The organism is Pseudomonas sp. TH34, assembly GCF_016650865.1.
Lineage (GTDB): Bacteria > Pseudomonadota > Gammaproteobacteria > Pseudomonadales > Pseudomonadaceae > Aquipseudomonas > Aquipseudomonas yamanorum.
Genome location: NZ_JAEKFB010000031.1, coordinates 112,161 through 223,886, shown reverse-complemented (window position 1 = coordinate 223,886; position 111,726 = coordinate 112,161). Strand labels below are relative to the sequence as shown.

Below are 111,726 nucleotides of genomic sequence, written 5' to 3'. Positions count from 1 at the left end.
ACAGCGAAATGAACAGCCGTGGGAAATACACGTAAGGGTAGGGCAGCGGCGTGTTGGCGATGCGCTCCATGCCGCCCTGGCTGTTGGACAAATCCACCAGGGTCGATTCCAGCCGCGCCAGGCGAATGCTGTCCAGGCGCCCGGCTTTGTATTCCTGGGCCAACAGGGCGGCGGAGCCGTTGAGGATGTCGTTGGAAAAGTTATTGGTACTGGTGCTGCGGGCGAACTCGTCGGCCGGCAGGAAGGCGCGGATTTCCTCCGGGCAAGGCTGGCCTCGCAAGTGCGCCGCCAGGCAGTTCACATACGCCACGTGACGGCGCAGCAAGGTCGACTTTATCGGGTTGACCTCATTGTCCGGGTCATCCAGCAGCGTCAGTACTTGCCGCGCAAAGCTGCGGGAATTGTTGACCATCGCGCCCCATAACGTGCGTGCTTCCCACCAGCGGTTATAGGCGCTGCTGTTGCGGAAACTGATCAGCACCACCAGCGCCGAGCCGAGCAGGGTGAGCGGCATCAGCGGTAGGTTGATCTTGCTGTTGAGGAACAGCATGAAGTCCACGGTGACAGCGATATCCCAGAGCAACAGCCAGAACAGCGCCCAGCCTACATAGCCCATGGTCTTGATGATCAGGCGGTATTTTTTGATGATGGCAGCTTTCAAACGGAAACCTCGCGGCGAGCAGTAAACATCAATGCCCTAGCTCGGACGGTGTTTACCGGGTAAAGGTTCGCCGGGGTGCTGCGTGTTCAGGCTTGAAGCGACAGGACGAAGCGTTTTTCGCTGTGGGGCATGCCGTCCGGTGCGGGCTGTTCAGGCACGAAACCGCAGCGGCTCAGGACTTTTTGTGAGCCGACATTCTCCGGGTACACGTACGCCACCAATTGCTTGAGTGCCCAACGCGCCTGTGCCTCGTGGATCAGATGCTTCAGCGCCAGGGTTGCCAGCCCTTGCCCGCACGAGCGCTCGCCCACGCGGTAACCGACTTCGGCAGAGCCCTTCGGTGAATCGATGCTTTTCAGATTGGCGCGACCAACGATTTCGCCGCTGGCGTCTTCGATCACGAACGGGTGCCATGCGCCGGTGGCCAGGCCAGATAGATAACCGTCAATATGCTCGGCGACGCCCTGCACCGAGTAAAACGCAGGGTCGCGCGCCTCGATATGCGATTCGAACCACTCACGGTTACGGGTTTCGAAGGCCAGCAATGCTTCAGTGTCCGTACTGCTCAGCTCGCGAACGCGAAATGACGTCATTGCTCAAATCTCCCGGGTTGTTCTGTGCATTTAGTCATGTTTTCGTCATAAAGGCGTGTGAAATTTGCCTGCCAAAAATATGAAATCATGGAGTTCTTCCGATGAGGGTAGTCACCTCCGGTTCGGCGTATCTGGACATCGATGCGTACGCTTGTTGCATTGCGTACGCCGAGTTGTTGAATCGCCAGGGTGTCGAGGCGCGTGCCGTCAGCAGTGCTCCGCTGAATGCCAGCATCTCCAGGACCGTGCTCGGTTGGCCATCGTCACTGGATGACTACCGGCCCGGGCCCGGTGATGAGTTTGTGTTGGTGGATATCTCTGACTTCCACCACTTCGACCCGGTGGTCGTGCTCGATCAGGTGGTGGAGGTGATTGACCATCACCCGGGGTTTGAAACCTATTGGGCGCAGAGGCTGGGAAGTGCCGCAGACATCCGTTTGATCGGTGCAGCAGCGACGCAGGTTTTCCTGCGTTGGGAAGCGGCCGGTTTGTTGCCGCTGATCAGTGAGCACAGTGCCGCGCTGCTGGCCACGGCAATCCTGGACAATACCCTGAATTTTACCGGGCAGTTGACCACCGCGGCGGATGTTCGGGCTTATGAAACCCTCGCGCTGCTGGCGAAACTCGCGGCAGACTGGCCTGAGCGGTATTTCTCCGAGTGCCAGGCCACTATCGAGTCAGACCTTGCAGGCGCGTTGGCGGGTGACCTGAAGTGGCTGAAAGCCGACAGCAACCTGCCGCAGGTTTTTGCGCAGATGACGGTGTGGGATGCCGGTGCGCTGATCCGAAAGCATCGCTCGACCATCGCTGAGTGGCTGGCGGCGCAGGGGGAGGACTGGCTGGTGAATCTCATCAGTATCCGCGAGTGCAGAAGTTATTTCCTGGCTGAGCCCAAGGTCAGCCAGGAAAAACTGAGCCAGTTGCTTTCCATCGACTGGCAGGCCGGGATGGCGGTGCTGGATCGTTCGCTGTTGCGCAAGGAACTGGTAAGGCTGGCGGCCACTGATTGACGGCGTTCACCAAAGTGACGTTCCTCTTTGAAGAACCCGCAATACAATGGCCAGGGTATTACCGAAAAGGAACGGCAGTTGAACGAACACACATTGTCCATGCGCCTTGAGCGCGTGGCGACGCACGTCCCCGCCGGGGCGCGCCTGGCGGATATCGGCTCCGACCACGGCTACCTGCCGGTGGCATTGATGCGCCGCGGCGCCATCGTGGCGGCGGTGGCGGGCGAGGTGGCCCTGACGCCGTTTCGCGCAGCCGAGCGCACGGTGCGCGAGAACGAGCTGGAGCAACACATCACCGTACGCCTGGCCAGTGGCCTGGCGGCGATCGAGCCGGGAGACGGGATTAACGCGATCAGCATCTGCGGCATGGGCGGCGAGACCATCCGCGACATCCTCGACAGCGACAAGGCGCGCCTCAACGGCCGGGAGCGCCTGGTGCTGCAGCCCAACGGCGGCGAGCAACCGTTGCGCCAATGGCTGATGGAGAACGGCTACCGCATCGTGTGCGAAGAGCTGCTGCGGGAGAACCGATTCTTCTACGAAATCATCGTTGCCGAGCACGCCGGGCCTGTGACCTACACCGCCGAAGAACTGTACTTCGGCCCGCTGCAAATGCAGGCCCGCAGCCCGGAATTCCTGCTCAAGTGGCAGCGCATCCTGCGCCACAAACAGCAGACCCTGAGCGACTTCGCCCAGGCGCGGCAAGCGGTGCCCGAGGACAAGATGCAAGAGGTCGCCCAGCAGGCGCGGTGGATCGCAGAACTGCTGGCGTGAGGGTCAGCCTGCGAGGGTGTTCAGCTCTGCGAGTACCTCATCCGAAAGATCCAGCTCGCCCACCGCGATGTTTTCCCGTAGATGGGTGACCGAGGACGTTCCCGGGATCAGCAGGATATTGGGGGAACGGCGCAGCAGCCATGCCAGGGCCAGTTGCATCGGGGTGACGCCGAGGCGCTGTGCGACGTTCGACAACACCGCTGACTGCACTGGCGAGAACCCGCCCAGCGGGAAGAATGGCACATAGGCAATGCCGTCCCGGGCCAATTCGTCGAGCATCGCGTTATCGTGTTGGTGGGCGATGTTGTACAGGTTCTGGACGCACACGAAGCGCACGATTTTTCGCGCCTCGGCGACCTGCGTCGGGGTAACGTTGCTGATGCCGATATGGCGTATCAGGCCCTGTTGTTGCAGCTCGGCAATGGCACTCAGGGGTTCCTCGATCGAGCCTTCGGCAGTGCCCATCACGCCGTGCATGGCCCGCACATTCACCACGTCCAGCACATCCAGGCCCAGGTTGCGCAGGTTGTCGTGCACGGCCTGGGTCAGCTCGGCCTTCGACGAAGCGTTGAACCAGGCGCCATCGTCGCCACGGCGGGCGCCTACCTTGGTGACGATCGTAAGATCGTCTTTATACGGGTGCAGTGCCTCACGAATAATCTGATTGGTGACATGCGGCCCGTAGAAGTCGCTGGTGTCGATATGGTTCACGCCGCAAGCGACGGCCTCGCGCAGTAAGGCCAGCGCTGCATCACGGTCCTTGGGCGGGCCAAACACGCCTGGGCCGGCCAGTTGCATGGCACCGTAGCCGATGCGGTTGACGGTGCGATCGCCGAGATTGAATGTGCTGGTGGTCATGGTCGGAGCTCTTGCTTGACGGGAGGAAGCCTATAATATGAAGGATCCTTCAGGTTTAGAATTCGCATTCCATGAGCCCTCTCAAAGCGTCGTTAAAGCCAAGAAAATCAGCGGTCCAGGCCCGGTCGGCGGCGACGGTGGAAGCGCTGCACACGGCAACCCTTCAGGTTTTGACCGCTCAGGGCCTGGTGCGCTGCACCACGACCCGCGTGGCCGAGCGGGCGGGCATGTCGGTGGGCAGTCTCTATCAGTACTATCCGAACCGCGATGCACTGCTTGCTGCGGTATTGGAGAAGCATCTGGTGCAGGTGGCCGAGACCGTCGAGCAGGCGTGCGATCAACACCAGGGCACCACGGTGGCGGAAATGGCATCGGGGTTTGTCACGGCTTTTCTCGCCGTGAAGCTGATGGACCCGACGGCGTCCAAAGCCCTGTATGCCATCGCAGGTGAGCGGGGCGGTGCGGAGCTTGTGGCGCGGATCAACAAGCGGGTGGTGGCCGCGATTGCAGCGATGTTGGCGACGGCGTCGGATGCCCGGTTTGAAGACCCATCCCTTACCGCCGCCATCTCGCTCAGCGCGGTGGTGGGACCGGTTCGGGCGTTGCTTGAAGGCAATGCATCTGCGGCCTTTGAAGCCGGCCTGGAACAGCAGGTGACCCGCATGCTGCGAGCTTATCTTCAAACCTATCAGTCACTTACGTAAACCGTGTTCAGGGTATTTTGCAGCGCTGCTTCGCACTAAAGTCACATCCATGGGTCCATAAGCCCCGCAATCGAACTTTGAAGATTTAACCCATGCACCTACGCAAAATTGCAGTTGGGCTGTCGGCCCTTGTTTTGCTCTCCACCGGGGCGCAAGCCCGTGGCCTGCTGGACCTCATCACACCGCCTCAATCCCATACCTCTCGCTCGGGCTCCATCAGTCAGGGCGCGGCCCTGGGTCTGTATTCAAGCCAACAGAAAAAGCCATCGTTCGACAGTTGCGCCGACCTGTTCCCGGCCGCACAACCGATCAACACGGCCACCGTGCCGGCCACCATGAAACCCCTGGCGCTGTGTTCCGATAATTTCGCGGTGCTGTACTCGCAAACCAGCAAGACCCCGCTGGTGGTGGTCGAACGCCTGAATGCCGGCCAGTTGCAGGATGCCAAAGGCGAAGAACGCACCAACCAGTTCTACCCCGACCCGCGTATTCCCAAGGGCGCGCGCGCCGAGTTGAGCGACTACCGTGGCCAACACCCGGCCGTGGACCGTGGCCATCAATCCCCGGCGGCGGATGCGCCGAGCACCAACGCCATGGCCCAGTCCTTTGCGCTGTCGAACATGGTGCCGCAAGACCCGACCAACAACCGCAAGATCTGGAGCAAGGTCGAGGCGGACGTGCGCAAGTTTGCCAAGCGCGCCGACGGCAACGTGTTCGTGTTCACCGGGCCGTTGTTTGACCCGGGCTACAGCACCATTGGCGACAACAAGGTCTGGGTGCCGACCCGCCTGTTCAAGCTGGTTTACGACGTGTCGTCCAAGCGCGCCTGGGCGTATGTTCTGCCCAACGCTGAAACCCGTATCGAGAAGCCGATGGACTACGCGACGTTTGTGAAAACCACCGGGCTCAAGTTGCTCGGGAATTTGCCGGTGACGGGTTCCGTCGGGCGTACTTGACGGCCTGAAACCGGGTGCGTCACTTGCCCTTTTTCGACGTCTTCAAGCGCAACGTTGCGCGCTGCACAGCGGCCATCTTCTCTGGCCGCTTCATCTTTTTCCATTTGCGAATATCGTCCTTGGTGCGTCCACAACTCACGCACAGCTCACCACTGAGCTGGCAGGTTGAGACGCACGGGTTCTCGATATCTTTAGCCAAGGCTTTACCCCTTTACCGCATACAGTTTGAGCAGGCGCAGGCGCCAATTGCCGCCATGCTGCAGGTGGCATTCTTCCTCGGAGTCGAAGCGCACGTAGCGGTGCGAAGAAGGGCGATCCACCCCGGCATCCTCCAGCGCGGTGGCCGTCAGCTCGCGCATGCGCAGGTCCAGTCCGGTAGAAAGGGCCAGTTCCCGGTTCGCCCTGGTATCGAATACCCAGATGACCAGCAGGCTTTGGGCAAAGGCCTGGTAGTCGACTTCGTGGGTCAGCCAGTCGAAGCCGGTGATTTCGGCTTTCGCGATCTCACAGGCATCGGTCAGGGTCGCGACCAGGCGACGTTCGATGCGTGCGCTGTCGCGTTTGCTTGAAGACATGGGGATTCCTTGAGGAGCGAGGAGAGTGATGATACGCGAGAGGTCCACTGTAGGAGCTGTCGAGCTTTAGCGAGGCTGCGATGGCGGACTGGCAGGCGACATCTTTATTGCCTGACAGGGCCTCTTCGCAGCCTCGCTAAAGCTCGACAGCTCCCACACTGGATTCGTGTTGCCCTTCAGATATTGATCGTTCCCACGCTCTGCATGGGAATGCCGCCTCGGACGCTCTGCGTCCAGCTGACGATGCAAGGTTCAAGTCCTGCGCAATGGTGACGCGGAGCGTCACAGGATGTATTCCCACGCAGAGCGTGGGAACGATCAACTGTGCGAGCCTGCGAAGATCAACTGAGGGAGCTGTCGAGCTTTAGCGAGGCTGCGATGGCGGACTGGCAGGCGACATCTTTATTGCCTGACAGGACCTCTTCGCAGCCTCGCTGAAGCTCGACAGCTCTCACACTGGATTCGTGTTGCCCTTCAGATATTGATCGTTCCCACGCTCTGCGTGGGAACGCCGCCTCGGACGCTCTGCGTCCAGCTGACGATGCAAGGTTCAAGTCCTGCGCAATGGTGACGCGGAGCGTCACAGGATGTATTCCCACGCAAAGCGTGGGAACGATCAACTGTGCGAGCCTGCGAAGATCAACTGTGGGAGCTGTCGAGCTTTGGCGAGGCTGCGATGGCGGACTGGCAGGCGACATCTTTATTGCCTGACAGGGCCTCTTCGCAGCCTCGCTAAAGCTCGACAGCTCCCACACTGGATTCGTGTTGCCCTTCAGATATTGATCGTTCCCACGCTCTGCGTGGGAATGCCGCCTCGGACGCTCTGCGTCCAGCTGACGATGCAAGGTTCAAGTCCTGCGCAGGGGTGACGCGGAGCGTCACAGGATGTATTCCCACGCAGAGCGTGGGAACGATCAACTGTGCGAGCCTGCGAAGATCAACTGAGGGAGCTGTCGAGCTTTGGCGAGGCTGCGATGGCGGACTGGCAGGCGACATCTTTATTGCCTGAAAGGGCCTCTTCGCAGCCTCGCTGAAGCTCGACAGCTCCCACACTGGATTCGTGTTGCCCTTCAGATATTGATCGTTCCCCCGCTCGGCGTGGGAATGCCGCCTCGGACGCTCTGCGTCCAGCTGACGATGCAAGGTTCAAGTCCTGCGCAATGGTGACGCGGAGCGTCACAGGATGTATTCCCACGCAGAGCGTGGGAACGATCAACTGTGCGAGCCTGCGAAGATCAACTGTGGGAGCTGTGTTGTCCATCACATATTTTTAGGCCGATCCAGCTTGCGCGTCATGGTGTACACCGCCACGCCGGCCGCCAGGATGCCCGAGGCCGCGCCGACCGCCAACGCCCAGCGCGGGCCAAGATGGTCGGCCACCCAGCCCACAATCGGTGCGCCAATCGGTGTGCCGCCCAGGGCCACGCCCACCCGCAGGGCGATTACCCGGCCGCGCATGGAAGGTTCGGTGGTGAGTTGCATCAGGCTGTTGGTGGTGTTGCTGAAGGTCAGGGCGCCCACGCCGATGATCACCAGCGCCCCGGCGAACAACCAATAGTTCGGGGCAATCGCCGCCAGCGTGCAGCCCACCCCGAACACCAGCGCGCCGATCAACAACGCCTTGAAGTGTGGCCGCTCGCGACCGGCTGCGAGCAGCGCCCCGGCAACGGTGCCGATGGCCAGGGTCGACGTCAGCAGGCCATAGCCGCGGGCATCGGCGTGGAACACGGTGACGGCCATGGTCGAGATGAAGATCGGAAAATTCATGCCGAAGGTGCCGATCAAGAACAGCATGATCAGGATCGCCATCAGGTCCGGCCGCGCCCACACATAGCGCAGGCCTTCAGTCAGGCTGCCCTTGGTGCGCAGCGCCCGCAGGCTGGTGTGCAGGCCGGAAACCCGCAGCAGAAACAGCGAGGCCAGCACCGCGAAAAAACTCGCGCCATTGAGCAGGAACGCCCAGCCGGTGCCCACCGACGCGATGGTCACGCCGGCCACCGCCGGGCCAATCATGCGCGCCATGTTGAACGAGGTGGAATTGAGCGCGATGGCATTGGACAGGTCCGCTTCGCCCACCAGCTCCGCCACGAATATCTGCCGCACCGGTGCATCGAAGGCCGAGGCGCAGCCGGACAAAAACGCGAACACATACACGTGCCACAGCTGCACGATGCCGGTCAGGGTAAACACCCCCAGCATCAGCGCCAGCACGCCCATCACGCCCTGGGTGACCATCAGCAGCTTGCGCTTGTCGTAGTGATCGGCGGCGAAGCCGGTCCAGGGCAGCAACAGCAATTGCGGCCCGAACTGCAACGCCATGACGATGCCGACGGCCGACGCGTTATGCGGCGTGAGTTGGGTCAGCACCAGCCAGTCCTGGGCCGTGCGTTGCATCCAGGTGCCGATATTCGACACCAGGGCGCCGGCGGCCCAAATGCGGTAGTTGACGCTGCGCAGCGAGCGGAAAATGCCCATCGAACTCACACCGGCCCTGAGGAGTGACCACCGTTGAAGCGCCCGAAATGCTGCGCCAGGAAAACACTCAGGGCCAAGGCCCCGAGCCCGAGGGCGAGCACATCAGCGGTGTTTTTGAGGTCGAAGTCCCCAACCCGGCAGACCAGCACGTAGCCGATCACCAGGTTGAGAAAACCCCAGAGCACATTCAGCGTCGAGGAGGACCGCCCCTGGCCGCGCGGCTTGGCAAACGGCGTCTGGAAGGACTGGCCCATCAAGCCACTGAGGCAATGGGGCAGCGCGTTGGCGAGCAATACGCCGCCGAAGAAATAAGACACCAGCTCATGCCATTGCATCGTCACGCACCCCTTGTTTCAAGCAAGCCGATGATGTCTTGCGCCGTGCCGGTTTCCCCCAGCTTCGGGAATATCTGGTTCAGGCTGTAGTGATGGGCCTCGGCGTTCGCGTCGGTCATGGCATCGACGGCCAGGGTCACGTTGAAGCCGGCCTCGTAGGCCTGGCGCGCGGTGGACTCCACGCCGGTTCCGGTAGCAACGCCGGTGATCACTACTTGAGTCACGCCGAGTGCTTTGAGTTGCGCCTCAAGATCAGTGCTGGCGAAGGCACCCCAGGTGCGTTTGGTCACCCCAATGTCGCCGGGTTGCTGATCGAGTTCGGGCAGCAGGTCGGCCCATCCCGGTGGAAATACATCGCTGCGCCGTGGACGCTCGGTACGCCCGGGGGCGAAGCCTGTGACGTTGACCAGCACCACCGGCATGCCGCGCTCGCGGAAAGCGTCGAGCAGTGCACGGGAGCGTTCCACCACGGCGCCGATGGGGTGGATGAACGGGTATTCGGCGATGCCTTTTTGCAAGTCCACGATGATCAGCGCGGTGTTGGGATCCAGCAAGGTGACGGCCATGGGATGTCCTCGAACGGATAGAAGTGGCTCAAAAGTCGGCGAGGCGCTCCAGCAGCTTTACCGCTGCCGCGAGTTCAGCTTGTTCTTCGGCAGACAGTTGCTCCTGCAGCGCCCGCAGCAGCCAATCGTCCTTGGCTGCCCGGCTGGCGATCAGGTGCTTACGAAAGCCGGGAGTCAGCTCGATCAGGGTTTGGCGCCCATCGCTGGGGTCGGGTTTGCCCCTGATCGCTTTCATCGTTTCCAGCCCGGCCACGGTGATGCGCATGGACTGCGGCCGCACGCTCTCCGCCCGGGCCAGGGCCGAGACGGTGCTGGGCCCGTCTCGGTCCAGGCGCAGCAGCACCGACTTCTGGGCGGAAGTGAAATCGTTCGGATGGGTTTGTTCCCGCAGCCGGCGTATCAGCTTGCCCAGGGAGATGCGCAGCTCGGCAGCCAGGGCGGCGGATTGGGTTTCGGAGGTGATGGAAGGTTTGTTCATGCCCGGACGTTAGCATGCGTGCAGAAAAACTGTACAGTTTAGCTGTATGAAATTTTTGTCATAAAAGCCCGCGTCGACGGTCCTTTTGCCGGGGCGTTACCTGGTGTCGCGGCTGGGCGTGCTGTCGTTCATGGACCGGGATGGTGCAAGACCGAATGCTATGTGGGTGACCGATTGTTGGGCGTGGATGATGAACGGGTTCTGCAACTGTTCACGGACTTGATGAGCCGCGCATTGACCTGATCGACATGCATGCGCGGCTTTTTCCCGGCCTATCAAGTGTGTTGATAGCGGTACTCCTGAGTCACCCCTTCATAGCCGTAGGCACTGGCTCGGCAGTCGATGATATGCACATTGGAGTGTGGGTGCAGGTTGCCGATCAACTCCGCCAACAGCGTGTAGGCCTCACGATGAAAACGCGCCTTTTGCGCCTTGGTGTTGGTCTCATCGGTCACGGTGACTTCCAGGCGGAATGCGTTGCGCCCATGTTCGGCCAGCGAGCGGTTATGAATGAACCACTGGTCATGCGGTACAAAATCGAGAATCAGCAAGGTCTGCTCCGGGCGTTTCTCGAGCACTTCACAGGTCAGTGCAGTGAGCTGCGGGACGAGCTGGCGGACCAGTTCGGGATTGCGTTCTCCGGATATTTTCAGGGTGATGCCTGGCATGGCGAATTCCTCGTAAGGGTAGGGTGAGGTGCCAGATTAAGAAAATTATTCGGATCTGAAAAACGGGAAGATATAATGATATCTATCGGAAAAAACGCAGGTTAGACATGCGCCCCTTTGACCTTGAGCAACTGCGCTCCTTCGTCACCATCCTGGAATCCGGCAGCCTTTCGGCGGCCGCGCCCAAGCTGTGCCGTTCCCAGTCCGCGCTCAGTGAGCAACTTCGCAAGCTGGAAACCTTCACCGGCGTGACGCTGCTGGAGCGGGGCAAAAAAGGCGTGAGCCCCACACCTGCCGGAGAGCGCCTGCTGGCACATGCGCGTGAATTGCTCGCGCTGAGTGACTGCGTGCTTGAGGACATGCGCGGCGTGACCTTGAGCGGCGAACTGCGCCTGGCCATCACCGACTATTTTTTGCCGAGCGCCATCGCGGGCATGTTGAAGGGTTTGCGCACGCGATATCCGCAGCTTCGGTTGCATGTTTCGGTGCGCAAGAGCCTGCAAATCGAAAAGGGCGCCAACAGCGGCGAATTCGACATTGGCCTGTCGATGCGCATCCTCGATGGTCGCAGCCTTCCCGAAGGCATTCCCGTACGACGAGAGGCCCTGCGGTGGGTGGCACTCAGTGGGTTCGACGCACAGCACCAACTCGCGGCGCCGCTGCCGTTGGTGGTACTTCCCCAGGATTGCAGCTTGCAGCGGTTCACCATCGACCTGTTGGATGCGCGCGGGGTGCCGTATGTCATTGCGCATTCCGCGTCCGGGGTGGCGGGCCTGCAATCGGCACTGCTGGCGGGGCTGGGCGTGGCGTGCCTGAACAGCTCGGCCGTGCCTGCCGGGGCCGAGGCATGCCGGTCGATTCAAACGCTTCCGGCGCTGCCCGATGTCGAGTTCAGCCTGTTACCGCCGCGTCCGGGCGAGGCTTCGCTGGTCAGTGCAGTGCGAGAAATGTTGATCACGCACTTTTCCTAGCGGCTCAAGATCGCCGGCTGGCCCCCGGCGGCTGCCCGGTAACGCGCTTGAATGCCCGGCTGAACGCGGCCTGGGAGTTATAGCCAAGGCGCTGCGCCACGGTTTCAATGGGCAGCCGCTCCAGCGTCAGCCACTGGCTGGCCAGGCGCATCCGCAGTTCGGTGGCGTAGCGCAGCGGTGGCGTGCCGATGGTGGTTTGAAAGTGCTGGGCGAACACCGAGCGTGAGGTATGACATTGCGCTGCCAGCTCCTCCACCGTCCAATCGCGCCCGGGTTGCTGATGCAACGCCAGCAGGGCCTTGGCCAGGCGTGGGTCGCGCAACGCCGCCACCAGGCCGGACGCATTCCCGCACGCACATTCAACCCAACCCCGAACTACCATGGCCGCCACCACCTCAGCGAGGCGCGCCAGGATGCCGGCGAAGCCAATGCGGGCGCTGCTGACTTCACGCTCCATGGCCGCCAGGATCGGCATCAGCCCCGGATAACGCTGGCCCTTGGCGTCGATCAGCATCAGGTCCGGCATCAGGCGGCCAAGGCCGTGCAAACTCCCCAGTTCAAACTCCATGCAGCCGCTGAAGAGCAGGGCGCTTTGCGTCACGGCCACATCGGCCCGGGCATCCACGGCACACACCGCATCACCGAGGGCTGCCGCGTTGAAGCGGTCGATGTCCTGTACCGGCACGTCCGGGCTGGAGAGCAACTCATGGGCACCGCCATGGGAGATGAACACGGCATTGCCTGGCGTCAGTTCATACAGGGTGCCGTCCTCGGTACGCAGGGTGACGCAACCGGCAGCGATAAGGTGGAAATAGGCGTGCCCGGGCTTGGCCGGGAAGCCCAGGCCAAACACCGGTCCAGTCTGGATACGCCGGTACTCGACACCCCGCAGGCGCATGCCGCGCAGCAGTTCGTTGATGAGGTCAGAGGACTGGTCGAACGGATCGGTGGGCATCATTTCCGGGGTTTCGGTAAAGGATTCGAGATTTTGCATCATAGATCATCCCGATCGTCGCACCTAGACTGCCGGTCGCAATAACTTTTGAAGGATGACCGTGATGAGCAGTTGTGTGTGTGACGCCGTAACCGGTGCAGATGTAGCGCCCGCGACGCCGGCCTGGATGGCGGTGTTTTCGTTGGCGATGGGCGTGTTCGGATTGCTGACGGCGGAGTACCTGCCGGCCAGCCTGTTGACGCCGATGGCAGCCGAGCTGGGTGTTTCGGAAGCCTTGGCAGGGCAGGCGGTGACGGTCACGGCGGTGGTCGCGCTGTTCGCCGGGTTGCTGGTGCCGGGCCTGACACGCGGGATCGACCGCCGCGTGGTGTTGCTGTGCTTCAGCGCACTGATGATCTGTTCCAACCTGCTGGTGGCGGTCTCGTCGAGCCTCACGGTGTTGCTGCTGATGCGTATCCTGTTGGGCATCGCACTGGGTGGCTTCTGGAGCATGGCGGCGGCGGTGGCGATGCGGCTTGTACCGACGGCGCTGCTGCCGCGTGCCCTGTCGATCATCTTCAGCGGCATCGCGGTGGGCACTGTCGTGGCGGTGCCGCTGGGCAGCTTTTTGGGTGGGCTGTACGGCTGGCGCAGCGCGTTTTTCGCAGCCGCTGCAGTGGGCGGCGTGACCCTGGTGTTCCAGCTATTCACCCTGCCGCCACTTGCACCCCGCCGGACGGCACGCTTGAAAACTGTGCTTGAGGTGCTGCTGCGTCCAGGCCTTGCCGTGGGCATGTTGGGATGTGTGCTGGTGCATACCGGACACTTTGCGTTGTTCACCTACATCCGGCCATTCCTGGAAAGCACCACCGGCGTTGGTGCTGAGGGGCTGGCGTTGATGTTGCTGGGGTTCGGCGTTGCAAACTTTGCCGGCACGCTGCTGGCCGGGTGGCTGCTGGTGCGTCTGCCACGGGGAACCCTGGTGCTGATGCCGGCCCTGGTCGGTGTGGCAGCACTCGCCCTGGCGCTGTTGCCGGCGACCGTGACGGGCCAGGTGTGGCTGTTGATGCTCTGGGGCCTGGCGTTTGGCGGCGTGCCGGTGGCCTGGTCAAACTGGGTTGCACGGGCAGTGCCTGATCAGGCCGAAAGTGCCGGCGGCATGGTGGTGGCTTCGGTGCAGTCTGCGATTGCAGCGGGGGCGGCGGCGGGCGGTGCGATGTTCAGTTTCAGTGGTATCGACGGTGTGTTTGTGGCGGCGGGCGTCTTGATGTTGCTGGCGGCGTTGTTGATTGCGTTGAAGGTGAAGGTTGAAGCGCCTCCACAAGATGCAGAGGCGGGGCCGGTGTTTCATCTTTGAAAAGGCGTTGCACTGGCAAATCAGCGAGTCAAATCATCCAGAAGCCATCGGCCTGCTGTGCCTAAGTCCTGGGCAGCATCGATGTAACCTTCATTGCGGCCGGAGGGGCTAAAGCCGTGGTCCTCGGTGAGACTGGCATGGACGAATTCCTCGACATTTTTGCCCCCCGGATTCAAGCGGGGCTTCCTGAGTAAGCGCCTGCACCGTCTGGTTCAGCGACACCAACATCGGTTGAACACAGGCCAGTAACGTCGTACCGGCCTGCGTGAGGGTGACCTCAGTACAGCGTCGCTCAAACAACTCAAGCCCCAAACTTTTCTCCAGTTTCCTGACTTGCTTGCTGACGGCGCTTTGTGTGACAGCCAGCACATGGCTCGCTTTGGTGAAACTTTTTTGGCGAGCCACGGCCTCAAAAAACCACAGCGCATGGAGCGGTACAAGCGGTGGGTTCGCCGGTGAAGTGTGCGTGTTAATTTCAATCATCATCCCTGCTCACTGAACCGGTGATTTGCTGACTTTGATCCCTTTGAACAGCACCAGCAGCAACACGGCTGCGAGTATTTCAAAGGCGGCCACCATATACAGGCCGGCAGCCAAACTGCCGGTCAGGGTTTTCAGCCAGCCAATCATGTAGGGCGCCACGAACCCCGCCAGGTTGCCGATGCAGTTGATCAAGGCAATGCCTCCGGCGGCTGCGGTACCGGCCAAAAAGGCCCCGGGAATCGACCAGAACACCGGGAACGCTGCGAGGATGCCCATGGCCGCAATGGTCAGGGCGATCAATGCCAGGACGGCGTTACCAATAAACAATCCGGTGCCAATCAGCCCTAGCCCGGCGAGCAGCGCAGCCATGGCGCAATGCACGCGGCGCTCAGAGGTTTTGTCGGAGTGAAAACCGTTCCACAGCATCGCCACGGTGCCCAATATGAACGGTATCGAGGAGAGCAGGCCGATGCGCATGGTGTCATCCACCCCCAGCGCCTTGATGACGGACGGGGTCCAGAACGCAATGGTCGCGTTGCCGCTGACCAGGCAGAAATACACCAGGGCACACAGCCACAGTTTGGGATAACGAATCAGCGAGCGCAGATCGCTGTGTTTGCCGGGAGCCTGGTCTTCGCGGGCGATTGTGTCGCTGACCATCGTGCGTTGTGCCGGGCTCAGCCACTTGGCATTGATAGGTTTTTCCGGCAGGTAGCGCAGCACAAGGACACCTGCGATCACCGAGGGAATGCCTTCGAGAATGAACAGCCATTGCCAGTTGGACAGGCTGCCGACGCCGACCATGTGGCTCATGATAAACCCGGCCAGTGGGCCGCCGACCACGCCAGCGATGGCGAAAGAGGTCATGAACATGCCGTTGATCTTTGCGCGCTGCGCCGCCGGAAACCAGTAGGTCAGGTACAGCACCACACCCGGGAAAAAGCCCGCTTCAAACGCACCGAGCAGAAACCGCAGCACGTAGAACGACCAGGCACTTTCGACGTAGGCCATGGCGATGGACGTCAGGCCCCACATTATCGTGATGCGGGCCAGTGTGCGCCGCGCGCCGATTTTTTCCAGCAGCAGGTTGCTGGGCACTTCGAAGAAGAAGTAACCAATGAAGAAAATCCCGGCGCCCAGGCCGTAGACGGCCTCGCTGAAGCCCAGGTCCTGCAACATCGCCAGTTTGGCGAAACCGACGTTGACCCGGTCGATCCAGGCCAGTACGAAGAGGATTACCAGGAACGGAAGCAACCGCCAGGCGATCTTGCGGTACACAACAGCCACGTCGTCGGACATCGGCGAGTGGTCCAGTTCCAGCGATGAAGTTGCGTTACTTGGGTTCATAAGTTGTCTCGTCAATTCGTTGCGCATGGGGTGCGCAAGCCGATTGGCAGGCGAGTGCGGGCGCACGGGCGGCCGCCGTGGAGTTTTTGCTGTGAGCCAATAAGTGAGCCAGGGCAGGTCGTGCCTGCCGCTGGTTCAGCGCTAGCGCATTACGTGTTTTCTCGTAACAGCGCCTCGATTGAGCGAGACACTTGCAGCACTCGTGCGTCCTGACCATGCAGGCCGGCAATCGACAAGCCTACCGGCAGTTCGTCGCCGCGCTGGCAAGGCAGGCTCAGGGCGCAGCCGTCCAGAAAATTCAGCACGCTGGTATTGCGCAATACCAGGCCGTTGGTGGCAAAAAAAGCCGCGTCATCCGCTAGGTCGGCAAGCTTGGGCGGTACTATCGCGACACTCGGCAGCAACCACGCATCGGCGTCACCCATGCGTTCACGCGCTACGCTGATCAGGCGTTGGCGTTCGGCCTGGATGTCCAGGTAATCGGCTGCGCTGATGGCCGCGCCGCGGCGTATGCGTTGCGCAACGCGTGGGTCGTAAGCCTCGCTGCGGTCGCCCTCGAGCCACTGGCGATGGCCCTGCCAGGCTTCGGCGGCCGTGAGCCCGCCTGCAGCATTGATGCGCGGCAGTTGGTGCAGCTCCGGGAAGTCGAACCAGCGGATACTTGCACCGGCCTTGGCGAGCAGGTCCAGGCTGCGTTCGAACGCTGCCGCCACGGTGGCATCCAGTTGATCGAGCACCACGTCGCGGGTGACCGCCAGGCGCAGCCCGGCCAACGGCGCGGCGCGGGTATCCAGCGATTGGCCGCTGAGTATCTGGTCCAGCAGGATGCAGTCGGCGACGCTGTTTGACAGTGCACCGACCGAGTCCAGGCTGGTGGCCAACGGGAAGGTGCCAGTCATCGGCACACGGCTGGCGCTGGGTTTGAAACCGACGAGGTTGCAGAAGGCTGCGGGGATACGGATCGAGCCACCAGTGTCAGTGCCCAAGCCCGCCACCGCCATGCCCAGCGCCACGCTCACGGCGGCGCCGGAACTGGAGCCGCCAGCGATGCGCCCGTCTGCACACGGTGTGAGCGGCGTGCCGTAGTGGGGGTTCCACCCCAGGCCGGAAAAGGCAAACTCGCTCATGTTGGTGCGGCCCAGCAAGATCGCACCGGCCGCCCTCAGGCGCTCGACGACCACGGCATCGTGGCGGGCGGGCGGCGTATCGGCGAGTAATTGCGAGCCGGCCGCCGTGACCTGCCCGGCCACATCGAACAAGTCTTTGATCGACACGGGCAGCCCGGCCAGCGCCGACGGCACATAGCCGGATGCGCGCGCCAGGTCGCTGGCCCGCGCAGCGTTCAGGGCGCTGTCGGCGTCGACGCTGATATAGGCCATGCCGCCTGCGGCGCGATGCGCGGCAATGCGCTTTAACGCGTCATTGACCAATGCCTCACTGGTGGTGCGGCCCTCGGCAAGGGCATGGGCAAACGCTGCAATCTCAGTCATCGTGAGTTACTCGGCGACAGGCAGCGGCTCGACACCGTACTGGTGGCGCAGGCTGCGGTTGAGGATGGGGTCGAACAGTTCCATTTCGAAGGCTTCGCCATAACCCAGTTCGCCGATCACCGACTGCGTGCCGCAGAACATTGCCGTATCGGCAGGCAGCGCGGCGTTGTTATTGAGTTTCGCCAGCAACGTTTCCGGCGCCAGCAGGTTGGTCACCGGCCCCTGCTGATACAGCGCTCGCACGCCATCACGCACACGCCAGGTGCGCATCACCAGGTGATCCCAATGCGGCTGGACTTCGGTGTAGCGCCACACCTGCTGGGCGATGGGTTTGTCGCACATCTGCTTGGACACGGTGACGTCATAGCTTTCGACCTTGCGGTCGGTGTGGTCTGAGCCCAGGCCGATCAACAAACCTTGGTCGCTTGGGATCAGTACGAACTCGGTCTCGCCGGAGGAATCCTTGCCCGGCACCTGAATCGTCTCGGCGTTGTTCAACAGGCTGGCGGACACGCGATAGAAGCACGGCACCTGGGTGGGCCGGCGTACGCCCAGCGCTTCCAGTTCGGCAATGTGGTGTTCCACCGCTTCGCTGTTACGTCCCGCCCAGCCTGCGATGATCAGGTGTTTGATGCTGGCGTGGTGTTCGCCTTGGCCGACGACATGGAAAGTCATTTGAGTCATGAAAAGTGCTCGTAGTGAGTGATCAAAGCGTGCGCATGATTGCGCGGCGGAAATCGTCAATGTGGTGATGGATCGCGGCGATGGCGGCGGTGCCGTCGCGCTGCTCCACCGCTTCAAGGATTTGCAGGTGTTCGTGGTAGATGCGTTCGCTGTGATGGTTTTCCGACAGGGTCAGGTACCAGAAACGCGCCTGTTTTTCGTGCAGGTTGCGCAGCAACTCGGCCAGCACGCGGTTGTGGGCGGCGGCCGATATCGACATGTGAAACTCCAGGTCCAGCGACATCAGCCCGGCCACGTCGTGCTTGGCTAAAAGGGCAGGGGTGCGCTCGAGGATGTCGCGCATGGCCTGGATGTCAGTGTCCTTGGCGCGCTCTACCGCGAGCTTGACGCACAGCTGTTCGTTGCTCACGCGCACTTCGATCATGTCGAGTACATCGTTGAGTGACAGGGCCGTCACCATCACGCCTTTGCGCGGCATGATCGTGACCATGCCTTCCACTTCCAGGCGGTGCAGCGCTTGATGGATGGGGGTTCGGCCAATGCCCAGCGCAGCGGTCAGTTGCGCCTCGTTGATCGCATCACCGGGGCGATACTCGCAGCTGATAATCCGCTGCTTGATTTGGGCATAGGCCAGCTCACGCAGTTGCGCTGCGCTTTTTGTGGGAGCCACCGTGGTTGGGTGATGGCTGATGAAGGTGGTCGGTTCGGACATATCCACTCCTGAAAATCATCTGATATATCAGATGATTTTCAGAACGAAGCAAGGGCTATGCCATTTTTCCGAAAACGGGCGAAGAGCCACGGCTGATGAGGGTTGTAGAGATTCAGAGGCGCTTTCGGGCATAGGCTGTGCGGTGTTACTTGTTACCGTTGTGCCCGGATTTGGTACCCCGGCGCCCGATGTTTGTGCGACTGAGGGGCGGGAATCCTAGTGATGCAGGCCAGTTGCTCCAGCCGAATGAGCAAGGACGATAATGCTGCCGACTACCTGCGTTGTTCACACGCTGCGCAAATTGGTGCTCTCGCTGAAAAGCCCAAGGATGAAATCGCGCACATGCACGATGCGCGGATTGCGCATCGAGGCTTTGTTCCACACCAGGTACAGAGTGTTGGTGGGCGCGGTCTGTTCAGGGGTGATCGAAACCAGTCGTCCCGACTCCCGCGCCTCGTTGCATTGATAGTCAGGCAGCACGCTCCAGCCCTGGCCCTTGATGACCAGGTCCTGGATGATGCGAAGATCCGGGACGGTCAGCGCCGCCTGCAGCGTGGGCGCAAACTGGAACATGGCTGTCCACACCGGCCGTATCAATGGCAGGTCCTCGTCATAAGCGATGAGCGGAAGATTCGACAACTGTTCCGCGGTCGGGCGTTTGCCAAGCAAGCCGGCAATCTGCGGCGCGAGCACCAGCAGAAAGCGCTCGGTGAGCAGCTTGGCGAACCCGTGCGAATGTTCATCTGGCATGGAAGCGGTGATAGCCAGGTCGGCAGTCGAGGCATTAAGCAGGCTGTATATGCGCTCCCGGTTGCCGGTGTGCAGGCGGATCCGGAAACCTTGAGTCATCAATGGCGCCAGCCCCGCAGCGACCTTCGCATTGATGAAGTCGGAGGGCCCGGCGATATGCACAGTGCCGCCGCCCTCGCTACCCAGGCGGTAGGAGGCCAGCCGCATTTGCAGGCCGTCAAGCATCGGCCCGATCGCGCGCGCCAACTCATCGGCCGCCTCTGTCGCTGTAACGCCGCGGGCGCGCCGCACGAACAGGGGCTTGCCTATAAACGCCTCCAATGCCTGGATGTGCTGGGACGCCGCCGGCTGAGTAATACCAAGCGCCTCTGCCGCGCGGGTAAACGACTGCAGCCGATAGGCCTCAATGAAAGTACGAAGGTGATCCAGATGGCTCATGAGGTCATCGCGTCCTGGCTGTCACGCTCTCACTACAGAAAATAGCGTCGACTCAAGCCATAAAAATATTTATCCGAAGGCCAAAGAATAATAATTTTTTCAATTTCAGGCAATTCTCTAAAATTTCGTATCCGTCGGGCTTCGCTCCGACCACCTGCCGTTCGAGAGATCCGTCATGCCATTTGTCGTTTATATCTTTTCGCTCAGTGCATTCGCACTGGGCCTTGCCGAATTCGTCCCTATCGGCCTGACTGACGTTATGGCCCACAACCTGAATATCGATGTCAATCAGATCGGTAGCGCTGTGACCGCCTATGCACTGGGTGCAACTTTCGCCGCCCCATTCCTGACGGCCCTGACGGCAGGGTGGTCGCGAAAGCGGGTCATGCTGATGACTGTTCTGGTCTTCACCGTCGGTAGCGTGGCTGCTGCTTTTGCGACGAACCTTTCTACCCTGCTGATTGCGCGCTTCGTGGCAGGCATGGGGCACGGCCTGTTCCTTGCGGTGGCTTCCAGCACGGCGGCGCGCCTTGCCGGCCCGAAGAAGGCAGGTAGCGCAGTGGCGGTGGTGTTTGGCGGCTTCACCCTTGCCATGGCGATTGGTGTACCCGTCAGCACATACCTGGGTGGCGTGATCTCTTGGCGCCCGGTGCTTGGCGCAATTGGGGCATTCGGTGCATTGGGCTTCCTTGGCCTGCTGCTAGGCATGAAGGAGCCACCGGAGGCTCAGGGTCGGGAAGGTGCCGGTTCCGTGGGTCAAGCCTTTAAAGCGATCTTTAACCCAGTTCTGCTGTTCGCGGCCCTCGTGACCGTCCTCGGCTATGCTGGCTCGTTCACCGCCTATACCTACATCGCCCCGTTACTCACCCAGGTGACTCAGGTCAGCAGCCACACCGTCGGCGTCTTCATGCTCGTCTATGGCTTGCTCGCCGCAACCGGCAACGTAATTGGCGGCGCGCTGAGCGACCGGTTTGGGGTAAACCGCACAAGCGTAGCCTTGATCGCCGGCATTACGTTCATCGCCTTGGGTATGTGGGGTTTCGCGTCGTCGACGATCGCGATGGGCATCCTCGTCGGGCTGCTGGGCATGTTCACCTTCGCCGCAGTGCCGGCCCTGCAAGCCCGCCTGATCGGTGTCGCCGAGCTGCATGCGCCGCACGCCCACGGTGTGGCCGCCGGGCTGAACATCGCGGGGTTCAACTGCGGTATCGCGCTGGGCTCGTGGGTAGGCGGCGCGACGCTCGCCACGCTGGGCATTTCGTACACCGGCCTCGCGGGCGCGTTGATTTCGGCCCTGGGCCTCGTGGTGCTGCTCTTGCAATTGGCACGTCGTGGTGGCGGCGAGTACCGCGAAACGGTGTGTAAGGGCCTCCCTGCGTCACCATGATGACGAGAGAGTAGCCATATCGAAGCAGGCGGAGCGTCGCGTGCTGTTGCAGCACAGTTGGCGCCAATAGTAATGACTGGAAGGTAACGATCATGACAACCCTCACCGACAACGCCCTCGAGCGCATCACTGTCCGAATTCCGACTGCGTCAGGTGACGAGATCGAAGCGTGGGTCTACCTGCCCGGCGGGACTGGCCCCCATCCCGTGGTGGTGATGGCCCACGGCATCGGCGCGATCAAAGCATGCGGGCTGGCCCCGTTCGCCGAGCGTTTTCGCGAGGAGGGATTCGTCGCCATCGCCTTTGACTACCGCAACTTCGGCGGCTCCGATGGGCAACCACGGGAAGTACTCTCTGTTCCGCGCCAGCGCGAGGATTATGCAACGGTTATCGGCTGGGCCGCTGACCAGCCCTACATCGATCCCCGCAAGGTAATTATCTGGGGCACATCGTTTGCCGGTATGCATGTCGTCGAACTGGCTGCTTCGGACACTCGCCTGGCAGGTGCAATCACTCAGGCGCCACTCACGGACGGCTTGGCCGCAGCAATCATGGCCCCGCCCAAACTTGGCGTTCGTCTGTTCGGGTTGGCGCTGCTCGATGTTCTCGGCGCCCTGGTGGGCCGCCAGCCGATCTACATTCCCGGTCACGGCAAACCCGGGGAACTGTCCATCGGTGCCACACCTGACGGTTTGTTCGGGGAAAGGCTCATGACGCCGAAGGATGGGACGCCATGGCATAACCGGGTGGCCGCGCGGTCATTGCTGAGTTTCTCGTGGCGCCGACCCGTGCGCCGCGCCGCGTCAGTGCGCGTTCCCTTCCTGCTCGTCGTTCCGGAGTCAGACTCGATCGCGCCAGTGCCGGCTGCGCTCAAGGTTGCACGCAATGCACCACGGGCTGAATTGTTCCGCAGCGCTGGTGGTCACTATGACGTCTACGAAGGCGGAGAAGGTTTTGCCGACGTGTTACGCACGCAGGTCGAGTTTCTCCACCGGCACGTCGAGACCGCAGCCGACAAAAGCCAGGCATGAGGCACATTCCGGACGGGCGCCCGTTGCTGGCCGGATAAGTACCAGCACTTCAGTTTGCCAACCGCACCACCCCCGACTAGACCGCGTTGGCCTCGCCAATCAAAATATCCTCGAAAAACGCCCCGATCGGTTGGGTGGGATGGCACAGCTGAATCTCCAAAACCCAGACCATCTCGCTCGGTACGATCTCGACCTCAGCCAGCTTGTCCTGCCCGAAAAGGGCATGCGGGAAGTCGGCGATGCGGTGTCCGGCCAGGTTGCGCTCAAGGCGCCAGCCCTTGGAGAGGGCGCTACCCTCAGCGAAGTCATACAGCTCGCGTCCGGTCAGCCCGTGGTGCCAGGCGTCGCGGGTTTCGTCGAACACTTCATGCAGGGCCTTCGTGCAAGCGTCATGCAACGGGTGCTCGCCGAAGACGAAGGTGTCGCCATAATCGCCTTCATAGCCATCCCACACCGGGCCAAGGTCGACCACGGCGATGTCGGTGGCGCGCAGCTTGCGTTGTGGGTCGATGCCTTGGCGCGGTGTGCGGATGGTGTCGTCGCCAAAGCGGATATAGGTGGGGTGCCAGGTGTGGGACGCGCCCATGGCCTGCAAGGTTTGACTGGCCATGTCGAGGGCTTGCGCGGTGGTCATGCCGACTTTCAATTGAGCGGCGATGGCAGCCAGGGCCCTGACCGTCTGCTCGCGGGCAGCGAGCATGCCGTCCAGCGAGTAGCGCGGGCCGACTTTTTCCAGTACCGGGTGCCGCGTGTTGAGCGACTCCGCTGGCGTCAATGCACCGCTGGGGACGAAGGCTTCGGCGACAAAACGATGAGCCTGGGCGCCCGCTGCCAGGCAGGTTTCGCGGACTTGGCTGATCATCTTGCTGTTGCCGCAGGCATAGATCTGGCTCTCCGCCCAGTGGTGGGGCTGTGTCAGCGCGACCTGTTGCACGCGGGCGTCTACCGACTGCACTCGATGCCAGTGAAAGCGTGGATGTGCCTGGCTGACGCGCTCGAGAAACTCAGCGTCGTAGAAGTCCGCCGGCGACGAGTTCCCCCAATACAGGGTGACTTCGGCCTGGCGGGCCAGGGCCGTCAGCAACAAGGGCTTGATGCCGGCATAACCGGTCCCGGTCGCGAACAGCACAACAGGGCGCTCATCGTCGTGTTGCCAGGTGCAGGCGCCTACGGGGCCTTCGAGTTTCACCGCATCGCCCACTTGCAGGGTCGGCAGGATGCGTTCGGAAAATAGCCCGCCGGGGACCTGGCGAATATGAAACACCAACCGGCCTTGGTCCTGCGCGGGCAGATTGGCCACGGAGAAACAGCGGCTGTCGCCGTCGTCGAGGCGAAACCTGACGTACTGGCCGGCTCGCACGTCGAGTGGCTGGGCGGTCAGCAACACCAGCTCGACGATGTCGGCGCTCAATGCGTGCTTGCTGATCACCTGTGCGCTGACTTCCAACGTTGGCGTGTCCAGCGACCAGCCGGGAATTTCCAGGCGCAGGTCGCTGCAGGCATGGCTCTGACACAACAACATCTCGTCAGCCGCGAGTGGGTAGGAGGGCGCCGGGGTGTCGGGTGTGAGCAACTTTTCACGGAACTGGCCCGACACCACCTTGACCTTGCACGACCCGCAGGCGCCGCGGCGGCAGGAGAAGGGTACGGCAAGACCGCTGGCCAGCATGGCGTCGAGCAGCAATTGGTCGGCGGCTTCGAAGGATTTGCCCGAGGGCAATAATTCAACGACATGGCGGTTGTGCATAAACACCTCGGGGCAATTGAGGTTCGATTGTTGCGTTAGACTAGGACCAGAAGAACCTCCAGTTTTGGATAATTCACATGGTCCAGCTCCGCAAATGGCGCCCGCTGCTCAAGCTCGATGGCGCGCAGCCGCAGGCGTCGTACAGAAAGATCATCGAGGGTTTGGTAAGCGCGATTGCCGAGGGCCGCCTGCGCCCCGGAACGCTGTTGCCCGGCACGCGGGAAATGGCGCAACTGCTGGACGTCAACCGCAAGACGGTAATCCTTGCCTACGAGGAGGCGGTGACCAAAGGCTGGCTGGTCAGCATTCAACGTCGCGGCACTTTCGTCAGTACGCAACTGGCGACAGGCGCGGTGACTGCCGCCGGCGCGCCGAAGTCGTTTGCCCCCGCGTTGCGGGACGTGCCTGCGGCTGCCTATTTCACCCCGGGTGAGCAGGTGACAAAACTGCAACACCGGCCGGGCGCGCTGTTTTTCGATAATGGCGCCTGTGACCATCGTCTGCTGCCCCAAGCCGTCCTGCATCGCTATTACCGCAACGCCTTGCGCAACAGCTTTACCACCAACACCGTGCGCCATGGCACCGAAGGCAGCGGCCAGTACCTGCGCAACGCCCTGGCCGAAATGTTGCGCCACAATCGCGGCCTGAATGTCGATGCGCAGCAGATCTGCCTGACCCAAGGCGTGCAGATGTCGCTGTACCTGACCGCCAGCGCGCTGCTCAAACCCGGTGATGTGGTGGTGGTCGAACGCCTGAGTTACCCACCGGCCTGGGAGATTTTCCGCCAGTTGGGCGCGCAACTGGTGACCGTGGACCTGGACGACGAAGGTTGCCGGGTCGACCAGCTCGACGAACTATGCCGCCGGCACAACGTGCGGATGATGTATGTCACGCCCCATCACCAGTTTCCTACCACCGTCAGCCTGCGTGCCGGGCGTCGCCAGCAACTCCTGGAATTGGCCCGACTGCATGATTTCTGCATCATCGAGGAAGATTACGACCACGAGTACCACTTTGCCGGACGGCCCTATTTGCCCCTGGCCAGCGACAGCGTGCAGCGTCACGTGATCTACATCGGCTCACTGTCCAAGTCCCTGGGCAGTACCTTCCGTTGCAGCTATATCGTTGCCCCGTCGAACCTCATCGAAGTGCTCGAGCGCACGGCGGCGGTGAGCCTGGGCCAGGGCGATGCCGTCATGCAGCGGATGCTCGCGGACCTGATCAACGATGGCGAGTTGAAGAAGCATCTGCGTCGGGTATCCAAGGAATACCGTCGGCGGCGGGAGACACTGCTGAGTTGTTTGCTGGAGGCGTTTGGCGAGCAGATAGCCGTGCAGGAGCCGGAAGGCGGGCTGGCGTTGTGGGTCAGGTTCTGCGACTCAATCGACGTCAATCAACTGGCTGAAAAAGCCCTGGAGCTGGACCTGGTGGTGCGCAGCGGTCGCCTGTTTTCACCCTTTGATCATCCCGAGAATGCCTTGCGCCTGGGCTTCGCCTCGCTCAACCCGGAGGAAATCCGCGCCGCCACGCAGCGCTTGGCTCAGGCGGCGCGGGCGATTGGGGAAGCGGCTAAATAATGATGCCGGCTGAAAGGTGAATGTGTAAGGATATGTTACTTAGCTTTTGATACTGCCCATTACAGGAACCGACTCTGATGCTCGCTGCCTTCAGACACTACCCGTTTTCGGTCAATCTGCTGCTGTCGTCTGCGTTGTTCCTGACACTGGGGCGCGCCATTACCCTGCCGTATATGGTGATTTATCTGTCATCCAACTTCACGTTGGGCATCAGCGAAATCGGCCTGGTCGTGGGCGGTGCAATGCTGGTCGGCTCGTTGCTAAGCCTCTACGGCGGCTACCTGACTGACAAAATCTCCAGCTACCGATTGATCCTCAGCTTCACGGGTTTTTTCACCGTTGGCTTCATCGGCATGTGCGTCACGTCGCACCTGTGGCTGTTTTTCCTGTTTCTGGTGTCGTTCAATTTTGCCTATTCGGTAATCGATATCGTGGTCAAAGCCGCGTTTGGCAAACTGCTGCCGGAAGCCGAACGCGGCAAAGTGTTTTCGGTGCGCTACACCCTGATCAACGTTGGCTACGCGGTGGGCCCGTTCATTGGCGCCGGGCTCGCGCACATGGACATGAAACTGCCGTTCCTGGTGTCTGCGATCCTGGGCATGGGCTTCTTCCTGACCTACATGGTGTGGGGCGACAGGAGCCTCAGCTCTGCCGACCCGGCCAATGCCCCGGTGTCGTTCGTCGCGGTGGGGCGCATCCTGCTCAAGGACTATCGCCTGGTCTGCTTCACGGTTGGCGGCGCGTTGAGCGCCGTGGCGTTCGGCCAGTTCACCGGCTACATCTCTCAATACCTGGTGACCACAAGCACACCGGAATTTACCTACCGGGTCATCAGCTCGGTGGTGGCCGTTAATGCGACGGTGGTGATCTGCCTGCAGTACATCGTGGGCAAGCGCATTACCAATGAACATCTGAATCAATGGCTGACGGCGGGCTTCAGCCTGTTTCTGCTGGGTGTTGTCGGTTTCGCGTTGTCCACCACCGTGCTGCATTGGGCGTTGGCCGTGGCGATCTTCACCGTGGGCGAAATCATCGTCTTCCCGGCCGAGTACATGTTCATCGACCGCATCGCGCCGGACCACTTGCGCGGCATGTATTACGGCGCACAAAACCTGTCCAGCCTCGGCGGCGCGCTGGGGCCGGTGTTATGCGGGTTTGCCCTGGCAACGCAGTCGGCGCATTTCATGTTCTACATGCTCGCGGCGTTTATCGTGGCGGGCGGGTGCTTCTATCTGATGGGCGCCTCGTATTCCAAGCGTCACGACACTGCAGGCGACGATCGCGGCCAATGAGAAAAATAGAGAAGGAAAAAGCGCACGCTGAAGCTGGCTATCTTGCAGGTGCGTAGTGTTTGATTGACCGTTACCTTCCCTGGAAATCGCGTAATAAGGACGACGCACATGGATGTTGGAATGGCTCATGCGATCGAGACCGCAGAAAGCGAGTATCTGTGTTCCCGCGTTGAGAGTTTGTCTCGGATAAGTGGAAACCCTTTTGGTGCTCGTGTGTTTTTCAACGAAGCGTTTCCCTGCTTTCAAGTGAAGGCATCGCCCAGTCCGATGTCCTTAAAGCTGATGGACAGGTGGTTTCAGGAGCGTTGATGTACCTGATTTGCAGCGTGCAGGGCTAGGGGCATCTCACGCTCAAGCGCTGTATCGCTTGGTGGGTAGTTGAGGTGTGTCAGCGTGGGAGCGCCTGATTTGGCCGATCGCTGCCTATCCTAAAGAGTCGCCACCGCCTCATTACTCAGAGCCCCAGCCATCCGATGCCGGTAGATCAGGTCATCAAACACCTGCCCGTTAATTTGATAAGCATCGCCCTCACGTTGCTCAAACACGAAACCGCACTTCTCCAGCAGGCGGCAAGAAGCGGCATTACCCTCGGTCACAACAGCGTTCAGCACCTTCAACCCAAGTATGTCGTGGGCATAATCCATAACTCGTTGCAGCGATTCAAAACCGTAACCCTTCCCGTGTTGCCCGCTGAGGAACAAGTAGCCGACTTCTGCCGTCGCTTCTTCATCCGGCTCCAGCTTCAATCCCGTGACCCCGACGGCACAACCACTTTGCCGATCGAACACGACGAGGCACAACCAGTGCCTGGAGCCTGGCAACCAGTGCGGTAACCGGGATTCAAATCTCTCGCGGGTTTCGGTTTCGGACGGGGCGTCGCAGACGTACTGGATCACCGACGGGTCGGTGTGCAACGCGAGGAATAAATCCCAGTCGCCGGCTTCCAGTTGCCGCAGGTAAAGCCGCTCGGTGTATAGCTCCATGATTTGACGCTCCCTGTTGATCCTGGCTCAAGCGGTTAAACAAATCGGGTATCTTTAGCCGCCTCAGCCGCCAGTCTGCCTCAGGCTCAGCGCATGATCGATAGTTTAGGGAAAAATGGAATGACACTCAGGGTGATGGTGGTCGGTGGCTACGGCAATTTCGGCAGCATCGTTTGCCGGCATTTGGCGGTAGCGCCGGACATTGAGCTGGTGATCTCGGGCCGCGACCCACACAAGTTGCAGCGCAAAGTGGATGAGCTGAAAAGCCAGTCGGGCACTGGGTGCGAAGGCTGGTGTGGCGATGCCATGGGCGCCGGGTTCGCGTCCGTGTTGCGGTCGATGAACATCCAGTGGGTGATCCACACCGGCGGGCCGTTCCAGGGGCAATCCTATGCGGTCGCCCAGAGCTGCATCGACGCGGGCGTGAACTACTGCGACCTTTCCGACTGCCGCACCTTCGTCAACGGCGTGAGCGTGCTGGATGCACAAGCCCGGCAGGCAGGCGTGGCGATCCTCAGTGGTTGCAGCTCCGTGCCGACGCTGTCGTCCGCCATCATCGATCAGTACCGCTACCGCTTCACCCGCATCGACGCGATCGAACACGGTATTTCCTCTTCGGCCAAGATGCCGGGCCTGTCCACCGTCGAAGGCGTGCTGGCTTACGCAGGCAAACCGATCAAGCAACTCCGGCATGGCCAGGTGCATGAAGTGCTGGGCTGGCAGGACCTGACGCTGCGCAAGATGCCCGAGCTTGGCATGCGGGTGTTGGCGAATGTGGACGTGCCCGACATGGACATCTTCGCCAGTCGCTATGGCGCCCACACTTTGAGCTTCAAGGCTGGCGCGGGGCTCAAGCTTGGTGGTGTCGCCAACTACCTGCTGGCCCAGGCGCTGCGCACGGGAATCGTGCGAGACCATGTCGCCTGGGCCGCGCGCTTGCATCGGCTGGGTACCTGGTTCGAGCGCTTTGGCGATGGCAAAAGCGCAATGTACATCGACGTGCAAGGCCTCGGCACTGAACGGCAACCGCTGTCCCTGGCGGTGCAACTGACGGCCCTGAATGACAAAGGCCCGGAAATCCCCAGCTGCGCCGCCGTTGCCCTGGCCCTCAAAATCGCCCAAGGCTACGTGCCTGAACCCGGTGCGCGGCCGTGCGTTGGCGAAATCACCGTCGACGAATACATGGCTGCCATCAACGACCCGGCGAACCTCAGCCTGGCCGTGCAATTCTCTGACGGGCAGGGCTGACCGATGCTCTACCTGGGCCTGAAGTACATTCACATCATCGCGGCGATTTTCCTGTTCGGCTTCGGCATGGGCTCCTACCTGTACCTGATCGCCGCAAGCCGTACGGCCAACCCGCAAGTGATCGCCCAGGTGGCGCGGATGGTGGTGCAGTTCGATACCTGGATTACCACGCCGGCGGGCTTTATCCAGATCACCACCGGCTTCCTGTTGATCAAGCTTGCCGGGCTGCCGTTGACCACTGAATGGGTGCTGACGTCGCTGATCATCTTCCTGTGCGTGGGCGCGCTTTGGCTACCGGTGCTGGTGCTGCAGAAGCGGTTTCAGCAGATGGCGCTCAGTGCGGTCGAGGCGGGCAGGCCGCTGGATGATGGATACTGCGGCGTTTACCGAAAATGGTTCTGGATGGGCGTTTTCGGGTTTTCGGGGATGTTTGTGATCGTGCTGATCATGGTGACGAAGATGACGCCGTGGCAGTTGATCGGGCTGTGTTGCTGATAAGAGGAACTGCCAATGAGTGAAACCGAAGTCCAATCCACCTCACCGGATGATCACTACCGGGTCGAGGTGGCGCCCTGGGAGGCGCGGAATACGCAGTGGGTGTGTTCACCGAGGATTGTGGATACGTGGCAGGGGAGCTGTGTTTTTCAGTTTGAGGACGCTCATTGGTCGGCGGATCAGTCGGTGTGGCTAAACCCGACCACAGTGGAGCTCAAGTTGCGCAAGTTCCCTGGAGATAAAACGGGGCAGGGCGTGTGTGTGGTGATTGATTGTGCGGGGCTTGTTGCACGCTTGGGCGATGGCAGCGTGGTTGAGTTATCAGTGCTGGAAGCTGCGCTTGATGCCATTGAGCTGAAATAAACACCCGTTCAGGGCTTGGTATTCCAAGCCACTGCACACAACGCCAACCCCGCCACATTCAGCGACACCGGATTAAACGCCTCCCTGAGCATCGCCGGGCTGAACACCGCCACATCCACCAGCAGCCCCGCCAACGCCGCCGCAGCCACTGCAATCGGCCAGGCGCTGCGCGGTGAAAGTAGTATCCATAGCGCCAGGACAACTTCCCCAACCCCCGCCAGCGTGGCAAACACCTGCACTTGCTCGATCCCGTGAGCCTGGATCATCGTCCGCTCGCCCTGGCTCAACCACAGCAGCTTCGGCACCAGCCCATGGTAGGCAAACATGAACGCCAAGCCGCCTCGGGCGATCCAGTTGATGCGCACCAAGGCGTTCATAGCGGGGTCTTCAAAAAGCGCTGCTCATGATCCGGATCGGGCAACAGGCAAGTGTCGTATTTCCCGAAGAGCCGATAGCGATTGCGTGCAATGCGATCGTAAGCCCAATCCCGAAAGAAGCGCGGGATGGCGCGCAGGAGTAGCAATGGGCGCCAGCGGGCAGGCAGTTGCGCAATGATTTCGAACACCGCCTCCGAGCGCGCCCAATAGTGCCGGTCGCGGATCACTGCGATGGTGTCGAACTGATCCAGCGGCAACCCGGCCCAGGCCAATAGCGCCTGACCTTCGGGCGACTGAACGGCCGCTAACCGCACACGCCGGTCGTGGTCGTGGCGAATCAGGAACCTTGCCCAGCCGTTGCACAGCTTGCACACGCCGTCGAACAGCACCACGGTTTCGCCGGGCTTGAGGAGTGGTGCGGGAGTAGGGCGGGTGTGGGAGGCAGGCATCAGCGTGGGTCCAGTCGGGCCGGGTTAGCCTGGATCATACCCGCGTTCGGCACGACTCAGTGCAGCCCTCAGCCCTGCTGATGCGCTGGTCAGCGGAGCAGGGCCCGCCGTTACCAGCGAAGCGGCGCCGCTCATGGACGCTTGCCCCAGTGCCACGATAGACGCGCCGTCCATATAGGCACGGTCAGCAGCCCTGGCGATGGTCGCCAGGTAACCCAGCAGATCGCCCGCCTTGAACATCGCCCATGCCCCCGGAACCCACTGCACCTCCACCGAGGCCCCGGCTTGCTGGGCCACTTGGAGAAACAGGCGAGAAGTTGGCTCGATAGTGGTTTCGATGGCGCACAACACCGTAACCTTCCCGCCGGCATGAACCGCTGCGAAGGCCAGCGCTTCATCGGCGCGCAAAATCGGCACTTGGGTGTGAGCCCCGGCGAGTTCAACCACCGGGCCCAGGGTCGAACAGGTGAGCACCACCGCATTGCAGTGCCGGGCCAGCGCAACAAGCTCCCGTCGCGTTTGCTCGGCTACATCAGCGGTCAGTTTGCCTGCGCGTTCGACCGCTGCCAGCAGATCGGCCCGGACTGCATGATGCAATACCTGCGGCCCAATCCCCAGCGCTGCGGCGGCGGTGTCAAACACTGCAATGTTGCTCTCGGCGGTATGAAGGCAGGTAATCCGCATCGCTCAGGTCTCCGGCGCTTTTGAACACCCGTCGACTTTAACGCGACAACACCGGCGCCGCGCCTTTTTCCTCCGCGCCCACCTCATGCAGGGAAATCCGCGAGGTCTCCGGCAACGCCAACCCACCCGCCAGCGCCAGCAACGCCACCGCAATCAGATAAAACGCCGGCGATAGATTGCTGCCCGTGGTGCTGATCAACCACGTCGCCATCAACGGCGCCGTACCCCCAAAGATCGTATAAGCCATGTTGTAAGTAATCGCCGAAGCGGTGTACCGCGTGCGGGTCGGAAAGGTCTCCGACAGCAACGCCGCCGTCACCACCCCACACAACACCGCGCCCACCGCCAGCAGCATCACCCCTACCACCGACGCCGCGAACGAGCCGGAACTGGCCATCAGGAACGATGGATACACCACCACCATCAACAACACACACGCCGTCATCACCGTGACCCGACGCCCCACCCGATCCGAATACAACCCCGCCAGCGGGCAAATCGCCGCCGCGAAAATCAGTGCAATCAGCGACACCAGCAACGCCATTGCACGGCTCAGCCCACCCGCCACCTGCAGATACGTCGCGAAGTAGGTGGTGAACATATAAAACGACAGCGCCGTGAGCGACACAAAAGCGCCCAGGCAGCAGATTGCCGCACCATGGTTGCGCAAGGTTTCCTTGAGCGGGGAGTGGGCGACCGCGTGTTCCTGCTTCACCGCCTGGAACGCTGGCGTCTCATCCAGCTTCCAGCGCAGGTAAAGCCCCACCAAGCCCAGCGGCGCGGCGATCAGGAACGGCAGGCGCCAGCCCCAACTGCCCATCGCCTCGGCGGACAACGACGCTTCAAGTGCATAAGCCACCACCGCTGCGGCGGCGAACGCAGAGAACGTCGACACCGGCACAAAGCTGCCATACCAGGCGCGTTTGTCACTCGGCGCGTGCTCCATCAGATAGGCACAGGCACCGGCGTATTCACCCCCGGCGGAGAAGCCCTGGGCGCAGCGGATCAGCGACAACAGAATCGGCGCCGCTACACCAATCGCGGCGTAGGTGGGCAGCAGGCCGATCAGCGTGGTGGCGCCGGCCATCAGCAAAATCGTCATGGCCAGCGTGCGTTTGCGGCCGATCCGGTCGCCGAGCATGCCGAAGAAAATCCCGCCCAGGGGCCGAAACGCGAAGGCCACGGCAAATACCGCGAAGGTCTTGAGCAGCGCCGCGCTGGCGTCGCCGCTGGGGAAGAATTGTTGGGCGATGGTGGTGGCGAGGAAGCCGTAGACGGCGAAGTCGAACCACTCGACGAAGTTACCGATGCCGGCGGCGATGATCACTCTTCGCAGGGTTTGCGGGCTGACCTGTTCGGTGGAGGGGCTCGTCATAGGGGAAGGCCTCGGCGGTGGTAGGGGGATGCTTGATTATCGGGGGCGGCCGTTGGGCGGCGGGGCTCAAAAGAGTCGTCCGCGTAGTCAGTAGCGACTTGATGGGGTAGGGCAGAGGCAGGAATTGGGCCAATACATGTGGCCCGCAGGGTGAAATGATTTGAATCCAGCGCGCGCCTTGTAGAGAATCCCCGCCTTTGGCTCGAAAGGATGCGTGCGATGAAGTTCGATGGGACTTTCCAATACCTGGGCAATCACGGGATCGTTTTCAACGTCTCGCAGATCACCCTCACCGACAGCGACCGCGGACGCCTGAGCGAGCTGCATTTTGGCGAAGCGAAAAGCGCCCACTATGAGGTCAACCGTAAGGTCGTCGAGGTGTACGACAAGATGTTGGCCAAGAACCTGCCGTGCCAGATGATGATCGGCATCTCCAAGCCGCTGACCCGGCAACAGGGCGATACCCTCAATGCCCAGCGCACCAAGATCGCTAACCTTGCCGCCACCGCCTTCGGCTCTGCCGCCACTGTGGCCTCCCCCTACGCGGTTGCTCCTGTAGGGGGCGGTGTGCGGATGTACGTGAATGAAATCTTGCCCACCTATCATGCAGGCGACGTATTGGTCAGCATCGAGGCGCAGGTCAACGGCGGTATCGGTCCGCAGCGCACCGTTTCGACACTGATCATCAAGACCTGACTGGAGAAACACATGTCCGAAATTATCCAGTTGGTCATTGCCCTGGTGCTTTACTTTCTGTTGGATCGTTTTTTAAAGCCGTATCTGCTTCGCAAGTGGCTGGGGATGTTGCTGGTAGCGGGTGGTGCGGTGGGCTGCGTTGCTGCAAGTCAGATCCACTTATCAGGGTTTGATCTGGGGCTGATGTCGATCTTTGCCGTTCCGCTGGGATTAGGTTTGTTCAAGAGGCGGCGACGGTTCGAGCCGATTGGCTGACGAGAGGCAGGCATTTCCGCTGATTGGCGCCTGTTCAACCTTGGTATTACTCAACCCGGCCCCATAACTAGGGCTGTATCCATCCAGGGGAAGAACACGCCATGAGCAACCAAACTGAAACCGCCATCCTCGCCGGCGGCTGCTTCTGGGGCATGCAAGACCTGTTGCGACGCTACCCCGGCGTGCTGCAAACGCGCGTCGGCTACACCGGCGGCGATGTGCCGAACGCCACCTACCGTAACCACGGTAACCATGCTGAAGCCATCGAGATTGTTTTCGACCCGACGGTGATCACCTACCGGCAGATTCTCGAGTTCTTTTTCCAGATCCACGACCCGAGCACGCCCAACCGTCAGGGCAATGACCTTGGCCCCAGCTATCGTTCGGCGATCTATTACCTCAGCGAACAGCAACGCGACGTGGCGGAAGACACCGCAGCGGATGTGGATGCCTCGGGGTTATGGCCAGGCCGTGTCGTGACGGAAATCGAACCGGCGGGGCCGTTTTGGGAAGCGGAGCCGGAGCATCAGGATTACCTGGAGCGTATCCCCAACGGCTACACCTGCCACTTCATCCGCCCCAACTGGAAACTGCCGAAACGCGGTTAAAAATGTGGGAGCGGGCTTGCTCGCGAATGCGGTGGGTCAGTGAAGAATTTGCTGACTGACACACCGCATTCGCGAGCAAGCCCGCTCCCACATAAAGCAGCTCCTGCATAAGGCGCCTCGCTCACAGGGCGCCTTTCCCCTCAGCGCATCTGCAGAATGATCGGGCTGCTGCTCGCCGGGCCCGTGTGCTCACGCAATTTGCCCACCGCCTTCGCATCCACCGCACCGCCCTGATTGCCCCACGTGCCGCGCACAAACGTCAGCACTTCAGCAATCTCCTGGTCCGACAACTGCTCCCTGAACGCCGGCATGCGATAAGCGTCCGCCACATTCGCCGCCACCACCCGCTGTGAGCCATTCAGCGTGATATTGATAGCCGAAGCATTCTCCTTGGCCAACGCTGAAGTCGCACCCGCCAGCGGCGGCATCCAGTCCGGTTGCCCTTTACCTTCCAACCCATGGCACGACGCACAACGGGTCACATAGGTATGGGCACCCGGCGCATCCAGGCGTTCCGCAGCCGACACCGCCTGATACTGCCAGGCCTTACCATCACGCTGCTCATCCCCCGGCAACGACCTGAGATACCGCGCAATCGCCGCCAGGTCATCGTCGGTCATGAACTGCGTGGAGTTGTTGAACGCCTCGGTCATCGACCCATAAACCACCGCATGTTTATTGCGACCGGTCTTCAGGAATTGCACCACTTCCGGCTCGCTCCAGCGCCCCAGGCCCGTGTTGTGATCGTCCCGCAGGCTCGGTGCGTACCAGCCATCCAGCAAACCACCGGCCAGGTAGGGCTTGCCGCTTTCATCCAGCGCCTTCTCGTTAAAGGCCAGGCCCCGTGGCGTGTGGCAACTGCCGCAATGCCCCGGCCCCTGCACGATGTAAGCGCCGCGGTTCCACAGTTCATCCTTCCCGGCCTTCGCTACGTAGGGCTTGCTGTCGGTAAACACACCATTCCACAGCGCGATGGGCCAACGCATATTCAATGGCCAAGGGATCGAACTCTCGATATTCGCCTGCCGCACCGGCGCCACGCCCTTCATGAAGAACGCATACAAGGCGCGCACATCATCGTCGCTGAGCTTGGCATAGGACGGATACGGCATCGCCGGATACAGGCGACGCCCACCCGGCGCGACACCCTGGCGCACCGCGCGGTCGAAGTCGGCGAGGCTGTAGTGGCCGATACCCGTTTCCGGGTCCGGCGTGACGTTAGTGGCATGGATCGCCCCCAGCGGCGTGGCCATTTCCAGCCCACCGGCAAAAGGCGCGCCGTTGGGCACGCTGTGGCACGCCACACAATCGCTGAGCCGGGCGACATACTCGCCTCGGGCGATCAGCGCCGGGTCTGCGGCGACAGGCTCGGCGCCCAGCGGCGACACCGGCTCACGGGTGACATACCAGGCCAACAGGCCTGCCGCGACCAGGCACGGCAGCGCCAGCCAGCCAACGGTTCTTGCGAATCGACGGTTGTTCATAAGTGCTCAGGCCCCGGTCAGGTGAAGGAGTAGCGGCTTAACGGCATGCTGCGAATGCGCTGCCCCGTCAAGGTCGCCACGGCGTTGGCCACGGCGGGTGCCACAGCTGGCAGCGGCGGTTCGCCGATACCACCCATTTTTTCCCCGCTCTCGATCACGCGCACATGCACCCTCGCCATCCGCGAAGGCGGCAGCACCGGATACAAATCGTAGTTACGCGCCCGAGGCAAGCCGTCCACATACACCGCCTCTTCCAACAGCATCTGGGACAAGCCCAGGGACACTGCCCCATTCACCTGCGCCTCGACAATCGCCGGGTTGACGATGCTGCCCGGGTCGATCGCCTGCCAGATGTCATGCACCTTGACCTGCCCGTTCTCGATCGACACCTCGGCGATCACCGCCGTCTGCGTGCCGAACGGCGACGCCATCGCCACCCCACGGGCGCGCTTGCTGCCGTCTTCAGCGACAAACGGACCGCGTTTCCAGCCCCCCGACAACTCGCCCACCGCCTTCAGCAGCGTGGTCAGCCGCTGGTTATCCCGCAACAGATGCAGGCGCAACTCGAACGGGTCTTTGCCGCCCTTGTCAGCCAGTTCATCCAGAAAGGCTTCATAGAAGAAGTCATTCAGCGAGTTACCCACCGACCGCCAATAACCCAGCATCACCGGGCCCTTCACATAAATCTGCGCGATCCGCTTGTTGGGAATCGCATAGGACTTCCCGGACAACCCCTCCAGCGCCGTCGGGTCGAGCTTCTCGCCCTGTTTGCCGGCCAGAGCCTCGGTCGGCCCCTCTGTGGCACTCACCGCTTCAATCGCTACCGGCCAGCCGTCACTGTCCAGCGCCCCACGGAAATTCACCGCCGCCACGGGACGCAGCACATCCCGCAGAAACTCTTCTTCACGGCTCCAGATCAACTTCACCGGGCGCCCGACCGCCTTGGCCAACTCAATGGCCTGCGGGTAAGGGCTGGCCGAGTCATACAGAAAATGCCGGCCGAAAAACCCACCCAACAGCGGCGAATGCAGGGTAATCCGCGACGGGTCCAAGCCGGTGCGCTTGGCTATATCGGCCAGGAACATGTCCTGCGCCTGATTCGGCAACCAGATCTCCAGCGAACCGTCAGCATTGAAACGCGCCAGCGCCGAAGGCGGCTCCAGCTGAGCATGGTGCAGATACTGGTTGTGGTAAGTGGCCTCGATCTTGGTCTTGGCGTTGGCCAGCGTACCGGCCACATCACCCTCGTTCTCATCATCCCGGGCCGGGCCGGTTTCTGCGGCCAGGCGCTTGAAATGCTCGTCGCTGGAAAAGTCCTTCGGCATCCCGCGCACTTTCGAATCCGCCGTCGGCTCCAGCCAGTCCACCTGAATCGACTCCACCGCACGCTTGGCATGCCACCACCGCTCAGCCACCACCGCCACCGCACCCGGCAGGCGATGCACCGAATGCACCCCCGGCATGGCCTTGACCTGGTCCTCGTTGCGCAGGCTGCCCACCGTCATGCCCAAGCGGGGCGCATGCTGCACCGCCGCGTGGAGCATGCCGTCCACCTTCATATCAATGCTGTACAGCGCCTTGCCGGTGGACTTGTCATACGCATCCAGACGCTTCACCGGCTTGCCGATCCAACGGAACTGGCTCGGGTCCCGCAGCTTCACACTGGCCACATCCGGCACCGGCAGGTCCATCGCCCGCCCGGCCAGCTCGCCATAGGTAAGGGAACGACCGGACGCCGCGTGCACGACCTTGCCCGGCTCGGTCGACAACTCACCCACCGGCACCTTCAACGCCTGTGCCCCGGCCTCCAGCAACATCGCCCGGGCCAGCGCACCCAGCCGGCGCATCGTCGGGTAACTCATGCGCACCGACATACTGCCGCCGGTGATCCGCATGCCATTTTCCATCACCACAAAGGCCTCGCCGGGCGGGGCGCACTCCACCAGGAACGTGGCCGGGTCGGCGTCCAACTCCTCGCCGACAATCTGCGCCATTGCCGTGAACGTACCCTGGCCGCCTTCAATAAAGGGGCTGAGCAAACGAATCGTGTTGTCCGGACGAATCTCCAGGAACGCCGGCACCTGCGTACCGCGCTCACCAGCCGCCGCCGCAGTGGCCGCCTGCACCCGGCCAGAACCCAACGGCAGACCAAAGCCAATCACCAACGCACCCACGGCCGTACTGGCCAGGAAACGACGGCGGGACAGGTTCACCGGGTCATTCAACGCCGCGACCAAAGGCAGGGCAGCGGGATCAATGCGAACGTTCATCAGGCCTCTCCCTTCGCAAGGTCATGCACCGCCGCATGAATCGCGTTATAGGTGCCACAGCGGCAGAGATTGACCATCGCCGCGTCGATCTGCGCATCGGTCGGCTTGGGCGTTTGCTTGAGCAGCGCCGTCGCCGCCATCACCTGGCCGGACTGGCAGTAACCGCATTGGGCGACCTGGAATTCGACCCAGGTGGCGACCACCCGCTTGCCGACGTCATCCGACTCGATGGCCTCGATAGTGGTGATCTCCCGACCGACCACCCCGGAGACCGGCGTGACGCAGGAACGGACCACATTGCCGTCCACAAGCACAGAGCACGCACCACACTGCGCCAGACCGCAGCCATATTTGGTGCCGGTCATGCCCAGGTTGTCGCGGATGACCCAGAGCAGAGGCGTGTCGGGTTCTGCATCGACTTGGTGGGTCTGCTGGTTAATTCGTAATTCCATGGCTCACCCGCTGATCATCGGTTGGTGTTGCATTTTTTTAGTATTTTTGGGCGGTGAAGTGGGGCTTCGCCGCTGGGCATCGTAGGCCCAGTTGGTTCACGCGCGCGTGGTTTGAGTAGTTTAGCGGGCGTTTGGATTGACTCTAGACCGTAGGTCAGGGGGGCGCTATGCGGGGGATGAAAGGTCGGAGGATTAGGCAAGTATTCGACAGGATTGCGATAGGGGAGGCGGGCATATGCGCGTGAGCGTCAATCGGTGGACGTTCGATCTACCAAGCTTCGTGGTTGCCCTGGTCAGCACGGTAGCTGTAACTTCGTCCTTTAGTTAGCGAGGATATTTCATTGAACGACTCTGAACATCTGAAAGAACTTTGCGCCCGTTTTAACGCTGGAGAACAGCTGAGTTATACGTTTTTCTGGGGTCACCAACGCAGCAAAACGGCCGTCACCGCTTCGTGCTTCAGCCAATGGTTCGAGGCTGGGTTCATTGTCGAGGGGCAACATTACCCTACAGCCGAACACTTCATGATGGCCGAGAAAGCGGCCTTGTTCGACGATCAGGAAATCCGTGCGCAGGTGCTCCGAGCTCCTACACCCAATGCCGCCAAAGCACTTGGCCGCAACGTGCGCGGATTCAATGACAAGGTTTGGCTGCAACACCGATACGACATCGTCGTTCGAGCGAACCAGGCCAAGTTCTCTCAGAATCCACCGTTGAACGAATACCTTCTACAAACCGGTTCGCGGGTTATTGTCGAAGCCAGCCCGGTTGATAACATTTGGGGTATAGGGCTCGCACAGGACAACGCGGATGTGAACAATCCGAATCTGTGGAAGGGTTTGAATCTGCTGGGATTTGCGCTGATGCAGGTGCGGGATGGGACAAATCTGCCAGCCTCAAGGTAGTGCCCTGAGCTTACTCACGAAAAACGCGAAAGCCTTGGTGAAGGCCAGGGCTTATTAAATGCGGCCTATCTAAGACAGCGCATTAATCAACAAAAGCTGAGTTGCCCGAATTTTCGTCGATACGTTCGAGCGGCGGCTTCTGGCCGGTAGCTGCCGCTCATGAACGACCCCTTTCGCACCTAACCGGAAGAAGCTCATGCTCATGGTGTTACCGAAAATCGAACTCAAGGAACTGTCGGTGAAAGCGGAAGCAGACGGTTTAACGCTGAGTGATCTAGTCCCCATTTGCGAAAGGTTCGGCGTTGCACCGCATGATGTGCTGAATGAGCTGTCCGTCGCGGTTGCGGAAGGCTACATACAAGGATCTCTGCTCTATGAGTTTTGCAACGGCGTTATGAACGGGATCATAAATACTGTGGTTGAAGTAGGAATGACTAACGACATGCCTCAGCCCGCTTTCTTGCTTTACCAGGCATTCGATCAAGGTGAATGGTTCCGCAGTAACGACCCACCGGGAACTGACCCCAGTGAGAAATACACGAAGCCGGTGGTCGAGGAAATAATGCGTACCCTTGGAGACTAGCTTTCACAGATCGGAATGTTTTCGCTTTTCGGCGGGAAGATACTGGATCGAACGCCGCTTTTGGCCGATCTCTGCCTGTCGCGAGTGCCGTAATCGGCCCAGAGCGGGCGCCCAGACATTCAAACCAAACGAGTAGATAATCGACTGCTATTCCAGCCGTTTCCAGTGCGTATGAACAACGAATCTTCCCAACGCGAATCTACCGGCAGTACAGCATATAGCCTTGCGCAGGCCCACGGTGCCCGGCCCCTGTCCGTTGATGGCTATCATCAAACGGTAGAACTGTGCGGTCGCGTCGCCTGCGGCTGGCTGTTTCGCTACAGGATCATTTGCAGCTTGGACATCCCAGCGCATGACCAACAGTCATTCGCTGGCGCCGTAGGTTGCTTGGTTGCTGACGACGGAGAGATACGTGATCTATCAGGTCCGATGTTCATGGACATGCTTCACATGCTGGCATAGCTCGAGGGACCACTTTTGGTCGTGAGCGGCGGATTTCAGGCTTGGATGATCTCCAGCGCGATCTCGTGCCCGCTCACGTGGCTGCCGACGCAGCCGAGGAGTGAGATTGCGGAGTTGCTGCCGCATAGGTGGCGATCGGTGTAGTTACGTAAGGCGTGATGCCCGGCAGCAATCTGCGATCCGAACACTGGTACCTATAATTCGCGTCCAAGGAGTAACGCTTGAAAAAGATCGGAATAGTTTCATTGGTATGTTGTGCAAGTGTTTTCGCGACAGAATTGCAGTACGACCACTACGCAGCAGGTAACAGAGAACTTGGGGCCAGGATTACTCAACTAGATAGCGCGAAAATTTTGGCTGAGGAGACGCGGCTCGCCCCCTTGCCAGTGACCTGCTACTAAAGGTCAAACCGATGATCCGCCAGGGCGGTAGCGGTAAAGCGATCCAGGACTTTTTAGTGGAGCGGTTTTCGCAGTATGGATGGCGGCCGATGTTGGTGGGCTATATGGGGTACCCAGAGGCAGTGCCGGTTTCGGTGAATAATCAGGTGGGTAATGCACTACCCACTGACATACCTTTTCCGGATGCTGCACTTGTCAAAGTGGAGCTGGTAGCCGCATCGCCCCAGGCCCATGTAGCCCAGGTATGGACATTCGCCACCCCCAATGCCACTGAACAACAGCGGAAATTATTAATGACCGCCCGCCGCGCGCTGCAAAGTGGTATCTCCCAGATTCGGGCCGGCGAGCGGCTATCTAATGTGGGCAATGCCATTCAACAGGAGCTTGATGCCAACCAAGTGGTCGCCGTGCATGAGCTAGTGGGATACTCCATGGGCCAGATGCGGATTCAGAAACCTCAAGTGCTCGGTTATAAGAGTGCCATCAACGATGAAAGCCTGATGAAAGCCGGACAGGTGCTAAACGTCTATGTGGTGGCGAAGTTGGGCACCTTCGGGGTTAGGTTCCAACCGCCGGAATTCTGGACCGTTCTCACCCAAGACGGTGCGGATAGCGTGATGCTTTCGGCGATGGTCAAGGTGACTCATGATGGGCACCGAATACTTAGCAAGTTGATCGACTGACCGTATCAGAACGCGGTTACGCAACCTGTAAAAATGGTGTCAGACCACGATAGCAAATCATGGAACGTGATCTGATCCGATCTTCCTATACTGGCCATCCCAGCATGCCAGGCGAAGCGCGACCTATGCCCATCGAACCCAATCAAAACTCCCCAGTGACGTTAGTCCGCGCTCAACAAAGCGACCTGGACGACCTTGCTGCCCTTCGAATTGAGGCCATGCGCGAAAGCCTGGAGCGCGTCGGTCGATTTGATCCTGTACGGGCGCGCGAGCGGTTCGTTAGCGGTTTTGAAGCCCACACCACACACCACATTGAGGTGTCTGGAGAGAGGGTTGGCTTTGTAGTGGTCAAGCATCACCCCAATGAACTCGTGCTCGACCACTTATACGTGAGGCCGAGCGCGCAAGGGTCAGGGATCGGTTCTGCTGTGCTCACTCAGATTTTCAAAGAGGCGGATGCGGCTGCACTCCCGATTAAAGTAGGTGCCCTCAAAGACAGCGCCTCGAATCGTTTTTACACCCGCCATGGTTTCCAGTTCGTCGAAAGCGGTGAGTTCGACAATTATTATGTCCGTCAGAATCTTACAGTGAGCGGCCCAGCATGTTAGTGGGTTGAAGGGATGCAGGAATTTCCGCTCATCAGCGCCACTAAGCGCTAGCCTAAAACCAGCAAATAAAGGGGACGGCTTCATTAAAAATGGATCCGTCCCTTTTTCGTTCCACCTCTCGACTTACGCGACCTGAGCCTTGGCGGGAGGCCGGGCAGACTTGCGATAAGTCAGCAGCACAATCCCCGTCACCACAATAACCCCGCCCACCACCTGCCCGGCGCTGAGCATCTGGTCGAGCACGATCCAGCCCATCAACAACGTTGCCAGCGGCTCAATGTTCATCACCGGTGCATTACGCGGCATATCCAGGCGCGGCACCGAAATGAACAGCACGATAAACCCCGTGCCATACAGCACCACCAACGTGGCCAATGCCAACCAACCGGTACTGGTGGCCGGCAGGTTCAGGCCATCGACAAGCGCACCGCTCAAACCCGCGAGGTTGACGCTGCTGAACACGATAAAGATCGTCAGCAGACTGCGCACCGAACCGCGCACCTGAGACAGCTTGTGGTCGGTGATCCACAGCGCGCAGGCGAATACGAACGCGGCGCAAAAGGCCAGGGAGACGCCGACCAGCCATTCCGGGCCGAGGGTGGTGTTGGCGGAGAGACGGCCGGGTACGTCCAGCACGAAGACCAGGCCCACCAGAATCAGGCCCATCAGCAAGGCCGTGCGTGCGGTAGGGCGTGGGCCGCCGAGTGCCCAGGTGAGCAGGGCCAGCAGGATGGGGAAGACGTTGGCGACCAGTAAGGCCAGCGCTACCGGGACGCGGGCGACGGCGGAGTAGAGGCAGAGGCTTTGGGTGGCGATGAGCAGGCCCAGAAGGACTTGCCAGCGCCAGGCGCCTGGGGGGAGGCGGAGGTTTTGGCGTTGGTATAGGACCAGTATCGCCAGAACCAACAGGGTGCCGCCGGAGCGCATGAGAATTGCCAGGAGGACTCCGGCGCCGTCGTCGAAGGCTACACGGGCGGCGATGTGGTTGCCGGCGAAGGCGCAGCCCATGCAGAGGAGGATCAGGACGGCGATGTGGCGGGGGAATTGGGTGGGGGCAGGGGGAGTCATGGTGGGGGCTCGGGAGTTGGCGCCATCGTCGGGGATGGGGGATTATTTTTAGGTTGTCGTACAACTTGGTGATGGGATTTGTAGCGTGTTTGGTAGGAGGGGGCAAGGGGTTGTTTTAGTTTGGTTGGCTAAGAGTCACTACTGAAGCAGCATCGCAGTGGATGACACGAAAGCGGCCGTGCGAGGAGGACAGCTTTCGACCAAAAGCAGGCGGCTGTAGGTGCCAGAATCGCTCAATAGCGGCTCTTTGCCATCATCCTGCGTCCGAAAATTTATTGTTAAGGACAGGGATCAGCTCTCCTCTGTGAACGCAGAGTAAAGTTCACATAATCGTCGTTATCGGCCCGGTAATGACACAGCCATACTTCTCCTGTAGTAGTTTTAATTGCACTCCAGCTTTTCTCCGCATTACGCGCAGATAATCATCTAAAGCTTTGTAGTCATTTGAGTTCTCATTCATGACTTCCTGTGATATTTTTCCTAATGCTGTGAATATTTTCTTTAATTCCGAATCGAGTTGTATTTTTTTTGATTCGCGACCGATAAATTTTCGCAGTTCATCAAGAGACTGAATTACGAACTTATAGTTTTCATAGACTCCATCTATATAAAATACACCTTTGGATGAGATTTCATCGGCTAACGCTTGGGCTAGCTGGAAGTTCTCTGTCTGTTTTCTGAGCAGAGGAAGAGGGCTTTTGTGAGTGCGGAGTAATCCTGAAATTATCTCTTCATGCGCCTCCTTCCAGCTGTAAAGGGTTTCTTTCGGGTAATCTGCGCCTTTGTTCTTATCTATCAATGTGTGGCAGTTTGCGCAAAGCCATATAGCATTTTCGATATCTCCTAAAGAATGAGAGTCAATACTCTCATTCCTAGCAGCACCATTTTTTTCTCCGATTATATGAGCAGCTTCACCTAACTTGTATTTCAGATTGATGTCGGTGGTAGAGGGGCCAATTGTTAAGGTGTTACATTCGGGATTGTTACATATGTAAGCCGATCTGTATGCGATTAGCTCAACAATTTTTCGATCAAATGCCATGGGTATGCCTTAATTTATAATATTGAAGTTCAAATTGTATTTGGTGGGCTCTAGAGCACGGTAGCCAATGTTTACATTGTTAGCTATGCAATTGGATAGCGTATATTGTTGGTGTAAGGCGATCCAAGATAGTTTACTGCATCTATCGTCGTGATCTGATTGTCGCAGATATCGTTACATAAGAGCATGAACCACTTAAGTAAAGCATACTCAGCTTCCTCCGGTGTACTGTGATACAACCCGGTAGCCTCTCTTGGATCAGTTATTAGGCCTGAGTCTGAATGATAGGAAATAATCCCTTTGTTCAGCACGCAGACGAGGTTGGGCCATAAGTTTCTGCTAATAAGGTTTAGTTCGATAGCTAGATTTTCAGTTACTGTCTCGAGGCTGGGGCTATCTGAGCAAAAAATGAAGGTCCATATTGAGTCGCATTTATTTGCTTGAGGCGATAGATGTGAGTTGTGCCGGAAATGATAGCCTAGGCGTGCCGTGTTGCCGCCATTACCTGTTCTGTCAAGCTCGCCAATTTTCTTCAACTTCCCGATGGCATCTATTAGCTCTGATTTATCCATATAGCTTTTAACTTCACCAACTGCAACAACAGATTCGCATGGATACAAATATTTGTTTTTTGTGACTTTAAATCTCGGTGCGACGAAGCGGTCATATATTACGATATCAACTTGGCTGGAAACTTTTCCATTAATATCAACTACAAATCCAGAGTCGACGCCGAATCTTTCTGGAAGATATTCTTTTAGTAGTGCTTTAATTACTTCTTCGCGGCCTGCACCTCGCTCTCCTAGGTGAGGGATGTTAGATGCCAGATCATCATAGTCCACCTTAATTTGTTTGGATACGGATTTGAAAATTTGTTGTATGTTTACGTAGTCTGTTTTTTTCATGATTGTCTGATATGTTTGAAGATGGGTTGTAGACGGCGCCACTCAGCGAGTCTAACGACTTAATCAGTTTTTCAGTATTGCCCTGAAAAATAGAGCTTGTTTATTTTATTAACAATAGATTCCTTTCCTTTTGCAACTTAGCTAGAACCATTATCGTGTTGCTTTTGAAGGTTTATTAAGTTTTCGTTCAGGCTGTTGGCATAATATCTTAAAAAAGGATATAGTTCTGGCGCTCTAAAGCGAGCTATGATTTCTGGTTGACTCTTTGTTCCTTTAAATACGATCCAATCAATTAGATTTCTGTTGCACTCTGATTCGATTTCTATGCTGAAGTGCGCAATAGAGTGTCTTAGGTTTTTAATAAGTTCGCGTAGCGTTTGAATTGAGTTATCTATTTTTGTGTGTGTTAAACCCATTCTGTGTAAGGTTTCTTTGTTTAACTCCTCTTTTGGTATGTAGTCTATTGCTCGTTCTTTTGGCATTACTATAGTTCCGAGAAGGCAATTTATCGTTAGTGTATAATTGAGTTGCTCCGAAAAATTTTCTTTTTGGACTAACTTTGTGTACTGATCAATTAGGTGGATTGTTCTGTTTAGGAAGTCAAACTCTAAATTTCTGTAGTTTCCCATCGTTGTCGGTTTCCATGTGTCATAGATTGGGTGACTTTCAGCTTTATGTGTTTTAAGTTTGCTTGTTAGTCGGCACCGTTTCTAATTTATCTGTACTTAATAATTACGGTGAGCTGCTTTTTAGCCTTCTAGAGCTTAGGTGGTGCAGTAGTACTGCGTTATATAGATTTAAGGTGCGATATACTAAAGCTGTTAGCCTATTTCACAAATAGGTGGTTTGAACTGATCGCCAAAATCTTTCTCTGCAGTTTTTCTTCGAGCGAATATTTCTTTCGAGAATACTCTCAGCTTGGCAATATCCTCAAGAACTTCAGATGGAGCAGGTCGGTTTTCTGCCAGCGTTTTCGATTTGTCATGTCCGAACATCCAGTTACTTGTTTTTGTCATTTGTTGAGTTATTGTATTTGCGTCAGTGGGCTCAATTTTTAGCTGATCTAATCTAAGCGTTTGAACGCTATTTCTGCCACGTGTAACGATTTGGCAGAATAGATCCTGCTCGATCAATGATTCCCAAGCTTCCCTTAGTAAGCAGTAAAGCAAAGCAGTTCGTTGGTTGTAACTTTCAATATCAGTTTCGTGTAAATTTTTGAATGAGTGAATATCTTCCTCTAGTTGTTGTGCTCGTTGAGCCGTACTCATGCCGCGCCAAGGTGCTTTGTTAAAGCAAAAATCGGAATCCGTTCCATTTCTGCGTATAGTAAATGTAGAGCGGGCCGGTCCTTTTCCTAAGCTTAAAGCGATATCATCGCATTTTCCCTCGATTTCCATAATTAATGAAAGGTCGTGTGTAAAAATGATGACTTGTCGTGTTAGCGCCTCTTTCGCTAGTCGTTGTGCGATTCGTTCTCGATATACATGATCTAACGAGCTGACTGGATCATCTAATATTATTGGAGCGGTATTTTTGAACGTTTTGATTTCCGCCAAGAAGGCCGACAGGGAAATCACTTTTTGCTCACCTTCACTAAGTATTTTACTAGGGCGTTTAGTTGCGATGGAAAAGCTATGCGATGTATCGGAGTCACGAACAACAGGTGAGATTTTTACGTCAAGGGAAACTCCCATGAACACTAACTCAGTCTTAAAATTTTCTATGAAGTCTGGTGTGACTAATTGTGAGATTATAGATTTGGCTTTCGTAGAGAATTTTTGTTTAGTACTTCTTATGGAGCTTAATGCATTAGAGACTTTTTTGTTGAAGGCTAGAGATTGTTGATATGCAATAATTAGATCTTGCGATTTGTACAGGTTGTGGGCTAACTGCAGTTCAGAATGTCGTGCTACATTTTTTTTATGCTTGTCTGGTGCTATAGTTTGCTGTATTTCTTGATTTTTTTGTTTTAGAGCTTCTGTCAGCTTTTGTGACAGTGGATCTATATCTATTAGTCCAGAATGATATGTAAGGCTTTCATTGTTCTGGAGTTCAAAGTATTCTTTTCTCGATTTTATGATTTTAAATATTTCGTCAATTTTATAATCACTACCAAGGATGTCAGTTAGGTCGGCGCAAAGCGGCTCGTAGGACTCTTGGTCGGGCACAATAAGGTCGTTAATGGCTTTTTTTGCTATGGAAATATTTTCAAGAGCTTTCTCATATACTGCTTTGCTCTTGTCTGATATGTAAGAGTCAAACCGTGAGAGTCTTTCTTTAGCCTCGTGCTCAAGTGGCTGCATGCATAAAACGCATAGGGAGTCGTGATCAGTGTTGGGAAAGCTTTTTCCAGTGTAGGCGTGATGCTCTGAAAACTCTTTTGCAGCATTGAAGAGCAATTTCCAAGCTTCTGTGTGTATTCCCTCCAGCGGTTCAAAAATATCTGATTTTGAGATAGCTAGGTCGTACGCTTGTTTTGATATGGATGCCGCATTTTGTAGATCAGATACTTCCTTTGCTTTTTGGCTGCTGAGTATCAGTAGGTAACCCTTAAGCTTTGACATAACTCTAGGGATTCGGGTATCAATAAGAGCGATGATTTTCTCGAGTTTTTTTGCACTCGTACCGTTTTCATTTTCTTGAATAGCAATTCCTAAGGCGTTTAGTTCAGTCTGCTTCTCATCGTTCCAAGAAATAGTGTTTTTTATGCTTTGAATCGTAGTTTTTTCAGAGATTGCCTTAAGCCAACCGTGGACGAGAGGAAAACTTTCAATTTCCGGTATGTCGGGAAGTTTTGCTGTCTTAAGCTTCCCAGAAACTATTGTCTTGATTTCTTCTGTTATTGCTGCTACTTCGTCAAAGATTTCTACGCCTTTTGGCTTGTAGGTTACTTGGTTGTTTTTTTCTAGTAGCACTTTTCCGGAGTCGGAGTCGTATACGTTTATATCGGAGAGGTCTGTTAAGGTACTACCAGGCGACCATTCCCATACAAATCGTTCTCCGTTTTTTATAAAGGAGATTTTTGCGCATTGTGAACCTTTCTGGGGTTTATATATATTTGGAAGTATTTCCGGTTCTACGTGTTTAGCAAAGCAAGCGTTTTTTAACAGTCTTGTATATCCGGATTTTCCAGAACCGTTTTCACCATAAATTAAAGTGATACCGCTATGACTAAATGGAAGTGTCGATCCGTTATAAATTGCATTTACATTTTCTACTGAATGCACACTGCATAATTTAATTGGGTCAGATAGAGGTTGGTCGTCAGCAGTTTCACTCTGAAAAAAAGGTGCGGTACAGTTTTTCTGCTCTCCCGCTTCCTCAATTTCAAATGCTGCGATGACGTTGTCAATCACCTGCTTAGTAGAGTCCTCTGTTAATGTCCCGTTTTCTAAAAGACGCCTGACCAAATCGGCTTCCCAATCAGAAAGGTCGGTAACGGCCCACTCTACGATTTCTTTCACAGAATTCATGCTATGACGTCCCTGTTGTTGGCTCTTTGCCATTACTCATATCAGCAAGCAGCCTTGCCGTCCATACTCCTTAAGAATAAGGGACGGAATCCTCCGCTGGGCGAAGCCACAAAAGTGAGGTATCACGATATTGCTTGGGGCCGCATCGTGGAGAAGTGCCCCTTTCTTTACGAAAACGGCATTTCAATTCCCATACCGGTCTACCATGCTCATTCCCCCGGCGGTGGTTCCACGCTCTACTGACCTCAATCTCAAGGTATCGCCCATGACATCTTCAACCCGCACCACCCCATTCCGCTCCTCGTCCGAGGCATCCCAATGAGCATCGACCAAATCAGCCTCCCAAAAGGCGTAGGCCCTCAAGCCCTCAAACTCCTCGACGCCATCACCGGTGCTGACACCAAAGAAGACCTGAACCGCGCAGGCGGCAAAGCCGAAGGTTTTGTATTGGGGCTGGAAAGTGCCAAAGCTATCAAAAGCCAAATCGCCGAGTCGCTGTACGTTGCATACGACGACGCGGCGAGTAATCGGTTGGGTGAGTTGAAGGGCTAATCCCGAAGTACCGCGTTCGGCTCTACGCCCGAGGTGTTTCGCGGTCCATCAATTTGCCAATCAGCTATACGCTCGATTCGCTCAGCGGGTGAATGGCCTATGCCACGTCGCAGTCTTTATAGATCAACGACCTTTGTGGTTTTGCCATTCACTCCAGCAATTCTCCGCAATCAGATCGGGATAGCCGCGCTCCCTTTCCATATCAAGCGCAACGCTGAAGGGAAGGGTGATACAAACCGCCCGGTCTCGAATATCGCAGACCTCAGCCTCGGTAAGAGGTGAGCCCTTTCTGTCTTCAGCGGCGGTAAGAACGGCTACGAGGGCTGGTACAAATACTAGGCATAGCGGATCAGCTTCCATGAATCACCTGTTGGGTTTCGACTTGGCTCATTACAACGAACCAGGCGGGGTTCAGCAATGGCCGAATGCACCGCGCACCTCCCGCCGAGTCGTTGTATGTGGCATACGACGACGCGGCGAGTAATCGGTTGGGTGAGTTGAAGGGCTAGTCCCGCAGGACCGCGTTGGGCTTTATGCCCGAGGTGTTTCGCGGTCCATCAGTTTGCCGATCAGCAGTACGCTCAATTCGCTCAGTTGGTGTATGGCCAATGCCACGTCGCGGTCTTTGCCGGTCAGTTCGTCGGACAGGTCGAGCAGCAGGGCGCTGACGGAGGAAACGGTTTCGTAGCTGTTGGCGATCAGGATCTCGCTGCTGACGCCGGAGGTGACGCTGAAGAGGGCGGTTGTCTCTAGGACTGTCTCGGCATCGGTGCCGGGATTGAGGTAGTGATCAATGGCGCGCTGGGCAGCCTGGTGGAGTTTTAGATCCGGCTTGTTTGGCGGATTCGGCGTTATCTTGAACATATAAGTATTCCTGAGTCGGGCCGCCACCTCGTCGCTACTAAACGATAGGGTGGCAGCTGTGCGCAGGTTAGTAGACCGGTGAATACTTAAAGCCGGCGCGCCCGAGGGCGCCCTACGCACAGCCACCATCAAGCACAGACAGGACGTCTGGAAGATGAGGTTCATGCACGTAAGTATTCAAAGCAGGGCTACTAAACCCGATCACTGAGTTTTCAGCGACCGAGCAACCTTAGAGATGGCCACCCAGGTGCACAAACCGGCGGATTCTGACGCAAGCGTAGGCAAAGGAGCAAGGTGCTATGGCCTACGCAAAGTCTCCTTCATCCCGCAAATGGAAGCGCCAGCCGGTACGCCCTCAACCCCAAATCACTCAACCCCTCCAGGCTCTCGCCCTGGCCAGGCATGAGCAGGCTGATCCCCAGATAATGCTCAAGGTGCAGGGTGAGGGTCTGGCCTTCGACGCACAAATCCCAATAGCGCTGATCCAGCCCGTCGGCCTTTACGGTCCATTCGCCTTTCAACCCGTGCTCCAGCGTTTCGGCGATGGCCGCGAACAATTGCCAGTCGGACGTTTCCGAAATCTGTATTTCCATAAGGGATCATCGATAGGGTGAAAGGGCGTGTTCCGCCGTGAGATGCTTGTCATAGAATGTGACAGAACCTGCGCAGCTTTCAAAGGAATGAACCCCTGGCAAGCCACGCCCCACCGCACGGAAGCCTGTTTATGAAAATCCCCCTCTGGATTGCCCTGTTCCTGGGCTGCCTGTTACCGCAACTGTGCACGGCCAACACCCCGCACATCGACCCGCACGCCGAGAGCCTCTATCAGCAGGCTGTGCCGTACCTAAAACAAGCAGATGCCAAGCTGGAAGCGGTGCCTGCGAATTTTCCCACCGCCAGCGCAGACGAGAAAAAGCGTACCCAAGTGCTGGTGGAGGAGGCAGGCGAGTTGCTCAAGCCAGCGATCAAGCTGCTTGAACAAGCTGCCGCGCTGGGGCACCCGGTGGCCCAGCATCGCCTCGCGATGATCTACGTGATGTTCTACCCGGTCGACGAGATCAAGGAAAAGGCCTGCCCGTTGTTCCAAAGCAGCTTCCTGCAAGGCTTTGCACCACCGGCGCTGCAGCTTTCATCCTTTTGCTTTGAATTTACGGACACGCCTGAATTCCAGACAACGCTGAAGGCCATTGCAACCACCGCGCCCGCGTATGATCAATATTTTCCGCAGCCTGCGGTGAAGCTTGAATGCAGGGCCGAGATGCCTCAGGGCATGGCGTTGCAGTGGGGCAGCAGTCGGGATTATCAGGCTGAAATGTACCGGCTGCTGGGGGACAGTAACCGTGCGCAGCGTACGGAGTATTACCAGCAGGCGATCGCAATCAATGATTGCTACAAGGCGAAAAAGCGCCTGGGGTTAAGTCAGTAAAAATTTCGGACTTTTGCCGCTGCCTGGCGTCCAACCCTGAAACCGCCGTTAAGGCTTTCATCTCCAGGCAGCTGCTCTCAGCTAAGGACCGATTATGGTGACGTTGTTTATTTTTCTTCTGGCCTGCGGTGCTGCGGCGAGCACCGGCATTATTTTCAAACCGGGCGACTGGTACGCCACCCTGGTCAAACCCAGCTTCACCCCTCCCAACTGGCTGTTCCCGGTCGCCTGGACCATCATCTACCTGCTGCTGGCTTGGGCTGGCTATCGCTTGACCCTGATCCCCGGCAGCGAAATCGTGCTGGCTCTATGGGCCGCACAGATCGCGCTCAACACCCTGTGGACGCCCGTGTTCTTCGGCGCGCACCGGATTTTCGCCGGGATGGTGATCATCACGCTGCTGTGGCTGGTGGTCGCCGCCATGGTGTTGCTGACGGTGCGGCTGGATTTGATCACGGGGCTGATCCTGTTCCCGTACCTGGTGTGGCTAAGCGTTGCGGCTGCGTTGAATTTCTCCATCCTGCGTAATAACCGCTAAGCCTGGCGACGTGGGCAGAGGGCGGAAACATCATTGCCATGATGCCCACGCACACTGGCCAAGGTGAACATCTCTTTTAGAGATAGAGGGAATATCGAATTGGGAACTCACACGCTGTGGCCTGCTGAAGAACATGAACTGGCGCAAATGCAGCGCTTTAACCAGAAGCTCGCCTGGATGCCGCGCTTTCGCATCCGCAACCGCGTGACGCCCCGGGTGATCCAGGCGCTGTTGCGCTCCAGCCAGATGGTGGCCGGCAACAAGTTGCTCAAGCATGGCCTGCACGCTGAAAGCCGGCGGGTGGGCTCGGTGCCGGTGCGCATCATCCGGCCGAAGGGCAAGGCCAAAGGCGTGGTGCTGGATATCCATGGCGGCGGCTGGGTGATTGGCAATGCGCAGATGAATGACGACCTCAACGTGGCCATGGTGAATGCGTGCGAGGTGGCGGTGGTGTCGGTGGATTATCGGCTGGCGGTGAATACGCCGGTCGAAGGGATTCTGGAAGACTGCCTGGCCACGGCGCGCTGGTTGCTCGGGGACTGTGAGGAGTTCGCCGGCCTGCCGGTGATCGTTGTCGGCGAGTCTGCCGGTGGGCATCTGGCGGCGGCCACGCTGCTGGCGCTGAAGCAATCGCCCGAATTGCTGGCGCGGGTGAACGGGGCGGTGCTGTATTACGGCGTCTACGATTTGACCGGTACACCGAGCGTGCGCACGGCGGGGCGGGAAACGCTGTTGCTGGACGGGCCGGGCATGGTGGAGGCGCTGCGTTTGCTGACGCCGGGCCTGAGTGACGAGCAGCGTCGGCAGCCGCCGTTGTCACCGTTGTATGGCGACCTTGCCGGGCTGCCGCCAGCGCTGATGTTTGTGGGGGAGCTGGACCCGTTGCTGGACGACACGCTGCAGATGGCCGAGCGATGGGCGGGGTCCGAGGTGTTTTTGTTACCGCAGGCGGCTCATGGGTTTATTCATTTTCCGACGGCGATGTCCAGCAGGGTGCTGGCTTACAGCCGCGAGTGGATCACGGCTCGAGTCGAGGCTTAGAGGGGGGACACCGAAGGGCAGACCTTTGCCCGGTCGCTTTTAACCTGCTCGTGACTGACCTCGCCTGTGGCTCCATTCTTGACGACCTTATAAATGGCGACAGTGCACATCTCTGAGGTTGCCTCATAGTCGGCGCCGGCTTCCGGCACAAAGGAAACGCCGTAGAAGCACTGATACCTTCTGGTAGTGCCCGAGTACACCACCGTCAGCGGCGTGTCCGGTTGCACATACACTTCGGCGCTGTTTTTTACACCCTCGCCACCCGCAATACCCAGGCGCTTGTCATTGTGGGTTTGATCATTCAGCGGGGCTGAGCTCCTTGAATTGACCGCACCGGCCCCCGGCAAATCCCAGTTGACGCAGCGGGTATCGGGTATTAACCGGACGACCTGGTCAGTGATCACTCGAAGTCTGCTGGTGGTGGGGTTTTGCGGTTCTTGATACGCAGTGGTGAATGACTTGAGGCTGTCCAGGGTAGAGCACCCGGAAAACAGTGGCAGTGATAAAAGGGCCAGGAATCTAAAGGCTTTCAATCGACTCGCTCCATGCTGAGTGTTCATTGGTTTCTCTTGGCGATCCTTGCAAGCAAGTGCGGCCCGAAGGAAAATCATCCGGTTTATATAACAAGGTCACAGGGAACAGTGAAAACAAAAATACTATTCTTCGCTTCGTTGGGGATGTTAGCGCTCGCTCAAACATCGCTGTCCTTTGCGGAAAATGTGAACGGCAAGAATATCTACGTGCAGCGGTGTGGCATGTGCCATGGAGCCGATATCAAGGGCTCAGGGCCCTTGGCCAACAAAAGCAATCCGCCTACGCCTGACCTTACAACAGCCGCTTTCAAGAAACGCCTGAATGATTATCCGGGCGTTATCGTGTCGTCCGTCATTCTTCGTCCGAATGGCGACCTGATTCCAAGAACGTTGCGGGAGAACGGTGTAAAGCTTTCGCCGTTCACCTGGAAAGTTCAGGACTTCCGCGACTTGAATCAGTACATGAGTGGTGTGATTTCAAAAAGTCGATGATGCTGTGATCGTTCCCACGCTCTGCGTGGGAATGCATACCGTGACGCTCCGCGTCACCCAGTGCGGGACGCAGAGCGTCCCCGGCGGCATTCCCACGCGGAGCGTGGGAACGATCAGTCACCGAGTCAGCAACCGCTCAATGCCACTTGCGGACGCTCGCCCGCAAAGAAGAACGGCCGCAACAGCACGCCCACGCTATTGCCGATAAACGCCGCCACCAACCAAACCCACCCATGCAGGCTACCCGACGCAATCCCGCTGAAGTACGCGCCGATATTGCAACCGTACGCCAGTCGCGAACCGTAACCCAACAGCAACCCACCGATCACCGCGGCGAACACCGAACGTGCCGGAATCTTCAGGCTTGGGGCAAAGCGCCCGGCCAATCCCGCAGCCAACAGCGCACCAAGGATGATGCCGATGTCCATTACGCTGGTAACGTCTTCCCACACCGGCGCTGCCAGGGCCTTGGCGTTACCCGGCATTTGCCAGAACACCCAGCTACCCACGTCCACGCCCAACCCGCTGGCGACCTTGGCGCCCCACAGCGCGAACGCGGAAGTGATGCCCCACGGCCGCCCGGCCAGTGCCAGGGTGGCGTAGTTGAGCAGGGCCAAGCCAATTGCGCCCCACACCAATGGCCATGGCCCGCGCAGGAAGCGGCGCAGGCCCTGGTGTTTGCTGGTGACGCCGGCTTCGAGCTGCCCGTGACGGCCTTTTTCCAGGCGCACCGTGACTGCCGCGATGATGCCGAATACGGCCAGGCTCAGCAGCAACGCCGGCACCACGCCGAAGCTTTTGACGATGGAAACCGCCGGGAATGAGGGAAGGGCAAACCACCAGTCGACGTGGTGGGTGGCGATCAACGAACCGCAGATAAAGAAGAACAAGGTCACCAGCATGCGCGCGTTACCGCCGCCCACGGTGAACAGGGTGCCGGACGCACAGCCGCCGCCCAGTTGCATGCCGATGCCGAAGATGAATGCGCCGAACACCACCGAAACCCCGGCCGGCGCCACCAGCCCGACCACGGGTTGGCCGAACAAGGTGCCGGCTCCCAGCGCGGGGAAGAACAGCACCACGGCAATCGCCAGCATCACCATCTGCGCACGCAAGCCCGCGCCGCGCCGGTCGGTGATGAACACCCGCCAGGCCGAGGTGAAGCCGAAAGCGGCGTGGTACAGCGTCAAGCCCAGTGCGGCGCCGACCACCAGCAACAGCACTTGGCGCGAGCCGACGCTGTTTTGCAGGAAGATGGCGCCAAACAGCAGGATGACAAACGCCAGCAGGGGCGCGAGCGGCTTGCGCGCAGGGGTTGTAGAGAGGGAAAGGCTCATCGGGTATCTCGGTTCGTAGGCCGTGGGTTAAAGGCGAGGGTGCCGAGTATAAACCGCGCACCCTTCCACTGGCGTCTCGAATCCTCCAATGAGGGGTATTAGCCGAGGCGAACTGACAGCTCGACGTCGTCACCGATCGGCACTGACAGGTAGCCATTTGCCGGGGAGCGCACCCGGGCGAGGTAGTCGGGGCAGTAGTTGGTGTTGTCGGCGATGATCAACGCGCCGGGCTTGAGGCGGCTTTCCACCAGGTTCAGTACATCGCCATACAAGGCTTTGGCGCCGTCGAGCAGCAGCAGGTCGACGCTGTCGGGCAGGCCGGTGGCCAGGGTGACCAGGGCATCACCTTGGCGGATCTCCACGAGGTCGCTGACGCCACCTTGCTCCAGATGTTGCCGCGCGAGGGCGATCTTCGAGGGCTCGAACTCGCTGCTGATCAGCGCGCCGCCGCCGTTGTCCCGCAGGGCGGCCGCCAGGTGCAGGGTGGACAGGCCGAACGAGGTGCCGAACTCGACAATGGCCCGGGCTTTGGTGCTGCGGGCCAGCATGTAGAGCAGGGTGCCGGTGTCGCGGGAGACGGGCAGCCACAGGTCTTTCAGCATCCCGTAGAGTTCCAGATAGTCGGTTTTGCTGCGCATCAAGCGATCACGTTCTTCAGGTGTCACGTTGTTGAGGACGGGGCTTGTGACGGTATCGGCCTGTGTGTACAGCCGTTCAATCAGAGCCGCCATTGGGGCCGAGGTAAGCGTATTCATGGGGAGGTCCTGTTGCAGGTTGAGCGGCGTGAGGCGCCGGGCTAGTATGCGAATGATTCGTCGCATTTAAAGTATGCGAACAATTCGTCACGTTCGCTATTCGCATTCAAACCGCAGCAGGCACGCCCCATGACCGACCGCCAGACCTCGCAGATTTCCTCACGCAAAGAGCCCAAACAGGCGCGATCCACCGAGTTGGTGTCGGCCATTCTCGAAGCGGCTATTCAGGTTTTGGCCAAGGAAGGTGCCAGCCGTTTCACCACCGCTCGGGTTGCGGAGAAGGCGGGTGTGAGTGTGGGCTCGGTGTACCAATACTTCCCTAACAAGGCGGCGATCCTGTTCCGGTTGCAGACCGATGAATGGCAGCAAACCTCGCAAATGCTCAGCCGGATTCTGGAAGACGTAAGCCAGCCGCCCCTTGAGCGGCTGCGGGCGTTGGTGCATGCGTTTATTCGTTCGGAGTGTGAGGAGGCGCAGATGCGCGTCGCCCTGAGTGACGCCGCGCCGCTGTACCGTGACGCGCCCGAAGCCCATGAGGTTCGGGCGGGAGGGCAACAGGTCTTCCAGACGTTCATGCTGGAACTGCTGCCGCAGGTGCCTGAGGCGACCCGCGACCTGGCGTGCGACTTGATCGTCACCACCTTCAGTTCGGTGGGCAAGGAATTCTCGGGAAGCCCGCGCACCGAGGCGCAAATTACTGCCTACGCGGATGCGATGGCGGATATGTTCGGTGCGTATGTGACGGTGCTTAACCAGACAGCACGATGACCCGCTGTGCGGGCCATCGTTTGCAGTGCTTGCCTTAGCGGCGGTTCAGCCAAACGGTCTGCGCATTGCAGAATTCCCGCACACCAAAGTGCGACAACTCCCGCCCGAATCCACTCTTCTTCACACCCCCAAACGAGACCCGAGGGTCGGACACGCTGTAGGCGTTGATGAAGATCCCGCCGGTTTCCAGTTGGTTGGCGATGTGGCGCGCCTTTTCCGGGTCGGTGGTGAACACGCTGGCGGTCAGGCCGAATTCACTGTCGTTGGCCAGGGCCACGGCGTGCTCTGCATCCCGGGCGGTGATGATGGAGGCGACCGGCCCGAACAGTTCCTGTTTGAACGAGGTCATCTGGTCGGTGACGTTGGCCAGCACGGTGGGTGCGTAGAAGTTGCCTGCGCCTTCGACTTTATGGCCGCCCAGCAGCAAGGTGGCGCCTTCGGCCAGAGTGGCCTGGACCTGGCCGTCGAGTTCGTCCCGCAGGTCGAAGCGGGCCATCGGGCCGATGTAGGTTTCGCTGGCGGTCGGGTCGCCCATCACCAGGTTGCGGCTGGCTTCGAGGAATTTGGCGGTGAAGGCTTCTACCACGCCTGCCTCGATGATCAGGCGCTTTGCAGCGGCGCACACCTGGCCGGAGTTCTGGAAGCGGCCGACCAGGGCGGCTTGCACGGCTTCGTCGAGGTTGGCGTCGTTGAGCACGATGAACGGGTCGGAGCCGCCGAGTTCCAGTACGCATTTCTTCAGCGCGGCCCCGGCCTGGGAGCCGATGGCCATGCCGGCGCGCACGCTGCCGGTGAGGGTCACGGCGGCGATGCGTGGGTCGGCAATGGCTTTGGACACACCGTCCTGGGTGACGTTGATCACTTCGAACAAGCCATCGGCGAAGCCGGCCCGCTGGAAGGCTTGTTTCATCAGGTACGCGCTGCCCATCACGTTAGGCGCGTGTTTGAGCACGTAGGTGTTGCCGCTGAGCATGGTCGGCACCGCGCCGCGCAGCACTTGCCACACCGGGAAGTTCCACGGCATCACGGCGAGGATCGGGCCCAGCGGGCGGTATTCGATTTGCGCGGTGCCGTTGTCCACCAGGGTGGCTTCCGGGGCGAGCATGGCCGGGCCGTGGGCGGCGTACCACTCGGCCAACTGGGCGCATTTCTCGATTTCGCCACGGGCCTGGGCGATGGGTTTGCCCATTTCCAGGGTGATCATCTGAGCCATCTCTTCGGCCTGGTCCCGCAGGGTGCTCGCCAGGGCCAGCAGCAACGCGGCGCGCTGGGCGACGGGGGTAGTGCGGCCGTTGCGGAAGGCGTTGATCGAGCGGGTGAGGGCGGCGTCCAACTGCGCCTCGGTTTCGTACGGGTAGCTGGCGACCGTTTCACCGTTGGCGGGGTTGATCGACAAGGCGTGGGTCTGGGAAGAAATGGGGTTCATGGCACCGTCCTGCGCAGTGAATGGGATGGAGGCCAGCGTACGGGGCTGTATCTTTTTCGGAAACTGAATAATATTAAGCAATACGTTCACGTTTGGAGAATGACTTGGATCTGGTCCAGCTGGAAATTTTCAAAGCCGTTGCCGAGCAAGGCAGCATCAGCGCCGCCGCGCAGTTGATCCATCGCGTGCCGTCGAACCTGACCACGCGGATCAAGCAGTTGGAGCAGGACTTGGGCGTGGATTTGTTTATTCGCGAAAAGAGCCGATTGCGGTTGTCACCGGCCGGGTGGAATTTCCTCGGTTATGCGCGGCGGATTCTTGACCTGGTGCAGGAAGCCCGGGCGACGGTGGCGGGGGAGGAGCCTCAGGGCGCGTTTGCTTTGGGGTCACTGGAGAGCACGGCGGCGGTGCGCATCCCTGCGGTGTTGGCGGCGTATAACCAGAAGCACGCCAAGGTCGAGCTGGACCTGACCACCGGGCCATCCGGGGCGATGATCGAGGGCGTGTTGTCGGGGCGGCTGGCGGCGGCTTTTGTCGATGGGCCGGTGCTGCACGCTACCCTGGAAGGCGTGGCGGTGTTTGAGGAGGAAATGGTGGTGATTGCGCCGCTGCATCACGCGCCGATCACCCGGGGGCAGGATGTGAGCGGGGAGAGCATCTACACGTTTCGCTCGAACTGTTCGTACCGGCATCACTTTGAGCGCTGGTTTTCACAGGATGGCGCGGTGCCGGGGAAGATCTTCGAGATGGAGTCTTATCACGGGATGCTGGCGTGCGTGAGCGCCGGTGCGGGATTGGCGCTGATGCCGAGGAGCATGCTGGAGAGCATGCCGGGGTTCAGGACGGTGAGTGTGTGGCCGTTGACGGATACATTCCGGATTTTGAATACCTGGCTGATTTGGCGCCGGGGTACGGTGTCACAGAGTTTGAACAGTTTTGTGCGGTTGCTGGAAGAGCGCGGCCTGGCCCTGGCATCGTAGCCGTAGCAGCTGTCGAGCCCCAGCGAGGCTGCGTTGGCCGCGCTGCCGCTATCGAGTCATACACTCAAACCGAGTCGCGCCTGACGCAGCCTCGCTGGGGCTCGACAGCTGCTACGGGAAGTTCAACTCAGGGGGTTAACCGCCAGATTGCGGGGTGTTTGCTTGCACCGAGTTGCACAAACCATGGTTGCCGGAAGAGAGTGGACTGAAGGCGGAATAGGTCCCCGGTGGGAGCTGTCGAACTTTAGCGAGGCTGCGATGACGTCGGCACCGTCGACATTGATGGTGCCTGACCCACCGCTATCGCGGCCTCGCTAAAGCTCGACGGCTCCCACATTTGGTTTTGGTCAGTTGCCAAATTGCAGGGTGTCTGCTTGTACCTAGTTGCACCGGCCACAAGAGCGCGGACTGAAGGCGGAATAGGTTCCCTGTGGGAGCTGTCGAGCTTTAGCGAGGCTGCGATGACGTCGGCACAGGCGACAACGATGGTGCCTGACCCACCGCTATCGCGGCCTCGCTAAAGCTCGACGGCTCCCACATTTGGTCTTTGTCAGCCGCCAAATTGCAGGGGGACTGCTTGGATCGAGTTGAACCAGCCACACGAGCGCGGACTGATGGCGGGAGTAGATCCCCTGTGGGAGCTGTCGAGCTTCAGCGAGGCTGCGAAGGCGTCGGCACAGTCGATATTGAGGGTGCCTGACCCACCGCTATCGCGGCCTCGCTAAAGCTCGACGGCTCCCACATTTGATCTTTGTCAGCCGCCAAATTGCAGGGTGCCCATGGCCGATTTGGCGATCAGGGCGCCGGTATCCAGTTGCATCAGTCACACAGGTCCCGTGTGGGAGCTGTCGAGCTTTAGCGAGGCTGCGAAGGCGTCGGCACAGTCGATATTGAGGGTGCCTGACCCACCGCAATCGCGGCCTCGCTAAAGCTCGACGGCTCCCACATTGGTCTTGGTCAGCTGCCGAACTGCAGGGTGCCCATGGCCGATTTGGCGATCAGGGCGCCGGTACTCAGTTGCATCAGTCACACAGGCCACCTGTGGGAGCTGTCGAGCTTTAGCGAGGCTGCGATGGCGTCGGCACCGTCGACATTGATGGTGCCTGACCCACCGCTATCGCGGCCTCGCTAAAGCTCGACGGCTCCCACATTTGGTCTTGGTTGGTCGCCAAATTGCTGGGTGTCTGCTCGCACCGGCCACAAGAGAGCAGACTGAAGGCGCAGTAGATCCCCTGTGGGAGCTGTCGAGCTTTAGCGAGGCTGCGATGACGTCGGCACAGGCGACAACGATGCTGCCTGACCCACCGCTATCGCGGCCTCGCTAAAGCTCGACGGCTCCCACATTTGGTCTTGATTAGCCGCCGAACTGGAAGGTGCCCATGGCCAGTTTGGCCATCAGGGCGCCGGCGCCCAGTTGCACCAGCCACAAGGCCAAACCGCCGAGGAATACCCCGAGGGCGATTTGCAGTACCAGGCTTTTCTGGCGCTTGACGGGGGGCGGGCGCGGGGTGAAGTGGTCCAGTTCGTCGCGGTCGGCACGCAGGTCCAGGTCGTCGTTTCTCATAGGCTACTCAAGGGAAGGGACTGTCTTGCTGTCAGTCTAGGGGTAGCGGACTGAAAGCAGCGAATTTTTAGGGGGGATGCACTCATCTATTGAAGCAATCTGCTCACCCTGTGGTGAGGGAGCTTGCTCCCGCTGGGGCGCGAAGCGGCCCCCATTCAGGCAGCGCATTCATTCAGAAAGTTCACGGTGGCAGGTTTCAGGGCCGCTGCGCAGCCCAGCGGGAGCAAGCTCCCTCGCCACGTTGGGCGCGTTCGCAGAATGAAAAAGGGGAAGCCACCGGCTTCCCCTTTTTTTGCATCACAACAGGCTTACAGCACCTGAACGATAGCCTTGGTCACAGCATCGATGTTCTTCTGGTTCAACGCCGCCACACAGATACGGCCGGTATCCAGCGCATAGATACCAAACTCGCTGCGCAGGCGCGTCACTTGCTCAACGCTCAGGCCGGAGTAGGAGAACATCCCGCGCTGGCGACCGACGAAGCTGAAGTCGTGGCCCGGAGCAGCCTTGGCCAGGTCTGCCACCATCTGCTCGCGCATGCGGCGAATGCGCAGGCGCATTTCGGCCAGTTCGGCTTCCCACTGGGCGCGCAGTTCAGGGTTGTTCAGCACCGCTGCAACGATCGCCGCGCCGTGGGTCGGCGGGTTGGAGTAGTTGGTGCGGATCACGCGCTTGACCTGGGACAGGATGCGCGCGCTTTCTTCCTTGGAGTCGGTGACGATGGACAGGGCGCCCACGCGCTCGCCGTACAGCGAGAACGATTTGGAGAACGAGCTGGACACAAAGAAGGTCAGGCCCGACTCGGCGAACAGGCGCACCGCGGCGGCATCTTCGTCGATGCCGTCGCCAAAGCCCTGGTAGGCCATGTCGAGGAACGGTACGAGGTTTTTCGCCTTGACCACGTCCAGCACTTGTTGCCAGTCGGCCGGGCTCAGGTCGACGCCGGTCGGGTTGTGGCAGCAGGCGTGCAGCACGACGATGGACTGTGGCGGCAGGGCGTTGAGGTCTTCCAGCAGGCCGGCGCGGTTGACGTCGTGGGTGGCGGCGTCGTAGTAGCGATAGGTCTGTACCGGGAAGCCGGCTTTTTCGAACAGCGCCTGGTGGTTTTCCCAGCTCGGGTCGCTGATGGCGACGACGGCGTTGGGCAGCAGTTGCTTGAGGAAGTCTGCGCCGATTTTCAGGGCGCCGGTGCCGCCGACCGCTTGGGCGGTGATGACGCGGCCGGAGCTGATCAGCGGCGATTGCGCGCCGAACAGCAGCTTTTGCACGGCCTGGTCGTAGGCGACAATACCGTCGATCGGCAAGTAGCCACGGGCGGCGTGTTGCGCCACTCGAATGGCTTCCGCTTCGGCAACGGCACGCAAGAGTGGAATCTTCCCCTCCTCGTTGCAGTAAACGCCCACGCCAAGGTTCACCTTGGTGGTTCGGGTATCGGCGTTGAATGCTTCGTTGAGGCCCAGGATTGGATCGCGTGGTGCCATTTCGACAGCGGAGAACAGGCTCATTTTTGCGGCAGCTCTATAGAGAGTGGAGGGACGTGTCGCGCTCCAGCCGAATGCACTAGAGCGGTGCACAAACGGGGAGGTAGTATAGAGGCCATCACGGCTCGCGGCGACAGCCGAAACGGCTTTTCGGCCAAGTTTTTCGGTTTATTTACCGACCGTTAGTCTTATTGCAACATTGACTGGCAATGGCATGTAGGACGATTGCCTTGAAACCCGTCACATTTGCCTCCACTTCTACAGCTATCATGGTTTTTTCCTGCAATCTGCGCCGAACAGTCGCGGGTCGCGGTCTTTTTCGTCCCCGTTGCTTTTTCCGGCCTCGGGGTGACTCAAGAGGTACGTTATGTCGGATTTCCAGCTAGTCACCCGCTTCGAGCCTGCCGGCGATCAACCGGAAGCCATCCGTCTGATGGTCGAAGGCATCGAAGCCGGCCTGGCACACCAGACCTTGCTCGGGGTGACCGGCTCCGGTAAGACCTTCAGCATCGCCAACGTGATCGCCCAGGTGAATCGGCCGACCCTGGTGCTGGCGCCGAACAAGACCCTGGCCGCGCAGTTGTATGGCGAGTTCAAGGCGTTCTTCCCGAACAACGCGGTGGAGTACTTCGTTTCCTACTACGACTACTACCAGCCCGAAGCCTACGTACCGTCGTCCGACACCTTTATCGAGAAAGACGCCTCGATCAACGACCACATCGAGCAGATGCGGCTCTCGGCGACCAAGGCGCTGCTGGAACGCAAAGACGCGATCATCGTCACCACGGTGTCGTGCATCTACGGCCTGGGCAGCCCGGAAACCTATTTGAAGATGGTGCTGCACGTCGACCGCGGCGACAAACTCGACCAGCGCGAACTGTTGCGTCGCCTGACGAGCCTGCAATACACCCGTAACGACATAGACTTCGCCCGGGCGAGCTTCCGCGTGCGCGGCGATGTGATCGACATCTACCCGGCGGAATCCGACCTGGAAGCGATCCGCATAGAGCTGTTCGACGATGAAGTCGAGAGCCTGTCGGCCTTCGACCCGTTGACCGGCGAGGTGATCCGCAAGCTGCCGCGCTTCACCTTCTACCCGAAAAGCCACTACGTGACCCCGCGCGAAACCCTGATGGGCGCCATCGAGGGCATCAAGGCTGAGCTGGTGGAGCGCCTGGAATACCTGCGTTCCAACAACAAGCTGGTGGAAGCCCAGCGCCTGGAGCAGCGCACCCGTTTCGACCTGGAGATGATTCTCGAGCTGGGCTACTGCAACGGCATCGAAAACTACTCGCGCTACCTCTCTGGCCGCGAATCCGGGCAGGCGCCACCTACCTTGTTCGATTACCTGCCGGACGATGCCTTGCTGGTGATCGACGAATCCCACGTCAGCGTGCCGCAGGTGGGCGCGATGTACAAAGGTGACCGTTCGCGTAAAGAGACCTTGGTGGAATACGGCTTCCGCCTGCCGTCGGCACTGGATAATCGGCCGATGCGTTTTGACGAGTTCGAAGGCATCAGCCCGCAGACGATTTTTGTCTCGGCCACGCCGGGTAACTACGAGGCCGAACACGCCGGGCGTGTGATTGAGCAACTGGTGCGCCCGACGGGCCTGGTGGACCCGCAAATCGAAATACGCCCGGCCCTGACTCAGGTGGACGACTTGCTCTCGGAAATCACCAAGCGCGTGGCCCTGGAAGAGCGGGTGCTGGTCACCACACTGACCAAGCGCATGTCCGAAGACTTGACTGATTACCTGGCCGACCACGGCGTGCGCGTGCGCTATTTGCACTCGGACATCGACACCGTGGAGCGCGTGGAAATCATCCGCGACCTGCGTTTGGGGGCGTTCGATGTGCTGGTGGGGATCAACCTGCTGCGTGAAGGTCTGGATATGCCGGAAGTGTCCCTGGTGGCGATTCTCGATGCCGACAAGGAAGGCTTCCTGCGGTCCGAGCGCTCCTTGATCCAGACCATTGGCCGGGCGGCGCGGAACCTGAATGGCCGGGCGATTCTGTATGCGGACCGGATTACCGGTTCCATGGAGCGCGCGATTGGCGAGACCGAGCGGCGTCGCGACAAGCAGATTGCCTACAACCTAGAACATGGCATCACGCCGAAGGGCGTGTTCAAGGAAGTGGCCGACATCATGGAAGGCGCCACCGTGCCGGGCTCGCGCAGCAAGAAGCGCAAGGGCATGGCCAAGGCGGCGGAGGAGAACGCCAAGTACGAAGCGGAATTGCGTTCGCCGAGCGAGATCACCAAGCGGATTCGTCAGTTGGAAGAGAAGATGTACCAGTTGGCGCGGGATCTGGAGTTTGAAGCGGCGGCGCAGATGCGGGATGAGATTGGCAAGTTGCGGGAGCGGTTGCTGGCTGTGTGATTTGTAGCGACTGCCAAGGCCTCTTCGCGAGCAAGCCCGCTCCCACATTTTGACCGCGTTCGCCTGAACAGCTCGGTCAAGTGTGGGAGCGGGCTTGCTCGCGAATGGCGGCGCCTCGGTCTAATGAGATTCCCCAGCCTTGAGCCCCGCCGGCAACGCCTTGGTCAACAAGATCGCCACCATGCTGATCCCCAACGCCAACCCCACAAAGTGAAACGCATCGTTGTAGGCCATGATCTGCGCCTGCTGATGGGCAATCTCACTCAACTTGCCCAACGCCGCCGTCTCACTGCCAAACGTCTCCGTCAGCCTGGCCATGCGCTCCGCCACCTGCGGATTGGTCGGCACAATCGCCTCACGCAGGTAATCAAAGTAGGTCTTGGTGCGCGCATCCAGCAGCGTCGCCAGCAGCGCAATCCCGATCGCGCCACCCAGGTTTCGCAAAATATTGAACAGGCTCGACGCCGACCCCGCGTCCTTCTGCATGATGTACGCCGTGGCAATCAACGAAATCGTCACCATGATCAACGGCTGCCCCAGCGCGCGGATGATCTGGATGCGATTGAACTGGTCGCCGGCAAAGTCCGGGTTCAGCACTCCCGATGAAAAGCTCGCCAATCCAAACAACCCGAACCCCAGCGTACACAGCCATTTGGGCGAAACGTATTTCATCAACTTGGGCACCAGCGGAATCAGGAACAGCTGCGGAACCCCCATCCACATGATCACTTCGCCGATTTGCAGGGCGTTGTAGTTCTGGATCTGCGCCAGGTACAGCGGCAACAGATAAATCGACCCATACAGCCCCACGCCCATCCCCAGGCTGGAGATGCTCGACAGCCCGAAATTGCGGTTGCCGAGGATGCGCAAGTTGATCAGCGGGTTTGGCTTGGACATCTGCACGATCACGAAGGTGATCAAACTCAACAGGGCGACGGTACCCAGGCTGACAATCAGGTTCGACTCCAGCCAGTCCTTGCGATGGCCTTCCTCAAGAAATACCTGCAAACACCCGAGGCCCACGGCCATGGTGACGATGCCGAGGTAGTCGGTACTTTTGAGCAGGTCCCAGTTGGAATCCTTTTTCTCCAGGCCATACAGCAGCCCGGCGATCATGATCAGGCCCGGGGGGATGTTGATGTAGAAGATGTATTCCCAGCCCCAGTTCTCCGTGAGCCAGCCGCCGATGGTCGGGCCGATGGAGGGGGCGAAGGTGGCGGTCATGGCGAACATGGCCATGCCTTTGGCGCGGTGATGTTCGGGCAGCTTGATCAGGGTGAGGGTGAACGCCAGCGGGATCAGCGCGCCGCCGGTAAAGCCCTGCAACGCGCGGAACACGATCATGCTTTCCAGGCTCCAGGCCATGGAACACATCAGCGAGGCGATCAGGAATCCGCTGGACACCCACACCGCCAGGCGACGCGCCGACAGCAGCTGCACCAGCCAGGCGGTGAGGGGGATCATGATGATTTCGGCCACAAGGTAGGAAGTGGATATCCACGAGCCTTCTTCCAGGGTGGCCGACAGCGCGCCTTGAATGTCCTTGAGGGACGAGTTGGTGATCTGGATGTCGAGCACTGCCATGAAGGCGCCGAGCATCACGCTCATGACCGCGATCCAGTCGCGCCGGGTCGGTTCGCCGACCGGCGGCAGCAGTTGATCACCGGCCATCGTGCGGGTCTTGGATATTCACTTTGACCGTCACCGACATGCCCGGGCGGATTTTGCCCTGCAGCGGGTTGTCGGCGGCGAAGGTCAGTTTGACCGGAATCCGTTGTACGACTTTGGTGAAGTTGCCCGTGGCATTGTCCGGTGGCAGCAGGCTGAACTGCGCGCCGGAGGCGCCGAACAGGTTGGCCACGCGGCCTTCAATCGGGGTATCGCTGTAGGCATCAAACGTCAGTTCGGCCTTTTGCCCGGGCTGCATGTGGCCGATCTGGGTTTCCTTGAAGTTGGCCTGCACCCAGATGTCCTGGTCCGGGACAATCGACAGCAGGTAGGCGCCGGCCTGCACATATTGGCCGTTGCGCGCGGCACGCTGGCCGATCAGGCCGCTGATGGGCGCGTGGATTTCGCTGCGGGTCAGGTTCAGTTCGGCCTGGGCCAGGTCGGTCTTGGCGTTGGCGATCATTGCGTCGAGGCGCTTGATCTCGGCGTTCAGGGCGTTGACCTGCTGGCGCTGGCCCTGCAGGTCGGCCTGGGCCATGGTCACCTGGGAGCGGGCGATGTGGTTGTCGGCGTCGAGGGTGGTGACCCGTTCTTCGGATACATAGCCAGGCTTGCGCAGGGTTTGCGCACGGTTCAGGTCGATCTGCGAGCGGCCGAGGGTGGCCTGGCTGGAGGAGACCTTGGCCTCACTCGCAGCGATCAGGCTGGCTTGCTGGGTGAGTTTGCTCTGGGCCTGCACGCGCTCGGCTTCGCGCATGGCCAGGGCGGCGTTGGCGCGGTCGACGGCGAGGTGGAAGTCGTCGCCTTCGAGCCTGACCAGCAGTTGGCCTTTTTCCACGTGTTCGTTGTCGCCCACCAGCACCTCGACGATGCGCGCGCCCAGTTGGCTGGAGACCCGGGTGATCTCGCCTTGGACGTAGGCGTTGTCGGTGCTCTCATAAAAGCGGCCCTTGAAGAACCACTGGGCGAAAAAGCCCGCGGCAATCAGGACCACGATCAACAGGAAGATAAACAGGCGGCGTTTGAGCGGGGCAGGCATGGCGATAAGGTCGTCGACAAAAGGTAATGGAATATAGCCAGCGAATGATCTGGCAAATAGCCATGGCGGGACTTGAGACCGGAGCTTGTCTCATATGCCCTTTGTTCGCCTCCCCACGCTGGAGCCCAAGGGCTTGGGGCTGTTACCATTCGCCCCTTGTTTCATTTTCAGTTTTATCGCCAATTCGAGACCCGCCATGACCACCGTCCGCACGCGCATCGCGCCATCGCCTACTGGGGATCCCCACGTAGGTACTGCTTACATCGCCTTGTTCAACTACTGCTTTGCCAAGCAGCATGGCGGTGAATTCATCCTGCGGATCGAAGACACCGATCAACTGCGCTCCACCCGTGAGTCGGAACAGCAGATTTTCGATGCCCTGCGCTGGTTGGGCATTACCTGGGCTGAAGGCCCGGATGTCGGCGGCCCACACGGCCCGTATCGCCAGAGCGAGCGCAGCGACATCTACAAAAAATACACCCAGCAGTTGGTCGACATGGGCCACGCTTTCCCGTGCTTCTGCACTGCCGAAGAGCTGGACCAGATGCGCGCCGAGCAACAGGCCCGTGGCGAAACCCCGCGCTATGACGGCCGCGCACTGCTGCTGTCGAAGGAAGAAGTGGCCCAGCGCCTGGCCGCCGGCGAGCCGCACGTTATCCGCATGAAGGTACCGAGCGAAGGCGTGTGCGTGGTGCCGGACATGCTGCGTGGCGACGTCGAGATCCCGTGGGACCGCATGGACATGCAAGTGCTGATGAAGACCGACGGCCTGCCGACGTACTTCCTGGCCAACGTGGTGGACGACCACCTGATGGGCATCACTCACGTACTGCGTGGTGAAGAGTGGCTGCCATCGGCGCCGAAACTGATCCTGCTCTACGAGTACTTCGGCTGGGAACAACCGCAGCTGTGCTACATGCCGCTGCTGCGTAACCCGGACAAGAGCAAGCTGTCCAAGCGCAAGAACCCGACTTCGGTGACCTTCTACGAGCGCATGGGCTTTATGCCTGAGGCGATGCTCAACTACCTGGGCCGCATGGGCTGGTCGATGCCGGACGAGCGCGAGAAGTTCTCGTTGCAGGAAATGGTCGATAACTTCGACTTGTCTCGTGTGTCCCTGGGCGGGCCGATCTTCGACATCGAGAAGCTGTCGTGGCTCAACGGCCAGTGGCTGCGTGACCTGCCGGTGGAAGAGTTCGCCAGCCGCGTGCAGCAGTGGGCGTTGAACCCCGAGTACATGATGAAGATCGCGCCGCTGGTGCAGGGCAGGGTGGAGACGTTCAGCCAGGTCGCACCGTTGGCGAGCTTCTTCTTTGCCGGTGGCGTGAACCCGGATGTGAAGCTGTTTGAGTCGAAGAAGCTCTCGGCTGACCAGGTTCGCCAGTTGATGCAGTTGATCCTGTGGAAGCTCGAAAGCCTGCGTCAGTGGGAGAAGGATGCAATCACCGCGACTATCCAGGCGGTGGTTGAATCCTTGGAATTGAAACTGCGCGATGCGATGCCGTTGATGTTTGCCGCGATCACCGGACAGGCGAGTTCGGTGTCGGTACTCGATGCGATGGAAATTCTGGGCCCGGACCTTACCCGTTTCCGTCTGCGCCAAGCCCTTGATTTGCTTGGTGGTGTGTCGAAGAAAGAAAACAAGGAATGGGAAAAGCTGCTGGGCGCTATCGCTTAAGCCCGCGGTTGTAATGGCCAAACCCCGGTTTTCCGGGGTTTGCTCGGTAAGTGATTGTTATCTCGGCAAAAAATTTTGAAAATTGTTGAAAATAAATTTGACACGTTTCGAATACGCCATTAAGATTCGCCCCGTCCTCACCGACGAGGGGCTATAGCTCAGCTGGGAGAGCGCTTGCATGGCATGCAAGAGGTCAACGGTTCGATCCCGTTTAGCTCCACCAATTTACAGGTTCAAGGTCTGGCCACACCGTCCTTGAATTCGATCAGACTCAGCCTGATCACGTTGTATAGAAGGTTTGTGTCCCCTTCGTCTAGTGGCCTAGGACACCGCCCTTTCACGGCGGTAACAGGGGTTCGAGTCCCCTAGGGGACGCCAGTTTCAACAAGCAGTTCGAAAGGTCTGCTGCGCCGCGAGGCGAAAAATCCGGGGCTATAGCTCAGCTGGGAGAGCGCTTGCATGGCATGCAAGAGGTCAACGGTTCGATCCCGTTTAGCTCCACCAATTTACAGGTTCGAGGTCTGGCCACACCGTCCTTGAATTCGATCAGTACTCAGCGCTGATCAGTTGTACAGAAGGTTTGTGTCCCCTTCGTCTAGTGGCCTAGGACACCGCCCTTTCACGGCGGTAACAGGGGTTCGAGTCCCCTAGGGGACGCCACGATTACCCGCTCTGCGGGATTTTTAAGGGTCATTCAATTATTGAATGGCCCTTTTGTTTGTCTGGCGTTTGGCCAATCTTCCTTCCTCTTCCTTGAATGTTCTTCTGACCAATGGTCATGCCGGTGGCTTGCGAAATATTATTATGGTAATAATATTCGAAGCATGAGATTCGGAGGCAACGATGAACGATAAAAAAGCGCAAACCCGCGAACGTATTCTGCAAGCTGCCAGCGCTGCCCTGGTGCAGCGTGGCCCGGCCGAGCCGAGTGTGGGCGAAGTGATGGGCGCGGCGGGGCTCACCGTCGGTGGTTTCTACGCGCACTTTGAAAGCAAGGATGCGCTGATGCTGGAGGCCTTCACCGCGTTGTTGGCCCGGCGTCGCGCGTCCATCGATGACATGGACTCGACCTTGACCGGTGAGGAGCGCCGTGCCCTGGTGGCGGCGTTCTACCTGTCGCGCAAGCACCGTGATTCCACTGCCCAGGCGTGCCCGATCCCGGCCACCGTGGGCGAGATGAGCCGCCTGCCGGACGAATTTCGCCAAGCCTTGAATGAACACTGCGAGCTGATGGCCGCACAGCTGGCCGCCAGCCCGGAAGACACCGACAAGGCCCTGGCCGACATGGCGCTGATGATCGGCGGCTTGTCGCTGGCCCGCGCCCTGGGCCCAGGTGAGTTATCTGATCGTGTGTTGCGTGCGGCCAAGTCTGCAGTGCGTTAAGAACGGCTTCTGGCCTGAGGGATGAGCGATGGACACGTTGAAATGGATTCGTGGCGTCAATGGCACCTTGGGCCGGCTGGCGCCGCACACTGTTGCCAGCAAGATGCGTCGGGTGTTCATGACGCCCCGGGATCTGCCGCCCCGTGACTGGGAGCTGCCGCTGCTGGCGCAATCCGAGCGCATCACCTTGCGTTTTGGCCTGTCGGCGCTGAAATGGGGCCAAGGCCCTGCGGTGCTGTTGATGCACGGCTGGGAAGGGCGCCCAACGCAGTTTGCCAGCCTGATCACGGCATTGGTGGAGGCGGGGTATTCGGTGATTGCTCTGGACGGCCCGGCCCACGGGCGTTCGCCGGGGCGCGAAGCCCATGTGCTGCTGTTCGCTCGCGCCATGCTGGAAGCCGCGGCCGAGCTGCCACCGCTGCATGCGGTCGTCGGTCACTCCATGGGCGGTGCCAGTGCGATGCTGGCGGTGCAGTTGGGCTTGCGCACCGAGGCGTTGGTCAGCATCGCGGCGCCCTCGCGGTTTCTCGACGTATTGCGGGGCTTTGCCGGTATGGTCGGTTTGCCAGCGCGAGCGCGGTCGGCGTTTATCCAGGAGGTGGAACTGACGATGGGCATGCCCCTCAAGCACCTCGACGTCGCCCACTATCAAATGAATATCCCGGGGCTGATCGTGCATGCCGAAGACGATACCTTTGTCTCGGTCAAAGCCTGCCAGGTCATCCACGACGCCTGGTTCGACAGCCGCCTGCTGCGCCTGGAGCAAGGCGGGCACCAGAAGGTGCTGGCAGATCCGCGCGTGATCGAAGGCGTCCTGGCGCTGCTCGCCGGCCGCCACGTGCCGGAGCGCCAAACCGCCTGAACCATGGGTTACACTGCTCGCCGCCGACATTAATCGACCGGGAGCACTGCATGGGCTGGGATTTGGCAACGCCGTTTATCATCGATCTTCAGGTCGGTGCCGAAGACATCGACGGCCTGGGGCACGCCAACAACGCGGTCTATGTGTCCTGGCTGGAACGCTGCGCATGGCGCCATTCCCAGCGCCTGGGGCTGGACCTTACCGAGTACCGCCGACTGGACCGCGCCATGGCCGTGGTGCGCCATGAGATCGATTACCTCGCCGCCGGCTACGAAGGCGATGAGCTGCAATTGGCGACCTGGATCGTCGACTGGGACCAGCGCCTGAAAATGACCCGGCGCTTCCAACTGGTACGGCCCCGTGACGGCGCCACGTTGCTGCGGGCGCAAACCACCTTTGTCTGCATCGAGTTGTCCAGCGGCAAGCCCAAGCGCATGCCGTCGGAATTTATTGAAGGTTACGGCCCGGCGCTGCAAGGCGAGTTACCCTCCGGCGCCTGAAACCCGTAAACTGCGCCACGTTTTTCGTTGAGTGTTTTCCATGCAAATTGCTTTGGCGCCCATGGAGGGGTTGGTCGACAACATCCTGCGGGACGTGCTGACCCGGGTCGGCGGTATTGATTGGTGCGTGACCGAGTTCATCCGGGTTAACGACCGCCTGCTGACGCCTGCCTATTTCCACAAACTCGCCCCTGAGTTGCTGCACGGTGCCAAGACCGCTGCCGGCGTGCCTCTGCGTGTGCAGTTACTCGGTTCAGACCCGGTGTGCCTGGCGGAAAACGCGGCCCTGGCGTGTGAGCTGGGCTCGCAGGTGGTTGACCTGAACTTCGGTTGCCCGGCCAAAACCGTCAATAAGTCCCGTGGCGGTGCGGTATTGCTCAAGGAGCCGGAACTGCTCAACCAGATCGTCGAGCACGTACGACGTGCGGTACCGGCGCACATTCCGGTCACTGCCAAGATGCGCCTGGGCTTCGACAGCCCGGATGGTGCCCTGGTGTGCGCCACGGCCCTGGCCGAAGGCGGCGCGGCGCATATCGTCGTACACGCACGCACCAAGGTTGACGGCTACAAACCCCCTGCGCATTGGGAGTGGATCCCGCGCGTACAGGAGGTGGTGAAGGTGCCGGTGTTCGCCAACGGTGATATCTGGAGCGTTGAAGACTGGCGACGTTGCCGTGAAATCAGCGGCGTCGAAGACATCATGCTCGGTCGCGGCCTGGTGGCCCGCCCCGACCTTGCCCGGCAGATTGCTGCCGCGCGAGCAGGGGAAGAGGTGATAGAGATGACTTGGGCACAGATGCAGCCAATGCTTCACGAGTTCTGGCGGCAATCCGTCGAGCAATTGACCGAGCGCCAGGCGCCGGGACGCTTGAAGCAATGGCTGGCCATGTTGACCCGCAACTATCCTGAGGCGGTCGAACTATTTACGCAGATGCGTCGGGAAACCGACCTGGAGCAGGTAGGACGATTGTTGGGAGTACCTGATTCGGTGGCGTTGCAAAATTAAGTTCATATATATAAACGTTTCAATCCAGTCATCGAGGGCGCCATGGGCGCCCTTTTTTTGCGTGTAATAAAGCGTTGTGCCGTGAGAAGAAAGGTCGCTGTTGGGTTGCTGTGTCGATTTTTAGTTGCTTTATATATGTGAGCGAGCTTCTTGTTTGCTACAGAGTCTTGCTTGGCTGGATGGTGATATTTTGAATTTTTACTAGTTTGGGTATTAGAGCGCGCGCAATAACACAGGCTAGATGGGTTTGTGTGAGTGAGTGATTTCAGCAATTTGCCTTAATACCTGACTGTTGCCTGATATATCTGTTTTGCCCACTGCGAAGACCGGTAAAGCACGATGCATTGCGGAAAGTCCATAGGATAACGTCTCGATTTTCATTTGATTTCCTTATGTGAAGGCCGACTTTCGGAACCCGATGCCCGCAACACCCACGAAAGTAGCGAGTGTGCAGCACTTGGGTTTGTTTCCAGTCCAGAACCCGGACGGTTTGTTCCAGGCCGCTGACGGTGTTTTGGCAATCACTGAATAAGGATTTATTTATGTCTCATTTTTCGGTCAATAACTTCTCTCGCTTGAATAATGACTTCAATCAGCCGAGTACGGAGCTGCCAGGGTCTGTCGATAAGAGTGCGGGTGAAAAGCCGGCACCTACAGCCGGTACATTATTGAAAAACAATCCCGCCGTTGGGTCGGACGGAACAGTTACCTTAAATAAAGATGCACTCGAGAAGTTGTTCGAGATGTTTGAGTATGCCTTTAAGGCTATACGGAACATGCTGTCCGGTCAGGGTGGGATGCCCAGGTTGATACCCGATGCAGGTCCACAGCCTAAACCCGAGAGAGAGGGCGATGCCCAGGTCAAGGATAAGGCTGGCAGTCATGCCACTGTGCTGAATACGGCACTCAAGGACAAGGCCGGGACTCAACCGGAAGTGCTGAACACGGCACTCAAGGACAAGGCCGGGACTCAACCGGAAGTACTGAAGACGGTACTCAAGGACAAGGCCGGGACTCAACCGGAAGTGCTGAAGACGGTACTCAAGGACAAGGCCGGGACTAATCCTGAGGTGTCTACGCAGAAAGACACGCCGGCAAACAATCCAGCGGTCCCGAATTCCACGCTCACCGTAACGCCAAAGCCCCAGACATTGACGGAATTCCGCTTGCGGGAACCCGCGTTGCCCAAAGACGTGCAAGTGAACAACAGGAGCAATTCCGATGTAAACGTCACGGTCCAAGTGATGAACTGCCATTGCCCTCACCCGGATGTACCGAATCCACGCGCCCCCGTCCCGCCGAAGCCCAATGCACCGACGGTACTCGTCTCGCCGAAGCCAGACGCGCCGGTCTCGCCGAATCCAGACGCACCGGTCCCGCCGACGCCAGGCGCCCTCGTCCCACCGAGCCCGGACGCGCCAATCCTGCCGACGCCAGATACACCGACGTCGGACGTTACCGCACCCGGCCCGGCCAAGGATGATTTCTTGCTGGAAACCACAGGCCGGCGCCGGGTTTATGACAACGACTGGCGTTCCCATCCTGGTCGCCGAATGAGCAGGTAAGTCAGCGACTTCCTCTGGTTTTTTCAATAAAGCGCTTCCCGGTCAATAAACGCCGGGGAGCCCTTGGAGAAGGATAGTTATATGTCGTGTTCAGAAATTAACAATGCGGGAAAGCTCGGCAACTATTACCAACACCTGGAAACCTGCACACCACGGCGATCGGTTCCGGTTGAGCAAGTAAGCGTAGATAGGCAGCCACCCTCATCACTCGGTAATAAAGGTCAAGGTAGCGTTGGTAATACAGTCAGCGACGCCCCGGTATTAGCGAAGCTCCTTGAACTGTTCACCCAGTTTTTTACGCAGTTGCAAAGTCTGCTCACAGGCAAGGAGCAGACGAACATCGTTCCGACTCGGGTAACGCCTGCGCCCCAAACCACTGTGGTGCCCAAGCCGGACGCACCACTACCTGCTCCAACGCCACAGCGGCTTCCTGATCTGTCGGATAAGCGCAATGGCGCCAAGCCCGACAATATATGGAATGGATTTCGCCAAGGGCCCGACGGCAATTGCGTGACCATTTCGGCGATCAAGGCGGCGATGATGAAGTTCGGGCAGAGCCCGACCGATATTTTCAGGTCTGTTCAAGCCGTAGGTGACGGTTATCACGTCGTGATGCGGGACGGATTCAGGCTGGACTTGAAAAAACATGAATTGGCCACTGCGATAAGGGGTTCAAAGTTTGTCCCGATGCGTGATCCCGGCATGCTCAAGGACGCGCACTTTCTGTTTGCTGTCAGTGCCAAACGGGCACAAATGGAAAACAACGATGGGCGTGCAGCGAGGAGCTTTGATGCCGCCGTACACAGCCTCAACGATGGTGAGGATGAGCGCGTGGCTGGGGAAGGCTTCCTGCGACTGGGCTTACGCAGCCACATGAAGAAAGTATCGGTAAGCGCCTTTCAGGATAAGTCGTTGATAGGGATGGTCAACAGGAGTGCTCATTCGGTGGCCGTGGTCGATGGATGTGAGGAGTTCTACGGCAGGAAAGGAGGACCGCCGCGTTTCGGGGATGCCATCGCATTGGTCTGACGTTCTTCCTGGGCTAACAGCAGGCCCGGCATGTGGTGGTTTTTTAGAGGGGCATGACCTTGAATGTTTTGAACGTGAATATCGGCCTCAACGTTTTCCCTGGTGAGCAGGAAGCTGAAGAAAGGCCCGCCGACAGTGTCAGTGCCTTCAGTTCTACCGAGGGAAGGTTTGCTGAACACTTTGATACCAGCAGCCATTCGGCGGTCATCAAGATGATGATGGTCACGTTCGGCCCACGCCCCGTGGATATGTTTAGCGAGGTCAGGCGCGTCGGCGACGGTTACGTTGTCACTCTGAAAGACGGCTACACGTTGCATCTTTCCGGGCATGAGTTACGCCGCACCACAGCAGCGGCGAGATTTGTCGGCAGTGATTCAGGCGCGATGGAGAATGCGAATTTTGCGCTGGCGGTCTTTGTCAAACGCAAACAATTGTGCAGCGCTGACAGCAGTATCAACCGCCACTTTGATGCGGCCTTGTCGGCGTCTCTCCAGGGCGAGACTGCCTTTAATCTGCTCAAAGGCATGGGGATGAAACGGTTTATGCGGCGGCTCCCTTCGCACCAGCTAATCGGCAAGGACGCCGTTGGCGTTATGGAAGCTCATGACTTTGGCGCCTCGTTGATCCGTAATGGGGTCGCGCATCGGTTTGACCGTCAATACCGCCCCGACCGGCCTTACGTCTACGTGCTGGACAACGCCGGGCAGACGAGACACCACGCCGAGAAACCCGCGGGCATCCTGAATGGTTTTAATGCTGTTGAACCCAGGTTTGGCGAGTCGTTCGACGTTAGCAGCCATGCCGCGGTGATCAAGATGATCATGCTGAGGTTTGGCCAAAGTCTCACGGACATGCTTGAGAGCGTCACCCCGGTAGGCGGTGGCTATGAGATCACGATGAAGGATGGTTTTGCGATTCACCTTTCCCAACAGGAATTGAAACAGGCGAGCCAAGCGTCGCGGTTCGCCGGGCCTGACCGGGAGGCCGTGAGCCAGGCCAACTTCATGTGGGCGGCCTATGTAAAACGCAGGCAACTGACGCGCTTTGATCCTGCCCCGGACAACTCCTTTGAACGGTCTTTATCAAGCGCGCTAAAAGGCGATACGCCCTACAGGGTCTTGAAGGATCTTGGGATGATCGGCTTTTTGCGCTTGGTTGCCGCCGACAAGATGCAGGCGCGGGGTGCTGCCGGGGTGATCAATACCTTTGGCTATTCGAGCGCCTTTGTCCTGGAGGGCGTACAGCACAGCGCTGGAAGTAAAGCCCCTGTCGCCAGGTCGTATGGCTACATGCTCGCCGGTGAGATACCTGCCGGATTACCGATTGATTCAAGCGCCGTCGTTTCGCCAACCTCCGATGTGCCGGTGGGTATCAAGCCTGCCGATATCTGGGGCGGGTTCTATCAAGGGGTCGAGGGGAATTGCGTCACGGTGTCCGCGATCAAGGCGGCGATGATGAAGTACGGTCAAAATCCCCGAGGCATCTATAAAAGCATCACCCCGACACGGGACGGTTTTACCGTGACCCTGCGCGATGGCTGTACGGTGCACTTGACCCATGACGAGCTGAAAAAGGCCCGGGAAGGCTCACATTTCAAGGGCGCTGACAGCGGATTGCTCAAGGACGCGAATTTCCTGTACGCCGTCAGTGCCAAGCGGGCACAAATGGAGAATCACGAGTTTCGCGCCGCCGCGAGTTTTGAGGCGGCCATGGGCACGCTCAATGATGGCGAGAGCCCGGGTGATGCGCTGCGGCGTCTGGGGTTGTACGCCTTTACGCGTCAGAGCAGCGTGCAGGAGTTGGCCGGTGGTGTGATTGGGACGCTGGCGAACTTTCGGCACTCCGTGGTCGTGGTTGATGGCGCGTTAGATGATTACGGGGCCCCAACCCGACTGCGGACATCAGGCTGGATGCGTGAAGATGGCACCGCGCTAAAGTTGGTTTAGAGACCGCGGCCCGGCCTGGACCAGCAACTGCCGGAACCCCTCCACCGGCAACGGTCGGCTATGCAGATACCCCTGGTACAAATGACACCCCAGCCCCTGCAGGAACGCCAGTTGCTCCGGGGTCTCCACGCCCTCGGCGATCACCGCCAGATTCAAGCTGCGGGCCATGGCCACAATGGCGCGGATGATTTCCGCATCGTTGGGGTCATGGGTGGCGTCGCGCACGAACGACTGGTCGATCTTCAGCGCATCCACCGGCAGGCGCTTGAGGTAGGTCAACGATGAATAGCCGGTGCCGAAATCATCCATCGCAAAACTCACGCCGAGCTTTTTCAGGCGGCGCATTTTGCTGATGGTGTCGTCCAGATTCTGGATCACGATGCCTTCGGTGATTTCCAGTTTCAGCAATGTATAAGGCAGATGGTGCTCACGCAGGCTGCGTTCCACCCGCTCGACAAAGTCGTTCTGGCGGAACTGCCGGGGGCTGATGTTGACGCACAGGCTGAAATTCAGCGGGTCCACCAGGCCCTCGCTGATCAATTGCGCAAAGGTCCCGCAGGCTTCGTCGAGGATCCAGGTACCCACTTCCAGGATCAACCCGCTGTCTTCCAGCACCTTGATAAATTCAGTCGGTGATTGCGCCCCGAGCTGCGGGTGCTGCCAGCGCACCAGGGCTTCAGCGCCGACGATCCGGTTGCCCCTGGCATCCACTTGCGGCTGGTAATGCACGCTGAATTCACCGCGGGACAGGGCCAGGCGCAGGTCGGTTTCCATGCGCAGTCGCTCACTGGCGGTTTTCTGCATGCTGTTGTGGAACATCTGGATCGTGTTGCGCCCCGAGTCCTTGGCCCGGTACAGCGCAATATCGGCGCGCTTGAGCAAATCCGCCGGGGTTGAGCCGTGATCGGGGATCAGCGCCACGCCGATGCTCGGCGTGACTTGCAGGCGCTGGCCATCCAGGAACATCGGTTCGGACAACAGTTCGCGCAGGGTATCGGCCAACTCCGAAACCTGGGCACTGACCTGCTGACGCGAACCCTCCAGCCCGCTGAGCAGCACCACAAACTCATCGCCGCCCAGGCGCGCCACGGTGTCTTCCATGCGCACGCTGGCTTCGAGGCGTGCGGTGACGATTTTCAGCACGGTGTCGCCCACCGGGTGGCCGAGGGAATCGTTGATGTGCTTGAAGTGGTCCAGGTCGAGGAACAGCAGGGCGCCCCGCAGGTTGTGGCGCTTGAGCAGGGCGATCTGCTGGCTCAGGCGGTCCATCAGCAGGGCGCGGTTGGGCAGGTTGGTCAGCGGGTCGTGATAGGCCAGGTGGCGAATCTGCGCCTGGGCGTTTTTCAGCAGGCTCACGTCCCGGGCGGTCAGCAGCAGGCACGGGGTTTCATTGAGGGTGATGGGTTCCACCGACACTTCAACCGCCAGCACTTCACCGCGCTTGTTGTGCCAGAGCATTTCCAGGTGATGAATGCGGCCCTTGATCTGCAGCTCGGCCAATAAAGCTGCGCGCTGGTTTTCATCGGCCCAGATGCCGATCTGATACAGCGTCAGGCCGATCGCCTCTTCGGCGCGGTAGCCGGTCAAGCGGCAGAAGCCGTCGTTGACCTCGACATAGCGCCCGGTATCGCGCTCGGTGATCGACACCGCGTCGGGGCTGGAGTGAAAGGCCTTGGCGAACTTCTCTTCACTGGCCTTGAGCGCCGCTTCCGAGCGTTGCTGCTGGGTGATGTCCCGCAAGGTGGTGACGATGCAGGGTTGATCGCTGACCTGGATCAGGCGGCTGGAGATCATGCAGTTAAGGATCTGGCCGTTCTTGTGATGAACGGTGATGGCCACATTGCTCAGGGACTGTTCGCGAATCACCTGCTCGATGCGTTGCAGGCGCTTGCTGGGCTCATCCCACAGGCCGATCTGTTCGGCGTTGTTGTTGAGCACTTCGGCGGCGGTCCAGCCGAAGGTCTGGGTGAAGGCCGGGTTGATCTCGATAAACTGGCCGGTTTCCAGGCGTGTCACGCAAATCGGGTCGGGGCTGGCGAGAAACAGGCTGGCGAACTTTTCTTCCGACGCAGTCAGGCGTAGTTCGCGCTCGACCTGGTCGGTGATGTCGAGCAGCGTGCCGGCCATGCGCAGGGGCACGCCCAAGTCATCACGATACAGGCGGGCGCGGCTTTCGAGGTAGCGGGAGCTGCCGTCTTCCAGTTGCACGCGATAGGTCAGTTGGTAGTTGCCCGCCGGGCCTTCGCGCAGGGTGCGGTAGGCGTTGCGCATGTTTTCGCGCTCTTCAGTGGGCATGCCTTCAAAAAACGCCTCGAAGGATTCGTGAAACGGTTGGGGTTCCAGCCCGTGCAACTGGGCGGCGCGGGCCGAGCCGTAGAGCATGCCGCTGGGGATGTGCCAGTCCCAGGTGCCCAGTTGTGCCGAGTCGAGGGCCAGGTCCAGGCGTTCCTGGCTGTCCTTGAGGGCTTGTTCGGCATTTTTGCGTTCAGTGGTGTCGAGAAAGGTGCTGATCAGGTAGTCCTCGCCGTCCAGCTCGACTTTCTGGGCGCTGAGGGTGCCATCGTGGATCTGCCCGTTGCTGGCGCGAAACTGCACTTCCATGGTGATGGGGGCGCCTTTGCGCTGGGTAGCCTTGACCAGATGCGCGCGTTGTTCGGGGTGTACCCAGAGGCCCAGCTCCAATGTGCTGCGGCCAATGGCATCGGCCAGCGGCCAGCCGAACAGGCTCTCGAAATACTGGTTGGCTTCGCTGATCAGGCCGTCCGTCTGGCGGGTCAGCAGAACCATCAGCGGGCACAGGTGAAACAGCGTGGCGAAGCGTTTTTCCGAGTGGCTGAGGGCGTGTTCGCGTTCGCGCTGGTGGGTGATCTCGCGGATTACCCCGATCATTCGCCGACGCCCGGCCTTGTCCGGTAGCAGGCTGCCATTGATTTCCAGCCAGTGCAGGCTGCCATCGGGCCATTGGATACGGTGGTGCATGGCTTGGACAGCGGGCTCGCCGGCCAGCACCGCATGAAAGGCCCGGACTACCTTGGCGCGGTCCTCGGGGGCCAGCAGGTCCAGGTACTCCAGGTCTTCAGGCAGCGGCTGGCGCGGGTCGAAGCCGAACAGGGCCTGGGTGCCTCGGGACCAACTGATTCGGCCGGTATCGATTTCCCAGCTCCAGGCGCCCAGCCGGGCAGCATTGAGGGCCGCCAGCAGTTGCGGCGCGCTGTCCCAGCTCTGTTCCGCCTCCTGTGGGTCCAGGGCGTAGATGCGGGGCAGGGGTGGCACGGTATCGACGGGGTTGCGCATTATCAAAGGGCCTTGGCTCAATGGGCGTTCGGCGCGGGTTCACGGTCTAGGGGCCACGGCGATTCAAGCCTGATTCCCTGGCAGATCGACCTGTGCATCCAATAGGCTCATGAAAGCCCGCGCAGCGTTCGACAGCGTCCTTTCGGTGTGCACGATATAGCCTAGCTGGCGACTGAGCTGTATGCCCGGCAAAGCGATGCGTGCCACCTGATCATCGAGCATGGTGCGGGGCAGCACGCTCCAGGCCAGGCCGATGGAGACCATCATCTTGATGGTTTCCAGGTAGTTGGTGCTCATGGCGATGTTCGGCGTCAGGCCCTGGGCCTCGAACAGCCGCTGCACGATGTGGTGGGTAAAGGTGTTGCCCCCGGGAAACACCGCCGGGTGCCGGGCGATATCCGCCAGGTTGACGCTGCCGTTGCTGATCAGGCTGTGTTCCGGTGCCACCACGAAATCCAGCGGGTCGTCCCACACCGGGGTGGCCCGCACCAGCGTGTGGGGCTCCGGCGCGAGGGTGATCACGGCCACCTCGGCGCGGCCATGGAGGATTTCTTCGTAGGCCACTTCCGAATCGAGAAACTGAATATCCAGGGCGACGTTCGGGTATTCCCGGGTAAACGTACGCAGTACCGGCGGCAGGCGGTGCAGGCCGATATGGTGGCTGGTGGCCAGAGTGAGGCGCCCGCTGACCTCGCCGGTGAGGTTGGTCAGGGCGCGGCGGGTGTCGTCCAGCACGTTGAGAATCTGATAAGCCCGCGGTAGTAATGCGCGCCCGGCTTCGGTGAGGCCGACTTCACGCCCCAGCCGGTCGAACAGGCGCACCTTTAATTGCTGCTCCAGGCCGGCGATGCGCTTGCTGATGGCGGGTTGGGTGAGGTGCAGGCGTTCGCCGGCACCGGAGAAGCTGCCGGTCTCGGCGATGGCGATAAAGGCATTGAGGTTGGCCAGGTCCATTGTGCTATTCCAGTTGGTAATCCAAAGCATAAAAAATATGAATTTGAGTTATTTAATGTAGCGCCATACCATCAGCCTCACAAGCCAAAGGGTTATTGAATCGTTCAAGGCCCGGGGCATAGAAACACCTGATGAGGACCGCGTGATGGCCGGCAAAACGCTTTACGACAAGCTTTGGGATTCCCATGAAGTGAAACGGCGCGATGATGGGTCGTCGCTGATCTACATCGACCGTCACATCATCCATGAAGTGACCTCGCCTCAAGCGTTCGAAGGCCTGCGACTGGCCGGGCGCAAGCCTTGGCGCGTCGACTCGATCATCGCCACCCCGGACCACAACGTGCCGACTACCCCGGAGCGTAAAGGCGGGATCGACGCCATCGTCGACACCGTGTCGCGCCTCCAGGTGCAGACCCTCGATGATTACTGCGACGAATATGGCATCACCGAATTCAAGATGAATGACGTGCGTCAAGGCATCGTTCACGTGATCGGCCCGGAGCAGGGCGCCACCTTGCCCGGCATGACCGTGGTCTGCGGTGACTCCCACACCTCCACCCACGGTGCGTTTGGTGCCTTGGCTCACGGCATCGGCACTTCCGAGGTGGAGCACGTTTTCGCCACCCAGTGCCTCGTTGCCAAGAAAATGAAGAACATGCTGGTGTCGGTGGAAGGTGAATTGCCTTTCGGCGTCACTGCCAAAGACATCGTCCTCGCGGTGATCGGCAAGATCGGCACCGCCGGCGGTAACGGCCATGCCATCGAATTCGCCGGCAGCGCGATTCGCGACCTGTCCATCGAAGGCCGCATGACCATCTGCAACATGTCCATCGAAGCCGGTGCCCGCGTGGGCATCGTAGCGGCGGACGAGAAGACCATTGCCTACGTCAAGGGGCGTCCATTCGCACCAAGCGGCGCCGATTGGGACGCGGCGGTCGAAGCCTGGAAAGACCTGGTGTCCGACGCCGACGCGGTATTCGACACCGTGGTCACCCTCGACGCCGCCCAGATCAAGCCGCAGGTCAGCTGGGGCACTTCGCCGGAAATGGTGTTGGCCGTTGACCAGAACGTGCCGGACCCGGCCAAGGAAACCGACCTGGTCAAGCGCGGTTCCATCGAGCGCGCCTTGAAGTACATGGGTTTGAAAGCCAACCAGGCGATCACCGACATCCAGCTGGATCGCGTGTTTATTGGCTCCTGCACCAACTCGCGGATCGAAGACTTGCGCGCTGCGGCCGTCATCGCCAAGGGCCGCAAAGTCGCCTCGACCATCAAGCAGGCGATCGTGGTGCCAGGTTCGGGTCTGGTTAAAGCCCAGGCTGAAGCTGAAGGCCTCGACAAGATCTTCCTCGAAGCCGGTTTTGAATGGCGCGAGCCGGGCTGCTCCATGTGCCTGGCAATGAACCCGGACCGTTTGGAGTCGGGCGAGCATTGCGCGTCCACCTCCAACCGTAATTTCGAAGGGCGTCAGGGCGCCGGTGGCCGTACCCACCTCGTCAGCCCGGCCATGGCTGCTGCGGCTGCCGTCAACGGTCGTTTCATCGACGTTCGCGAATTGATCTGAGGAATACCCGATGAGAGCTTTTACCCAACACACCGGTTTAGTCGCGCCGTTGGACCGTGCCAACGTGGACACTGACCAGATCATTCCCAAGCAGTTCTTGAAGTCGATCAAGCGCACCGGCTTCGGCCCGAACCTGTTCGACGAGTGGCGCTACCTGGACGTGGGCTATGCCTACCAGGACAACTCCAAGCGCCCGTTGAACAAGGAGTTCGTGCTCAACGCCGAACGTTACCAAGGCGCCAGCGTGTTGCTGGCCCGGGAAAACTTCGGTTGCGGCTCCAGCCGTGAACACGCGCCGTGGGCCCTGGAAGAATATGGCTTTCGCAGCATCATCGCGCCGAGCTACGCCGACATCTTCTTCAACAACAGCTTCAAGAACGGCTTGCTGCCGATCATCTTGAGCGATGCCGAAGTGGACGAGTTGTTCCAGCAAGTGGAAGCCGATGTGGGCTACCAGCTGACCATCGACCTGGCGGCGCAGACCGTGACCCGTCCGGACGGCAAGGTGTATCACTTTGAAGTGGACGCCTTCCGCAAACACTGCCTGATCAATGGCCTGGACGACATCGGCCTGACCTTGCAGGACGGCGATGCGATTGCAGCGTTTGAGGCCAAGCACCGGGCGAGTCAGCCTTGGTTGTTTCGCGACGCTTGATTCTATGTAGACCGGACTGGCCCCTTCGCGAGCAAGCCCGCTCCCACATTTGATTGCATTTCAACTGAAGAAACTCGGTCGAATGTGGGGAGCGGGCTTGCTCGCGAAAGGGCCAGCAGCAACACAAAAACCAGGACACCATCATGACCAGCACCGCCCACACCCAAGTCGTGCAAAAACAATTCGGCGAGCAGGCCTCGGCCTACCTGAGCAGCGCAGTTCACGCTCAAGGCACCGAATTCGCGCTGCTCCAGGCCGAACTGGCCGGGCAGGGCGCTGCGCGACTGCTGGACCTGGGTTGCGGCGCCGGTCATGTGAGTTTCAACGTTGCACCGTTGGTTAAAGAAGTGGTGGCCTACGACCTGTCCCAGCAGATGCTCGACGTGGTCGCCGCCGCTGCCGTGGACCGTGGCCTGGGTAACATCCGCACCGTGCACGGCGCCGCCGAGCGCCTGCCGTTTGCCGATGGCGAGTTCGACTTCGTGTTCAGCCGCTACTCGGCCCACCACTGGAGCGACCTCGGCCTGGCCCTGCGTGAAGTGCGTCGGGTGCTCAAGCCGGGCGGTGTGGCCGCGTTTGTGGACGTCTTGTCACCGGGCAGCCCGCTGTTGGACACTTACCTGCAAACCGTCGAAGTGCTGCGCGACACCAGCCACGTGCGCGACTATTCCGCCGGCGAGTGGATGCGCCAGCTCAGCGAAGCCGGTTTGCATGTACGCAACAGCAGCCGCCAGCGCCTGCGCCTGGAATACACCTCGTGGGTGGAGCGCATGCGTACCCCAGAGGTATTGCGTGCCGCGATCCTGGAGTTGCAAAAGGCAATGGGCCAGGAAGTGCGCGATTATTTCGAGATTCAAGCCGACGGCACCTTCAGCACCGACGTGCTGGTGGTGTGGGCCGAACGCTGATTAATTTTTCCCGACCTGCCCCTGGGCAGGTCGCTTGATGAAATGAGGAACGCATGAGCAAGCAGATTCTGATTCTCCCTGGCGACGGCATTGGTCCGGAAATCATGGCCGAAGCGGTCAAAGTCCTGGAAGTGGCCAACGGCAAGTACAGCCTGGGCTTCGAATTGAGCCACGACGTGATCGGCGGCGCGGCCATCGACAAACACGGCGTGCCCCTGGCCGACGAGACCCTGGACCGTGCCCGCGCAGCTGACGCCGTGCTGCTGGGCGCCGTGGGTGGCCCGAAATGGGACAAGATCGAACGTGACATCCGCCCTGAGCGCGGCCTGCTGAAGATCCGTGCGCAACTGGGCCTGTTCGGCAACCTGCGCCCGGCGATCCTTTACCCGCAACTGGCGGACGCTTCCAGCCTGAAGCCGGAAATCGTCGCGGGGCTGGACATCCTGATCGTCCGCGAACTGACCGGCGGTATCTACTTCGGCTCGCCACGGGGCGTGCGCGAGTTGGAGAATGGCGAGCGTCAGGCCTACGACACCCTGCCGTACAGCGAGAGTGAAATCCGCCGTATCGCCCGTGTCGGTTTCGACATGGCCCGCGTGCGTGGCAAGAAGGTTTGCTCGGTGGACAAGGCCAACGTATTGGCCTCCAGCCAGCTGTGGCGTGAAATCGTCGAGGAAGTCGCCAAGGACTACCCGGACGTCGAGCTGAGCCACATGTACGTCGACAACGCCGCCATGCAACTGGTGCGTGCACCCAAGCAATTCGACGTGATCGTCACCGACAACCTGTTTGGCGACATCCTGTCCGACCAGGCCTCGATGCTCACCGGTTCCATTGGCATGCTGCCGTCGGCGTCCCTGGATGCCAACAACAAGGGCATGTACGAGCCGTGCCACGGTTCTGCGCCGGACATCGCAGGGCAGGGCATTGCGAACCCGTTGGCGACCATTTTGTCGGTGTCGATGATGCTGCGTTACAGCTTCAACCTGACCGACGCGGCGGATGCCATCGAAAAGGCTGTGAGCCTGGTGCTGGACCAAGGCCTGCGCACCGGCGACATCTGGTCCCAGGGTTGCACCAAGGTCGGTACGCAAGAAATGGGCGACGCAGTAGTCGCCGCGCTGCGGAATCTGTAATCTCTCGGGCCCGCTTGCAGATGTTGCTGCAAGGCGGCCCACTTTTGAACAAGGTGTAGTTGCGATGAAACGTGTAGGTCTGATCGGTTGGCGCGGTATGGTCGGTTCCGTGCTCATGCAGCGGATGCTGGAAGAGCAGGATTTTGATCTTATTGAGCCGGTGTTTTTCACTACCTCCAATGTAGGTGGTCAAGGGCCGTCCGTGGGCAAGGACATTGCTCCGCTCAAGGACGCCTACAACATTGAAGAACTGAAGACCCTCGACGTCATTCTGACTTGCCAGGGCGGCGACTACACCAGCGAAGTCTTCCCCAAGCTGCGCGAAGCCGGCTGGCAGGGTTACTGGATCGACGCCGCCTCCAGCCTGCGCATGCAGGATGACGCGGTCATCGTCCTGGACCCGGTCAACCGCAAGGTGATCGACCAGCAACTGGACGCAGGCACCAAGAACTACATCGGCGGCAACTGCACCGTCAGCCTGATGCTGATGGGCCTGGGCGGCTTGTTCGAAGCCGGCCTGGTGGAGTGGATGAGCGCCATGACCTATCAGGCGGCCTCCGGTGCCGGCGCGCAGAACATGCGTGAACTGATCAAGCAAATGGGCGCGACCCACGCGGCGGTGGCCGATCAACTGGCTGACCCGGCCAGCGCGATCCTCGACATTGACCGCCGTGTGGCCGAAGCCATGCGCAGCGAGGCCTACCCGACCGAGAACTTCGGTGTGCCACTGGCCGGTAGCCTGATCCCGTGGATCGACAAGGAACTGCCTAACGGCCAGAGCCGTGAAGAGTGGAAGGCCCAGGCCGAGACCAACAAGATCCTTGGTCGCTTCAAGAGCCCGATCCCGGTGGACGGCATCTGCGTGCGCATCGGCGCCATGCGTTGCCACAGCCAGGCGCTGACCATCAAGCTGAACAAAGACGTGCCGATCGCCGATATCGAAGGGCTGATCAGCCAGCACAACCCTTGGGTCAAGCTGGTGCCGAACAACCGCGATATCAGTATCCAGGAACTGAGCCCGAACAAGGTGACCGGTACCCTGAATGTGCCGGTTGGCCGTCTGCGCAAGCTGAACATGGGGACGCAGTACCTGGGCGCGTTCACCGTCGGCGACCAATTGCTGTGGGGCGCGGCTGAGCCGTTGCGTCGCATGCTGCGGATCTTGCTGGAGCGGTAATCGCTGCTGGTAATAAGAAACCCGCGTTCTGGTGACAGGCGCGGGTTTTTTATTGCTCTCTCGGGCCCTTTCGCGAGCAAGCCCGCTCCCACATTTGATCGCATTTCAACTGAAGTAACTCGGTCGAATGTGGGAGCGGGCTTGCTCGCGAAGAGGCCATCAGCCACACCACAAGCCCCAGCCAATTGCCTCACCCCCGGCCACCCGGTAAAGTGCCGCTCCCCCGCAATGCCCGAGGCAGCCCCCATGACCCAGACCTTTGATATTGCCGTGATCGGCGCTACCGGCACCGTTGGCGAAACCCTGGTGCAGATCCTCGAAGAGCAGGACTTCCCGGTAGGCAACCTGCACCTGTTGGCCAGTAGCGAGTCGGCCGGGCATTCGGTGCCGTTTCGGGGCAAGAACGTGCGGGTACGGGAAGTCGATGAGTTTGATTTCAGCAAAGTCCAGCTGGTGTTCTTCGCTGCCGGCCCTGCGGTCACCTTGAGTTTCGCTCCACGCGCCACCGCCGCCGGCTGCACGCTGATCGACCTGTCTGGCGCCTTGCCGGCCGATCAGGCGCCGCAAGTGGTGCCGGAAGCCAATGCCCGCGTCCTGGATGGCCTGACAAAACCGTACCAGGTCAGCAGCCCAAGCCCGTCGGCCACCGCCCTGGCCGTGGTGCTGGCGCCACTGCGCGGCGTGCTGGATATCCAGCGCGTCAGCGTCACGGCCAATCTCGCCGTTTCCGCCCAAGGCCGTGAAGCGGTCAGCGAACTTGCCCGGCAGACCGCCGAGTTGCTGAACGTGCGCCCGTTGGAGCCAAAATTCTTCGACCGGCAGATGGCCTTCAACCTGCTGGCCCAGGTCGGCAAGCCTGACGCCCAAGGCCACACTGCCCTGGAAAAGCGCCTGGTGCACGAATTGCGCGCCGTGCTGGAAATGCCGTTGCTAAAGATTTCCGCAACCTGCGTTCAAGCCCCGGTGTTTTTTGGCGATAGCCTGACTGTGTCACTGCAATTGGGGGCAGCGGTCGATCTTGCCGCCGTCAACCTTGCCCTGGACTCGGCGCCGGGTGTCGAACTGGTAGAAGAGGGCGATTACCCTACGGCGGTTGGCGATGCGGTCGGTCAAGACGTGGTCTACGTTGGCCGGGTGCGCGCCGGTGTTGATGATCCGGCGGAACTAAATATGTGGCTGACGTCAGATAACGTACGCAAAGGTGCCGCACTGAACGCCGTACAACTGGCGCAGTTGTTGATAAAAGGCCTTGTGTAAAAGATACTTGGCGGCAATTTGTAGATTGATTCTAGCCAAGCGCTATGCTTGGCCCCAAGCTGGAAAGATTGCGCGTCGGTGACCTATCGGCTCGCCATGCCTTATGGCAGCGGTTACCACCCTTCTCGCAGGCCGGGGAGTGTTCAAAAAGGATGAGGCTATGGTTCAAGTTCGCAAACTGGTGTTAGCAATAGCGGCCGCCTCGGCGCTGTCCTCCGGTATGGCGCAAGCACTGCAGCTTGGGGAGATGACCCTCAAGTCGAAGCTGAACCAGCCGCTGTCGGTGGAGATCGAATTGCTCGACGTCGGTGGCCTGACCGCCTCCGAGATCACCCCCAGCCTCGCTTCGTCCCAGGCCTTTGTGGATGCGGGCGTCGATCGCCAGGCGTTCCTGAATGACCTGACGTTTACCCCGGTGGTCAACCCGAACGGCCGCAGTGTGGTGCGTGTCACCTCCAGCCAGCCGTTGCCTGATTCCTATGTGCGTTTCCTGCTGCAGGTGCAATGGCCCAACGGCCGCCTGATGCGCGACTACAGCGTATTGCTGGACCCGGCCAAGTTCGACCAGTCGACCCCGGCTGCCAGTGCACCCGCGCCCGCGCCACGTTTGAGCGCGCCTGCGACGGCTCCGGCGATCAGCAAGCCCAAGGAGCACACCACAACGTCCCACGACACCTTGTGGGAAATCGCCGCGAAGAACCGTAATGGTGCCTCGGTGCAGCAAACCATGCTGGCCATTCAGGCACTGAACCCTGATGCCTTTGTCGACGGCAACATCAACCGCATGAAAACCGGCCACGTCCTGCGCTTGCCGGATTCGGGGCAAAGCACCAGCCTGCCGCAGCCCCAGGCGATTGCTGAAGTGACTGCGCAAAACGCGGCGTGGCGCGAGGGGCGTCGCGGCGGTAATCAGCCCGCCGGCAAGGCGCAACTCGACGCCACCAAGCGTACCCAGGCCGGTAACGCGCCTGCGCAGACCAACACCAAGGACAACTTGAGCCTGGTCTCGGCCGAAGCGGCCAAGAAAGGCGTAAAGGGTGGTGCTGGCGACAGCCGGGCCTTGAACAACAAGCTGGCGGTGACCCAGGAAAGCCTGGATTCGACCCGTCGCGAGAATGAAGAGCTGAAAAGCCGCATGGCTGACCTGCAAAGTCAGCTGGACAAGCTGCAGCGGCTGATCGAGCTCAAGAACAACCAGTTGGCCAAGTTGCAGACCCCGGGTGGTGCTGCGGCGCAGCCTGCTGCCACGGCTGCGATGCCGGCTGAAGTGGCTGCACAACCGGCGGCGCCGGCTGCGGCAACCCCGGCAGCAACCCCCGTGGCTGCGCCGGTCGAGACGCCGGTCAAGGCGGACACGGCGCCGGCCAGCACCGAAGGCAAATTCAACGACCTGCTGACCAACCCGATCGTGCTCGGCGTGATCGGTGGCGCGGCGGGCCTGCTGGTGCTGTTGCTTCTGCTGCTGTGGGCGCGTCATCGCAACGCGCGCCTTGAAGAAGAGAAGCACCTGCGCATGGCGCGGGCCCTGGCTGAAGAGCCGGAATTTGCGCCGAACATTGATCACGATCTGCCATCCGACAGTTTCGAAGGCCTTGATGTACCACCGCCGAACGTCAAGCTGGCTCCAGCTCCAGCTCCAGCTCCAGCCCCGGCGGCAGTGGTTGCTCCGGTGATCGCGCCGGTCGTCGCCCCTGTTGCTGCGGAGCGCCCGGCCGACGCCCTGGCGCAAGCCCAGTCGCACATCGACCGTGGCCACCTGAACCAGGCCGCTGAAGTGCTGGAAGATGCAATCAAGCAAGAGCCTGCCCGCAGCGACCTGCGGCTCAAGCTGATGGAAGTCCACGGTTTGCAGGGCAACAAGGACGGGTTTGTCACTCAGGAGCGTCAACTGGTCGCCAATGGTGAGAATCACGCTCAGGTTGAACAGCTGAAAAGCCGCTTCCCGGCCATGGCCGTGCTCGCGGCCGGCGTCAGCGCTGCCGTTGCCGCCGCCGCCCTCGACGCCCAATACGTCAAGGACCTGCTCAAGGACGAACCTGCGCCGCCAGCATCAGAACCTGCGCCGGAGCCGGACGCGTTTGACACCGACTTCGACCTGAGCCTGGACGATCTGGAAGCTGCTTCCCCGGCCGTGGTCAATCTGCAGGCGGACGACCTGAGCTTCGAGTCGGTGCTGCAACAGCAGACCGAGGCCAAGGCCAGCGAGGAGGACCTCTCGGACTTCGACCTGGACCTGCAGCTTGATCCGCCATCCTCGACCCAGTCCGACGACGACTTCCTCTCCGGTCTCGAAGACCAGATGAAGGACCAGCCACCAGTAGAGCCGCCGACCCTGACGCCGGCTGACCTGGACGACCTGGACCTGCCGGAAGATTTCGACCTGTCCCTGGCCGACGAGCCCGAGGCGCCTGCCGCGGCCAAGCCAGATGCATTCGCCTCCAAGCTTGATGACGTCAACGCCGAGCTGGATCGCCTGTCGCAAAGCCTGGAGCATCCGCCGATCGAGCCGTCCTTCACCGAAGAAGACGCGGCATTGGGGGGCGATGAGCCGGAATTCGACTTCCTGTCCGGTACCGATGAAGTGGCAACCAAGCTTGACCTGGCCCAGGCCTACATCGACATGGGCGATGCCGACGGTGCGCGGGACATCCTTGGCGAAGTGCTCAAGGAAGGCGACGACGGTCAGAAAGGCGAAGCCAAGGAAATGCTCAGCCGGCTGGCTTGAGATACGTGGTAAATACAACGGCAGCCTTCGGGCTGCCGTTTTGCCATCCAGGCACCAAACCCATGGCGTCCCCGGCGCGCGGCCTTATAATGGCCGCCTTTGCGCAACTCATCAGGCTCTCAGTTCTTGGCAAATATAGATAACGCGGCCGCCGAAATGGCGGCCGCAGGCTTTTTCAGAATCGCCCTGGGCGTGGAATACAAAGGCTCACGCTATCGCGGCTGGCAGCGCCAGGCCTCCGGCGTGCCGACGGTGCAGGAAACCCTGGAAAAGGCCCTGTCGAAAGTCGCCGACTCACCGGTGTCGCTGATGTGCGCCGGGCGTACCGACGCCGGCGTGCATGCCTGCGGGCAAGTGGTGCACTTCGATACCCAGGCCGAGCGCTCGATGAAGGCGTGGGTGATGGGCGCCAATATCAACTTGCCCCACGACGTCAGCGTCAGTTGGGCCAAGGTGATGCCGGCGGATTTTCATGCGCGCTTCAAGGCTATCGCTCGGCGTTACCGCTATGTGATCTACAACGATCAGATCCGTCCGGCCCATCTCAACGAAGAAATCACCTGGAACCACCGCCCGCTGGACGCCGAGCGCATGGCCGAGGCCGCCCAGCATCTGGTGGGTATCCATGATTTCAGCGCGTTTCGTGCCGGCCAGTGCCAGGCCAAGTCGCCGATCAAGGAAGTCCATCACCTGCGGGTGACCCGCCACGGCAAAATGATCGTGCTGGATATTCGCGCCGGCGCCTTCCTGCACCACATGGTGCGTAACATCGCCGGGGTGCTGATGACCATCGGTACCGGCGAGCGTCCGGTGGAGTGGGCTAAGGAAGTCCTGGAAAGCCGGATTCGTCGCACCGGTGGCGTCACGGCGCATCCGTTCGGCCTGTACCTGGTGGATGTGGAGTACCGCGACGAGTTCGAATTGCCCCAGCGGTTCATCGGGCCACACTTCCTCACAGGTTTCAGCGAACTTGGCGGCTGACGCCCTCAAAAGCATTTGTTACCATCCGGGACTTTCTCGGACACGCCCTGAGGTTTCATCGACATGTCTGCCGTTCGCAGCAAGATTTGCGGGATTACCCGCATAGAAGACGCGTTGGCGGCGGTCGAGGCGGGGGCCGATGCCATCGGTTTCGTGTTTTACGCCAAAAGTCCGCGGGCGGTGAATGTGTTGCAGGCGCGGGCGATCATTGCCGCGCTACCGCCGTTTGTGACCACCGTGGGGTTGTTCGTCAACGCCAGCCGTTGCGAACTCAATGAAACCCTAGATGCCGTACAACTGGACATGCTGCAGTTTCATGGCGATGAAAGCCCTGACGAGTGCGAAAGCTACCAGCGTCCGTATATCAAGGCGTTGCGGGTCAAGGCCGGCGACGATATCGCGGTGGCATGCGCAGCCTATACCGGGGCGCGCGGGATTCTTCTCGACACCTATGTCGAAGGTGTTCCCGGTGGCACCGGCGAGGCTTTTGATTGGTCGTTGATTCCTGAAGGCCTGAGCAAGCCGATCATCCTGGCGGGCGGCCTGAATCCGGGCAACGTGGCCAGCGCCATCCAGCAGGTGCGGCCTTACGCCGTGGACGTCAGCGGTGGGGTAGAGCAGGCCAGGGGCATCAAGGATCACGCAAAGATTCGCGCATTCATGCAGGCCGTGCGCGACAGCAGTGGGACGATGTGACGGCTGGCAGTCTGCCGCCGTCCATAACTACCACTGTGTAAAACAGCCCGGCGCCGCCTGTGGGAGGCCCGGAAATGAAGTGGCAACCCTGCACGGCAGGTTGTCTGGAAGGCTGAGGACACAGGCAGGAAATGGCAGGTCGAACGTCTGACCCCGTCCAGTTTGTGTCATCGCCACATATGAATTTAGCTCAAGGGCATACGCGGGGCTGTGTTCAAGCCACCGGTACTGGAGAAAGAAAGCATGAGCAACTGGTTAGTAGACAAACTGATCCCCTCGATCATGCGTTCCGAGGTGAAGAAAAGCTCGGTTCCTGAAGGTCTTTGGCACAAGTGCCCATCCTGCGACGCGGTGTTGTACCGCCCGGAGCTGGAAAAGACCCTGGACGTTTGCCCCAAGTGCAACCACCACATGCGTATCGGCGCCCGCGCCCGCATTGATATCTTCCTCGACGCTGATGGTCGCTCCGAACTGGGCGCTGACCTGGAGCCGGTTGACCGTCTGAAATTCCGCGACGGCAAGAAGTACAAGGACCGCCTGACAGCTGCGCAGAAGCAGACCGGTGAGAAGGACGCGCTGATTTCCGTCAGCGGCAAGCTGCTGGGCATGCCAGTAGTGGTTTCCGCCTTCGAATTCTCCTTCATGGGCGGTTCCATGGGCGCCATCGTTGGCGAGCGTTTTGTACGTGCCGCCAACTACGCCTTGGAAAACCGTTGCCCGATGATCTGCTTCGCGGCGTCCGGCGGCGCGCGGATGCAGGAAGCGCTGATTTCCCTGATGCAAATGGCCAAGACCTCCGCGGTACTGGCGCGTCTGCGCGAAGAGGGTATTCCGTTTATCTCCGTGCTGACCGACCCGGTCTACGGCGGCGTTTCCGCCAGCCTGGCGATGTTGGGTGACGTTATCGTCGGCGAGCCTAAGGCCCTGATCGGTTTCGCCGGCCCGCGTGTTATCGAGCAAACCGTTCGTGAAAAACTGCCGGAAGGTTTCCAGCGCAGCGAGTTCCTGCTGGAACACGGCGCGATCGATCTGATCATTCCCCGCGGCGAACTGCGCCCACGCCTGGGTAGCCTGCTGGCCCAGATGATGGGCCTGCCGACACCTGTGTACGTCGCGCCTAAAATTGAGCCAATCGTCGTGCCACCGGTGCCTGCAAACATATGACCCAACGTACCCTGGGCGAATGGCTCGCCTACCTTGAGCAGTTGCATCCGTCAGCCATCGACATGGGCCTGGAGCGCTCGCAACAGGTAGCGGCCCGCCTCGGGTTGGGCAGGCCGGCGCCGCGCGTGATCACGGTGACCGGCACCAACGGCAAGGGTTCTACTTGCGCCTTTGTCGCGGCCTTGCTGCAAGCCCAGGGCCTGAAGGTCGGCGTGTACAACTCGCCGCACCTGCTGCGCTACAACGAACGGGTGCAACTCAATGGCGTCGAAGCCACTGATGAGCAGCTCTGCGAAGCCTTCGCCGCACTCGATACCGGGCGTGGCGAGATTTCCCTGACTTATTTCGAGATGGGCACCCTGGCGGCGTTCTGGCTGTTCGAGCGTGCACAACTTGATGTGGTGGTGCTGGAAGTCGGCCTGGGCGGGCGTCTGGACACGGTCAACGTGGTAGATGCCGACCTGGCGCTGATCACCAGTATCGGTGTCGACCATGCGGACTATCTGGGTAACACCCGTGAGTCCGTGGCCTATGAAAAGGCCGGGATTTTCCGCCAGGGCAAGCCTGCACTGTGCGGCGACCTGGATCCGCCGCATACCTTGTTGGATAAGGTGCGCGAGCTGGATTGCCCATTCTTCCTGCGTGGGCGTGATTTCAATCTCGAGGTTGGCGACCGGTTCTGGCAGTGGCGCGGAGTTGATGCGCGCGGCCAAACCGTTGAATTGCACGACCTGCCGCTGCTGAACCTGCCAATGGAAAACGCCGCGCTCGCACTGCAAGCCTATTTGTTGCTGGATCTGCCCTGGCATGCCGAGCAGATTGCCGCTACGTTGCAGGCGACTCGCGTGGTGGGGCGCCTTGATCGACGCAGCTTCGACTGGAAGGGCAAGCGCCTGAACCTGCTGCTGGATGTGGGGCATAACCCTCACGCTGCTGAATACCTGGCCAAGCGCTTGGCACTTACGCCGCCCGCCGGTCGCCGCCTCGCGGTGTTCGGGTTGCTGTCCGACAAGGACCTGGACGGTGTGGTTGCACCCTTGTTGGGCGACGTCCAGGCCTGGGCGGTTGCGCCGCTGGACACATCCCGCAGTCGTCCTGCCGTCGAGTTGCAGGCCGCGTTGCAGAACCTTGGCGCGTCGGTGACGTCCCATGCAAGCGTGACGGCCGCCCTGGAAGCCCAGTGCGCGGTTGCGACGTCTGAGGATGAGATTCTGTTGTTCGGATCATTTTATTGTGTTGCCGAGGCACTCGAGTGGTTGGCCCGGCGCTCCACGGAGGAAGCTGCACATGGCATTACTGGATAGCGCATACAAGCAGCGAATGGTTGGAGCCCTGGTTCTGGTGGCGTTGGCGGTGATTTTTCTGCCGATGCTGTTTTCCCGTCAGGACGAGCAACGCCAGGTGACCGTCGAGGCCCCGGCTGCGCCCCAGGCGCCCGCGGTACCTCAGGTTCAGGTCGAGCCGGTGGTGGTTCCCGAGCCGCAAGCGCTGCCGGAAGAAGAGCCGGTGCCGACCGATGACGAAGTGGCTGCACAGCAAGCGCCGTCGATGCCGATTCAGCCGAGCGTACCGGTGGTGAAGCCTGCGCCTGCTGCGCCTGCTGCTCCGGCAGTCGCGGCCAAGCCTGCGGCCCCGGCGCCAGCACCAAAACCTGTGGCGCCACAACCGGCTGCACCGGGCAAGCCGGACGTCGGTCAAAGCCGCATTGATCCGAATGGCTTGCCGATCAGTTGGTCGATCCAGTTGGCCAGCCTGGCCAATCGCGAAAGCGCCGAAGCCTTGCAGAAAACCCTGCGCAGCCAGGGTTACAACGCCTATATCCGCAGTGCCGACGGCAAGAACCGGGTATTTGTCGGGCCGCTGATCGAGCGCGCCGAGGCGGATCGCCTGCGTGACTCGCTGGATCGCCAGCAAAAGCTCAAGGGTTTTGTGGTTCGCTTCCAGCCCGAAAAAGGCTGAGGCTGCAAGGATTCAAGCTGGAATGCGGTCAATGTGGGAGCGGGCTTGCTCGCGAAGGCGGTGTATCAGTCAGCAGATTTATTGGCTGGCCCACCGCCTTCGCGAGCAGTCCCGCTCCCACAGGTGTTTTGGGTGTGCCGCGACAGGCCGGTTTCCATTCCCCTATAACTCATTGATTTCAAATGCACAGCCAATCACAGCTTACCGATAGCCCGACGCTCTGCTAAAATGCGCCGCCTTATCCGTCTGTAGGCTGAACTGTGCCATTTACCTGGGTTGATTGGGCGATCGTTGCAATCGTCGCCATCTCCGCTTTGATCAGTCTGAGCCGCGGCTTCGTTAAAGAAGCATTGTCGCTGCTGACATGGATCATCGCAGGGGTTGTAGCCTGGATGTTCGGCGGTTCATTGTCCGTCTACCTGGCCGGATACATCGAAACACCTTCGGCTCGCGTCATCGCGGGCTGCGCCATCATGTTCATCGCCACGTTGTTGGTGGGGGCAATGGTCAATTATCTTATCGGCGAATTGATACGCGTCACCGGCCTCTCCGGGACCGATCGATTTCTCGGCATGGCCTTCGGCGCCGCGCGTGGCGGGTTGCTGGTGGTCGTGGCGGTCGGGCTGTTGAGCCTGGGGCCGGTACAGCAGGATTCGTGGTGGCAGGAGTCTGTACTCGTGCCAAAATTTCTATTGGTTGCAGATTGGTCCAAAAACCTCATTTTGGGGTGGAGCAGTCAGTGGCTGGCCAGCGGGATCAGCGTACCCGCTGATCTTCCGTTCAAGGAACACCTCTTGCCGGCCAAAACGCCTCAGTAAGTTGTGTTCAGTCAAGATTCATTAAGTAGGGGTTGCGTCGCATGTGTGGCATCGTCGGTATCGTCGGTAAGTCGAACGTGAATCAGGCGCTGTATGACGCGCTAACCGTCCTCCAGCACCGCGGCCAGGATGCTGCCGGTATTGTGACCAGCCACGACGGCCGGTTATTTCTGCGCAAGGACAATGGTCTGGTGCGCGACGTGTTCCATCAGCGCCACATGCAGCGCCTGGTCGGGCACATGGGCATTGGCCACGTGCGCTACCCGACAGCGGGCAGCTCGACCTCGGCCGAAGCCCAGCCGTTCTACGTCAACTCGCCGTATGGCATCACCCTGGCGCACAACGGCAACCTGACCAACGTTGAACAGCTGGCCAAGGAGATTTACGAATCTGACCTGCGCCACGTCAACACCAACTCGGACTCCGAAGTCCTGCTGAACGTGTTCGCCCACGAGCTGGCCCAGCGTGGCAAGCTGCAGCCGACCGAAGAAGACGTGTTCGCTGCCGTGACTGACGTGCACAACCGTTGCGTCGGTGGTTATGCCGTCGTAGCGATGGTGACCGGCTACGGCATCGTCGGTTTCCGCGACCCCCACGGCATCCGCCCGATCGTGTTCGGCCAGCGTCACACCGACGAAGGCGTCGAGTACATGATCGCTTCCGAAAGCGTGTCCCTGGACGTGCTGGGCTTCACCCTGATCCGCGACCTGGCGCCAGGCGAAGCGGTCTACATCACTGAAGACGGCAAGTTGCACACCCGTCAGTGCGCACTGAACCCGAAACTCACCCCGTGCATCTTCGAACACGTCTACCTGGCGCGTCCGGATTCGATCATCGACGGTGTTTCGGTGTACAAGGCGCGTCTGCGCATGGGCGAGAAGCTGGCGGACAAGATCCTGCGCGAGCGTCCTGACCATGACATCGACGTGGTTATCCCGATTCCGGACACCAGTCGCACCGCAGCGCTGGAGCTGGCGAACCATCTGGGCGTGAAATTCCGCGAAGGCTTCGTCAAGAACCGCTACATTGGCCGTACCTTCATCATGCCCGGCCAGGCCGCTCGCAAGAAGTCGGTGCGCCAGAAGCTCAACGCGATCGAGCTGGAATTCCGCGGCAAGAACGTGATGCTGGTGGATGACTCTATCGTGCGCGGCACCACCTGCAAGCAGATCATCCAGATGGCCCGCGAAGCCGGGGCGAAGAACGTTTATTTCTGTTCCGCCGCGCCTGCCGTGCGTTACCCGAACGTGTACGGCATCGACATGCCGAGCGCCCACGAACTGATCGCCCACAACCGTTCGACCCAGGACGTTGCGGACCTGATCGGCGCCGACTGGCTGATCTACCAGGACCTGCCGGACCTGATCGAGGCCGTCGGTGGTGGCAAGATCAAGATCGATGAGTTCGATTGCGCAGTGTTCGACGGCAAGTACGTCACCGGGGATGTCGACGAGGCCTACCTGAACAAGATCGAGCAGGCGCGTAACGATTCCTCGAAGATCAAGACCCAGGCGGTCAGCGCGATCATCGACCTGTACAACAACTGAGTAGACACCGGCCCTGAGGGGCCGGTTTTGTATCTTTGATAAAGCATTCGAGTTGAGGAGTAGAGCATGAGTCAGGAATGGGATGCCGGTCGTTTGGACAGCGACCTCGATGGCGTAGCTTTCGATACCCTGGCTGTGCGCGCCGGCCAGCACCGCACCCCGGAAGGTGAGCACGGTGACCCGATGTTCTTTACCTCCAGCTATGTGTTCCGCACAGCCGCCGACGCGGCTGCGCGTTTTGCCGGTGAAGTGCCGGGGAACGTGTATTCGCGCTACACCAACCCGACCGTGCGTGCGTTCGAAGAGCGTATCGCCGCGCTGGAAGGCGCCGAGCAAGCGGTCGCCACTGCCACGGGCATGGCCGCGATTCTCGCGGTGGTCATGAGTCTGTGCAGCGCCGGCGACCATGTCCTGGTATCGCGCAGTGTGTTTGGTTCCACCATCAGCCTGTTCGAAAAGTACTTCAAGCGCTTTGGCATTGAAGTCGACTACGTGCCGCTGGCGGACCTGTCCGGTTGGGACGCGGCCATCAAGGCCAACACCAAATTGCTGTTTGTGGAGTCGCCGTCCAATCCGTTGGCCGAACTGGTAGACATCGCCGCATTGTCCGAAGTGGCTCACGCCAAGGGCGCGATGCTGATCGTTGACAACTGCTTCTGCACCCCGGCGCTGCAACAGCCGCTGAAGCTGGGCGCGGACATCGTCGTGCATTCGGCCACCAAGTTCATCGACGGCCAGGGTCGTTGCATGGGCGGTGTGGTTGCCGGTCGCAGCGAGCAGATGAAGGAAGTGGTGGGCTTCTTGCGCACTGCCGGCCCGACCCTGAGCCCGTTCAATGCCTGGATCTTCCTCAAAGGCCTGGAAACCCTGAGCCTGCGGATGAAGGCCCATTGCGCCAACGCCCAGGCCCTGGCCGAGTGGCTGGAGCAGCAGGATGGCATCGAGAAAGTCCACTACGCCGGCCTCAAGAGCCACCCGCAACACGCGTTGGCCCAGCGTCAGCAGCGTGGTTTTGGCGCGGTGGTGAGTTTCGAGGTCAAGGGCGGCAAAGAGGGCGCCTGGCGCTTTATCGATGCAACCCGCCTGATTTCCATCACCGCCAACCTGGGTGACAGCAAGACCACCATCACGCATCCAAGCACTACCTCCCACGGCCGCCTGGCGCCGCAGGAGCGTGAAGCGGCCGGTATCCGCGACAGCCTGATCCGCATTGCCGTCGGCCTGGAAGACGTTGCTGACTTGCAGGCCGATCTGGCCCGTGGGTTGGCTGCCCTGTGATCGAGTGGTCCATGGAAGCTGCGGGCGCCAGTAACGGGCGCGTCGCATTGGTGACCGGCGCGGCGCGGGGCATCGGCCTGGGCATTGCCGCCTGGCTGATCAGCGAAGGCTGGCAGGTGGTGCTCACGGATCTTGATCGTGAGCGCGGTTCCAAGGTGTCCAAGGTGCTGGGCGACAATGCCTGGTTTATCACCATGGATGTCGCGGATGAGCGGCAGGTTGCCCAGGGCGTGGCCGAGGTGCTGGGCCAGTTCGGGCGCCTGGATGCATTGGTGTGCAATGCGGCGGTGGCCGATCCGCGCAATATCACCCTGGAAAGTCTCGACCTGGCTTACTGGAACCGCGTAATGGCGGTGAACCTCAGTGGGCCCATGCTGCTGGCCAAGCACTGTGCGCCTTACCTGCGAGCCCACGGTGGTGCCATCGTTAACCTGGCGTCGACCCGGGCCCGCCAGTCGGAGCCGGATACGGAGGCTTACGCAGCGAGCAAGGGCGGTTTGCTGGCCCTGACTCACGCGCTGGCCATGAGCCTTGGGCCGGAAGTGCGGGTCAATGCCGTCAGCCCGGGCTGGATTGATGCCCGTGATCCGGCTGCACGCCGTGCCGAGCCGCTGACGGATGCCGATCACGCCCAGCACCCGGCGGGCAGGGTAGGCACGGTGGAAGACGTGGCGGCGATGGTGGCGTGGTTGCTGTCGCGCAATGCCGGGTTTGTGACTGGCCAGGAGTTCGTGGTTGATGGTGGCATGAGCAAGAAGATGATTTACAGCGAGTAGGGCGGGTCGCGGTGCTGAAGCAATTTTGTCTTTTTCAGAAAAACTTCAAGCAGGCTATTGACTTAGGTCCGCTACCTGCGTAAATTTCGCGGCCTCAACGAAGCAAAGGGTGATTAGCTCAGCTGGGAGAGCATCTGCCTTACAAGCAGAGGGTCGGCGGTTCGATCCCGTCATCACCCACCACTTCTTGAGAGTTTTGCCTTCGGGCAAGACGCAACGTTAAAGGTTGCACCGACGCGCAGCGGTAGTTCAGTCGGTTAGAATACCGGCCTGTCACGCCGGGGGTCGCGGGTTCGAGTCCCGTCCGCTGCGCCATATTTTCCAGGTCTGATGTTTCAGATTTGAGATTGAACAGCCAAGGCTGATCAGTCAGATGTTTGAAGGCGGTTGAAGGTGACACTTCAGCAGTCTGAGCGATACGCAGCGGTAGTTCAGTCGGTTAGAATACCGGCCTGTCACGCCGGGGGTCGCGGGTTCGAGTCCCGTCCGCTGCGCCATATCTGTTCCAGGGCCCACTGAACGCCTTGAGACGCCAAAGCAAGCCTATGGCTTGGTTGGATCGATAGCAAAGACCCTGGTCGAAAGACTGGGGTTTTTTGTGTCTGCGATTTGGCTCGGTGCTTGATGTGCAGGGGCCGGCAAGCCAGCCCCGCGATCCGGGATCAGAACCCCAGCTTGTCCCGCAGCCCGTAATACCAGGCCCCCAGCGCCGCAAACGGCGTGCGCAACAGTTGCCCGCCCGGGAACGGGTAGTGCGGCAGGTCGGCAAACGCATCAAAACGCTCAGCCTGGCCTCTCAGTGCTTCCGCCAGTACCTTGCCTGCCAAGTGGGTGTACGTCACGCCATGGCCGCTGCAGCCCTGGGAATAATAGATGTTGTCCCCCAGGCGGCCGACCTGCGGCAGACGCGACAGGGTCAGTAGGAAATTGCCGGTCCAGGCGTAGTCGATCTTCACGTCCTTGAGCTGCGGGAACGCCTTGAGCATCTTCGGCCGGATGATCGCTTCGATATTCGCCGGGTCGCGCGCGCCATACACCACGCCACCGCCGAAGATCAGGCGCTTGTCGCTGGTGAGTCGGTAGTAATCCAGCAAATAGTTGCAGTCCTCGACGCAGTAATCCTGCGGTAACAGCGTCTTCGCCAGCTCGTCACCCAGTGGCGCAGTCGTGATGACCTGCGTACCGCACGGCATCGACTTGGCTGCCAGCTCCGGCACCAGGTTCCCGAGATACGCATTGCCCGCGACGATAATGAACTTCGCCCTGACCTTGCCGTGGGCTGTATGCACCACCGGATTGGCGCCACGTTCAATGCGAATCGCCGCCGACTGCTCGTAGATCGTGCCGCCGAGGGACTCAACTGCCGCCGCTTCGCCCAGCGCCAGGTTCAGCGGGTGAATGTGCCCGCCGCTCATGTCCAGCAGGCCGCCTACATAGTTGTCACAGGCGACCACTTCGCGAATGCGGCGCTCGTCCAGCAACTCCAGCTGAGTATGCCCATAGCGCTCCCACAGGCGCTTCTGCGACTCCAGGTGGCCCATGTGCTTGCTGTTAAGGGCGGCGAACACACCGCCGTCCTTCAAGTCGCACTGGATCTGATACTTGGCCACACGCTCCCGAATGATTTTGCCGCCTTCAAACGCCATCGCGCCCAGCAACTGCGCCTGCTTGGGGCCGACGCTGCGCTCGATCACATCGATATCACGGCTGTAACTGTTGACGATTTGCCCGCCGTTGCGACCCGACGCGCCAAACCCCACCTTGGCGGCTTCCAGCACTGTTACGCGAAAACCGTTCTCCAGCAGGAACAGCGCGCTGGAAAGCCCGGTATAGCCGGCACCAATCACACACACATCGGTTTCGACTTCACCTTGCAGCTCAGGGCGAGGAGGTACCGCATTCGCAGACGCGGCGTAATACGACTGGGGGTAGGGGGTGTTCGCCATCCTGGAACCTCTGTTTTATATTTTTTACGAGTGCGCCGATCCTACCTGAGTTGAAAATCCGCTGCCAGCCACCGGAAAAATACCGTCATGCCGCTCACAAATAAAAAATTCGCATATTCATAGGCTTAGCTGCAAAAAAGGTGTTGACACCCCTCGGGAATTCCGTAGAATGCCGCCTCACAGCAGGCACGTAGCTCAGTTGGTTAGAGCACCACCTTGACATGGTGGGGGTCGTTGGTTCGAGTCCAATCGCGCCTACCAAACAAAATCCGCTCTGCTGGGCGGTCTAGAAGGGCTCACCGAAAGGTGGGCCCTTTTTTGTTGTCTGTCGTTTGGGTGTGTCGCTAGGAAAAGCCAGGCAAACCTCTCAGGTTCGGTCGGTATCCAACAGCGCGTACATCTCAAAGTCCCCGGGGCTGCCACGCACCATACGGAATGACCTCAGCGTTCCTTCGTACTGAAACCCGCATTTTTTCAGGACGTTGGCCGAGCGAGGGTTCGTCACGAAAACGGTGCCTTGTACCCGCACAAAACCATATTCCAGGAATGCCCACTGAGTTATCGCAGCGCAAACTGCACTGGCAATGCCTTTGCCCCAGTAAGCAGGTGAGAGGTCATAGGCTATCTCCGCGCTTCGGTTCTTGTCGGAGATCGTGTGGAACCCGATTGTGCCGATGAGTTCGCGGTTTGCCCCATGAGTGATGGCCAGGCGCCTGTTTGAAGAAGGACGGGTCGAGTCCAGTTCGTCAAATAATGGCAAAAGGTCATTCTCGTTTTTCAGGTCCCAGCTTGTGTGTTGAATGACTTCTCTTTGTGAAAGGTAGGCATACCACGCAGGTATATCTGATCGCTCCAGTTGTCGCAGGGAGATATCCAGATGGTCCACGGCTGGAGGTTTTTGAATTTGCATGTTGGCGCTGATCCTTAGCCTGAGCGGAAAGCAGTCAGGGTAACGCCGTTGCATGCCATTTATGAAGACGTACCGCCTCGTCGCTGCCTGACTGGAATCACAGGCAAAGAAAAGCCCGCGATGGGGGCGCGGGCTTTAGAGTTTCACCAGGAGCAGGCAAACCATAGGTGTTCATCTGTGAAAGGAATGTGAAAGGGTTTCAGCGCCCAACGTTTTCACCCGCCAGAGCCAGGTTACCCAGCACCTCATCAATCAGCCCAAGCTGCCAGTTGAAGTACGGATTGAACGTCAACCGCGCGTGCATCTTGCCCGGCTCGCGATAACCCCAGTCCGAATACCACACCTCTGACCCCTGTTCGCAGGCGCGGGTGGCGTCTTCCGTCTGGCCGTTCCAGCAAAACCGCAGGCTGCCCTGTTCGCCGTAGAGCGCGTTGTCGGGTGAGAACAACAACCCCATGTGTGAGAACTGGCTGATCCGCAGTTCCGGCACGTAGTCGGTGCGCGCTTTTATCCGCTGTGTGTCCCAGGCGCTCTCCGGCAGTGTTCCGTACCAGGCCAAGCGGCTGTAGGGATTACTGAAGCGTTGCTGGAAGGTCTCCAGCACATAGTTCGTATCGACCACTGAGTCGTGGGCTGCGACGGCAATGAACACCGCTTTGGCGTAGGGACGACGCTCCAGGTCCTGGCGAGCCACTCGGCTGCTGCGGTAGAACTGGGCGAAGCCATTGGTGGGGACGGTCATGTAGCGCACCAGGCTCTGTTGTGGCCGGCTTGCGTCTGGCGCCAGCAGCCACGGGCGTGCCCAACTGATCAGGGGGGTCAGCCAGTCGTAGGTCATGCTGGACTGGAAGGCGGGGGAGAACAGCAGCAGCCCGGCGACGTCGTCGTGTTTGTAGGCGTAGTCGAGGACCAGGTTGGCACCGGTGGAGAAGCCACCGAGGTAAATCTCGCCCACTTCTGCGCGAAGGATCGCGGCCTGTTCGTCCACCACCCGGCGCCAGTCTTCCATACGTACTTGCAGCATGTCGGCCGGTTGTGTGCCGTGGCCGGGTAGCAGCACGGTCCTTACCAGGAAGCCGCGGGCAGCCAGTGCGCTGCCGATATCGTGGAAGGACCAGGGTGAGTCGCCGAGGCCGTGCACCAGAATGATCCCGCGCTTAGGGGCGCCTACGGGGCGCCATTCTTGTGGTGCGTTCCAGTTGAGTTCGGCTTCCCTGTCGGTGCCCTGGAAGTCGCGATGGTCCCGCAGCCATTGCAAGGTATCGAGACGGTACGCTTCGAATGATTTCTGGCCCAGCGGCATGCCCGGTTCTGCGATGGCGCTTGTGCAGAGCAAAAAGGCGAGGATGCCGCCAGCAACGCTCCAGAGCGTTTTGCGGGGCTGCATATAAGTTTTTTTGTTCAAGACAGGTTCTCAGCGGAGCGTAACCGTAAGGTCATGCACGATAATGACCTGCCTTGTATCGCCGATAGTGCGAAACAGTAGCAAGACGTTTCTTATGACCTCAGAAACGGTCTAACCGATAGGGCTCAAGTGCCAGCAACCCGTTGGGCGCAGACGTTGCCAGCTGTGCAATCAACTCCGCCGTCACCGCCGCCTGCGTCAGCCCCAGATGCTGGTGCCCAAACGCAAGCAAGACCTTGCCATCGCACACCTTGTCGATGATGGGCAGCGAGTCCGGCAGGGAGGGGCGAAACCCCATCCACGGCGTCGCATCTTCGGCACTCAAATCACGACGAAACAGCCCCTGACTCAGCCGGTGCAACTGCCACGCGCGCTCCATGTTCGGCGGGCGATCGAGGCCTGCAAACTCGACGGTACCTGCCAGCCGCAATCCTCCATCCATGGGCGTCATGATGAACTTGCGCTCCAGCGACGTGACGGCGAACGGTAGCCGCCCATGCTCATTGGGTAGCATCAAGTGATAACCGCGCTCTGTATCCAGCGGGACCTTTTTGCCGGTCAGTTCGGCGGTCAATTTGGCCGAATGCGCACCGCAGGCGATCAACACCTGACGCGCCGCGACCGCGCCTTGGTCGGTCCTCAGCGAAACACCGTGCTCATCCAGCTTCCCACCCAAAACCGGGTGCTTGAGAAATTGCACCCCGCAGGCCTTGGCCGCTTCCACCAGTTCACACACCACCCGGTAGGGGTCGAGAAAATGCCCGGTGCGGGGAAAGAACAACCCGCCCTGAATTCCTTCGCTGAGTTGCGGCGCTACCTTCTGTACCGCACTGGCCTGCCAGTAATCCACCGGCACTGCTTGCTGGCGCATGCGTGCCTGCAAGGCGTCGATGGCCTGACGTGAGTCGGGGCGCTCGAAGATCAGCAACGAGCCGTCTTCGCGCATCAGCCCGGGACGATTGATGCTTTCCAGCAGCCGGTGCCAGGCGCCCAGGCTACTTTCGTTGAGGGCACGGATCCCGGCGACGGTGCGCTGGAAGGCCGCCGGGCGCAGGTTCAACAGCAGTCGGGTAAACCACGGCAGCGCACGTGGCAGGTATTTCCAGTCCAGGCGCAGCGGGCCCATCGGGTCCAGAAGCATGGCCGGCAAGCGGCTGAGGATCGACGCATCCGCGATGGGAAACACTTGTTCGGTCGCCAGGTGACCGGCGTTGCCGAACGACGCCCCGTGGCCGGGTTGCTGTGGGTCGATGACCACCACTCGCCGCCCCTGGCGTGCCAGTTGCAGCGCGCAGGCGACGCCGATGATTCCGGACCCGACCACGGCGATGTCTGGAATGACGTTATCGCTCATGGGCTAGGCTTCTCTCTGACCGTCGAGCAAGCGCCGCAACAACAATGGATTGCCATGTTGCAGTGCCGTCGGCAGCAAGCCGTCCGGGAAATCCTGGTAGCACACCGGCCGCAGGAATCGCAGGATGGCGGCGGTGCCCACCGAGGTGGTGCGCGAGTCCGAGGTGGCCGGGAAGGGCCCGCCATGCACCATTGCATCACAGACTTCCACGCCGGTCGGCCAGCCATTCACCAGCAAGCGACCGGCCTTGCGTTCCAGGGTCGGCAGCAATGCGCGGGCGGCGTCCAGATCGTCGTCATCCAGATGCAGGGTGGCGGTCAACTGGCCTTCCAGGTGTTCGCTGACCTGGCGGACTTCATCGGCGTTGGCACATTGCACGATCAAGGAGGCGGCGCCGAAGATCTCGGCCTGCAGGCCGTGGTTGGCGAGAAAATCTTTTGCGTGGGTCACGAACAGGTGGGCCTGGCCTTGGTTCGGGCCTTGCGCCGCCAACCCATTGCCCGCGACATGAGCCTGCTTCGCCAGCACGCTGATGCCGTCTTCATAAGCCTTGAAGATTCCCGGTGTAAGCATGACCTGGGCAGCGCTGCGCTGAAGCAGATTGGCAGCGCTGTCGATGAAGTGGTCCAGCGCCTGCCCCGCGACAGCAATCACCAGTCCGGGATTGGTGCAGAACTGGCCGGCGCCTTGGGTCAGGGATGCGACAAACCCCTGGGCCAAAGCTTCACCGCGTGCGCTCAACGCGGCGGGAAACAGGTAGACCGGATTGATTGAACTCATCTCCGCATATACCGGAATCGGCTCGGGACGCGCCTGGGCCGCTTGGCACAAGGCGATGCCGCCGCTGCGCGAACCGGTGAAACCCACGGCCTTGATACGTGGGTCACAGACCAGCGCAATACCCACTTCGCGTCCCGAGCCGTATAACAGCGAAAACACACCGTCAGGCAAGCCACATTGCTGAACGGCCTTGGCCACCGCGCGACCCACCAGTTCGCTGGTGCCAGGATGCGCTCCGTGAGCCTTCACGATCACCGGGCAACCGGCCGCCAGTGCCGAGGCGGTATCACCGCCGGCCACCGAGAATGCCAGCGGAAAATTACTCGCACCGAATACCGCCACCGGCCCCAGCGGCACCTGGCGTTGGCGCAGGTCCGAGCGGGGCAGGGGCTGGCGATCAGGCTGCGCGGTGTCAACCCGCACATCCAGCCATTCACCCGCGCGCACGGTGCGGGCGAAGGTGCGCAGTTGGTGACAGGTGCGCCCGCGCTCGCCCTGGATGCGTGGGCGGGGCAGGCCGGTTTCGGCCATCGCCCGTTCAATCAGCTCATCGCCCAGGGCTTCGATTTCATTGGCGATGGTTTCAAGGAATTCGGCGCGAGCCGCCAATGGCGTTTCGCGGTAGGTATCGAAGGCACTCCATGCCAACGCGCAGGCTTGTTCCACATGCTCGGCGGTGCCGCCGGCGTAGGCGGGTTCCAGTGCAGTGTCGGTGGCAGGATTGATCGCCCGGATTGCCTCGCGGCTGCCTGGAATGGAATGCTGACCAATCAGCATGGTGCCCGTCAGAGTCATGGCGTAGTCCTGAGAAAGAAAAGAGAGTCCAGACAAAGAGAATTACTGTAGGAGCTGTCGAGCCAGAGCGAGGCTGCGATGCAGGCACTGCGCTCTGGCAAGTACACCACGGTGATCCCATCGCAGCCTCGCCGGGGCTCGACAGCTCCCACATTTGATCTTTGCTGCCTTGAGTATTGTTAAACGGCGTTTTGCTCAGCCGACCAGTTGGCATACCACTGGCGGAACAGCCCGTACTGTTTCTCGGCATAACGACGCTGGGCATCGCTCAGGGCGTCGGTCTCGTTGAAGTGCAGGGTGTATTCCTTGTCGCCGTTGAGCACCATCAGATGCTTGTAGAACAGCACCAGGTCGCAGCCTTCGTCAAAGGACGACAACACCGCCAGTGCCGACTCCAATTCACGCGCCTGGCGGCGTGCGGTGGCGTCGCCCTTGGCGGCTTTCTTGCTCAGGGCCACCAGTTGCAGGACTTCCCGTGGCAGCGCGTTGCCGATGCCGGTGATCGCGCCGGTGGCGTTGCAGTTGACGAAACCGTGGACCACCTGGGTATCCACGCCGACCATCAAGGTCACCGCATCATCTTTGGAGGTGATGTGTTCGGCCGCGTAACGCAGGTCTGCAGCACCGCCGAATTCCTTGAAACCGATCAGGTTCGGGTACTCGCGACGCAGCTCAAAGAACAGGTCGGCGCGGGTGGCGAAGCCGTAGTAAGGGCTGTTGTAGATCACTGCCGGCAGGTTCGGCGCTGCCTTGAGGATGGCCGCAAAGTGATCCTTCTGCGCCGTCGCCGAGGCGCCACGGGACAGCACACGCGGGATGACCATCAAGCCATGGGCGCCGACTTTCGCCGCATGCGCCGCGTGGGCCACCGCTTCACGGCTGTTGACCGCGCCGGTGCCGACGATGGTCGGTACGCCGGCAGCCACCAGGCGCGCCACGCCTTCCTGGCGCTCGGCTTCCGTCAACAACGGCCAGTCGCCCATGGAGCCGCAGTACACCACTGCGCTCATGCCGATATCGATCAATTCGCGGCCCTTGGCGACCAGTGCGTCAAAGTCCGGTTTACGCTGGGCGGTGCACGGGGTCATCAGGGCGGGGATGCAACCGGTGAAGATATTGGTGTTCATTGTTTCAGCTCCAGTTTGATTGAAGGGGCGGGGGCGGTTCAGATGCCCCACGCGAAGGGATCCTGTTCGTCGATCAGCAAAGTGCTGTCGGCGGTCATGTAGGCGCGGCCGGTGATGGAAGGGCGTACACGCTCGCCTTCCCATTCATAGCTGCCTTCGAATTGGCTGCCGGTGATGCTGGCTTGTATCCACGGTTCACCGGCGGCGAGTTTGCCGTCGGCCGCCAGGCACGCCAGCTTGGCGCTGGTGCCGGTGCCGCAGGGCGAGCGGTCGTAGGCTTTGCCCGGGCACATGACGAAGTTGCGGCTGTCGGCCTGGGCGTCGTCGGCGAACAGTTCGATATGGTCGATCAGCGCGCCGTCTTCACCGTGGATGCCCTGGGCTTCGAGGGCCTTGAGCATCGCCCAGGTGTAATCGGTCAGGGCTTCGACGTTGTCCATTTGCAGCGCCTGCCCGTGTTCGGAAACCAGGAAAAACCAGTTGCCGCCCCAGGCGATATCGCCGTAGACCCGGCCATGCCCGGGTACGTCCACTGGCACCTGCTGGCGATAGCGGTAGGCGGGCACATTGCGCAACGTCACCGCGCCGTCGGCGTGCAACGTGGCGCTGACCGGGCCGACCGGCGTGTCGATCTTGTGCACCCCCGGCGCGATCTGCCCCAAGTGATGCAGCGAGGCAACCAGGCCGATGGTGCCGTGGCCACACATGCCGAGGTAGCCGGCGTTGTTGAAGAAAATCACGCCGCAGGTGGCATCTGCCGAGACCGGCGCGCAATACAGCGCGCCCACCAGTACATCGTTGCCACGGGGCTCCAGCAGGCACGCTCTGCGCCATTGGTCATGGTGAGTGCGCAGGTTGTCGAGCTTGTCGGCAATGGTCTCGCCGGCCAACTCGGGAAAACCTGTCATCACCAGGCGCGTGGGTTCGCCGCCAGTGTGGGAATCAATGATGTGAACTCGTTTCATAGAACAATCCATTCAGTGGTTGGCTGAGGCTCAGGAAGCCAGCTGCACGCGGCCGATGTCGGGCTCAGGGGCTTCACTTTCGTCATCTTCGGTTTCCAGGCGAACCAGATGCGCCGGCACGCCGGTGGCCGCGCCCCAGTAATAAATACCCAGCGCGCAAGCGGCGACGACCAGGGTGTCGAATGGATGGCTGAGGATGCCCAGGCCACCAAAGCTGCCGAGCTTCGACAGGATGATGGTCACGGCATAGAAGCCGATCAGCCAGGCAGAGGAGCGAACCTGGCGGCCGAGGCTCAGGTGCAGGGTCGGCACAAAACGGCCGCACAGCAGGTACACCACGAACATCAGGATTTGCAGGCCGAGCAGCCACGACACGGTGCTCCAGCCCGACCAGTAGACGATTAACGCGGCGATGATGAACGACAGTGGGCCGAGCACACCCATCCACTTGACCCGGAACGGGCGCGGCAGGTCAGGCGCATTGCGGCGCAGTGCGGCAACCGACACCGGCGCCACGGCGTAGCTCAGCACCAGTGCGGCGGACACCACGTTGATCAGCGCTTCCCATGACGGGAAGGGCAGGGTCCAGAACACCGACAGGCCAAAGGTCAGCCACAGCGCCGGGCGCGGGATACCGGACTTTTCATCAATGCGCGTGAAGATTTTGAAGAAGGTCCCGGTTTGCGCCCAGCCGTAGATCACCCGTGGCGTGGCGTTCATGTAGATGTTGCCGCAACCGCTAGGGGAGATCACCGCGTCGGCCACGACGAGGTAAGCCAGCCAGCCCACACCCAGGGCGAGGGCGATGTCGCGGTATGGCAGGGCCAGTTCCTTGGCGACGCCGGCCCAGCCGTTGGCGAGCATTTCGGTGGGAATGCCGCCGAGGAATGCGGTCTGTAACAACACGTAGATCGCGGTGGAGAGCAGCACCGACAGAATCAGTGCAATCGGAATGGTGCGTTGCGGGTTCTTCACTTCGCTGGCCACCGAGATGATCGGCGTGAGACCCAGGTACGCGAAAATCACCCCGCCGGCGGACACGGCCATTTCAATGCCCGACAGGCCGAACGGCGCAAAGCCTTGAGTATGGAAATTCTCTGGCTTGAAGAAGGTGAACAGCACGCCGATCACCAGCAGCGGCACGATGAACTTGAACACGCTGACCAGGTTATTGGCCATGGCGAAGGTCTTCACGCTGCGGTAGTTGAGGGCGAAAAACAGTGAGAGCAGCGCAAATTGCACGAACCAGCCGAGGACGGTTGGGTTGCTGGAACCCGCCTGCGTCAACTCGGGAAACCAGGCCGCGGCGTATTGGCGCGAGGCGACCACTTCAATCGCCACCAGGCTTGAAAACGCGATCAGCGTGATAAAGCCCATCAGGTAGCCCAGCAGCGGGCCGTGGGAATAAACCGGGTAGCGCACCACACCACCGGCGCGGGGCAAGGCCGCCCCCAGTTCGCAGTACACAATGCCCAGCAGCAACACGGCGAAGCCGCCCAGCAACCAGGAAAAAATCCCCGCCGGCCCGGCGATGGCAGAGACGTGACTGGCCGCGAACAGCCAGCCCGAACCGAAGATCGCTCCCAGTCCGATAAAGGTGAGGTCGATCAATGAAAGCTGTTTCTTGAACTTGCCTTGGGCTGACATGGCGGCGCCTTCTTGTGGGTTATTGGATAGGCATGCAGTGGCCATACAGTGAACCCATCAACGGCGCTGCGATTGATGTTTTGCGCAAGCTGCGATGACGAAATCAGCACAGTTTCGATCACTCGACACGCAGGCGCCCATGGGGCAATCTGCTCGCCAGGCACCGCCCGCCGGGCGTCTGGTCTATCCGCTGAAAGCAGGAGAAAGCGTCATGATGCAGAGCGCGTTCGCAACCCTGTGCCAAGGGCGCGAGTCCGACCGTCCGCACACCATCGAAGAATTACTGGCCGGCGTCGGGCTGCTGTTGCCGATGCTGGACGTGATTCCCAATGCCGCGATCTTTATCAAGGATGTGCAGGCGCGCTACGTA

General features: G+C 60.0%; 105 protein-coding genes, 8 tRNA genes and 1 pseudogene (2 of these 114 running past the window's edge). 62 read left to right on the top strand and 52 right to left on the bottom strand.

What is annotated here, in order from left to right; translation table 11 throughout:
- Positions 1-661, bottom strand: partial view of a bestrophin family protein gene (locus tag JFU58_RS24040; RefSeq protein WP_063031864.1) — the 5' portion only. 230 nt of this gene lie to the left of the window's left edge; the window shows 661 of its 891 coding nt (coding positions 1-661); the start codon lies at positions 659-661; its stop codon lies off the left edge, out of view.
- Between the two features lie 86 nt (positions 662-747).
- Positions 748-1,254, bottom strand: a complete 507-nt coding sequence (locus tag JFU58_RS24035; protein WP_201142557.1) for a GNAT family N-acetyltransferase — start codon at positions 1,252-1,254, stop codon at positions 748-750.
- Positions 1,255-1,355: 101 nt separating this feature from the next.
- Between JFU58_RS24035 and JFU58_RS24030 the strand changes: the two genes are divergently transcribed.
- Positions 1,356-2,264 (top strand): DHH family phosphoesterase, encoded by a 909-nt coding sequence (locus JFU58_RS24030; RefSeq protein ID WP_201142556.1) that lies wholly within the window; start codon positions 1,356-1,358, stop codon positions 2,262-2,264.
- 78 nt (positions 2,265-2,342) lie between these two features.
- A complete protein-coding gene (locus JFU58_RS24025) occupies positions 2,343-3,038 on the top strand; it encodes a tRNA (adenine(22)-N(1))-methyltransferase (RefSeq protein WP_201142555.1) in 696 nt (231 codons plus the stop codon).
- 3 nt (positions 3,039-3,041) lie between these two features.
- Here the strand turns inward: JFU58_RS24025 and JFU58_RS24020 are convergent, their stop codons facing one another.
- Positions 3,042-3,896 carry an aldo/keto reductase family oxidoreductase gene (locus JFU58_RS24020; RefSeq protein ID WP_003207934.1) on the bottom strand — a complete coding sequence of 285 codons (855 nt, stop codon included), beginning with the start codon at positions 3,894-3,896 and terminating at the stop codon, positions 3,042-3,044.
- A 71-nt stretch (positions 3,897-3,967) separates the two neighbouring features.
- Here JFU58_RS24020 and JFU58_RS24015 point away from each other — a divergent pair, with 71 nt between their 5' ends.
- Complete coding sequence (locus JFU58_RS24015) at positions 3,968-4,600, top strand: TetR/AcrR family transcriptional regulator (protein WP_023659027.1); 633 nt, start codon at positions 3,968-3,970, stop codon at positions 4,598-4,600.
- Positions 4,601-4,692: 92 nt separating this feature from the next.
- On the top strand, positions 4,693-5,556 hold the full coding sequence (locus tag JFU58_RS24010; protein WP_201142554.1) for a DNA/RNA non-specific endonuclease: 864 nt from the start codon (positions 4,693-4,695) through the stop codon (positions 5,554-5,556).
- A 19-nt stretch (positions 5,557-5,575) separates the two neighbouring features.
- On the opposite strand, the gene JFU58_RS24005 is transcribed toward JFU58_RS24010, so the two are convergent.
- From JFU58_RS24005 to JFU58_RS23975, 7 genes are all read right to left on the bottom strand, one after another.
- Complete coding sequence (locus tag JFU58_RS24005) at positions 5,576-5,755, bottom strand: DUF1289 domain-containing protein (protein ID WP_201142553.1); 180 nt, start codon at positions 5,753-5,755, stop codon at positions 5,576-5,578.
- A gap of 4 nt (positions 5,756-5,759) precedes the next feature.
- On the bottom strand, positions 5,760-6,131 hold the full coding sequence (locus JFU58_RS24000; RefSeq protein WP_008433303.1) for a hypothetical protein: 372 nt from the start codon (positions 6,129-6,131) through the stop codon (positions 5,760-5,762).
- A gap of 1,260 nt (positions 6,132-7,391) precedes the next feature.
- Positions 7,392-8,606: an MFS transporter gene (locus JFU58_RS23995; RefSeq protein WP_003214526.1), complete on the bottom strand. Its 1,215-nt coding sequence runs from the start codon at positions 8,604-8,606 to the stop codon at positions 7,392-7,394.
- Positions 8,607-8,611: 5 nt separating this feature from the next.
- Positions 8,612-8,941 carry a hypothetical protein gene (locus JFU58_RS23990; protein WP_008438861.1) on the bottom strand — a complete coding sequence of 110 codons (330 nt, stop codon included), beginning with the start codon at positions 8,939-8,941 and terminating at the stop codon, positions 8,612-8,614.
- 2 nt (positions 8,942-8,943) lie between these two features.
- Positions 8,944-9,507, bottom strand: coding sequence for an isochorismatase family protein (locus tag JFU58_RS23985; protein ID WP_201142552.1), 564 nt, complete (start codon positions 9,505-9,507; stop codon positions 8,944-8,946).
- Between the two features lie 28 nt (positions 9,508-9,535).
- A complete protein-coding gene (locus tag JFU58_RS23980; protein ID WP_003214523.1) occupies positions 9,536-9,985 on the bottom strand; it encodes a MarR family winged helix-turn-helix transcriptional regulator in 450 nt (149 codons plus the stop codon).
- Positions 9,986-10,260: 275 nt separating this feature from the next.
- On the bottom strand, positions 10,261-10,653 hold the full coding sequence (locus tag JFU58_RS23975) for a tautomerase family protein (RefSeq protein WP_003214522.1): 393 nt from the start codon (positions 10,651-10,653) through the stop codon (positions 10,261-10,263).
- A gap of 107 nt (positions 10,654-10,760) precedes the next feature.
- Between JFU58_RS23975 and JFU58_RS23970 the strand changes: the two genes are divergently transcribed.
- Positions 10,761-11,624 carry a LysR family transcriptional regulator gene (locus JFU58_RS23970; protein WP_063031848.1) on the top strand — a complete coding sequence of 288 codons (864 nt, stop codon included), beginning with the start codon at positions 10,761-10,763 and terminating at the stop codon, positions 11,622-11,624.
- A 4-nt stretch (positions 11,625-11,628) separates the two neighbouring features.
- Here the strand turns inward: JFU58_RS23970 and JFU58_RS23965 are convergent, their stop codons facing one another.
- Entirely contained in the window at positions 11,629-12,618 is a 990-nt protein-coding gene (locus JFU58_RS23965; protein WP_134327640.1) for an AraC family transcriptional regulator, read from the bottom strand.
- A gap of 64 nt (positions 12,619-12,682) precedes the next feature.
- On the opposite strand from JFU58_RS23965, the gene JFU58_RS23960 reads away from it, so the two are divergent.
- Positions 12,683-13,915: an MFS transporter gene (locus JFU58_RS23960; RefSeq protein WP_201142551.1), complete on the top strand. Its 1,233-nt coding sequence runs from the start codon at positions 12,683-12,685 to the stop codon at positions 13,913-13,915.
- 108 nt (positions 13,916-14,023) lie between these two features.
- Here the strand turns inward: JFU58_RS23960 and JFU58_RS23955 are convergent, their stop codons facing one another.
- From JFU58_RS23955 to JFU58_RS23930, 6 genes are all read right to left on the bottom strand, one after another.
- Complete coding sequence (locus JFU58_RS23955) at positions 14,024-14,401, bottom strand: LysR family transcriptional regulator (protein WP_242488320.1); 378 nt, start codon at positions 14,399-14,401, stop codon at positions 14,024-14,026.
- 6 nt (positions 14,402-14,407) lie between these two features.
- A complete protein-coding gene (locus JFU58_RS23950) occupies positions 14,408-15,745 on the bottom strand; it encodes an MFS transporter (RefSeq protein WP_201142550.1) in 1,338 nt (445 codons plus the stop codon).
- A 149-nt stretch (positions 15,746-15,894) separates the two neighbouring features.
- Positions 15,895-17,235: an amidase gene (locus JFU58_RS23945; protein WP_201142549.1), complete on the bottom strand. Its 1,341-nt coding sequence runs from the start codon at positions 17,233-17,235 to the stop codon at positions 15,895-15,897.
- Between the two features lie 6 nt (positions 17,236-17,241).
- Positions 17,242-17,919 carry a DUF2848 domain-containing protein gene (locus tag JFU58_RS23940; protein ID WP_063031838.1) on the bottom strand — a complete coding sequence of 226 codons (678 nt, stop codon included), beginning with the start codon at positions 17,917-17,919 and terminating at the stop codon, positions 17,242-17,244.
- 22 nt (positions 17,920-17,941) lie between these two features.
- The gene (locus JFU58_RS23935) at positions 17,942-18,631 is read right to left on the bottom strand and encodes a GntR family transcriptional regulator (protein WP_063031836.1); all 690 of its coding nucleotides are present in this window, start codon (positions 18,629-18,631) and stop codon (positions 17,942-17,944) included.
- Between the two features lie 285 nt (positions 18,632-18,916).
- The gene (locus JFU58_RS23930) at positions 18,917-19,819 is read right to left on the bottom strand and encodes a LysR family transcriptional regulator (protein WP_201142548.1); all 903 of its coding nucleotides are present in this window, start codon (positions 19,817-19,819) and stop codon (positions 18,917-18,919) included.
- Positions 19,820-19,994: 175 nt separating this feature from the next.
- On the opposite strand from JFU58_RS23930, the gene JFU58_RS23925 reads away from it, so the two are divergent.
- Together JFU58_RS23925 and JFU58_RS23920 are read left to right on the top strand one after the other, a co-directional pair.
- Positions 19,995-21,206 (top strand): MFS transporter, encoded by a 1,212-nt coding sequence (locus tag JFU58_RS23925; protein ID WP_063031833.1) that lies wholly within the window; start codon positions 19,995-19,997, stop codon positions 21,204-21,206.
- A gap of 92 nt (positions 21,207-21,298) precedes the next feature.
- Positions 21,299-22,237 (top strand): alpha/beta hydrolase, encoded by a 939-nt coding sequence (locus tag JFU58_RS23920; RefSeq protein WP_063031831.1) that lies wholly within the window; start codon positions 21,299-21,301, stop codon positions 22,235-22,237.
- Positions 22,238-22,313: 76 nt separating this feature from the next.
- Here the strand turns inward: JFU58_RS23920 and JFU58_RS23915 are convergent, their stop codons facing one another.
- Positions 22,314-23,984: a M24 family metallopeptidase gene (locus JFU58_RS23915; protein ID WP_201142547.1), complete on the bottom strand. Its 1,671-nt coding sequence runs from the start codon at positions 23,982-23,984 to the stop codon at positions 22,314-22,316.
- Positions 23,985-24,061: 77 nt separating this feature from the next.
- Here JFU58_RS23915 and pdxR point away from each other — a divergent pair, with 77 nt between their 5' ends.
- The 3 genes and pseudogenes from pdxR to JFU58_RS32335 all read left to right on the top strand — a co-directional run.
- On the top strand, positions 24,062-25,561 hold the full coding sequence (pdxR, locus tag JFU58_RS23910) for a MocR-like pyridoxine biosynthesis transcription factor PdxR (RefSeq protein ID WP_201142546.1): 1,500 nt from the start codon (positions 24,062-24,064) through the stop codon (positions 25,559-25,561).
- A gap of 77 nt (positions 25,562-25,638) precedes the next feature.
- Entirely contained in the window at positions 25,639-26,853 is a 1,215-nt protein-coding gene (locus tag JFU58_RS23905) for an MFS transporter (RefSeq protein ID WP_063031824.1), read from the top strand.
- A gap of 108 nt (positions 26,854-26,961) precedes the next feature.
- Positions 26,962-27,123, top strand: a pseudogene (locus tag JFU58_RS32335) (GNAT family N-acetyltransferase); the annotation flags it as partial.
- Between the two features lie 158 nt (positions 27,124-27,281).
- Here JFU58_RS32335 and JFU58_RS23900 read toward each other — a convergent pair.
- A complete protein-coding gene (locus JFU58_RS23900; protein ID WP_201142545.1) occupies positions 27,282-27,836 on the bottom strand; it encodes a GNAT family N-acetyltransferase in 555 nt (184 codons plus the stop codon).
- Positions 27,837-27,956: 120 nt separating this feature from the next.
- Between JFU58_RS23900 and JFU58_RS23895 the strand changes: the two genes are divergently transcribed.
- Genes JFU58_RS23895 through JFU58_RS23885 form a run of 3 tightly spaced genes read left to right on the top strand, consistent with a single transcriptional unit; the run spans position 27,957 to position 29,942 of the window.
- Positions 27,957-29,084 carry a saccharopine dehydrogenase family protein gene (locus JFU58_RS23895; protein ID WP_201142544.1) on the top strand — a complete coding sequence of 376 codons (1,128 nt, stop codon included), beginning with the start codon at positions 27,957-27,959 and terminating at the stop codon, positions 29,082-29,084.
- A 3-nt stretch (positions 29,085-29,087) separates the two neighbouring features.
- Positions 29,088-29,579, top strand: coding sequence for a DUF2269 domain-containing protein (locus tag JFU58_RS23890; protein ID WP_201142543.1), 492 nt, complete (start codon positions 29,088-29,090; stop codon positions 29,577-29,579).
- 15 nt (positions 29,580-29,594) lie between these two features.
- Positions 29,595-29,942, top strand: a complete 348-nt coding sequence (locus tag JFU58_RS23885) for a hypothetical protein (RefSeq protein ID WP_201142542.1) — start codon at positions 29,595-29,597, stop codon at positions 29,940-29,942.
- An 8-nt stretch (positions 29,943-29,950) separates the two neighbouring features.
- Here the strand turns inward: JFU58_RS23885 and JFU58_RS23880 are convergent, their stop codons facing one another.
- From JFU58_RS23880 to JFU58_RS23865, 4 genes are read right to left on the bottom strand one after another with little or no spacing between them, the layout of a single operon-like run.
- Positions 29,951-30,319 (bottom strand): DoxX-like family protein, encoded by a 369-nt coding sequence (locus JFU58_RS23880; RefSeq protein WP_201142541.1) that lies wholly within the window; start codon positions 30,317-30,319, stop codon positions 29,951-29,953.
- On the bottom strand, positions 30,316-30,768 hold the full coding sequence (locus JFU58_RS23875; protein WP_201142540.1) for a thiol-disulfide oxidoreductase DCC family protein: 453 nt from the start codon (positions 30,766-30,768) through the stop codon (positions 30,316-30,318). Before JFU58_RS23875 ends, JFU58_RS23880 begins: the two co-directional genes overlap by 4 nt.
- 24 nt (positions 30,769-30,792) lie before the next feature.
- On the bottom strand, positions 30,793-31,452 hold the full coding sequence (locus JFU58_RS23870) for an aspartate/glutamate racemase family protein (RefSeq protein WP_201142539.1): 660 nt from the start codon (positions 31,450-31,452) through the stop codon (positions 30,793-30,795).
- Positions 31,453-31,489: 37 nt separating this feature from the next.
- Entirely contained in the window at positions 31,490-32,827 is a 1,338-nt protein-coding gene (locus tag JFU58_RS23865) for an MFS transporter (protein ID WP_201142538.1), read from the bottom strand.
- Positions 32,828-33,046: 219 nt separating this feature from the next.
- Here JFU58_RS23865 and JFU58_RS23860 point away from each other — a divergent pair, with 219 nt between their 5' ends.
- From JFU58_RS23860 to msrA, 3 genes are all read left to right on the top strand, one after another.
- Positions 33,047-33,523 (top strand): hypothetical protein, encoded by a 477-nt coding sequence (locus JFU58_RS23860; RefSeq protein WP_063031801.1) that lies wholly within the window; start codon positions 33,047-33,049, stop codon positions 33,521-33,523.
- A 12-nt stretch (positions 33,524-33,535) separates the two neighbouring features.
- Positions 33,536-33,778: a hypothetical protein gene (locus JFU58_RS23855; RefSeq protein WP_063031799.1), complete on the top strand. Its 243-nt coding sequence runs from the start codon at positions 33,536-33,538 to the stop codon at positions 33,776-33,778.
- Positions 33,779-33,879: 101 nt separating this feature from the next.
- Positions 33,880-34,386: a peptide-methionine (S)-S-oxide reductase MsrA gene (msrA, locus tag JFU58_RS23850; RefSeq protein WP_017478755.1), complete on the top strand. Its 507-nt coding sequence runs from the start codon at positions 33,880-33,882 to the stop codon at positions 34,384-34,386.
- 140 nt (positions 34,387-34,526) lie between these two features.
- On the opposite strand, the gene JFU58_RS23845 is transcribed toward msrA, so the two are convergent.
- From JFU58_RS23845 to JFU58_RS23835, 3 genes are read right to left on the bottom strand one after another with little or no spacing between them, the layout of a single operon-like run.
- Positions 34,527-35,870 carry a c-type cytochrome gene (locus JFU58_RS23845; protein WP_201142537.1) on the bottom strand — a complete coding sequence of 448 codons (1,344 nt, stop codon included), beginning with the start codon at positions 35,868-35,870 and terminating at the stop codon, positions 34,527-34,529.
- 17 nt (positions 35,871-35,887) lie between these two features.
- The gene (locus JFU58_RS23840; RefSeq protein ID WP_201142536.1) at positions 35,888-38,140 is read right to left on the bottom strand and encodes a xanthine dehydrogenase family protein molybdopterin-binding subunit; all 2,253 of its coding nucleotides are present in this window, start codon (positions 38,138-38,140) and stop codon (positions 35,888-35,890) included.
- The gene (locus JFU58_RS23835) at positions 38,140-38,592 is read right to left on the bottom strand and encodes a (2Fe-2S)-binding protein (protein WP_201142535.1); all 453 of its coding nucleotides are present in this window, start codon (positions 38,590-38,592) and stop codon (positions 38,140-38,142) included. Before JFU58_RS23835 ends, JFU58_RS23840 begins: the two co-directional genes overlap by 1 nt.
- Positions 38,593-38,933: 341 nt before the next feature.
- Here JFU58_RS23835 and JFU58_RS23830 point away from each other — a divergent pair, with 341 nt between their 5' ends.
- The 4 genes from JFU58_RS23830 (at position 38,934) to JFU58_RS23815 (ending at position 42,234) form a co-directional block, all read left to right on the top strand.
- Positions 38,934-39,497, top strand: coding sequence for an NADAR family protein (locus JFU58_RS23830; RefSeq protein WP_201142534.1), 564 nt, complete (start codon positions 38,934-38,936; stop codon positions 39,495-39,497).
- A gap of 196 nt (positions 39,498-39,693) precedes the next feature.
- Positions 39,694-40,080 carry a hypothetical protein gene (locus JFU58_RS23825; protein WP_177027230.1) on the top strand — a complete coding sequence of 129 codons (387 nt, stop codon included), beginning with the start codon at positions 39,694-39,696 and terminating at the stop codon, positions 40,078-40,080.
- Between the two features lie 874 nt (positions 40,081-40,954).
- Positions 40,955-41,626 (top strand): M24 family metallopeptidase, encoded by a 672-nt coding sequence (locus tag JFU58_RS23820; RefSeq protein WP_242488319.1) that lies wholly within the window; start codon positions 40,955-40,957, stop codon positions 41,624-41,626.
- Between the two features lie 125 nt (positions 41,627-41,751).
- Positions 41,752-42,234: a GNAT family N-acetyltransferase gene (locus JFU58_RS23815; protein WP_201142584.1), complete on the top strand. Its 483-nt coding sequence runs from the start codon at positions 41,752-41,754 to the stop codon at positions 42,232-42,234.
- 123 nt (positions 42,235-42,357) lie between these two features.
- On the opposite strand, the gene JFU58_RS23810 is transcribed toward JFU58_RS23815, so the two are convergent.
- The 5 genes from JFU58_RS23810 to JFU58_RS23790 form a co-directional block, all read right to left on the bottom strand.
- Positions 42,358-43,302 (bottom strand): EamA family transporter, encoded by a 945-nt coding sequence (locus JFU58_RS23810; protein ID WP_201142533.1) that lies wholly within the window; start codon positions 43,300-43,302, stop codon positions 42,358-42,360.
- Between the two features lie 322 nt (positions 43,303-43,624).
- On the bottom strand, positions 43,625-44,344 hold the full coding sequence (locus tag JFU58_RS23805) for an HNH endonuclease (RefSeq protein ID WP_201142532.1): 720 nt from the start codon (positions 44,342-44,344) through the stop codon (positions 43,625-43,627).
- A gap of 83 nt (positions 44,345-44,427) precedes the next feature.
- A complete protein-coding gene (locus JFU58_RS23800; RefSeq protein WP_201142531.1) occupies positions 44,428-45,249 on the bottom strand; it encodes a DUF6602 domain-containing protein in 822 nt (273 codons plus the stop codon).
- 137 nt (positions 45,250-45,386) lie between these two features.
- Positions 45,387-45,878, bottom strand: a complete 492-nt coding sequence (locus tag JFU58_RS23795; RefSeq protein ID WP_201142530.1) for a HEPN family nuclease — start codon at positions 45,876-45,878, stop codon at positions 45,387-45,389.
- A gap of 192 nt (positions 45,879-46,070) precedes the next feature.
- Positions 46,071-48,722, bottom strand: coding sequence for an AAA family ATPase (locus JFU58_RS23790; protein WP_201142529.1), 2,652 nt, complete (start codon positions 48,720-48,722; stop codon positions 46,071-46,073).
- A 318-nt stretch (positions 48,723-49,040) separates the two neighbouring features.
- Between JFU58_RS23790 and JFU58_RS23785 the strand changes: the two genes are divergently transcribed.
- Positions 49,041-49,274: a hypothetical protein gene (locus JFU58_RS23785; RefSeq protein WP_177129522.1), complete on the top strand. Its 234-nt coding sequence runs from the start codon at positions 49,041-49,043 to the stop codon at positions 49,272-49,274.
- 123 nt (positions 49,275-49,397) lie between these two features.
- On the opposite strand, the gene JFU58_RS23780 is transcribed toward JFU58_RS23785, so the two are convergent.
- From JFU58_RS23780 to JFU58_RS23770, 3 genes are all read right to left on the bottom strand, one after another.
- Entirely contained in the window at positions 49,398-49,634 is a 237-nt protein-coding gene (locus tag JFU58_RS23780; RefSeq protein ID WP_201142528.1) for a hypothetical protein, read from the bottom strand.
- A gap of 171 nt (positions 49,635-49,805) precedes the next feature.
- A complete protein-coding gene (locus JFU58_RS23775) occupies positions 49,806-50,138 on the bottom strand; it encodes a DUF6124 family protein (RefSeq protein ID WP_093199468.1) in 333 nt (110 codons plus the stop codon).
- Positions 50,139-50,458: 320 nt separating this feature from the next.
- The gene (locus JFU58_RS23770; RefSeq protein WP_201142527.1) at positions 50,459-50,731 is read right to left on the bottom strand and encodes a DUF3630 family protein; all 273 of its coding nucleotides are present in this window, start codon (positions 50,729-50,731) and stop codon (positions 50,459-50,461) included.
- Positions 50,732-50,862: 131 nt separating this feature from the next.
- Here JFU58_RS23770 and JFU58_RS23765 point away from each other — a divergent pair, with 131 nt between their 5' ends.
- The 3 genes from JFU58_RS23765 to JFU58_RS23755 all read left to right on the top strand — a co-directional run bounded on the left by JFU58_RS23765 (position 50,863) and on the right by JFU58_RS23755 (position 53,143).
- Positions 50,863-51,564 carry a hypothetical protein gene (locus JFU58_RS23765; protein WP_201142526.1) on the top strand — a complete coding sequence of 234 codons (702 nt, stop codon included), beginning with the start codon at positions 50,863-50,865 and terminating at the stop codon, positions 51,562-51,564.
- Between the two features lie 97 nt (positions 51,565-51,661).
- Positions 51,662-52,102, top strand: coding sequence for a tryptophan-rich sensory protein TspO (gene tspO / locus JFU58_RS23760; RefSeq protein WP_076016149.1), 441 nt, complete (start codon positions 51,662-51,664; stop codon positions 52,100-52,102).
- A 147-nt stretch (positions 52,103-52,249) separates the two neighbouring features.
- Positions 52,250-53,143, top strand: coding sequence for an alpha/beta hydrolase (locus JFU58_RS23755; RefSeq protein WP_201142583.1), 894 nt, complete (start codon positions 52,250-52,252; stop codon positions 53,141-53,143).
- Here JFU58_RS23755 and JFU58_RS23750 read toward each other — a convergent pair.
- A complete protein-coding gene (locus tag JFU58_RS23750; RefSeq protein ID WP_148666970.1) occupies positions 53,140-53,703 on the bottom strand; it encodes a hypothetical protein in 564 nt (187 codons plus the stop codon). The two genes, JFU58_RS23755 and JFU58_RS23750, sit on opposite strands and share 4 nt — an antisense overlap.
- Positions 53,704-53,820: 117 nt before the next feature.
- Here JFU58_RS23750 and JFU58_RS23745 point away from each other — a divergent pair, with 117 nt between their 5' ends.
- Positions 53,821-54,168: a c-type cytochrome gene (locus tag JFU58_RS23745; protein ID WP_207198455.1), complete on the top strand. Its 348-nt coding sequence runs from the start codon at positions 53,821-53,823 to the stop codon at positions 54,166-54,168.
- A 125-nt stretch (positions 54,169-54,293) separates the two neighbouring features.
- On the opposite strand, the gene JFU58_RS23740 is transcribed toward JFU58_RS23745, so the two are convergent.
- Together JFU58_RS23740 and JFU58_RS23735 are read right to left on the bottom strand one after the other, a co-directional pair.
- Positions 54,294-55,505 carry a YeeE/YedE family protein gene (locus JFU58_RS23740; RefSeq protein WP_201142525.1) on the bottom strand — a complete coding sequence of 404 codons (1,212 nt, stop codon included), beginning with the start codon at positions 55,503-55,505 and terminating at the stop codon, positions 54,294-54,296.
- 98 nt (positions 55,506-55,603) lie between these two features.
- The gene (locus JFU58_RS23735; protein ID WP_201142524.1) at positions 55,604-56,260 is read right to left on the bottom strand and encodes an O-methyltransferase; all 657 of its coding nucleotides are present in this window, start codon (positions 56,258-56,260) and stop codon (positions 55,604-55,606) included.
- A gap of 129 nt (positions 56,261-56,389) precedes the next feature.
- Here JFU58_RS23735 and JFU58_RS23730 point away from each other — a divergent pair, with 129 nt between their 5' ends.
- Entirely contained in the window at positions 56,390-57,028 is a 639-nt protein-coding gene (locus tag JFU58_RS23730; RefSeq protein WP_201142523.1) for a TetR family transcriptional regulator, read from the top strand.
- A 34-nt stretch (positions 57,029-57,062) separates the two neighbouring features.
- Here JFU58_RS23730 and JFU58_RS23725 read toward each other — a convergent pair whose 3' ends face one another.
- Entirely contained in the window at positions 57,063-58,454 is a 1,392-nt protein-coding gene (locus tag JFU58_RS23725; protein WP_201142522.1) for an aldehyde dehydrogenase family protein, read from the bottom strand.
- 104 nt (positions 58,455-58,558) lie between these two features.
- On the opposite strand from JFU58_RS23725, the gene ptrR reads away from it, so the two are divergent.
- Positions 58,559-59,434, top strand: coding sequence for a putrescine utilization regulator PtrR (gene ptrR / locus JFU58_RS23720; protein WP_063031754.1), 876 nt, complete (start codon positions 58,559-58,561; stop codon positions 59,432-59,434).
- A gap of 1,354 nt (positions 59,435-60,788) precedes the next feature.
- Here the strand turns inward: ptrR and JFU58_RS23715 are convergent.
- Positions 60,789-60,998 (bottom strand): hypothetical protein, encoded by a 210-nt coding sequence (locus JFU58_RS23715; RefSeq protein ID WP_093199424.1) that lies wholly within the window; start codon positions 60,996-60,998, stop codon positions 60,789-60,791.
- 308 nt (positions 60,999-61,306) lie between these two features.
- Entirely contained in the window at positions 61,307-62,503 is a 1,197-nt protein-coding gene (locus tag JFU58_RS23710; RefSeq protein WP_201142521.1) for an amino acid aminotransferase, read from the bottom strand.
- Between the two features lie 343 nt (positions 62,504-62,846).
- On the opposite strand from JFU58_RS23710, the gene uvrB reads away from it, so the two are divergent.
- Positions 62,847-64,862, top strand: coding sequence for an excinuclease ABC subunit UvrB (gene uvrB / locus JFU58_RS23705; protein ID WP_201142520.1), 2,016 nt, complete (start codon positions 62,847-62,849; stop codon positions 64,860-64,862).
- Between the two features lie 120 nt (positions 64,863-64,982).
- On the opposite strand, the gene JFU58_RS23700 is transcribed toward uvrB, so the two are convergent.
- Together JFU58_RS23700 and JFU58_RS23695 are read right to left on the bottom strand one after the other, a co-directional pair.
- Positions 64,983-66,533 carry an MDR family MFS transporter gene (locus JFU58_RS23700; RefSeq protein ID WP_201142519.1) on the bottom strand — a complete coding sequence of 517 codons (1,551 nt, stop codon included), beginning with the start codon at positions 66,531-66,533 and terminating at the stop codon, positions 64,983-64,985.
- Complete coding sequence (locus JFU58_RS23695; protein ID WP_201142518.1) at positions 66,523-67,569, bottom strand: HlyD family secretion protein; 1,047 nt, start codon at positions 67,567-67,569, stop codon at positions 66,523-66,525. The genes JFU58_RS23700 and JFU58_RS23695 overlap by 11 nt, the downstream gene beginning before the upstream one ends.
- 196 nt (positions 67,570-67,765) lie before the next feature.
- On the opposite strand from JFU58_RS23695, the gene gltX reads away from it, so the two are divergent.
- The 12 genes from gltX to JFU58_RS23635 all read left to right on the top strand — a co-directional run bounded on the left by gltX (position 67,766) and on the right by JFU58_RS23635 (position 77,538).
- Positions 67,766-69,247 carry a glutamate--tRNA ligase gene (gene gltX, locus JFU58_RS23690; RefSeq protein WP_093199413.1) on the top strand — a complete coding sequence of 494 codons (1,482 nt, stop codon included), beginning with the start codon at positions 67,766-67,768 and terminating at the stop codon, positions 69,245-69,247.
- A gap of 147 nt (positions 69,248-69,394) precedes the next feature.
- Positions 69,395-69,470: transfer RNA gene (locus JFU58_RS23685), tRNA-Ala, on the top strand.
- A 79-nt stretch (positions 69,471-69,549) separates the two neighbouring features.
- A tRNA-Glu gene (locus JFU58_RS23680) sits at positions 69,550-69,625 on the top strand.
- A 50-nt stretch (positions 69,626-69,675) separates the two neighbouring features.
- Positions 69,676-69,751: transfer RNA gene (locus tag JFU58_RS23675), tRNA-Ala, on the top strand.
- 80 nt (positions 69,752-69,831) lie between these two features.
- Positions 69,832-69,907: transfer RNA gene (locus JFU58_RS23670), tRNA-Glu, on the top strand.
- A gap of 183 nt (positions 69,908-70,090) precedes the next feature.
- Complete coding sequence (locus tag JFU58_RS23665; protein ID WP_017478788.1) at positions 70,091-70,630, top strand: TetR/AcrR family transcriptional regulator; 540 nt, start codon at positions 70,091-70,093, stop codon at positions 70,628-70,630.
- A 28-nt stretch (positions 70,631-70,658) separates the two neighbouring features.
- The gene (locus tag JFU58_RS23660; protein WP_201142517.1) at positions 70,659-71,492 is read left to right on the top strand and encodes an alpha/beta hydrolase; all 834 of its coding nucleotides are present in this window, start codon (positions 70,659-70,661) and stop codon (positions 71,490-71,492) included.
- Between the two features lie 50 nt (positions 71,493-71,542).
- Positions 71,543-71,992: an acyl-CoA thioesterase gene (locus JFU58_RS23655; RefSeq protein WP_093199400.1), complete on the top strand. Its 450-nt coding sequence runs from the start codon at positions 71,543-71,545 to the stop codon at positions 71,990-71,992.
- 40 nt (positions 71,993-72,032) lie between these two features.
- Positions 72,033-72,998, top strand: a complete 966-nt coding sequence (locus tag JFU58_RS23650; RefSeq protein WP_063031742.1) for a tRNA dihydrouridine synthase — start codon at positions 72,033-72,035, stop codon at positions 72,996-72,998.
- A 542-nt stretch (positions 72,999-73,540) separates the two neighbouring features.
- On the top strand, positions 73,541-74,563 hold the full coding sequence (locus JFU58_RS23645; RefSeq protein ID WP_201142516.1) for an adhesin: 1,023 nt from the start codon (positions 73,541-73,543) through the stop codon (positions 74,561-74,563).
- A gap of 81 nt (positions 74,564-74,644) precedes the next feature.
- Positions 74,645-75,592 (top strand): hypothetical protein, encoded by a 948-nt coding sequence (locus tag JFU58_RS23640; protein WP_063031736.1) that lies wholly within the window; start codon positions 74,645-74,647, stop codon positions 75,590-75,592.
- Between the two features lie 53 nt (positions 75,593-75,645).
- Complete coding sequence (locus JFU58_RS23635; RefSeq protein WP_201142515.1) at positions 75,646-77,538, top strand: hypothetical protein; 1,893 nt, start codon at positions 75,646-75,648, stop codon at positions 77,536-77,538.
- Here the strand turns inward: JFU58_RS23635 and JFU58_RS23630 are convergent.
- Both JFU58_RS23630 and JFU58_RS23625 read right to left on the bottom strand, forming a co-directional pair.
- Positions 77,524-80,832, bottom strand: coding sequence for a bifunctional diguanylate cyclase/phosphodiesterase (locus tag JFU58_RS23630; RefSeq protein ID WP_063031732.1), 3,309 nt, complete (start codon positions 80,830-80,832; stop codon positions 77,524-77,526). The two genes, JFU58_RS23635 and JFU58_RS23630, sit on opposite strands and share 15 nt — an antisense overlap.
- Positions 80,833-80,895: 63 nt before the next feature.
- Complete coding sequence (locus JFU58_RS23625) at positions 80,896-81,786, bottom strand: LysR family transcriptional regulator (RefSeq protein ID WP_017478796.1); 891 nt, start codon at positions 81,784-81,786, stop codon at positions 80,896-80,898.
- A gap of 145 nt (positions 81,787-81,931) precedes the next feature.
- Here JFU58_RS23625 and leuC point away from each other — a divergent pair, with 145 nt between their 5' ends.
- From leuC to JFU58_RS23530, 19 genes are all read left to right on the top strand, one after another.
- Positions 81,932-83,350, top strand: coding sequence for a 3-isopropylmalate dehydratase large subunit (gene leuC / locus JFU58_RS23620; protein ID WP_201142514.1), 1,419 nt, complete (start codon positions 81,932-81,934; stop codon positions 83,348-83,350).
- Positions 83,351-83,360: 10 nt separating this feature from the next.
- Positions 83,361-84,005: a 3-isopropylmalate dehydratase small subunit gene (leuD, locus tag JFU58_RS23615; RefSeq protein WP_201142513.1), complete on the top strand. Its 645-nt coding sequence runs from the start codon at positions 83,361-83,363 to the stop codon at positions 84,003-84,005.
- 143 nt (positions 84,006-84,148) lie between these two features.
- Positions 84,149-84,913 carry a class I SAM-dependent methyltransferase gene (locus JFU58_RS23610; protein WP_008438756.1) on the top strand — a complete coding sequence of 255 codons (765 nt, stop codon included), beginning with the start codon at positions 84,149-84,151 and terminating at the stop codon, positions 84,911-84,913.
- A gap of 53 nt (positions 84,914-84,966) precedes the next feature.
- Positions 84,967-86,049 carry a 3-isopropylmalate dehydrogenase gene (gene leuB / locus JFU58_RS23605; protein WP_093199370.1) on the top strand — a complete coding sequence of 361 codons (1,083 nt, stop codon included), beginning with the start codon at positions 84,967-84,969 and terminating at the stop codon, positions 86,047-86,049.
- A gap of 64 nt (positions 86,050-86,113) precedes the next feature.
- Positions 86,114-87,226 carry an aspartate-semialdehyde dehydrogenase gene (gene asd / locus JFU58_RS23600; protein WP_010175747.1) on the top strand — a complete coding sequence of 371 codons (1,113 nt, stop codon included), beginning with the start codon at positions 86,114-86,116 and terminating at the stop codon, positions 87,224-87,226.
- A gap of 246 nt (positions 87,227-87,472) precedes the next feature.
- A complete protein-coding gene (locus JFU58_RS23595) occupies positions 87,473-88,483 on the top strand; it encodes an aspartate-semialdehyde dehydrogenase (protein WP_093199364.1) in 1,011 nt (336 codons plus the stop codon).
- Positions 88,484-88,643: 160 nt separating this feature from the next.
- Positions 88,644-91,208, top strand: a complete 2,565-nt coding sequence (locus tag JFU58_RS23590) for a FimV family protein (RefSeq protein ID WP_201142512.1) — start codon at positions 88,644-88,646, stop codon at positions 91,206-91,208.
- Positions 91,209-91,364: 156 nt separating this feature from the next.
- Positions 91,365-92,189: a tRNA pseudouridine(38-40) synthase TruA gene (gene truA / locus JFU58_RS23585; RefSeq protein WP_017478802.1), complete on the top strand. Its 825-nt coding sequence runs from the start codon at positions 91,365-91,367 to the stop codon at positions 92,187-92,189.
- 63 nt (positions 92,190-92,252) lie between these two features.
- Positions 92,253-92,885, top strand: a complete 633-nt coding sequence (locus JFU58_RS23580) for a phosphoribosylanthranilate isomerase (RefSeq protein ID WP_063031722.1) — start codon at positions 92,253-92,255, stop codon at positions 92,883-92,885.
- Positions 92,886-93,128: 243 nt separating this feature from the next.
- A complete protein-coding gene (gene accD, locus JFU58_RS23575) occupies positions 93,129-94,049 on the top strand; it encodes an acetyl-CoA carboxylase, carboxyltransferase subunit beta (RefSeq protein WP_003212675.1) in 921 nt (306 codons plus the stop codon).
- Positions 94,046-95,353 (top strand): bifunctional tetrahydrofolate synthase/dihydrofolate synthase, encoded by a 1,308-nt coding sequence (folC, locus tag JFU58_RS23570; protein WP_093199356.1) that lies wholly within the window; start codon positions 94,046-94,048, stop codon positions 95,351-95,353. Before accD ends, folC begins: the two co-directional genes overlap by 4 nt.
- Positions 95,337-96,008 (top strand): SPOR domain-containing protein, encoded by a 672-nt coding sequence (locus JFU58_RS23565; protein WP_201142511.1) that lies wholly within the window; start codon positions 95,337-95,339, stop codon positions 96,006-96,008. Before folC ends, JFU58_RS23565 begins: the two co-directional genes overlap by 17 nt.
- A 260-nt stretch (positions 96,009-96,268) precedes the next feature.
- Positions 96,269-96,826, top strand: a complete 558-nt coding sequence (locus tag JFU58_RS23560; protein ID WP_003212681.1) for a CvpA family protein — start codon at positions 96,269-96,271, stop codon at positions 96,824-96,826.
- A 41-nt stretch (positions 96,827-96,867) separates the two neighbouring features.
- The gene (purF, locus tag JFU58_RS23555; protein WP_017478807.1) at positions 96,868-98,373 is read left to right on the top strand and encodes an amidophosphoribosyltransferase; all 1,506 of its coding nucleotides are present in this window, start codon (positions 96,868-96,870) and stop codon (positions 98,371-98,373) included.
- A 66-nt stretch (positions 98,374-98,439) separates the two neighbouring features.
- The gene (locus tag JFU58_RS23550; protein ID WP_017478808.1) at positions 98,440-99,651 is read left to right on the top strand and encodes an O-succinylhomoserine sulfhydrylase; all 1,212 of its coding nucleotides are present in this window, start codon (positions 98,440-98,442) and stop codon (positions 99,649-99,651) included.
- Positions 99,652-99,662: 11 nt separating this feature from the next.
- Entirely contained in the window at positions 99,663-100,427 is a 765-nt protein-coding gene (locus JFU58_RS23545) for an SDR family oxidoreductase (protein ID WP_081253187.1), read from the top strand.
- A gap of 107 nt (positions 100,428-100,534) precedes the next feature.
- A tRNA-Val gene (locus tag JFU58_RS23540) sits at positions 100,535-100,610 on the top strand.
- Between the two features lie 55 nt (positions 100,611-100,665).
- Positions 100,666-100,742, top strand: a tRNA-Asp gene (locus JFU58_RS23535).
- A 105-nt stretch (positions 100,743-100,847) separates the two neighbouring features.
- Positions 100,848-100,924: transfer RNA gene (locus JFU58_RS23530), tRNA-Asp, on the top strand.
- A gap of 165 nt (positions 100,925-101,089) precedes the next feature.
- Here JFU58_RS23530 and JFU58_RS23525 read toward each other — a convergent pair.
- A complete protein-coding gene (locus JFU58_RS23525) occupies positions 101,090-102,373 on the bottom strand; it encodes an NAD(P)/FAD-dependent oxidoreductase (RefSeq protein WP_017478810.1) in 1,284 nt (427 codons plus the stop codon).
- Positions 102,374-102,557: 184 nt separating this feature from the next.
- Between JFU58_RS23525 and JFU58_RS23520 the strand changes: the two genes are divergently transcribed.
- A tRNA-Val gene (locus JFU58_RS23520) sits at positions 102,558-102,634 on the top strand.
- Positions 102,635-102,740: 106 nt separating this feature from the next.
- On the opposite strand, the gene JFU58_RS23515 is transcribed toward JFU58_RS23520, so the two are convergent.
- The 7 genes from JFU58_RS23515 to JFU58_RS23485 form a co-directional block, all read right to left on the bottom strand.
- Positions 102,741-103,283 carry a GNAT family N-acetyltransferase gene (locus tag JFU58_RS23515; protein ID WP_201142510.1) on the bottom strand — a complete coding sequence of 181 codons (543 nt, stop codon included), beginning with the start codon at positions 103,281-103,283 and terminating at the stop codon, positions 102,741-102,743.
- Positions 103,284-103,482: 199 nt separating this feature from the next.
- Positions 103,483-104,586: an alpha/beta fold hydrolase gene (locus JFU58_RS23510; protein WP_201142581.1), complete on the bottom strand. Its 1,104-nt coding sequence runs from the start codon at positions 104,584-104,586 to the stop codon at positions 103,483-103,485.
- A gap of 202 nt (positions 104,587-104,788) precedes the next feature.
- Positions 104,789-106,042 carry an NAD(P)/FAD-dependent oxidoreductase gene (locus JFU58_RS23505; RefSeq protein WP_201142509.1) on the bottom strand — a complete coding sequence of 418 codons (1,254 nt, stop codon included), beginning with the start codon at positions 106,040-106,042 and terminating at the stop codon, positions 104,789-104,791.
- A gap of 3 nt (positions 106,043-106,045) precedes the next feature.
- A complete protein-coding gene (locus JFU58_RS23500; protein ID WP_201142508.1) occupies positions 106,046-107,617 on the bottom strand; it encodes an aldehyde dehydrogenase (NADP(+)) in 1,572 nt (523 codons plus the stop codon).
- A 179-nt stretch (positions 107,618-107,796) separates the two neighbouring features.
- Positions 107,797-108,744, bottom strand: a complete 948-nt coding sequence (locus tag JFU58_RS23495) for a dihydrodipicolinate synthase family protein (RefSeq protein ID WP_201142507.1) — start codon at positions 108,742-108,744, stop codon at positions 107,797-107,799.
- Positions 108,745-108,782: 38 nt separating this feature from the next.
- Complete coding sequence (locus JFU58_RS23490; protein ID WP_093199105.1) at positions 108,783-109,709, bottom strand: 4-hydroxyproline epimerase; 927 nt, start codon at positions 109,707-109,709, stop codon at positions 108,783-108,785.
- Between the two features lie 30 nt (positions 109,710-109,739).
- Complete coding sequence (locus JFU58_RS23485; protein ID WP_201142506.1) at positions 109,740-111,356, bottom strand: APC family permease; 1,617 nt, start codon at positions 111,354-111,356, stop codon at positions 109,740-109,742.
- Between the two features lie 211 nt (positions 111,357-111,567).
- Between JFU58_RS23485 and JFU58_RS23480 the strand changes: the two genes are divergently transcribed.
- On the top strand, positions 111,568-111,726 hold the start of the coding sequence (locus tag JFU58_RS23480; RefSeq protein ID WP_201142505.1) for an AraC family transcriptional regulator. 618 nt of this gene lie beyond the right edge of the window; 159 of the gene's 777 nt are visible here — the first part of the coding sequence; the start codon lies at positions 111,568-111,570; its stop codon lies beyond the right edge, outside the window.

Excerpts from the sequence above, each read along its gene's own strand:
- JFU58_RS24035 (WP_201142557.1), bottom strand. The coding sequence starts at position 1,254 with ATGACGTCATTTCGCGTTCGCGAGCTGAGCAGTACGGACACTGAAGCA.
- JFU58_RS24030 (WP_201142556.1), top strand. The coding sequence starts at position 1,356 with ATGAGGGTAGTCACCTCCGGTTCGGCGTATCTGGACATCGATGCGTAC.
- JFU58_RS24020 (WP_003207934.1), bottom strand. The coding sequence starts at position 3,896 with ATGACCACCAGCACATTCAATCTCGGCGATCGCACCGTCAACCGCATC.
- JFU58_RS24015 (WP_023659027.1), top strand. The coding sequence starts at position 3,968 with ATGAGCCCTCTCAAAGCGTCGTTAAAGCCAAGAAAATCAGCGGTCCAG.
- JFU58_RS24010 (WP_201142554.1), top strand. The coding sequence starts at position 4,693 with ATGCACCTACGCAAAATTGCAGTTGGGCTGTCGGCCCTTGTTTTGCTC.
- JFU58_RS24000 (WP_008433303.1), bottom strand. The coding sequence starts at position 6,131 with ATGTCTTCAAGCAAACGCGACAGCGCACGCATCGAACGTCGCCTGGTC.
- JFU58_RS23995 (WP_003214526.1), bottom strand. The coding sequence starts at position 8,606 with ATGGGCATTTTCCGCTCGCTGCGCAGCGTCAACTACCGCATTTGGGCC.
- JFU58_RS23990 (WP_008438861.1), bottom strand. The coding sequence starts at position 8,941 with ATGCAATGGCATGAGCTGGTGTCTTATTTCTTCGGCGGCGTATTGCTC.
- JFU58_RS23985 (WP_201142552.1), bottom strand. The coding sequence starts at position 9,507 with ATGGCCGTCACCTTGCTGGATCCCAACACCGCGCTGATCATCGTGGAC.
- JFU58_RS23980 (WP_003214523.1), bottom strand. The coding sequence starts at position 9,985 with ATGAACAAACCTTCCATCACCTCCGAAACCCAATCCGCCGCCCTGGCT.
- JFU58_RS23975 (WP_003214522.1), bottom strand. The coding sequence starts at position 10,653 with ATGCCAGGCATCACCCTGAAAATATCCGGAGAACGCAATCCCGAACTG.
- JFU58_RS23970 (WP_063031848.1), top strand. The coding sequence starts at position 10,761 with ATGCGCCCCTTTGACCTTGAGCAACTGCGCTCCTTCGTCACCATCCTG.
- JFU58_RS23965 (WP_134327640.1), bottom strand. The coding sequence starts at position 12,618 with ATGCAAAATCTCGAATCCTTTACCGAAACCCCGGAAATGATGCCCACC.
- JFU58_RS23960 (WP_201142551.1), top strand. The coding sequence starts at position 12,683 with ATGAGCAGTTGTGTGTGTGACGCCGTAACCGGTGCAGATGTAGCGCCC.
- JFU58_RS23955 (WP_242488320.1), bottom strand. The coding sequence starts at position 14,401 with ATGATGATTGAAATTAACACGCACACTTCACCGGCGAACCCACCGCTT.
- JFU58_RS23950 (WP_201142550.1), bottom strand. The coding sequence starts at position 15,745 with ATGAACCCAAGTAACGCAACTTCATCGCTGGAACTGGACCACTCGCCG.
- JFU58_RS23945 (WP_201142549.1), bottom strand. The coding sequence starts at position 17,235 with ATGACTGAGATTGCAGCGTTTGCCCATGCCCTTGCCGAGGGCCGCACC.
- JFU58_RS23940 (WP_063031838.1), bottom strand. The coding sequence starts at position 17,919 with ATGACTCAAATGACTTTCCATGTCGTCGGCCAAGGCGAACACCACGCC.
- JFU58_RS23935 (WP_063031836.1), bottom strand. The coding sequence starts at position 18,631 with ATGTCCGAACCGACCACCTTCATCAGCCATCACCCAACCACGGTGGCT.
- JFU58_RS23930 (WP_201142548.1), bottom strand. The coding sequence starts at position 19,819 with ATGAGCCATCTGGATCACCTTCGTACTTTCATTGAGGCCTATCGGCTG.
- JFU58_RS23925 (WP_063031833.1), top strand. The coding sequence starts at position 19,995 with ATGCCATTTGTCGTTTATATCTTTTCGCTCAGTGCATTCGCACTGGGC.
- JFU58_RS23920 (WP_063031831.1), top strand. The coding sequence starts at position 21,299 with ATGACAACCCTCACCGACAACGCCCTCGAGCGCATCACTGTCCGAATT.
- JFU58_RS23915 (WP_201142547.1), bottom strand. The coding sequence starts at position 23,984 with ATGCACAACCGCCATGTCGTTGAATTATTGCCCTCGGGCAAATCCTTC.
- pdxR (WP_201142546.1), top strand. The coding sequence starts at position 24,062 with ATGGTCCAGCTCCGCAAATGGCGCCCGCTGCTCAAGCTCGATGGCGCG.
- JFU58_RS23905 (WP_063031824.1), top strand. The coding sequence starts at position 25,639 with ATGCTCGCTGCCTTCAGACACTACCCGTTTTCGGTCAATCTGCTGCTG.
- JFU58_RS23900 (WP_201142545.1), bottom strand. The coding sequence starts at position 27,836 with ATGGAGCTATACACCGAGCGGCTTTACCTGCGGCAACTGGAAGCCGGC.
- JFU58_RS23895 (WP_201142544.1), top strand. The coding sequence starts at position 27,957 with ATGACACTCAGGGTGATGGTGGTCGGTGGCTACGGCAATTTCGGCAGC.
- JFU58_RS23890 (WP_201142543.1), top strand. The coding sequence starts at position 29,088 with ATGCTCTACCTGGGCCTGAAGTACATTCACATCATCGCGGCGATTTTC.
- JFU58_RS23885 (WP_201142542.1), top strand. The coding sequence starts at position 29,595 with ATGAGTGAAACCGAAGTCCAATCCACCTCACCGGATGATCACTACCGG.
- JFU58_RS23880 (WP_201142541.1), bottom strand. The coding sequence starts at position 30,319 with ATGAACGCCTTGGTGCGCATCAACTGGATCGCCCGAGGCGGCTTGGCG.
- JFU58_RS23875 (WP_201142540.1), bottom strand. The coding sequence starts at position 30,768 with ATGCCTGCCTCCCACACCCGCCCTACTCCCGCACCACTCCTCAAGCCC.
- JFU58_RS23870 (WP_201142539.1), bottom strand. The coding sequence starts at position 31,452 with ATGCGGATTACCTGCCTTCATACCGCCGAGAGCAACATTGCAGTGTTT.
- JFU58_RS23865 (WP_201142538.1), bottom strand. The coding sequence starts at position 32,827 with ATGACGAGCCCCTCCACCGAACAGGTCAGCCCGCAAACCCTGCGAAGA.
- JFU58_RS23860 (WP_063031801.1), top strand. The coding sequence starts at position 33,047 with ATGAAGTTCGATGGGACTTTCCAATACCTGGGCAATCACGGGATCGTT.
- JFU58_RS23855 (WP_063031799.1), top strand. The coding sequence starts at position 33,536 with ATGTCCGAAATTATCCAGTTGGTCATTGCCCTGGTGCTTTACTTTCTG.
- msrA (WP_017478755.1), top strand. The coding sequence starts at position 33,880 with ATGAGCAACCAAACTGAAACCGCCATCCTCGCCGGCGGCTGCTTCTGG.
- JFU58_RS23845 (WP_201142537.1), bottom strand. The coding sequence starts at position 35,870 with ATGAACAACCGTCGATTCGCAAGAACCGTTGGCTGGCTGGCGCTGCCG.
- JFU58_RS23840 (WP_201142536.1), bottom strand. The coding sequence starts at position 38,140 with ATGAACGTTCGCATTGATCCCGCTGCCCTGCCTTTGGTCGCGGCGTTG.
- JFU58_RS23835 (WP_201142535.1), bottom strand. The coding sequence starts at position 38,592 with ATGGAATTACGAATTAACCAGCAGACCCACCAAGTCGATGCAGAACCC.
- JFU58_RS23825 (WP_177027230.1), top strand. The coding sequence starts at position 39,694 with ATGCTCATGGTGTTACCGAAAATCGAACTCAAGGAACTGTCGGTGAAA.
- JFU58_RS23820 (WP_242488319.1), top strand. The coding sequence starts at position 40,955 with ATGATCCGCCAGGGCGGTAGCGGTAAAGCGATCCAGGACTTTTTAGTG.
- JFU58_RS23815 (WP_201142584.1), top strand. The coding sequence starts at position 41,752 with ATGCCCATCGAACCCAATCAAAACTCCCCAGTGACGTTAGTCCGCGCT.
- JFU58_RS23810 (WP_201142533.1), bottom strand. The coding sequence starts at position 43,302 with ATGACTCCCCCTGCCCCCACCCAATTCCCCCGCCACATCGCCGTCCTG.
- JFU58_RS23805 (WP_201142532.1), bottom strand. The coding sequence starts at position 44,344 with ATGGCATTTGATCGAAAAATTGTTGAGCTAATCGCATACAGATCGGCT.
- JFU58_RS23800 (WP_201142531.1), bottom strand. The coding sequence starts at position 45,249 with ATGAAAAAAACAGACTACGTAAACATACAACAAATTTTCAAATCCGTA.
- JFU58_RS23795 (WP_201142530.1), bottom strand. The coding sequence starts at position 45,878 with ATGGGAAACTACAGAAATTTAGAGTTTGACTTCCTAAACAGAACAATC.
- JFU58_RS23790 (WP_201142529.1), bottom strand. The coding sequence starts at position 48,722 with ATGAATTCTGTGAAAGAAATCGTAGAGTGGGCCGTTACCGACCTTTCT.
- JFU58_RS23785 (WP_177129522.1), top strand. The coding sequence starts at position 49,041 with ATGAGCATCGACCAAATCAGCCTCCCAAAAGGCGTAGGCCCTCAAGCC.
- JFU58_RS23780 (WP_201142528.1), bottom strand. The coding sequence starts at position 49,634 with ATGGAAGCTGATCCGCTATGCCTAGTATTTGTACCAGCCCTCGTAGCC.
- JFU58_RS23775 (WP_093199468.1), bottom strand. The coding sequence starts at position 50,138 with ATGTTCAAGATAACGCCGAATCCGCCAAACAAGCCGGATCTAAAACTC.
- JFU58_RS23770 (WP_201142527.1), bottom strand. The coding sequence starts at position 50,731 with ATGGAAATACAGATTTCGGAAACGTCCGACTGGCAATTGTTCGCGGCC.
- JFU58_RS23765 (WP_201142526.1), top strand. The coding sequence starts at position 50,863 with ATGAAAATCCCCCTCTGGATTGCCCTGTTCCTGGGCTGCCTGTTACCG.
- JFU58_RS23755 (WP_201142583.1), top strand. The coding sequence starts at position 52,250 with ATGCAGCGCTTTAACCAGAAGCTCGCCTGGATGCCGCGCTTTCGCATC.
- JFU58_RS23750 (WP_148666970.1), bottom strand. The coding sequence starts at position 53,703 with ATGAACACTCAGCATGGAGCGAGTCGATTGAAAGCCTTTAGATTCCTG.
- JFU58_RS23745 (WP_207198455.1), top strand. The coding sequence starts at position 53,821 with ATGTTAGCGCTCGCTCAAACATCGCTGTCCTTTGCGGAAAATGTGAAC.
- JFU58_RS23740 (WP_201142525.1), bottom strand. The coding sequence starts at position 55,505 with ATGAGCCTTTCCCTCTCTACAACCCCTGCGCGCAAGCCGCTCGCGCCC.
- JFU58_RS23735 (WP_201142524.1), bottom strand. The coding sequence starts at position 56,260 with ATGAATACGCTTACCTCGGCCCCAATGGCGGCTCTGATTGAACGGCTG.
- JFU58_RS23730 (WP_201142523.1), top strand. The coding sequence starts at position 56,390 with ATGACCGACCGCCAGACCTCGCAGATTTCCTCACGCAAAGAGCCCAAA.
- JFU58_RS23725 (WP_201142522.1), bottom strand. The coding sequence starts at position 58,454 with ATGAACCCCATTTCTTCCCAGACCCACGCCTTGTCGATCAACCCCGCC.
- JFU58_RS23715 (WP_093199424.1), bottom strand. The coding sequence starts at position 60,998 with ATGAGAAACGACGACCTGGACCTGCGTGCCGACCGCGACGAACTGGAC.
- JFU58_RS23710 (WP_201142521.1), bottom strand. The coding sequence starts at position 62,503 with ATGAGCCTGTTCTCCGCTGTCGAAATGGCACCACGCGATCCAATCCTG.
- uvrB (WP_201142520.1), top strand. The coding sequence starts at position 62,847 with ATGTCGGATTTCCAGCTAGTCACCCGCTTCGAGCCTGCCGGCGATCAA.
- JFU58_RS23700 (WP_201142519.1), bottom strand. The coding sequence starts at position 66,533 with ATGGCCGGTGATCAACTGCTGCCGCCGGTCGGCGAACCGACCCGGCGC.
- JFU58_RS23695 (WP_201142518.1), bottom strand. The coding sequence starts at position 67,569 with ATGCCTGCCCCGCTCAAACGCCGCCTGTTTATCTTCCTGTTGATCGTG.
- gltX (WP_093199413.1), top strand. The coding sequence starts at position 67,766 with ATGACCACCGTCCGCACGCGCATCGCGCCATCGCCTACTGGGGATCCC.
- JFU58_RS23665 (WP_017478788.1), top strand. The coding sequence starts at position 70,091 with ATGAACGATAAAAAAGCGCAAACCCGCGAACGTATTCTGCAAGCTGCC.
- JFU58_RS23660 (WP_201142517.1), top strand. The coding sequence starts at position 70,659 with ATGGACACGTTGAAATGGATTCGTGGCGTCAATGGCACCTTGGGCCGG.
- JFU58_RS23655 (WP_093199400.1), top strand. The coding sequence starts at position 71,543 with ATGGGCTGGGATTTGGCAACGCCGTTTATCATCGATCTTCAGGTCGGT.
- JFU58_RS23650 (WP_063031742.1), top strand. The coding sequence starts at position 72,033 with ATGCAAATTGCTTTGGCGCCCATGGAGGGGTTGGTCGACAACATCCTG.
- JFU58_RS23645 (WP_201142516.1), top strand. The coding sequence starts at position 73,541 with ATGTCTCATTTTTCGGTCAATAACTTCTCTCGCTTGAATAATGACTTC.
- JFU58_RS23640 (WP_063031736.1), top strand. The coding sequence starts at position 74,645 with ATGTCGTGTTCAGAAATTAACAATGCGGGAAAGCTCGGCAACTATTAC.
- JFU58_RS23635 (WP_201142515.1), top strand. The coding sequence starts at position 75,646 with ATGACCTTGAATGTTTTGAACGTGAATATCGGCCTCAACGTTTTCCCT.
- JFU58_RS23630 (WP_063031732.1), bottom strand. The coding sequence starts at position 80,832 with ATGCGCAACCCCGTCGATACCGTGCCACCCCTGCCCCGCATCTACGCC.
- JFU58_RS23625 (WP_017478796.1), bottom strand. The coding sequence starts at position 81,786 with ATGGACCTGGCCAACCTCAATGCCTTTATCGCCATCGCCGAGACCGGC.
- leuC (WP_201142514.1), top strand. The coding sequence starts at position 81,932 with ATGGCCGGCAAAACGCTTTACGACAAGCTTTGGGATTCCCATGAAGTG.
- leuD (WP_201142513.1), top strand. The coding sequence starts at position 83,361 with ATGAGAGCTTTTACCCAACACACCGGTTTAGTCGCGCCGTTGGACCGT.
- JFU58_RS23610 (WP_008438756.1), top strand. The coding sequence starts at position 84,149 with ATGACCAGCACCGCCCACACCCAAGTCGTGCAAAAACAATTCGGCGAG.
- leuB (WP_093199370.1), top strand. The coding sequence starts at position 84,967 with ATGAGCAAGCAGATTCTGATTCTCCCTGGCGACGGCATTGGTCCGGAA.
- asd (WP_010175747.1), top strand. The coding sequence starts at position 86,114 with ATGAAACGTGTAGGTCTGATCGGTTGGCGCGGTATGGTCGGTTCCGTG.
- JFU58_RS23595 (WP_093199364.1), top strand. The coding sequence starts at position 87,473 with ATGACCCAGACCTTTGATATTGCCGTGATCGGCGCTACCGGCACCGTT.
- JFU58_RS23590 (WP_201142512.1), top strand. The coding sequence starts at position 88,644 with ATGGTTCAAGTTCGCAAACTGGTGTTAGCAATAGCGGCCGCCTCGGCG.
- truA (WP_017478802.1), top strand. The coding sequence starts at position 91,365 with ATGGCGGCCGCAGGCTTTTTCAGAATCGCCCTGGGCGTGGAATACAAA.
- JFU58_RS23580 (WP_063031722.1), top strand. The coding sequence starts at position 92,253 with ATGTCTGCCGTTCGCAGCAAGATTTGCGGGATTACCCGCATAGAAGAC.
- accD (WP_003212675.1), top strand. The coding sequence starts at position 93,129 with ATGAGCAACTGGTTAGTAGACAAACTGATCCCCTCGATCATGCGTTCC.
- folC (WP_093199356.1), top strand. The coding sequence starts at position 94,046 with ATGACCCAACGTACCCTGGGCGAATGGCTCGCCTACCTTGAGCAGTTG.
- JFU58_RS23565 (WP_201142511.1), top strand. The coding sequence starts at position 95,337 with ATGGCATTACTGGATAGCGCATACAAGCAGCGAATGGTTGGAGCCCTG.
- purF (WP_017478807.1), top strand. The coding sequence starts at position 96,868 with ATGTGTGGCATCGTCGGTATCGTCGGTAAGTCGAACGTGAATCAGGCG.
- JFU58_RS23550 (WP_017478808.1), top strand. The coding sequence starts at position 98,440 with ATGAGTCAGGAATGGGATGCCGGTCGTTTGGACAGCGACCTCGATGGC.
- JFU58_RS23545 (WP_081253187.1), top strand. The coding sequence starts at position 99,663 with ATGGAAGCTGCGGGCGCCAGTAACGGGCGCGTCGCATTGGTGACCGGC.
- JFU58_RS23525 (WP_017478810.1), bottom strand. The coding sequence starts at position 102,373 with ATGGCGAACACCCCCTACCCCCAGTCGTATTACGCCGCGTCTGCGAAT.
- JFU58_RS23515 (WP_201142510.1), bottom strand. The coding sequence starts at position 103,283 with ATGCAAATTCAAAAACCTCCAGCCGTGGACCATCTGGATATCTCCCTG.
- JFU58_RS23510 (WP_201142581.1), bottom strand. The coding sequence starts at position 104,586 with ATGCCGCTGGGCCAGAAATCATTCGAAGCGTACCGTCTCGATACCTTG.
- JFU58_RS23505 (WP_201142509.1), bottom strand. The coding sequence starts at position 106,042 with ATGAGCGATAACGTCATTCCAGACATCGCCGTGGTCGGGTCCGGAATC.
- JFU58_RS23500 (WP_201142508.1), bottom strand. The coding sequence starts at position 107,617 with ATGACTCTGACGGGCACCATGCTGATTGGTCAGCATTCCATTCCAGGC.
- JFU58_RS23495 (WP_201142507.1), bottom strand. The coding sequence starts at position 108,744 with ATGAACACCAATATCTTCACCGGTTGCATCCCCGCCCTGATGACCCCG.
- JFU58_RS23490 (WP_093199105.1), bottom strand. The coding sequence starts at position 109,709 with ATGAAACGAGTTCACATCATTGATTCCCACACTGGCGGCGAACCCACG.
- JFU58_RS23485 (WP_201142506.1), bottom strand. The coding sequence starts at position 111,356 with ATGTCAGCCCAAGGCAAGTTCAAGAAACAGCTTTCATTGATCGACCTC.